The 110,639-nt window shown below is 71.4% G+C and carries 115 protein-coding genes and 1 pseudogene (1 of these 116 running past the window's edge); 49 read left to right on the top strand and 67 right to left on the bottom strand.

Annotated elements, in window-relative coordinates; translation table 11 throughout:
• On the bottom strand, positions 1–639 hold the start of the coding sequence (locus A3CE_RS0135215; RefSeq protein WP_185839776.1) for a DUF885 domain-containing protein. Its footprint begins 1,050 nt before the window's first position; 639 of the gene's 1,689 nt are visible here — the first part of the coding sequence; the start codon lies at positions 637–639; its stop codon lies beyond the left edge, outside the window.
• 42 nt (positions 640–681) lie between these two features.
• Positions 682–1,566: a methylenetetrahydrofolate reductase [NAD(P)H] gene (gene metF, locus A3CE_RS0135210; RefSeq protein ID WP_020644801.1), complete on the bottom strand. Its 885-nt coding sequence runs from the start codon at positions 1,564–1,566 to the stop codon at positions 682–684.
• Between the two features lie 49 nt (positions 1,567–1,615).
• Here metF and merB point away from each other — a divergent pair, with 49 nt between their 5' ends.
• The 5 genes from merB to A3CE_RS0135185 all read left to right on the top strand — a co-directional run bounded on the left by merB (position 1,616) and on the right by A3CE_RS0135185 (position 6,637).
• The gene (gene merB / locus A3CE_RS0135205; protein WP_020644800.1) at positions 1,616–2,302 is read left to right on the top strand and encodes an organomercurial lyase; all 687 of its coding nucleotides are present in this window, start codon (positions 1,616–1,618) and stop codon (positions 2,300–2,302) included.
• A 61-nt stretch (positions 2,303–2,363) separates the two neighbouring features.
• A complete protein-coding gene (locus tag A3CE_RS0135200) occupies positions 2,364–3,455 on the top strand; it encodes a polyprenyl synthetase family protein (protein WP_020644799.1) in 1,092 nt (363 codons plus the stop codon).
• Position 3,456: 1 nt separating this feature from the next.
• On the top strand, positions 3,457–4,938 hold the full coding sequence (gene crtI / locus A3CE_RS0135195; RefSeq protein WP_020644798.1) for a phytoene desaturase family protein: 1,482 nt from the start codon (positions 3,457–3,459) through the stop codon (positions 4,936–4,938).
• Complete coding sequence (locus A3CE_RS0135190) at positions 4,935–5,861, top strand: phytoene/squalene synthase family protein (RefSeq protein ID WP_020644797.1); 927 nt, start codon at positions 4,935–4,937, stop codon at positions 5,859–5,861. Before crtI ends, A3CE_RS0135190 begins: the two co-directional genes overlap by 4 nt.
• Positions 5,858–6,637, top strand: a complete 780-nt coding sequence (locus A3CE_RS0135185) for an LLM class F420-dependent oxidoreductase (RefSeq protein WP_020644796.1) — start codon at positions 5,858–5,860, stop codon at positions 6,635–6,637. The genes A3CE_RS0135190 and A3CE_RS0135185 overlap by 4 nt, the downstream gene beginning before the upstream one ends.
• Positions 6,638–6,949: 312 nt before the next feature.
• Here the strand turns inward: A3CE_RS0135185 and A3CE_RS57545 are convergent, their stop codons facing one another.
• Positions 6,950–7,318, bottom strand: coding sequence for an Rv2175c family DNA-binding protein (locus A3CE_RS57545; protein WP_020644795.1), 369 nt, complete (start codon positions 7,316–7,318; stop codon positions 6,950–6,952).
• Positions 7,319–7,421: 103 nt separating this feature from the next.
• Here A3CE_RS57545 and pknB point away from each other — a divergent pair, with 103 nt between their 5' ends.
• From pknB to A3CE_RS0135155, 5 genes are all read left to right on the top strand, one after another.
• Positions 7,422–9,449, top strand: coding sequence for a Stk1 family PASTA domain-containing Ser/Thr kinase (gene pknB, locus A3CE_RS0135175; RefSeq protein WP_020644794.1), 2,028 nt, complete (start codon positions 7,422–7,424; stop codon positions 9,447–9,449).
• Positions 9,446–9,655, top strand: coding sequence for a hypothetical protein (locus A3CE_RS0135170; RefSeq protein WP_020644793.1), 210 nt, complete (start codon positions 9,446–9,448; stop codon positions 9,653–9,655). The genes pknB and A3CE_RS0135170 overlap by 4 nt, the downstream gene beginning before the upstream one ends.
• Positions 9,656–9,713: 58 nt before the next feature.
• On the top strand, positions 9,714–11,219 hold the full coding sequence (locus A3CE_RS0135165) for an SPFH domain-containing protein (RefSeq protein WP_026469162.1): 1,506 nt from the start codon (positions 9,714–9,716) through the stop codon (positions 11,217–11,219).
• Between the two features lie 138 nt (positions 11,220–11,357).
• Positions 11,358–12,059 (top strand): hypothetical protein, encoded by a 702-nt coding sequence (locus A3CE_RS0135160; RefSeq protein WP_020644791.1) that lies wholly within the window; start codon positions 11,358–11,360, stop codon positions 12,057–12,059.
• Between the two features lie 186 nt (positions 12,060–12,245).
• Positions 12,246–13,562 carry a wax ester/triacylglycerol synthase family O-acyltransferase gene (locus A3CE_RS0135155; RefSeq protein ID WP_084641891.1) on the top strand — a complete coding sequence of 439 codons (1,317 nt, stop codon included), beginning with the start codon at positions 12,246–12,248 and terminating at the stop codon, positions 13,560–13,562.
• Here A3CE_RS0135155 and A3CE_RS0135150 read toward each other — a convergent pair.
• On the bottom strand, positions 13,559–14,155 hold the full coding sequence (locus tag A3CE_RS0135150; RefSeq protein WP_020644789.1) for a TetR/AcrR family transcriptional regulator: 597 nt from the start codon (positions 14,153–14,155) through the stop codon (positions 13,559–13,561). The two genes, A3CE_RS0135155 and A3CE_RS0135150, sit on opposite strands and share 4 nt — an antisense overlap.
• A gap of 70 nt (positions 14,156–14,225) precedes the next feature.
• Here A3CE_RS0135150 and A3CE_RS0135145 point away from each other — a divergent pair, with 70 nt between their 5' ends.
• Complete coding sequence (locus A3CE_RS0135145) at positions 14,226–14,666, top strand: nuclear transport factor 2 family protein (protein WP_020644788.1); 441 nt, start codon at positions 14,226–14,228, stop codon at positions 14,664–14,666.
• Entirely contained in the window at positions 14,663–15,244 is a 582-nt protein-coding gene (locus tag A3CE_RS59395; RefSeq protein WP_020644787.1) for a response regulator transcription factor, read from the top strand. Before A3CE_RS0135145 ends, A3CE_RS59395 begins: the two co-directional genes overlap by 4 nt.
• 4 nt (positions 15,245–15,248) lie before the next feature.
• On the opposite strand, the gene A3CE_RS0135135 is transcribed toward A3CE_RS59395, so the two are convergent.
• On the bottom strand, positions 15,249–16,640 hold the full coding sequence (locus tag A3CE_RS0135135; RefSeq protein WP_020644786.1) for a class II 3-deoxy-7-phosphoheptulonate synthase: 1,392 nt from the start codon (positions 16,638–16,640) through the stop codon (positions 15,249–15,251).
• 24 nt (positions 16,641–16,664) lie between these two features.
• On the opposite strand from A3CE_RS0135135, the gene A3CE_RS0135130 reads away from it, so the two are divergent.
• Complete coding sequence (locus A3CE_RS0135130; protein ID WP_020644785.1) at positions 16,665–17,261, top strand: phosphatase PAP2 family protein; 597 nt, start codon at positions 16,665–16,667, stop codon at positions 17,259–17,261.
• Here A3CE_RS0135130 and A3CE_RS0135125 read toward each other — a convergent pair.
• The 4 genes from A3CE_RS0135125 to gltB all read right to left on the bottom strand — a co-directional run bounded on the left by A3CE_RS0135125 (position 17,245) and on the right by gltB (position 25,860).
• On the bottom strand, positions 17,245–18,663 hold the full coding sequence (locus A3CE_RS0135125; protein WP_026469159.1) for an alpha/beta hydrolase: 1,419 nt from the start codon (positions 18,661–18,663) through the stop codon (positions 17,245–17,247). The genes A3CE_RS0135130 and A3CE_RS0135125 overlap by 17 nt on opposite strands.
• An 81-nt stretch (positions 18,664–18,744) precedes the next feature.
• Complete coding sequence (locus A3CE_RS0135120; protein ID WP_020644783.1) at positions 18,745–19,632, bottom strand: trypsin-like serine peptidase; 888 nt, start codon at positions 19,630–19,632, stop codon at positions 18,745–18,747.
• 173 nt (positions 19,633–19,805) lie between these two features.
• A complete protein-coding gene (locus tag A3CE_RS0135115) occupies positions 19,806–21,314 on the bottom strand; it encodes a glutamate synthase subunit beta (RefSeq protein ID WP_020644782.1) in 1,509 nt (502 codons plus the stop codon).
• Positions 21,307–25,860 carry a glutamate synthase large subunit gene (gene gltB, locus A3CE_RS0135110; RefSeq protein WP_020644781.1) on the bottom strand — a complete coding sequence of 1,518 codons (4,554 nt, stop codon included), beginning with the start codon at positions 25,858–25,860 and terminating at the stop codon, positions 21,307–21,309. The genes A3CE_RS0135115 and gltB overlap by 8 nt, the downstream gene beginning before the upstream one ends.
• Before the next feature lie 302 nt (positions 25,861–26,162).
• Here gltB and A3CE_RS0135105 point away from each other — a divergent pair, with 302 nt between their 5' ends.
• Positions 26,163–26,948 carry an SDR family oxidoreductase gene (locus tag A3CE_RS0135105; RefSeq protein ID WP_020644780.1) on the top strand — a complete coding sequence of 262 codons (786 nt, stop codon included), beginning with the start codon at positions 26,163–26,165 and terminating at the stop codon, positions 26,946–26,948.
• A gap of 82 nt (positions 26,949–27,030) precedes the next feature.
• Here A3CE_RS0135105 and lgt read toward each other — a convergent pair whose 3' ends face one another.
• Genes lgt through A3CE_RS56865 form a run of 4 tightly spaced genes read right to left on the bottom strand, consistent with a single transcriptional unit; the run spans position 27,031 to position 30,589 of the window.
• Positions 27,031–28,107 (bottom strand): prolipoprotein diacylglyceryl transferase, encoded by a 1,077-nt coding sequence (gene lgt / locus A3CE_RS0135100; protein WP_020644779.1) that lies wholly within the window; start codon positions 28,105–28,107, stop codon positions 27,031–27,033.
• A gap of 15 nt (positions 28,108–28,122) precedes the next feature.
• Positions 28,123–29,295, bottom strand: coding sequence for a M20 metallopeptidase family protein (locus A3CE_RS0135095; RefSeq protein ID WP_020644778.1), 1,173 nt, complete (start codon positions 29,293–29,295; stop codon positions 28,123–28,125).
• Positions 29,292–30,416, bottom strand: a complete 1,125-nt coding sequence (locus A3CE_RS0135090) for an amidohydrolase family protein (RefSeq protein WP_020644777.1) — start codon at positions 30,414–30,416, stop codon at positions 29,292–29,294. The genes A3CE_RS0135095 and A3CE_RS0135090 overlap by 4 nt, the downstream gene beginning before the upstream one ends.
• Entirely contained in the window at positions 30,413–30,589 is a 177-nt protein-coding gene (locus tag A3CE_RS56865) for a hypothetical protein (protein WP_020644776.1), read from the bottom strand. Before A3CE_RS56865 ends, A3CE_RS0135090 begins: the two co-directional genes overlap by 4 nt.
• A gap of 47 nt (positions 30,590–30,636) precedes the next feature.
• On the opposite strand from A3CE_RS56865, the gene A3CE_RS59390 reads away from it, so the two are divergent.
• Positions 30,637–30,765 carry a hypothetical protein gene (locus A3CE_RS59390; RefSeq protein ID WP_020644775.1) on the top strand — a complete coding sequence of 43 codons (129 nt, stop codon included), beginning with the start codon at positions 30,637–30,639 and terminating at the stop codon, positions 30,763–30,765.
• On the opposite strand, the gene cyaB is transcribed toward A3CE_RS59390, so the two are convergent.
• Together cyaB and A3CE_RS0135070 are read right to left on the bottom strand one after the other, a co-directional pair.
• Positions 30,766–31,323 (bottom strand): class IV adenylate cyclase, encoded by a 558-nt coding sequence (cyaB, locus tag A3CE_RS0135075; RefSeq protein WP_020644774.1) that lies wholly within the window; start codon positions 31,321–31,323, stop codon positions 30,766–30,768.
• Positions 31,324–31,335: 12 nt separating this feature from the next.
• The gene (locus A3CE_RS0135070) at positions 31,336–32,181 is read right to left on the bottom strand and encodes a helix-turn-helix domain-containing protein (protein WP_026469158.1); all 846 of its coding nucleotides are present in this window, start codon (positions 32,179–32,181) and stop codon (positions 31,336–31,338) included.
• Positions 32,182–32,257: 76 nt separating this feature from the next.
• Between A3CE_RS0135070 and A3CE_RS56860 the strand changes: the two genes are divergently transcribed.
• Positions 32,258–32,404: a hypothetical protein gene (locus A3CE_RS56860; RefSeq protein WP_020644772.1), complete on the top strand. Its 147-nt coding sequence runs from the start codon at positions 32,258–32,260 to the stop codon at positions 32,402–32,404.
• Between the two features lie 401 nt (positions 32,405–32,805).
• Here A3CE_RS56860 and A3CE_RS0135060 read toward each other — a convergent pair whose 3' ends face one another.
• Entirely contained in the window at positions 32,806–34,239 is a 1,434-nt protein-coding gene (locus A3CE_RS0135060; protein ID WP_245589637.1) for an APC family permease, read from the bottom strand.
• 55 nt (positions 34,240–34,294) lie between these two features.
• Here A3CE_RS0135060 and A3CE_RS0135055 point away from each other — a divergent pair, with 55 nt between their 5' ends.
• A complete protein-coding gene (locus A3CE_RS0135055; RefSeq protein ID WP_043791253.1) occupies positions 34,295–35,653 on the top strand; it encodes a type I glutamate--ammonia ligase in 1,359 nt (452 codons plus the stop codon).
• Here the strand turns inward: A3CE_RS0135055 and A3CE_RS0135050 are convergent.
• The 6 genes from A3CE_RS0135050 to A3CE_RS0135025 form a co-directional block, all read right to left on the bottom strand.
• Positions 35,645–36,310, bottom strand: a complete 666-nt coding sequence (locus A3CE_RS0135050; RefSeq protein WP_020644769.1) for a peptidoglycan recognition protein family protein — start codon at positions 36,308–36,310, stop codon at positions 35,645–35,647. The genes A3CE_RS0135055 and A3CE_RS0135050 overlap by 9 nt on opposite strands.
• Before the next feature lie 147 nt (positions 36,311–36,457).
• The gene (trpA, locus tag A3CE_RS0135045) at positions 36,458–37,249 is read right to left on the bottom strand and encodes a tryptophan synthase subunit alpha (protein ID WP_020644768.1); all 792 of its coding nucleotides are present in this window, start codon (positions 37,247–37,249) and stop codon (positions 36,458–36,460) included.
• Positions 37,246–38,457, bottom strand: a complete 1,212-nt coding sequence (trpB, locus tag A3CE_RS0135040; RefSeq protein WP_026469156.1) for a tryptophan synthase subunit beta — start codon at positions 38,455–38,457, stop codon at positions 37,246–37,248. The genes trpA and trpB overlap by 4 nt, the downstream gene beginning before the upstream one ends.
• Positions 38,454–39,263 (bottom strand): indole-3-glycerol phosphate synthase TrpC, encoded by an 810-nt coding sequence (gene trpC, locus A3CE_RS0135035; protein WP_020644766.1) that lies wholly within the window; start codon positions 39,261–39,263, stop codon positions 38,454–38,456. The genes trpB and trpC overlap by 4 nt, the downstream gene beginning before the upstream one ends.
• A gap of 124 nt (positions 39,264–39,387) precedes the next feature.
• On the bottom strand, positions 39,388–39,915 hold the full coding sequence (locus A3CE_RS0135030) for a Trp biosynthesis-associated membrane protein (protein ID WP_020644765.1): 528 nt from the start codon (positions 39,913–39,915) through the stop codon (positions 39,388–39,390).
• A gap of 25 nt (positions 39,916–39,940) precedes the next feature.
• Positions 39,941–41,500 carry an anthranilate synthase component I gene (locus A3CE_RS0135025; RefSeq protein ID WP_020644764.1) on the bottom strand — a complete coding sequence of 520 codons (1,560 nt, stop codon included), beginning with the start codon at positions 41,498–41,500 and terminating at the stop codon, positions 39,941–39,943.
• A 52-nt stretch (positions 41,501–41,552) separates the two neighbouring features.
• Between A3CE_RS0135025 and A3CE_RS0135020 the strand changes: the two genes are divergently transcribed.
• Entirely contained in the window at positions 41,553–42,209 is a 657-nt protein-coding gene (locus tag A3CE_RS0135020) for a TetR/AcrR family transcriptional regulator (protein ID WP_084642159.1), read from the top strand.
• A gap of 26 nt (positions 42,210–42,235) precedes the next feature.
• On the opposite strand, the gene A3CE_RS0135015 is transcribed toward A3CE_RS0135020, so the two are convergent.
• Genes A3CE_RS0135015 through hisF form a run of 6 tightly spaced genes read right to left on the bottom strand, consistent with a single transcriptional unit; the run spans position 42,236 to position 45,697 of the window.
• Positions 42,236–42,754, bottom strand: coding sequence for a hypothetical protein (locus A3CE_RS0135015; RefSeq protein WP_125591465.1), 519 nt, complete (start codon positions 42,752–42,754; stop codon positions 42,236–42,238).
• Positions 42,755–42,771: 17 nt separating this feature from the next.
• On the bottom strand, positions 42,772–43,791 hold the full coding sequence (locus A3CE_RS52110) for a DUF3592 domain-containing protein (protein WP_020644761.1): 1,020 nt from the start codon (positions 43,789–43,791) through the stop codon (positions 42,772–42,774).
• A 40-nt stretch (positions 43,792–43,831) separates the two neighbouring features.
• A complete protein-coding gene (locus tag A3CE_RS0135005; RefSeq protein ID WP_020644760.1) occupies positions 43,832–44,194 on the bottom strand; it encodes a DUF1304 domain-containing protein in 363 nt (120 codons plus the stop codon).
• A complete protein-coding gene (gene hisI, locus A3CE_RS0135000; RefSeq protein ID WP_020644759.1) occupies positions 44,191–44,553 on the bottom strand; it encodes a phosphoribosyl-AMP cyclohydrolase in 363 nt (120 codons plus the stop codon). The genes A3CE_RS0135005 and hisI overlap by 4 nt, the downstream gene beginning before the upstream one ends.
• The gene (locus A3CE_RS0134995; protein WP_020644758.1) at positions 44,550–44,927 is read right to left on the bottom strand and encodes a hypothetical protein; all 378 of its coding nucleotides are present in this window, start codon (positions 44,925–44,927) and stop codon (positions 44,550–44,552) included. Before A3CE_RS0134995 ends, hisI begins: the two co-directional genes overlap by 4 nt.
• Complete coding sequence (gene hisF, locus A3CE_RS0134990; protein ID WP_026469155.1) at positions 44,924–45,697, bottom strand: imidazole glycerol phosphate synthase subunit HisF; 774 nt, start codon at positions 45,695–45,697, stop codon at positions 44,924–44,926. Before hisF ends, A3CE_RS0134995 begins: the two co-directional genes overlap by 4 nt.
• Before the next feature lie 38 nt (positions 45,698–45,735).
• Between hisF and A3CE_RS0134985 the strand changes: the two genes are divergently transcribed.
• The 4 genes from A3CE_RS0134985 to A3CE_RS0134970 all read left to right on the top strand — a co-directional run bounded on the left by A3CE_RS0134985 (position 45,736) and on the right by A3CE_RS0134970 (position 49,099).
• A complete protein-coding gene (locus A3CE_RS0134985; protein WP_020644756.1) occupies positions 45,736–46,317 on the top strand; it encodes a TetR/AcrR family transcriptional regulator in 582 nt (193 codons plus the stop codon).
• Positions 46,318–46,392: 75 nt separating this feature from the next.
• On the top strand, positions 46,393–47,562 hold the full coding sequence (locus A3CE_RS0134980) for a phytase (RefSeq protein WP_020644755.1): 1,170 nt from the start codon (positions 46,393–46,395) through the stop codon (positions 47,560–47,562).
• A gap of 71 nt (positions 47,563–47,633) precedes the next feature.
• Positions 47,634–48,131 (top strand): RNA polymerase sigma factor, encoded by a 498-nt coding sequence (locus tag A3CE_RS0134975; RefSeq protein ID WP_020644754.1) that lies wholly within the window; start codon positions 47,634–47,636, stop codon positions 48,129–48,131.
• Complete coding sequence (locus tag A3CE_RS0134970) at positions 48,128–49,099, top strand: hypothetical protein (RefSeq protein WP_020644753.1); 972 nt, start codon at positions 48,128–48,130, stop codon at positions 49,097–49,099. The genes A3CE_RS0134975 and A3CE_RS0134970 overlap by 4 nt, the downstream gene beginning before the upstream one ends.
• Here A3CE_RS0134970 and A3CE_RS0134965 read toward each other — a convergent pair.
• On the bottom strand, positions 49,089–50,036 hold the full coding sequence (locus A3CE_RS0134965; RefSeq protein ID WP_020644752.1) for a hypothetical protein: 948 nt from the start codon (positions 50,034–50,036) through the stop codon (positions 49,089–49,091). The two genes, A3CE_RS0134970 and A3CE_RS0134965, sit on opposite strands and share 11 nt — an antisense overlap.
• A 277-nt stretch (positions 50,037–50,313) precedes the next feature.
• On the opposite strand from A3CE_RS0134965, the gene A3CE_RS0134960 reads away from it, so the two are divergent.
• The 3 genes from A3CE_RS0134960 to A3CE_RS0134950 are packed head-to-tail and all read left to right on the top strand — an operon-like array spanning position 50,314 to position 52,172.
• Entirely contained in the window at positions 50,314–51,027 is a 714-nt protein-coding gene (locus A3CE_RS0134960) for an ABC transporter ATP-binding protein (RefSeq protein WP_020644751.1), read from the top strand.
• A 10-nt stretch (positions 51,028–51,037) separates the two neighbouring features.
• Positions 51,038–51,772: an ABC transporter permease gene (locus A3CE_RS0134955; protein ID WP_020644750.1), complete on the top strand. Its 735-nt coding sequence runs from the start codon at positions 51,038–51,040 to the stop codon at positions 51,770–51,772.
• 13 nt (positions 51,773–51,785) lie between these two features.
• Positions 51,786–52,172 (top strand): PPOX class F420-dependent oxidoreductase, encoded by a 387-nt coding sequence (locus A3CE_RS0134950; protein WP_020644749.1) that lies wholly within the window; start codon positions 51,786–51,788, stop codon positions 52,170–52,172.
• On the opposite strand, the gene A3CE_RS0134945 is transcribed toward A3CE_RS0134950, so the two are convergent.
• The 3 genes from A3CE_RS0134945 to A3CE_RS0134935 all read right to left on the bottom strand — a co-directional run bounded on the left by A3CE_RS0134945 (position 52,156) and on the right by A3CE_RS0134935 (position 53,590).
• Positions 52,156–52,632 carry a GNAT family N-acetyltransferase gene (locus A3CE_RS0134945; protein ID WP_020644748.1) on the bottom strand — a complete coding sequence of 159 codons (477 nt, stop codon included), beginning with the start codon at positions 52,630–52,632 and terminating at the stop codon, positions 52,156–52,158. The two genes, A3CE_RS0134950 and A3CE_RS0134945, sit on opposite strands and share 17 nt — an antisense overlap.
• 49 nt (positions 52,633–52,681) lie before the next feature.
• Positions 52,682–53,023 (bottom strand): DUF1330 domain-containing protein, encoded by a 342-nt coding sequence (locus A3CE_RS0134940; RefSeq protein WP_020644747.1) that lies wholly within the window; start codon positions 53,021–53,023, stop codon positions 52,682–52,684.
• A 114-nt stretch (positions 53,024–53,137) separates the two neighbouring features.
• Positions 53,138–53,590, bottom strand: a complete 453-nt coding sequence (locus A3CE_RS0134935) for a MarR family winged helix-turn-helix transcriptional regulator (protein ID WP_026469154.1) — start codon at positions 53,588–53,590, stop codon at positions 53,138–53,140.
• A 73-nt stretch (positions 53,591–53,663) separates the two neighbouring features.
• On the opposite strand from A3CE_RS0134935, the gene A3CE_RS0134930 reads away from it, so the two are divergent.
• Positions 53,664–54,101, top strand: coding sequence for an SgcJ/EcaC family oxidoreductase (locus tag A3CE_RS0134930; RefSeq protein WP_020644745.1), 438 nt, complete (start codon positions 53,664–53,666; stop codon positions 54,099–54,101).
• Positions 54,102–54,171: 70 nt separating this feature from the next.
• The gene (locus tag A3CE_RS0134925) at positions 54,172–54,381 is read left to right on the top strand and encodes a hypothetical protein (protein WP_020644744.1); all 210 of its coding nucleotides are present in this window, start codon (positions 54,172–54,174) and stop codon (positions 54,379–54,381) included.
• Here the strand turns inward: A3CE_RS0134925 and priA are convergent.
• The 3 genes from priA to A3CE_RS0134910 are packed head-to-tail and all read right to left on the bottom strand — an operon-like array spanning position 54,378 to position 56,656.
• A complete protein-coding gene (gene priA / locus A3CE_RS0134920; protein ID WP_026469153.1) occupies positions 54,378–55,115 on the bottom strand; it encodes a bifunctional 1-(5-phosphoribosyl)-5-((5-phosphoribosylamino)methylideneamino)imidazole-4-carboxamide isomerase/phosphoribosylanthranilate isomerase PriA in 738 nt (245 codons plus the stop codon). The two genes, A3CE_RS0134925 and priA, sit on opposite strands and share 4 nt — an antisense overlap.
• A 36-nt stretch (positions 55,116–55,151) precedes the next feature.
• A complete protein-coding gene (hisH, locus tag A3CE_RS0134915) occupies positions 55,152–55,769 on the bottom strand; it encodes an imidazole glycerol phosphate synthase subunit HisH (protein WP_020644742.1) in 618 nt (205 codons plus the stop codon).
• 32 nt (positions 55,770–55,801) lie between these two features.
• Complete coding sequence (locus tag A3CE_RS0134910) at positions 55,802–56,656, bottom strand: hypothetical protein (protein ID WP_020644741.1); 855 nt, start codon at positions 56,654–56,656, stop codon at positions 55,802–55,804.
• Positions 56,657–56,827: 171 nt separating this feature from the next.
• Between A3CE_RS0134910 and A3CE_RS57540 the strand changes: the two genes are divergently transcribed.
• Genes A3CE_RS57540 through A3CE_RS0134895 form a run of 3 tightly spaced genes read left to right on the top strand, consistent with a single transcriptional unit; the run spans position 56,828 to position 58,799 of the window.
• The gene (locus tag A3CE_RS57540; protein WP_020644740.1) at positions 56,828–57,004 is read left to right on the top strand and encodes a hypothetical protein; all 177 of its coding nucleotides are present in this window, start codon (positions 56,828–56,830) and stop codon (positions 57,002–57,004) included.
• Positions 57,005–57,052: 48 nt separating this feature from the next.
• Positions 57,053–58,225: an acyl-CoA dehydrogenase family protein gene (locus A3CE_RS0134900; RefSeq protein ID WP_020644739.1), complete on the top strand. Its 1,173-nt coding sequence runs from the start codon at positions 57,053–57,055 to the stop codon at positions 58,223–58,225.
• Positions 58,226–58,262: 37 nt separating this feature from the next.
• Entirely contained in the window at positions 58,263–58,799 is a 537-nt protein-coding gene (locus A3CE_RS0134895) for an NIPSNAP family protein (RefSeq protein WP_020644738.1), read from the top strand.
• Here A3CE_RS0134895 and A3CE_RS0134890 read toward each other — a convergent pair.
• A complete protein-coding gene (locus tag A3CE_RS0134890) occupies positions 58,785–59,384 on the bottom strand; it encodes an NUDIX hydrolase (RefSeq protein ID WP_020644737.1) in 600 nt (199 codons plus the stop codon). The two genes, A3CE_RS0134895 and A3CE_RS0134890, sit on opposite strands and share 15 nt — an antisense overlap.
• 283 nt (positions 59,385–59,667) lie before the next feature.
• Here A3CE_RS0134890 and A3CE_RS0134885 point away from each other — a divergent pair, with 283 nt between their 5' ends.
• Positions 59,668–60,804, top strand: a complete 1,137-nt coding sequence (locus A3CE_RS0134885; protein ID WP_020644736.1) for a hypothetical protein — start codon at positions 59,668–59,670, stop codon at positions 60,802–60,804.
• Here the strand turns inward: A3CE_RS0134885 and A3CE_RS0134880 are convergent.
• A complete protein-coding gene (locus tag A3CE_RS0134880; RefSeq protein ID WP_026469151.1) occupies positions 60,782–61,672 on the bottom strand; it encodes a transketolase family protein in 891 nt (296 codons plus the stop codon). The genes A3CE_RS0134885 and A3CE_RS0134880 overlap by 23 nt on opposite strands.
• 7 nt (positions 61,673–61,679) lie before the next feature.
• Positions 61,680–62,372, bottom strand: coding sequence for a thiamine pyrophosphate-dependent enzyme (locus A3CE_RS0134875; RefSeq protein WP_020644734.1), 693 nt, complete (start codon positions 62,370–62,372; stop codon positions 61,680–61,682).
• Between the two features lie 52 nt (positions 62,373–62,424).
• Here A3CE_RS0134875 and soxR point away from each other — a divergent pair, with 52 nt between their 5' ends.
• Positions 62,425–62,886 (top strand): redox-sensitive transcriptional activator SoxR, encoded by a 462-nt coding sequence (gene soxR, locus A3CE_RS0134870; RefSeq protein ID WP_020644733.1) that lies wholly within the window; start codon positions 62,425–62,427, stop codon positions 62,884–62,886.
• Positions 62,887–63,100: 214 nt separating this feature from the next.
• Here soxR and A3CE_RS0134865 read toward each other — a convergent pair whose 3' ends face one another.
• A complete protein-coding gene (locus A3CE_RS0134865) occupies positions 63,101–63,688 on the bottom strand; it encodes a TetR/AcrR family transcriptional regulator (protein ID WP_020644732.1) in 588 nt (195 codons plus the stop codon).
• A gap of 205 nt (positions 63,689–63,893) precedes the next feature.
• On the opposite strand from A3CE_RS0134865, the gene A3CE_RS0134860 reads away from it, so the two are divergent.
• Positions 63,894–66,089: an MMPL family transporter gene (locus A3CE_RS0134860; RefSeq protein WP_020644731.1), complete on the top strand. Its 2,196-nt coding sequence runs from the start codon at positions 63,894–63,896 to the stop codon at positions 66,087–66,089.
• A gap of 61 nt (positions 66,090–66,150) precedes the next feature.
• Here A3CE_RS0134860 and A3CE_RS57535 read toward each other — a convergent pair whose 3' ends face one another.
• The 4 genes from A3CE_RS57535 to hisD are packed head-to-tail and all read right to left on the bottom strand — an operon-like array spanning position 66,151 to position 69,324.
• On the bottom strand, positions 66,151–66,309 hold the full coding sequence (locus A3CE_RS57535; RefSeq protein WP_020644730.1) for a hypothetical protein: 159 nt from the start codon (positions 66,307–66,309) through the stop codon (positions 66,151–66,153).
• Positions 66,306–66,905, bottom strand: coding sequence for an imidazoleglycerol-phosphate dehydratase HisB (hisB, locus tag A3CE_RS0134850; RefSeq protein WP_020644729.1), 600 nt, complete (start codon positions 66,903–66,905; stop codon positions 66,306–66,308). The genes A3CE_RS57535 and hisB overlap by 4 nt, the downstream gene beginning before the upstream one ends.
• Positions 66,902–68,002 carry a histidinol-phosphate transaminase gene (locus tag A3CE_RS0134845; RefSeq protein ID WP_020644728.1) on the bottom strand — a complete coding sequence of 367 codons (1,101 nt, stop codon included), beginning with the start codon at positions 68,000–68,002 and terminating at the stop codon, positions 66,902–66,904. Before A3CE_RS0134845 ends, hisB begins: the two co-directional genes overlap by 4 nt.
• A complete protein-coding gene (gene hisD, locus A3CE_RS0134840; protein ID WP_020644727.1) occupies positions 68,002–69,324 on the bottom strand; it encodes a histidinol dehydrogenase in 1,323 nt (440 codons plus the stop codon). The genes A3CE_RS0134845 and hisD overlap by 1 nt, the downstream gene beginning before the upstream one ends.
• Before the next feature lie 93 nt (positions 69,325–69,417).
• Here hisD and A3CE_RS0134835 point away from each other — a divergent pair, with 93 nt between their 5' ends.
• Positions 69,418–70,212, top strand: coding sequence for a carbon-nitrogen hydrolase family protein (locus A3CE_RS0134835; RefSeq protein ID WP_020644726.1), 795 nt, complete (start codon positions 69,418–69,420; stop codon positions 70,210–70,212).
• 106 nt (positions 70,213–70,318) lie between these two features.
• Here the strand turns inward: A3CE_RS0134835 and A3CE_RS0134830 are convergent, their stop codons facing one another.
• The 3 genes from A3CE_RS0134830 to eccB are packed head-to-tail and all read right to left on the bottom strand — an operon-like array spanning position 70,319 to position 73,079.
• On the bottom strand, positions 70,319–70,954 hold the full coding sequence (locus tag A3CE_RS0134830; protein ID WP_020644725.1) for a response regulator: 636 nt from the start codon (positions 70,952–70,954) through the stop codon (positions 70,319–70,321).
• Positions 70,951–71,646 carry a response regulator transcription factor gene (locus tag A3CE_RS0134825; protein ID WP_185839781.1) on the bottom strand — a complete coding sequence of 232 codons (696 nt, stop codon included), beginning with the start codon at positions 71,644–71,646 and terminating at the stop codon, positions 70,951–70,953. Before A3CE_RS0134825 ends, A3CE_RS0134830 begins: the two co-directional genes overlap by 4 nt.
• An 11-nt stretch (positions 71,647–71,657) precedes the next feature.
• Positions 71,658–73,079: a type VII secretion protein EccB gene (eccB, locus tag A3CE_RS0134820; RefSeq protein WP_020644723.1), complete on the bottom strand. Its 1,422-nt coding sequence runs from the start codon at positions 73,077–73,079 to the stop codon at positions 71,658–71,660.
• 152 nt (positions 73,080–73,231) lie between these two features.
• Between eccB and A3CE_RS0134815 the strand changes: the two genes are divergently transcribed.
• Positions 73,232–74,275, top strand: coding sequence for a type VII secretion protein EccE (locus tag A3CE_RS0134815; protein ID WP_026469150.1), 1,044 nt, complete (start codon positions 73,232–73,234; stop codon positions 74,273–74,275).
• 68 nt (positions 74,276–74,343) lie between these two features.
• Here A3CE_RS0134815 and eccD read toward each other — a convergent pair whose 3' ends face one another.
• The 6 genes from eccD to A3CE_RS0134785 are packed head-to-tail and all read right to left on the bottom strand — an operon-like array spanning position 74,344 to position 79,686.
• Positions 74,344–75,714, bottom strand: coding sequence for a type VII secretion integral membrane protein EccD (eccD, locus tag A3CE_RS0134810; protein WP_020644721.1), 1,371 nt, complete (start codon positions 75,712–75,714; stop codon positions 74,344–74,346).
• Positions 75,714–76,034 (bottom strand): YbaB/EbfC family nucleoid-associated protein, encoded by a 321-nt coding sequence (locus A3CE_RS0134805; RefSeq protein WP_020644720.1) that lies wholly within the window; start codon positions 76,032–76,034, stop codon positions 75,714–75,716. The genes eccD and A3CE_RS0134805 overlap by 1 nt, the downstream gene beginning before the upstream one ends.
• A complete protein-coding gene (locus A3CE_RS0134800) occupies positions 76,031–76,501 on the bottom strand; it encodes a hypothetical protein (RefSeq protein ID WP_020644719.1) in 471 nt (156 codons plus the stop codon). Before A3CE_RS0134800 ends, A3CE_RS0134805 begins: the two co-directional genes overlap by 4 nt.
• On the bottom strand, positions 76,501–77,856 hold the full coding sequence (locus A3CE_RS0134795; RefSeq protein ID WP_020644718.1) for a WXG100 family type VII secretion target: 1,356 nt from the start codon (positions 77,854–77,856) through the stop codon (positions 76,501–76,503). Before A3CE_RS0134795 ends, A3CE_RS0134800 begins: the two co-directional genes overlap by 1 nt.
• A 3-nt stretch (positions 77,857–77,859) precedes the next feature.
• The gene (locus A3CE_RS0134790; protein WP_020644717.1) at positions 77,860–78,861 is read right to left on the bottom strand and encodes a WXG100 family type VII secretion target; all 1,002 of its coding nucleotides are present in this window, start codon (positions 78,859–78,861) and stop codon (positions 77,860–77,862) included.
• A 54-nt stretch (positions 78,862–78,915) separates the two neighbouring features.
• The gene (locus tag A3CE_RS0134785) at positions 78,916–79,686 is read right to left on the bottom strand and encodes a WXG100 family type VII secretion target (RefSeq protein WP_020644716.1); all 771 of its coding nucleotides are present in this window, start codon (positions 79,684–79,686) and stop codon (positions 78,916–78,918) included.
• 144 nt (positions 79,687–79,830) lie between these two features.
• On the opposite strand from A3CE_RS0134785, the gene A3CE_RS0134780 reads away from it, so the two are divergent.
• On the top strand, positions 79,831–83,754 hold the full coding sequence (locus A3CE_RS0134780; protein ID WP_020644715.1) for a type VII secretion protein EccC: 3,924 nt from the start codon (positions 79,831–79,833) through the stop codon (positions 83,752–83,754).
• 7 nt (positions 83,755–83,761) lie between these two features.
• On the opposite strand, the gene A3CE_RS0134775 is transcribed toward A3CE_RS0134780, so the two are convergent.
• The 3 genes from A3CE_RS0134775 to A3CE_RS52105 form a co-directional block, all read right to left on the bottom strand.
• Entirely contained in the window at positions 83,762–84,184 is a 423-nt protein-coding gene (locus A3CE_RS0134775; RefSeq protein ID WP_125591466.1) for a hypothetical protein, read from the bottom strand.
• A 99-nt stretch (positions 84,185–84,283) separates the two neighbouring features.
• Positions 84,284–84,553: a hypothetical protein gene (locus A3CE_RS0134770; protein ID WP_020644713.1), complete on the bottom strand. Its 270-nt coding sequence runs from the start codon at positions 84,551–84,553 to the stop codon at positions 84,284–84,286.
• Positions 84,554–84,562: 9 nt separating this feature from the next.
• Positions 84,563–88,864 carry a polymorphic toxin-type HINT domain-containing protein gene (locus tag A3CE_RS52105; RefSeq protein WP_245589635.1) on the bottom strand — a complete coding sequence of 1,434 codons (4,302 nt, stop codon included), beginning with the start codon at positions 88,862–88,864 and terminating at the stop codon, positions 84,563–84,565.
• A 180-nt stretch (positions 88,865–89,044) separates the two neighbouring features.
• Between A3CE_RS52105 and A3CE_RS52100 the strand changes: the two genes are divergently transcribed.
• From A3CE_RS52100 to A3CE_RS58110, 3 genes are all read left to right on the top strand, one after another.
• Entirely contained in the window at positions 89,045–89,575 is a 531-nt protein-coding gene (locus A3CE_RS52100; RefSeq protein WP_020644711.1) for a hypothetical protein, read from the top strand.
• Positions 89,576–89,640: 65 nt separating this feature from the next.
• The gene (locus A3CE_RS0134755) at positions 89,641–91,563 is read left to right on the top strand and encodes an FG-GAP-like repeat-containing protein (RefSeq protein ID WP_020644710.1); all 1,923 of its coding nucleotides are present in this window, start codon (positions 89,641–89,643) and stop codon (positions 91,561–91,563) included.
• Positions 91,564–91,693: 130 nt separating this feature from the next.
• Positions 91,694–92,158, top strand: coding sequence for a hypothetical protein (locus A3CE_RS58110; protein ID WP_026469148.1), 465 nt, complete (start codon positions 91,694–91,696; stop codon positions 92,156–92,158).
• A 522-nt stretch (positions 92,159–92,680) separates the two neighbouring features.
• Here the strand turns inward: A3CE_RS58110 and A3CE_RS58105 are convergent.
• A complete protein-coding gene (locus tag A3CE_RS58105; RefSeq protein ID WP_185839783.1) occupies positions 92,681–92,887 on the bottom strand; it encodes a hypothetical protein in 207 nt (68 codons plus the stop codon).
• 176 nt (positions 92,888–93,063) lie between these two features.
• Here A3CE_RS58105 and A3CE_RS60065 point away from each other — a divergent pair.
• A pseudogene (locus tag A3CE_RS60065) lies at positions 93,064–93,306 on the top strand (arabinofuranosyltransferase AftB family protein); the annotation flags it as partial.
• 191 nt (positions 93,307–93,497) lie between these two features.
• Here A3CE_RS60065 and A3CE_RS57530 read toward each other — a convergent pair.
• From A3CE_RS57530 to A3CE_RS56855, 4 genes are all read right to left on the bottom strand, one after another.
• On the bottom strand, positions 93,498–93,812 hold the full coding sequence (locus A3CE_RS57530; RefSeq protein ID WP_063714217.1) for a hypothetical protein: 315 nt from the start codon (positions 93,810–93,812) through the stop codon (positions 93,498–93,500).
• Positions 93,813–93,860: 48 nt separating this feature from the next.
• Entirely contained in the window at positions 93,861–94,487 is a 627-nt protein-coding gene (locus A3CE_RS52090) for a DUF4190 domain-containing protein (protein ID WP_020644708.1), read from the bottom strand.
• A gap of 151 nt (positions 94,488–94,638) precedes the next feature.
• Positions 94,639–95,208: a hypothetical protein gene (locus A3CE_RS0134730; RefSeq protein ID WP_020644707.1), complete on the bottom strand. Its 570-nt coding sequence runs from the start codon at positions 95,206–95,208 to the stop codon at positions 94,639–94,641.
• 143 nt (positions 95,209–95,351) lie between these two features.
• On the bottom strand, positions 95,352–96,242 hold the full coding sequence (locus A3CE_RS56855) for a WapI family immunity protein (protein ID WP_020644706.1): 891 nt from the start codon (positions 96,240–96,242) through the stop codon (positions 95,352–95,354).
• Between A3CE_RS56855 and A3CE_RS57525 the strand changes: the two genes are divergently transcribed.
• Positions 96,159–96,467 (top strand): hypothetical protein, encoded by a 309-nt coding sequence (locus tag A3CE_RS57525; RefSeq protein ID WP_169523887.1) that lies wholly within the window; start codon positions 96,159–96,161, stop codon positions 96,465–96,467. The two genes, A3CE_RS56855 and A3CE_RS57525, sit on opposite strands and share 84 nt — an antisense overlap.
• A gap of 140 nt (positions 96,468–96,607) precedes the next feature.
• Positions 96,608–97,312, top strand: a complete 705-nt coding sequence (locus A3CE_RS0134715) for a S1 family peptidase (protein ID WP_376741592.1) — start codon at positions 96,608–96,610, stop codon at positions 97,310–97,312.
• A gap of 69 nt (positions 97,313–97,381) precedes the next feature.
• Here A3CE_RS0134715 and A3CE_RS0134710 read toward each other — a convergent pair whose 3' ends face one another.
• Positions 97,382–99,028 (bottom strand): class I adenylate-forming enzyme family protein, encoded by a 1,647-nt coding sequence (locus A3CE_RS0134710; protein ID WP_020644703.1) that lies wholly within the window; start codon positions 99,026–99,028, stop codon positions 97,382–97,384.
• Between the two features lie 217 nt (positions 99,029–99,245).
• Here A3CE_RS0134710 and A3CE_RS0134705 point away from each other — a divergent pair, with 217 nt between their 5' ends.
• The 5 genes from A3CE_RS0134705 (at position 99,246) to A3CE_RS0134685 (ending at position 102,084) form a co-directional block, all read left to right on the top strand.
• On the top strand, positions 99,246–99,590 hold the full coding sequence (locus tag A3CE_RS0134705) for a WXG100 family type VII secretion target (protein ID WP_086856673.1): 345 nt from the start codon (positions 99,246–99,248) through the stop codon (positions 99,588–99,590).
• 18 nt (positions 99,591–99,608) lie between these two features.
• Entirely contained in the window at positions 99,609–99,911 is a 303-nt protein-coding gene (locus tag A3CE_RS0134700; RefSeq protein WP_020644701.1) for a hypothetical protein, read from the top strand.
• A 100-nt stretch (positions 99,912–100,011) separates the two neighbouring features.
• Positions 100,012–100,398, top strand: a complete 387-nt coding sequence (locus A3CE_RS0134695; protein ID WP_020644700.1) for a hypothetical protein — start codon at positions 100,012–100,014, stop codon at positions 100,396–100,398.
• A complete protein-coding gene (locus tag A3CE_RS0134690) occupies positions 100,395–101,699 on the top strand; it encodes a WXG100 family type VII secretion target (protein ID WP_020644699.1) in 1,305 nt (434 codons plus the stop codon). Before A3CE_RS0134695 ends, A3CE_RS0134690 begins: the two co-directional genes overlap by 4 nt.
• Before the next feature lie 13 nt (positions 101,700–101,712).
• A complete protein-coding gene (locus tag A3CE_RS0134685) occupies positions 101,713–102,084 on the top strand; it encodes a WXG100 family type VII secretion target (RefSeq protein WP_245589633.1) in 372 nt (123 codons plus the stop codon).
• Positions 102,085–102,241: 157 nt separating this feature from the next.
• Here A3CE_RS0134685 and A3CE_RS0134680 read toward each other — a convergent pair whose 3' ends face one another.
• From A3CE_RS0134680 to nadA, 4 genes are all read right to left on the bottom strand, one after another.
• The gene (locus tag A3CE_RS0134680) at positions 102,242–103,393 is read right to left on the bottom strand and encodes a S8 family serine peptidase (protein ID WP_020644697.1); all 1,152 of its coding nucleotides are present in this window, start codon (positions 103,391–103,393) and stop codon (positions 102,242–102,244) included.
• Between the two features lie 64 nt (positions 103,394–103,457).
• A complete protein-coding gene (nadC, locus tag A3CE_RS0134675) occupies positions 103,458–104,351 on the bottom strand; it encodes a carboxylating nicotinate-nucleotide diphosphorylase (protein ID WP_020644696.1) in 894 nt (297 codons plus the stop codon).
• A complete protein-coding gene (locus A3CE_RS0134670) occupies positions 104,348–105,991 on the bottom strand; it encodes an L-aspartate oxidase (protein ID WP_084641887.1) in 1,644 nt (547 codons plus the stop codon). The genes nadC and A3CE_RS0134670 overlap by 4 nt, the downstream gene beginning before the upstream one ends.
• Positions 105,988–107,001, bottom strand: coding sequence for a quinolinate synthase NadA (nadA, locus tag A3CE_RS0134665; protein WP_020644694.1), 1,014 nt, complete (start codon positions 106,999–107,001; stop codon positions 105,988–105,990). The genes A3CE_RS0134670 and nadA overlap by 4 nt, the downstream gene beginning before the upstream one ends.
• A 111-nt stretch (positions 107,002–107,112) precedes the next feature.
• Here nadA and A3CE_RS0134660 point away from each other — a divergent pair, with 111 nt between their 5' ends.
• A complete protein-coding gene (locus A3CE_RS0134660) occupies positions 107,113–107,745 on the top strand; it encodes an NUDIX hydrolase (protein ID WP_020644693.1) in 633 nt (210 codons plus the stop codon).
• A 144-nt stretch (positions 107,746–107,889) separates the two neighbouring features.
• Positions 107,890–108,606 (top strand): LON peptidase substrate-binding domain-containing protein, encoded by a 717-nt coding sequence (locus tag A3CE_RS0134655; protein WP_020644692.1) that lies wholly within the window; start codon positions 107,890–107,892, stop codon positions 108,604–108,606.
• Between the two features lie 245 nt (positions 108,607–108,851).
• Here the strand turns inward: A3CE_RS0134655 and A3CE_RS0134650 are convergent, their stop codons facing one another.
• Together A3CE_RS0134650 and A3CE_RS0134645 are read right to left on the bottom strand one after the other, a co-directional pair.
• On the bottom strand, positions 108,852–109,892 hold the full coding sequence (locus A3CE_RS0134650) for a M48 family metallopeptidase (RefSeq protein ID WP_020644691.1): 1,041 nt from the start codon (positions 109,890–109,892) through the stop codon (positions 108,852–108,854).
• A gap of 47 nt (positions 109,893–109,939) precedes the next feature.
• Positions 109,940–110,536, bottom strand: coding sequence for a DUF2567 domain-containing protein (locus tag A3CE_RS0134645; protein WP_020644690.1), 597 nt, complete (start codon positions 110,534–110,536; stop codon positions 109,940–109,942).
• Positions 110,537–110,639: the final 103 nt, after the last annotated feature.

Here is a 110,639-nt window from a genome sequence, read left to right as displayed (position 1 = left end):
GGCGAACTCCGCGTACGCCTCGTCAGCGGCGCGAGCACCGTGCGCGAGGTCCGACTTCAGCGCTTCGCCCTGAGAAGACGCGCCGCCGACGAGCCCGGTGAAGAACCCCGTCTCCTCCTTCAGGCCTGCCCACGTCTCGCACTGCTCCGCCACCTTCGCGACCTGACGCAGCGCCGCGACGCGTCCCGCGTCGGCCGCCGAAAGCAGGCCGCTGCGGACGCCGGCCAGTGCTTTCGGCACCTCGCCGAGCCGGGTCGCGACGACCGACCAGTCGTGCTCGGTCTCGAGCGGCATCAGGTCGAACACCATCCGCAGCTCCTGCACAGGGCTGGCGATGACGTTCAGGCTCGCGACGTCGAGGCCGGCCTCGTGGATCTCCAGCTCCAGGCCGACGCGCTCGGTGAACACGGCCTTGGCGGCGCGTTCGGCGGCGTCCCGCGGTTCGGCGGCGGTGACGGCGGCGTGCGCCCGCGCGGCCAGCCCGGCGCGCTCGGCGAACCCGGCCGCCGAGTAGTCGGTCAGCCGGTGGTCGTGCCCGGCGATGCCCTGCGCGGTCGCCGCGACGGGGTCCGCGGCCGCGTAGTCGTCGACGTAGCGGTCGCAGATCCCGTGCACGCCCTCGGAAGCAGTAGAAGCCATGCGCCGCACGCTACCGGGCCACCGGTAGCCAGTGGTACGTACTTAAGCACGGGCTGGGACGAGGCCCAGCCGGGCGATCACCTCGCGCGTCGCCTTCGACCGGTTGAACGTGTAGAAGTGCAGGCTCGGCACGCCCTCGCCGATCAGCCTCTCGCACAGCTCGGTGGTGACGTCGATGCCCGCGGCGCGGAACGCCTTGGGGTCGTCGGCCAGCGGCTCGAGCCGGTCGAGCAGCTTCCGCGGGGCCGGCGCGCCGGACAGCTTGATCGTCGTCTGCAGGGTCCGCATCGTCGTCAGCGGCATCACACCGGGCAGCACCGGGATGTCGCAGCCGGTCGCGGCGACCCGGTCGCGCAGCCGCAGGAAGTCCTCGGCGTCGTGGAACAGCTGGGCGATCGCGAAGTCCGCGCCCGCCCGCAGCTTGCGGACCAGGTACTTCGTGTCGGTCTCCAGGTCCGGCGAGCGCGGGTGGCCGTAGGTGTACGCCGACACGCCGACGCAGAAGTCGCCCAGCTCGCGCACCAGCTGCACCAGCTCTTCGGCGTAGGTCAGGCCCTCCGGGTGCGGGACCCATTCGCCGTAGACGTCGCCCGGCGGGTCGCCGCGCAGCGCGAGGATGTTGCGGACGCCGACCGAGGCGTACCAGCCGATCACGTTGCGCAGCTCGGCGACGGAGTGGTTGACCGCGGTCAGGTGCGCCATCGGCACCAGCGTCGTCTCGGTCGCGACGCGGGCGATGCTGCGGATCGTGCCGTCGCGGCTGGAGCCGCCGGCGCCGTAGGTGATGGACATGTAGGCCGGGTCGTACGGCTCGAGCTCCCGGACGGCCTTCCACAGGACGGCCTCGTCCGCCGTGTCCCGGGGTGGGAAGAACTCGATGGAGAACTTCGGCCCGTCTCCGCTCAACCGCTCGATCACCGACGTCATAAACGCATGTTAAGGGTGCCGGGGCCTAAACTGGGTACGGGAGTGAGCGATGAGGGACGACGCGAGCTGGGACGAGGACGTGCGCCTCGCGGTCTTTCGCGCCTTCGCCGCCCACGGCCGCGCGCCGAGCGCCCCGGAGCTGGCCGACGCGGCGGGCGGGTCGCTCGCCGTCGCCAAGCAGGCGCTGCACCGCCTGGCCGACGCCCACCACCTGGTCCTCGACGAGTGCGAGCACGTCGTGCTGGCGCACCCGTTCGCCGCGAAGTCGCTCGGCTTCTCCGTGATGGGCTCGCACACGCTGTGGTGGGGCGGCTGCGCGTGGGACTCGTTCGCCATCCCCCACCTGGTCGACGGCGAGCCGGAGGTGCTCGTCGCGACCCGCTGTCCCGGGTGCGGGCAGCCGCACGCGCTGGTGGTGAACCGGACCGAGCCGCCCGAGGGCACCCAGGTGGCGCACTTCCTCGTGGCCGCCGCGCGGATGTGGGACGACGTGCTGCACACGTGCGGGAACCAGCGGCTCTTCTGCTGCGAGTCCTGTGTGGACGCCTGGCTGGCGGAAACCGGGCAGGCCAAGGGGTCCGTGCTGGACCTCGTCACGCTCTGGCGGCTCGCGCGCGGCTGGTACGAGGGCAGGCTCGAACGCGGTTACCGGCGGCGCGAGCCGGGCAGCGCGGCCGCCTACTTCGCCGAAACGGGCCTGACCGGGCCGTTCTGGGCGGCCGCGGCGGGAGTCTGATTCGCCACATCCGGGTGCCCCGGCGGCCCGGGCGCCCGCGGGTTCGGCGAGTATTACGACCATGAGTGCGCCCGTTCCCGACGCCGACCTGCCCGCCCACGTCGAGCGCGCGCTGGCCGGATTCCTCGGCCGGGCGAGCGCCGAAATCCTCGGGACCGAGCCGACCGTGGCCGCCGGGATCGACGCGCTGAGCGGGTTCGTGCTGAACGGCGGCAAGCGGTTGCGCCCGACGTTCGCGTGGTGGGGCTGGCGCGGCGCGGGCGGCGACCCGGCGGGCCCGGACGCCGAAGGTGTCCTGCAGGCGGTGTCCAGCCTCGAGCTGATCCAGGCGTGCGCGCTGATCCACGACGACCTGATCGACTCCTCCGACTCCCGCCGCGGCTTCCCGACCGTGCACATCGCGGGCGCGAAGCTGCACGCGGACCGGGGCTGGCTCGGTTCGCCGGCGACGTTCGGCCTGGCCACCGCCGTGCTGGTCGGCGACCTGGCGCTGGCCTGGGCGGACGACATGTTCGCCGACGCCCCGCTGCCGGCCGGGACGCTCGCCGCCGCGCGCCCGGCCTGGCGCGCGATGCGCACCGAGGTACTGGCCGGGCAGTACCTCGACGTCCGGACGCAGGCGACCGGGGACGCCTCCGTCGAGGCCGCGCTCAAGATCGACAAGCTGAAGACGGCCGCCTACACCGTGCAGCGGCCGCTGCACCTGGGCGCCGCGCTCGGCGGCGCCTCCCCCGAGCTGATCGCCACGCTGCTGGAGTTCGGCGGCGAAGTGGGCGTCGCCTTCCAGCTGCGCGACGACCTGCTGGGCGTGTTCGGCGACCCGTCGGTGACCGGCAAGCCCGCCGGCGACGACCTGCGGGAAGGCAAGCGCACCCTGCTGGTCGCGCTCGGCCTGCGGCTCGCCGCGGAAAAGGGCGAGCGGGCCGCGGCCACCGTGATCGCGGACGCGATCGGCGACGCGGCCCTGTCCGACGAGGGTGTCGAGACCGTCCGGATGGCCTTGCAGCAGGTCGGCGCGGTCGAGGCGGTCGAGCGGCGGATCGACGAGCTGACGACGGCGGCGATGGCCGCCCTCGAGCGCGCGCACCTGGCCGAGCCGGCGCCCGAGGCACTGACCGGGCTCGTCGTCAAGGCCACCCAGCGGACGTACTGACGTGCGGACGATCAGGAGGTCCGCCGGGGCCGCCGACCACGTCGTCGTGATCGGGGCCGGGCTGGCCGGGCTTTCGGCGACCCTGCACCTGCTCGGCGCGGGACGGCAGGTCACGCTGCTGGAGCAGGCGGACGTCCCGGGCGGGCGGGCCGGGCAGCGGAGCTTCGACGGCAACGCCGTGGACACCGGCGCGAGCGTGCTCACCATGCCGGAACTGCTGGCGGAGGCGTTCGCCGCGGTCGGCGAGTCCCTGGCGAAGAACCTGCGCCTGACGAGGCTCGACCCGGCGTACCGGGCGCGGTTCGCCGACGGCTCCACGCTGGCGCTGCACACCGACGGCGAAGCGATGGAGACCGAGATCCGCGCCTTCGCCGGTGCCCGCGAAGCGGCCGGCTACCGGGCGCTGCGGCGCTGGCTGACCGAGCTGTACACCGTGCAGAAGGACCACTTCCTGGCGGCGAACTTCGACTCGCCGCTCGACCTCGCCCGCCCCGAGCTGGCGAAGCTCGCCGCGCTGGGCGGGTTCGGCCGGCTCGGCCCGCGCGTCGGCCGCTACCTGCTCGACGAGCGCGTCCGGCGGCTCTTCACCTTCCAAGCGCTCTACGCGGGTCTCGACCCGGCCCGGGCGATCGGCGCGTACGGCGTCATCGCCTACATGGACACCGTCGGCGGCGTCTACTACCCCGAAGGCGGGATGGGCGAGATCGGCCGGGCGATGACCGGTGCCGCCGCACGGGCGGGCGCGGACGTGCGCTTCGGCACCGAAGCCGCCTGGCTGGAGCGGGTCGACCAGCGGGTGCGCGCGGTCCGCACGCGCTCGGGCGAACGCATCGCGTGCGACGCCGTCGTGCTGGCCACCGAGCTGGGTGCCGCGTACCGCCTCCTCGGGGCGAAGCCCCGGCGACCGGTACCGCTGCGCTACTCGCCGTCCGCCGTGGTCCTGCACGGCCGCACCACGAAAGCGTGGGACCTCGGGCACCACACGATCTTCTTCGGCGATGCCTGGGAGCGGACGTTCGCGGAGATCATCCGCGAAGGGAAGCTCATGAGCGACCCGTCGCTGCTGGTCACGCGGCCGACGGCGACGGACCCGGGGCTGGCCGGCCGGGGTGGCGAGATCGTCTCGGTGCTCGCGCCCGCCCCCAACCTGCGTCGCGGGCCGATCGACTGGGCCCGCGTTCGCGGGCCGTACCGCGAAGAGCTGCTTCGCACGCTGGAGGCACGCGGGCTGACCGGCTTCGGCGACGAGTTCACCGTCGACGAGACGATCACCCCGGCGGACTGGGCGGTGCGCGGGCTGACGGCCGGGACGCCGTTCTCGCTGGCGCACACGTTTGCGCAGACCGGTCCCTTCCGGCCGGCGAACCTGGTGCGCGTGGCGGGCAACGCGGTGCTGGCCGGCTGCGGCACGACCCCGGGTGTCGGCATCCCGCCGGTGCTCATCTCCGGACGACTGGCAGCGGAAAGGATCACCGGCCGGTGAACGAACTCGACGCCGCGGGCATCACCGAACCTGCCCTGCGCGCCGCCTACACCCGGTGCCGCCGCATCAACGCGCACTACGGGCGCACGTTCTTCCTGGCCACGCGGCTGCTGCCGGCCCGGGCGCGGCCGGCCGCGCACACGCTGTACGGGTTCGCGCGGATGGCCGACGAACTGGTCGACAACCCGTCGCCGGGCAGCGAGCCGGCGGTCGAGCTGGACCGCGTCGCGGCCATGGTCGACGTCGTCTTCGACGGCGGGACCCCGGACGATCCGGTGCTGGTGGCGCTGTCGGACACGGTGCGCCGGTACGGCCTCTCGCGGGAGCTGTTCGACGCGTTCCTGAAGTCGATGCGGGCGGACCTCAAGCCCGTCGAGTACACGACGTTCGCGGAGCTGGGCGAGTACATGTACGGCTCGGCCGCGGTGATCGGGCTGCAGATGCTGCCGGTGTTCGGCACCGTCGGGCCGCTCGCCGAGGCCGAAGCGGGCGCGGTCGCCCTCGGCGAGGCGTTCCAGCTGACGAACTTCCTGCGCGACGTCGGCGAGGACCTCGACCGCGGGCGGCTCTACCTGCCGAGCGCGGAACTGGCCGCGTTCGGTGTCTCGCGGGAGCTGCTGGAGCGGCGCCGCCCCGACCCGCGGATCCGCGCGGCGCTGGCGTACTTCGTGGCGCGGACGCGGGCGGTGTACCGGCGGGCCGAAGCCGGCGTGGCCTTGCTGCGCCCCGAATCGCGGCCGTGCGTGCGGACGGCGTTGACGCTGTACGAAGGGATCCTCGACGAGATCGTCGCGCTGGACTACGACGTCCTGACGCGGCGGGCGGTGGTCCCGAAGCGGCGCAGGCTGGTAGTCGCACTACCCCCCTTGGCCACGATGTGGGCGAGCGAGACGTTCCGCGGCGGTCGTAGGCTGCGATCATGACCGAACGACGTATCCGGATCGGCCTGCAGCTCCAGCCGCAGCACGCCGACTACGACTCCATCCGGCGCACCGCGTCGGCCGCCGAGGACCTCGGCGCCGACATCGTCTTCAACTGGGACCACTTCTACCCGCTGTACGGCGAGCCCGAGGGCAAGCACTTCGAGTGCTGGACGATGCTCGGCGCGTGGGCGGAGTCGACGTCCCGGGTGGAGATCGGCGCGCTCGTCACGTGCAACAGCTACCGCAACCCCGAACTGCTGGCCGACATGGCCCGCACGGTCGACCACATCTCCGGCGGCCGGCTCATCCTCGGCATCGGCTCCGGCTGGTTCGAGAAGGACTACGACGAGTACGGCTACGAGTTCGGCACCGCGGGCGGCCGCCTCGACGACCTGGCGGAGTCCCTCCCCCGCATCGAGTCGCGCCTGGGCAAGCTGAACCCGGCGCCGACCCGCAAGATCCCGGTGCTCATCGGCGGTGGCGGCGAGAAGAAGACGCTGAAGCTCGTCGCGAAGCACGGCGACATCTGGCACGGCTTCGGTGACCCGGAGGTCGTCGGCCGCAAGGTGAAGATCCTCGACCAGCACTGCGCGGACGTCGGCCGCGACCCGGCCGAGATCGAGCGCTCGTGCGGTGTGCAGGGCGAGCCGGACGAACTGGGCCCGAAGCTCCTCGACCTGGGCGTCACGACGTTCACGGTCGGCGTGGGCGGCCCGGACTACGACCTGGGCGCCCTCCAGAAGTGGCTCGCCTGGCGCGACAAGACCCAGAGCTGAGCTTGATCCGTGAATGGCACATTGAGGGACTCTAAGTCCCTCAATGTGCCATTCACGGCTTTTGGGCCCGGTACGCGGCGACGCGTTCGCGGGTGGCTCAGCGGGGCGAGCAGTAGCCTCAAGGACAGCTTCAGGGTCCTGGTGCGCAACGCGCCGCCGAGTCGGGCGACGGTCTCCTGCGCCGGCATCGGGATGGTCACGGTCTGTTACCCCCTGATGGGGGCGGCCCACCTGCGCGGCCCTGAGCGACGGCGTCGGCTGCTCACCGCCGCGGCCGTCCAGGCAGCCGCCGCGGTGACCTGTTTGCGCAGGTCAGAACGCCATCGCCTGCGCGCGCCGCTTGACCTCGGTGCCGTGGTTGCTGCGCAGCGCGTTGATCGGGGTGCTTCCCGGCAGCGTGTCGTCGGCCGTGAACAGCCACCGCAGCATCTCCGTCCGGCTGTACCCGGAGTCGGCGAGCACGGTGATCGTCCCGGTCAGGCCCTTGACGACGCCGTCCTTGACGAAGAAGTCGCCGGGCACGCACAGTTCGCCGCGGCGCCGGACCGCGATCAGCTGCCCGTCGCGCAGCATCTGCCGGACCTTGTTGCTCGACGTCCCGAGGACGTCCGCCACCGCCTGCAACGGGAGGACCGCGATGGCGGTGTCGAGGATGTCTTCGGCGACAGGAATCCCACTCACAGGTGACACTGTGCCACATTCCGTCCCCTCACCCGCTAGTGCGCACGGGTGACCCGCGAGGTCTCCTCCACCAACCGTGTCGGGTTCCGTACGATCCATACTCGTGACACGCACCCACCCCAGCCTGGCCGGCACGCTTCTGGAGCGGCGCTACCGGGTGGACCGGCTGCTCGCCCACGGCGGAATGTCTTCCGTCTACCGGGGGACGGACACCCGGCTGGACCGTCCGGTCGCGATCAAGATCATGGACCCGCGCTTCGCGGACGACCGGTCGTTCGTGGACCGGTTCGTGCGGGAGGCCCAGTCCGCGGCGCAGCTGCACCACCCGCACGTCGTGGCGGTGCACGACCAGGGGTTCGACCTGCCGCAGGGTGCGGAGTCGGGGCTGGCGTTCCTGGTGATGGAGCTGGTCGACGGCGGGACGCTGCGTGACCTGCTGGACGAGAAGGGCCCGCTGGACGTCGCGCTGGCGCTGAGCGTGGCCGAGCCCGTGCTGTCGGCGCTGGCCGCCGCGCACCGGGCGGGGCTGGTGCACCGCGACGTGAAGCCGGAGAACGTGCTGATCGGCCGGGCCGGGCCGCACACCGGCGGCGTCGTGAAGGTCGCCGACTTCGGCCTGGTGCGGGCCGTGGCGAGCGCGGGCACGACGAGCTCGAGCGTCATCCTCGGCACGGTCGCCTACCTGTCGCCGGAGCAGGTCGCGACCGGCGCGGCCTCTTCGCGCGGCGACGTCTACTCGGCCGGGATCCTGCTCTACGAAATGCTCACCGGCCGGGTGCCCTACACCGGCGACACGGCGATCTCGGTGGCCTACCGGCACGTGAACGACGACGTGCCGCGCCCGAGCGAGCTGCGCCCGGACCTCCCGCCGGCCCTGGACGACCTGATCACCCGCGCGACCCGGCGGGACCCGGACCTGCGCCCGGCCGACGCCGGCGACTTCCTGACCGAGCTGACGGCGGTGCGCGCGCAGCTGGGGCTGCTGCCGGTGACCGTGCCGGTCCCGGTTTCGCACGGCCAGGGCGACCTCGCCGACACCGAGCGGACGCTGCCGCGGATCCCCCAGGTGCTGCCGGACTCCGCGAAGACGATGCCGGTGCACCGGCCCAACCCGACGCAGGCGCTGAGCCACCCGGGCACCCCGCCACCGGGCGTGCCCGTGGGCGGTGCGGTGCCGCCGGTGCGGCCGGTCCCGCGGCGGCGGAGCCAGGCGGAACCGGAGAAACCGAAGGACAACCGGAAGCGGATCGCCCTGATCGCCGCCGCGGTGCTGCTGTTCGGCGGGCTGATCACGGCGTTCGCGTTCATGCTCACCGACGGCGGCGGCGACAAGACCGCGACCGTGCCGAAGCTCGCCGGCCTGAACCAGGCCGCGGCCGGGGACGCGCTGCGGGCGGTGAAGCTGAACCCGCAGTTCAGCCAGGAGTTCGACAACACGGTCCCGTCGAACACCGTGCTGCGCGCCACTCCGGCGGAGGGCACGCGGCTGGCGCCGAACTCCACCGTGTCGGTCGTGCTGTCGAAGGGCCGCCCGACGGTGCCGGACATCCGGCCGGGCACCGCGCTCGCCGACGCCGAGCAGGCGATCAAGGCGTCCCAGCTGACGCCGGTCCGCGGGACCGACGACTTCGATCCCGAGGTCCCGCAGGGCGCCGTCATCCGCACGAGCCCGTCGGCGGGCAGCCAGCTGACCATCGGCGGCCAGGTCACGATCATCGTGTCGAAGGGCCCGATCCCGCTGCCGCCGGTCCCGGACGTCACCGGCCGGTCCAAGGACGAGGCGTTCCAGCTGCTGCAGCAGGCCGGCTTCGAGCCGTTCCAGGCGGGCGAGGAGTTCAAGCAGGACGTCCCGGGCGGCGCCGTCACCCGGACCGACCCGCCGGCGAACACGCAGCCGAAGGCGAAACGGATCGGCGTCTTCGTCAACAACGCGGTCCAGGTGCCGGACGTGCGGTTCAAGTCGTTCGGCGACGCGCAGAAGATCCTCGAGCAGGCCGGGCTGAAGGCCGACCGCGACGGCGGCCGCGGCCATGGTGGCGGCGGGTTCGACTTCGTCTTCGAGCAGGACCCGCAGCCGGGCTCGTTCGTGGCGAAGGGCTCGAAGGTCAAGTTGAAGGGCTTCGGGAATTGATCGGCAGCCGTGGCCGTGTCACCGGCACGATCGGCCCCGGCCTCATCGGTGAGGTGCTGCTGAACGTCCGGGGCGGCACGGAGGCGTTCTACGCCTATCCGGCCGACCCGGACGAGACCTTCTCCTCCGGCACCCAGGTGCTCGTGGTCGACTTCGAACCCCCGCGGACGGTTTACGTCGAGCGGTGGCAACCCCTGAGCCGCTGACGGCGTAGAAGGGGCACCAACACACGCACAACAGAAAAAGAGCGAGGGGGTCGGTGCCATGAGTCTCGTGGAAATCCTGCTGTATTCGGCGGGTGGGCTCGTCGTCGTGCTGTTCGTGATCTTCGGGATCCTGCGGTTGCTGTACAAGGTCGCGGAACCGAACGAAGCGCTGATCATCTCCGGGCTCGGCGTCCGGGTCGACCGCGCGGACACGGCGGACAGCCTGGGCTTCAAGATCATCACCGGCCGTGGGGTGAACGTCCTGCCCGGCTTCCAGACCGCGCGGCGGCTGTCGCTGGACACCCGCGGCGTCAACCTGCAGGTCTCCTGCGTGACCAAGCAGGGCCTGCCGGTCACCGTGCGGGCCGTCGTGATCTACAAGGTCGGGGACGACTTCGCGTCGATCGCCAACGCCGCCCGCCGGTTCCTGGACCAGCAGAAGGGCATGAACGACACGATCCACGAACTCTTCTCCGGGCACCTGCGCTCGATCGTGGGCGGGCTGACCATCGAGGAGATGATCCACAACCGGGACGCGCTCACCGGCGAGGTGCGCCAGTCCTCGGCCACGGAGATGATCAAGCTGGGGCTGATCGTGGACTCGCTGCAGATCCAGGAGATCGACGACGAGTCCGGCTACATCCTCAACCTCGGCAAGCCGCACGCCGCGGCGATCGCCGCGTCTGCCCGGATCGCCGAAGCCCAGCGTGACCAGGAGGCCGCCGAGGTCGAGCAGGTCTCGGCCGCGAAGAAGGCCGCCGCGGTGCGCGAGAGCCAGATCCAGCAGGCCGGCTACCAGGCCGAGGTGGACGAGGCGCGGGCGAAGATGTCCCAGTCGGGCCCCCTGGCCGAGGCGACCGCGCGCCAGGAGGTCGTCGTCCAGGAGACGCGCGCCGCCGAGCTGGAGGCGGCGCTGGCCGAGCAGCGCCTGCAGTCGCAGGTCCGCAAGCCGGCCGACGCGAAGGCGTACGACACCCGGACGACAGCTGACGCGGCTCGTGACGCTTCGATCGCCAAGGCCCAGGCCGAGGCGAGGGAGACCGAACTGCGGGCCGCGGCGGACGCGACGCGCGTGAAGACGGCCGCCGAGGCCGAGGCCCAGGCCACCAAGGCCCGTGCCGAGGCGATGGCGGGCGCGACCCGGGCGACCGGTGAGGCCGAGGCCGCCGCGGCCAAGGCCCGCGGTCTCGCCGAGGCGGAGGCCGCGAAGGCGAAGGGGCTCGCCGAAGCGGAGTCGGCCCGGGCGAAGGGTCTGGCCGAAGCGGACGCGATCAAGGCCCGCGCGGCGGCGCTGGCGGAGAACCAGGAAGCCGTCGTCGCGCAGCAGCTGGCCGAGCGCTGGCCGGAGATCGTCGAGGCCGGCGCGAGCGCGTTCGGCAACATCGACCACATGGTCGTGCTCAACGGCGCCGACGGCATGTCCGACATGTTCGCCAAGGCGCTGTCGCTCGGCGGAACCGGCCTCGGCCTGGCCCGCCAGCTGATGGACGCCATGGGCAAGCCGGCGGAGAAGGAGCTCGACGAGGCCGCCCGGCGCAACGGTGAGCTGAAGCTCAGCGACTGATCCGTCACGGTCAGTGTACGGCCTCTGTGTCCCGGATCACAGGGCACAGAGGCCGTACCCCCGAACGGGGGCGGAAATTCCCGCTCGCTTGTCCTACCGTGGGCGCATGGTGCCGGACCGTGCGTCGCGGGCCGTCCGATGAGCTTCTTCACCGGCGGTCCCCGTGAGCGTCCCCTGTTCCCCGTGCCGGAGCAGGAGCTTTACGCGTTCAACGGCCGGCACTGGACGGACCCCCCGCGCGAGCACATCGTCCCGGCCGTGCTGCCGTGGGCGCAGCCGCTGGGCCGCTCCGAACGCACGGTGATCGCGCTGCGGGCCATCGAGGTGTGGCCGGAGGCGCTGACACTGCGCGTCACGGTGTACTCCCGGGAGAGCCTGGTGGAGAACCCCGCCGAGGGGCTGATCGACCACCGGCGGAAGCCCGACTACAACGGGCTGCTCATCGGCGTGCTCTACGCCGACGGCAGCCGGGCGAGCTCCGAGACGATCTCGGTGCCGTCCGCGTCCGAGCCGGAGGACCCGGTCCTGCGGGCGCAACCGGTCGGCGGCACGCGGTTCGCCGTCGACCACGAGATCTTCCTGTGGCCGCTCCCCTCGGCCGGCCCGCTGAAGCTGGTCGTGCAGTGGAAGGACCGCGAGATCCCGGAGACGCGGACGACGCTCGACGGCGGCGCGATCCGCGCCGCGTCGAAGGACGCCGCGGAAATCTGGCCGGGACTCGGCAAGCGGCAGGCGAACGGCCTGCCGGTCCGCCGCGTCGGAAAGCAGGTCGCGCTCACCCCCGATTGGGGGACAGCGGTGGTCCGTGCGGAAGAACCCGAGCATGCTCCAGGTGATTGAGTCCCGTTTTTGATCTGTGAGCCGGGGCACCGCGGCCCGGGGTATCTCGAATGGATGAACGGGGTGGGTCGTTAGCGTCGTGGAAACACTTCGACCACCCGCTCGTCACGTCGGGCTGGTGCAGTGGGTTTCCTCCCTTCCGACGCACGTGGCCGTGCGCCCCCGCGAAACCCGGAAAGGTCGCCCATGGCAGGCTCGCCGCTCAGCGCACTCGATGTCGCTTTCCTTTGCCTGGAAAGCGAAACCTCTCCGATGCACATGGGGGCGGTGGTCACCTTCACCGCCCGTGGCGCGGTCGATCCCGTCGCGTTGACCGCGTTGCTCGCCGAGCGCGCCGCCCGCCTGCCGAAGCTGCGCCAGCGGGCGCGGGCCGAGCTGTTCCCGCCGGGCTCGGCCAGCTGGGCCGAGGACCCGGGATTTGTTGCGGCCGAACACATTCACCACGTGACGCTGAGCTCCCTGTACGAGCCGGACCCGCTCACGGCGTATGCGTCGCGGTGGATCGCCGAGCCGCTGGACACGTCCCGGCCGTTGTGGCAGCTGACCCTGGTCACCGGGCTGCCGGACGGGAAGTTCGCGCTGCTGCTGAAACTGCACCACGCGCTCACCGACGGCGCGGGGGCGTACGCGGTCGCGGCCGGCCTGCTCGACGGCGTCAAGCTGCCGGAACAGATCTCCGCGCCGTCCCGGCCGATCCCGGCCCCACGCTCCACTTTGGACACGGTGAAGGGCGCGCTGGGCACGGTGTGGGGCCAGGCGAACGAGGCCGCGGGGATCGCGTCGTCGGTGGTGCGGGCCGCGCGTCCGCCGCTCTCGCCGGTGTCGGCGCCGCTGTCCGCCGAGCGGCGGCTCGGGTTCGCGCGGCTGCCGCTGACGGAGCTGCGCCAGGTGCGCCGGACCCACGGCGGCACGACCAACGACGTCGTCCTGGCGGTGCTGGCCGGCGCGCTGCGCGAGTGGCTGGTGAACCGTGGGCAGCGCGCCGACGGCCGCACCCTGCGCGCGCTGATCCCGGTGAGCGTGCGCGGGCGGGCGGCCGATCAGCTCGGCGGCAACAAGCTGTCGGGTTACCTGTGCGACCTGCCGGTCGGCGAGGACGACCCGGTCGAGCGGCTCCGGCTGGTGCGCCAGGCGATGACCCGCAACAAGGCGGCGGGCCCCGGCCGCGGCGCGGGGGCGTTGCCGCTGCTCGCCGACCGCGTCCCGCCGCTGCTGCACCGGCTGGGCACGCGCACCGCGGGCCTCGCCGCGCCGATGCTGTTCGACCTGGTGATCACGACGGTCCCGGTGCCCCCGGCCCGGCTGTCCCTCGGCGGCGCCCGGCTGGCGGCGGTCTACCCGTTCGTGCCGCTGGCCCCGCGCCACGCGGTCGGCATCGCGGTCGCCTCCTACCGCGAGTCCGTCCACATCGGACTCCAGGCCAACGGCGAAGCGGTCCCGGACGTCGGCTCACTGCGGGACGCGGTGCTCAAGTCGGCGGCCCGGCTGCTGGACGCTTCTTAAGCGTCCCTGACCGCCGCCTCGATCAGCGCCTGCGCCGCCCAGCGCATCACCTCCGTGGCCTCCTCCGGCTCCAGGTGGCAGGCATCCCGGGTGACGATCAGCGCCTCGACGCCGTAGACGAGCATCAGGGCCATCGTCAGCCGCCGGTGCGCCTCGGGCGGCAGCACGCCGTCGAGCGGCTCGAGGACCTGCCGCGTCATCCGGATGCGGGTCTCCCCGCGCACCGGCGTTTCGGCCGAGCCGCCGCCCTGGGAGAACCAGCGGTCGAGGTTGGCCCGGACCAGGCCGCGCCAGGACGGCTCGTCGCCGAACTGCAGCTCGGCGATGTAGCGGATCACCGCGTCCATCCGCGCCACCGGATCTTCCCCGGTCTCTTCCAGCAGCCCGCCGACGTGGAGGTGCTGCCCCGATCGCTCGGCCAGCGCGGCCCAGAGCGTCTGCGGGCTGGGGAAGTAGCGGTAGGCCGTCGCGGTGGACACCATCGCCGCCTCCGCCACCTCGGCCACCGTCAACGGGCGCCCGTCCTTGACCATGCCGGCCGCCGCCTCGAGCAGCGCGGTCCGGGTGCGCTGTTTCTGGTTGTCGCGGCTCATCGTGGGAAAATCTCCTTGACATGAGAAGTCTTTCTCATGACGATAGCATCATCACAGGAGGGGGAAACACATGACACCGGAAGAGATGGACAAGATCCTCGGCGCGCACTTCGCGGCCGAAGCGGCCCACGACCTCGACGCGATCCTCGAGACGCTCAGCGATGACGTCGTGCACGACGCGGTCGGGTTCCCCGTGGAGGAACTGCGGGACCCCGAGGCGATCCGCGACCGCTACCGGCACCTGTTCGCGGCGATGCTGGACGAGCGGATCGAACCGGTCTCGCGGCTCTACGGCGAGAACTTCCTCGTCGACGAAGCCAAGGTCACCTGCCGGACCGGCGAAGGGTTCCCGGGTGCGCCCGCCGGACAGCGGGTGACCTTCCGGTTGCTGCACGTCTGCGAGTTCCGCGACGGCCGGATCAGCCGCGAGAACGTCTGGCAGGGCCCGCCGATCCTTGACAACCGGGGTGCCGCCCCGGGGCCCCGAACCGATGTCCCGGTCGGCGGGTGACCACCGTCGTCCTGGCCGGCGCTCACCCGCCGGCCCTTCGCGTGGCCACCACCGGCGTGACGGTGGTGGCCACGGCGGAAACCGGCGCCGCGGCCCTCGATGCCGTGCGCCGCCACCGCCCCGACGTCCTCGTGCTCGACCTCGCGCTGGGCGTGGACGTGGCGGCCGGTGCAGGCGTGCCGGTGCTGGTGTTCACCGCTTCGGCCGACGACGCCGCGCTCGCCGGTGCCCTGCGCGCCGGGGTGCGCGGCTTTCTGCCCGCCGACGCCGATCCGGCCGACGTCGTGCGCGCGGTGCACAACGTCGCCGCCGGTGCGGCCGTGTTCGGCGACGGCATCGCGGACCGGATTCCGCGGCTGCTGCTGTCCCCTGCCCCGCTGCCGGACCTCGGTCCGCGGGACCGGGAGATCCTCGCATTGGCCGCGGGCGGCGTCACGGACACGGCGATCGCGCGCCGCCTGGGGATCGCCCCCAAGACGGTGCGCAACCGGGTGTCGGTGATCAGCCTGAAACTGGGGACCAGGGGCCGCGCGGAGGCGATCACCCTGGCCCGCACCGCCGGCCTGGCGCCGGCGTAAGGCCTCAGCCGCGGAGCATCTCCGCGACCAGGAACGCCAGCTCCAGCGACTGCTGCGTGTTCAGCCGCGGGTCGCAGGCCGTCTCGTAGCGGCCCGACAGGTCGACGTCCGAGATCTCCTGGGCGCCGCCCAGGCACTCCGTGACGTCCTCGCCCGTCAGCTCCACGTGGATGCCGCCCGGGTAGGTGCCCAGCTTGTTGTGCACCTCGAAGAAGCCCTGGACCTCGTCGACGATCCGGTCGAAGTGGCGGGTCTTGTACCCGGTGGACGACTCGTGGGTGTTGCCGTGCATCGGGTCGCACTGCCAGATGACCTTGTGCCCGGACGCCTCGACCTTCTCGATGATCGCCGGGAGCACCTCGCGGACCTTGCCGTTGCCCATCCGCGCGATGAGCGTCAGGCGGCCCGGTTCGTTGCGCGGGTCGAGCCGCTCGACGTACTCCAGCGCCTGCTCGGGCGTGGTCGTCGGGCCGATCTTCAACCCGATCGGGTTGGCCAGCAGCTCGGCGAACGCGATGTGCGCGCCGTCCAGCTGGCGGGTGCGCTCGCCGACCCAGAGGAAGTGCGACGACAGGTTGTACAGCTTCGGGTTGGCGGCGTCGGCGTTGTCGAGACGCAGCATCGAACGCTCGTAGTCGAGCAGCAGCGCCTCGTGGCTGGCGAAGATCTCGGTCGACTGCAGCGACGTGTCGGTGACGCCGCAGGCCGACATGAACCGCAGGCCGCGGTCGATCTCGTTGGCCAGCGACTCGAAGCGCTGCGCGGCCGGCGACGCCGACACGAAGTCCTTGTTCCAGTCGTGCACCTGGTGCAGGTCGGCCATGCCGGCGGCGGTGAGCGCGCGGACCAGGTTCATCGCCGCGCCCGCGTTCGCGTACGCGCGGATCATCCGGCCGGGGTCCGGCACGCGCAGCTCGGGCTTCGCGACCAGCGAGTTGATGATGTCGCCGCGGTACACCTGCAGGCCCAGCGCGTCCGTCGCGGCCGAACGCGGCTTCGCGTACTGGCCCGCGATGCGGCCGACCTTGACCACCGGGAGGCTCGCGCCGTAGGTCAGCACGACCGCCATCTGCAGGAGCGTGCGCAGGTTGGCGCGGATGTGCGGCTCGGTGTTCGACTCGAACGTCTCCGCGCAGTCGCCGCCCTGGAGGAGGAAGGCCTCGCCGCGGGCGACCATCGCCAGCCGGCTCTTCAGCCGGTCGATCTCGGCCGGGACGGTGATAGGCGGCACGCTCTCCAGCACGCCGCGGACCCGGCGGGTCGCCTCGGGGTCGGGCCACTCCGGCTGCTGCGCCGCCGGGCGGGCCAGCGCCTGGTCGAGCCGCTCGCGCAGGGCGGGCGGGAGCGGCGGCAGCTCGGGCAGCGTGTCGACGGGGACGTCCACAGTCCAGTTCACGAAGACCAGGATAAGGTTCGCCCCGTGCTCCGCGTCGCCCGGTTGGCCACCGAGGTCATGGCCCCCTGGGTGTGGGTCCTCACACTGCCCCTCGCCGTCGCCTGGTCCGCCACCGCCCACCGGCCGCTCCCCGCACTGGGCTGGGGACTGCTGATCGCCGTCACCGGCTCGCTGCTCCCGATGGCCCTGATCGTCCGCGGGGCGAAACAGGGCAAGTGGGACGGCCACCACGTGACGAACCGGGCCGGGCGCCGCGTCCCCCTGCTGTTCGCCGGCGTGTCGCTCGGCCTGGGCTTCGCCGGATTGCTGGCCGGAGGCGCGCCCGCGCCGCTGATCGCGCTGGCCGCGTCGATGCTGGCGAGCCTCGTGGTCGCGGTCGCGATCACGTTCGGCGCGAAGTTCAAGATCTCGCTGCACGCCGCGGTCGCTTCGGCCGCCGTCGTGGTGCTGACGCTGACGTACGGGCCGTGGGCACTGCTGCTCACCCTGCTGGTCGCCTGGGTGGCGTGGTCGCGCGTGCGGCTGCGCGACCACACCACCCCGGAGGTGCTGGCCGGGCTGCTGATGGGCGTCGTCGTCGGCGGTGGCGGCTACTGGGCGCTGCTCACCGCCTTGAGCTGAGGCCGGGTTGGCAGGACCCGTCGGCCGCGGGGAAGACCCCGTCACGCAAATAGCGCAGCACCACTTCGTTGCCGCAAGCGTTTTCCCGGGTGAAGACGCCGTGCCCGCCGGCGTCGACGGTCACCATCCGCGCGCGGGCCCCGAACGCCTTCCGCGTTTCCCGCGCTCCCGAAAGCGGCGTCGCCGGGTCGCGCAGGTTCTGCACCAGCAGGACGTTCGCCGGGCCGGGGCCACCGACGCGTACCGGCGGTTCCGCGCGCTCGACGGGCCAGAACGCGCACGGGTTCACGTTCGCCGCGGCCGGGCCGAACATCGGGTGCGGCGCCCGTTCGCGTTCGACCGCGCGCTGGTAGTAACCGACCTGCTCGGGCCAGTTCGCGTCGTTGCAGATCACCTGGAGCTGCAGCGCGGCGTGGTTGTCGCCGTCGAGCGGGCCGACAGTGTTGTTCTCGGCCCGCGCGGTACCCGCCCATTCCGCGGCGAGGGCGGGGAAACGCGCGTCGTCGTAGAGCCCGTTCCACGTGTCGGAGCGGAACTCCGGCCCGCGGACGGCGGCGAGCTCGAAGAACCTCGCCGTCACCGCCGCCGGGGTCCGCCCCAGGTGGTAGACGTCGTCGCGCTGGGCCGCCCACGCGGCGAAGTCGGGGAACCGGTCGTCGAACCCTTCGGCGAAGCGCTGGTTTCCGCGAACGTCCAGGCCGCGCGGGCCGAGGACGCTGTCGAGCACGATCCGGTCGCCGCGGCCGGGGAACATCGACGCGTACGCCGCGCCGAGGTAGCTGCCGTACGAGACGCCGTAGTAGGAGATCTTCTTCTCCCCCAGCGCTTCCCGGATCCGGTCCAGGTCACGGGCGGTGTTCGCGGTCGTCATGTGCGGCAGCAGGTCCTTTGTGGACGCCTGGCCGCACTTCTCCGCCACGGCACGCGCCTTCGCGGCGGTGGCGGCGACGTCGGCGGGCCCGTTCGCGTACGGGCCGAGCACGGCGCCGCGCTCCTCCGAAGTCGTCATGCCGCACGTCACCGGCGTGCTGTAGGTGGTGCCGCGCGGGTCGAAGCCGATGACGTCGTAGGCGTCCGGCAGGCCGGAGCCGCCCATCCGCTGCAGCAGCTGGGCGGGCATGGCGAGGCCCGGACTGCCCGGGCCACCGGGGTTCATCAGCAGTACGCCGCGTCGTTTGCCGGGGGTTCCGGCGTGGCGGGAAAGCGTGAGTTCGATCGTGCGCTCCGGGTGCGCGTAGTCGAGCGGCACGCGCAGGGTGGCGCATTCGAGCCCGGCCGTCGGCGACGGCGACAGGCCGTAGCCGGGGCACGGGGTCGTCCACTTCAGGGACGGCTGGGCCGCGTGCGCCGGGACGCCGCCGAGCAGCGGCAGGAAAGCCAGCAGGACCAAGGTTTTTCGCATGCTCCGAGCCTGCCGTGGCGGGACCGCGTGGACGTCAGCCCAGGGGCCGGAACCACGGCTCCACCCCTGGGCTGACGAGGGTCACGCGGCTTGCGCGCGGTTGTACAGGTTCTGCGCGTCGATGCCGAAGTACGGCCCGAACATGTAGCCCGGCAGGAAGTTGTAGCCGAAGCTGTTCACCGAGGCCTGCACTCCGGCGCCGGTGCCCTCGTTGAAGGACAGGAACCACGGCCCGCCGCTGGAGCCACCGGTCATGGTGCAGCTCATGCCGTGGTCCTTGGTCAGCAGGAAGTCGGTGAACGTGGTGCCGCTGCAGTAGATCAGCTTCGTGCCGTCGTAAGGCGACGCGGCCGGGTAGCCGAAGGTGTACATGCTCTGGTTCTTCGGCTGGTTGAACGCGATGCCCTGGGCGCCGACGACGTCAGTGAGCCGCTGGGAGTTGAGCGGGTTCACCACGGCCATGCCGACGTCGTAGTTGATGTCCTCACTGGCTTCCCACTGCGGCGTGGTGAGCGTGGTCTTCGCCGTCCACTGGCCGTAGGGGGCGTTGCCGTTGTTGTAGCCGGGCACGAAGACCCACTGGGTGTGCCAGGTGCCCTGGTACTTCACGCAGTGCCCGGCGGTGACGACCACGCTACCGTTGGTGCTGGTGACGGCGTCGCCGGAGCAGGACGCTTTCTGGCCGTTGAAGAGGAAGAACACGCGGCCGGCGGTCTGGGTGACTTTACCGCCGCCGGTCCAGGCACCCCCGCCGTTCGGGATGCTCCGGATGATCGCGCTCTTGCCCTGTGCGACGTCCTTCGGCGTGAAGGCCGGGCTCTTCACGAGCGAGTCCATCGGGACGGCCGCCCGCATGGCATCGGGCGTCCAGAAGGGTTTCGGCGCGGCCTGGGCGGGCGTCCCGACCAGGGCGAACGCGAGAGAGAGGACGGCGGTGACCACCGCGGCCCGGAGTTTCGTGTGCTTCAAGACGCCCCACCTTCCGCAGAAGTGAATCGTCGCAAAGGCGACACAACCCCTCGAAAGTAATTGTCCGTGCACACACCGCACAGCCGCCGTCTGGCGTAACGCTCCGGAAAGCCGTGAAGGCCACCTTGCGGAACTTGAAGTTCCGCAAGGTGGCCTTCACGAACCTTGGCGGGTCAGACGACGGCGAGGGGCAAAGCCGTCGGGTGCACCGGGGCCGGGAGGTCCGACGCCCCGGTCAGGAACGCGTCGACGGCGTTGGCCACCGACCGGCCTTCCGCGATCGCCCAGACCACGAGCGACGCGCCGCGGTGGGCGTCGCCGCAGACGAACACGCCCGGCGTCTCGGTCTGCCAGTCCGCGCCGCACGACAGCGTGCCGCGGCGCGTCAGGGAAAGGCCGAGGCCGTCCAGCAGCGGCATCTCCTCGACGCCTTCGAAGCCGATCGCCAGCAGGACCAGGTCGGCGGGCAGCGTCTCGACCTCGTCGTTGACCGGGATGACCTCGCGACGGCCGGTCGCCGGGTCCTTCTGGACCTTGACCTGCTGCAGCTCGAGCGCCTTGACGCGGCCGTTCTCGTCGCCGACGAACCGCTTGACCGCGACCGCGAACTTCCGCTCACCCGCCTCCTCGTGCGCCGGGTAGGTGCGGAGGATGTACGGCCAGGTCGGCCACGGCGACCGCTCGTCGTCCCTTGTGGACGGCGGCGTCGGGTACTGGTCGAGCTGGGTCACCGACAGCGCGCCCTGGCGGGTCGCCGTTCCGTAGGAGTCGGCGCCGGTGTCGCCGCCGCCGATGATGACGACGTGCTTGCCCTTCGCGTCGACCGACGGCGGGCCGTCGCCCTCGACGAACTTGTTGGCCGGCACCAGGTGCTCCATCGCCAGGTGGACGCCGGCCAGCTCGCGGCCCGGCGTCGTCGTGTCGTCGCGGCCGCGCAGGGCGCCGACCGCGAGCACGACGGCGTCGTAGTGCGCGCGCAGGTCCTCTACCGAAAGGTCGACGCCGACCTCGCAGCCGGTGACGAACCGGGTGCCTTCCCTGCGCAGCTGCGCCAGGCGCCGGTCGAGGACCTTCTTCTCCATCTTGAACTCGGGGATGCCGTAGCGCAGCAGCCCGCCGAGGCGGTCGTCGCGTTCGAACACGGTGACCTCGTGCCCGGCGCGGGTCAGCTGCTGGGCGGCGGCCAGGCCGGCCGGGCCGGACCCGACCACGGCGACCCGTCGTCCACTGGACACTTCGGACACCTGCGCCTGGACGAAGCCCGCTTCCCAGGACTGGTCGGCGATCGTCTGCTCGACGCGCTTGATCGACACCGGCCCGCCGGACAGCGGCGAGACGGACAGGACACAGCCCGCCTCGCACGGCGCCGGGCACAGCTTCCCGGTGAACTCGGGGAAGTTGTTGGTGGCGTGCAGCCGGTCGCTCGCCGCGGCCCAGTCGCCGCGGCGGACCAGGTCGTTCCACTCCGGGATCAGGTTGCCCAGCGGGCAGCCGGAACCGCCGGAGTGGCAGAACGGGATACCGCAGTCCATGCAGCGCGACGCCTGCTTGCGCACCTTTCCGTTGCGCTCGGCCGGGTCGACGTCCGCGTAGACCTCGCCCCAGGTCGCGAGCCGTTCCTCTTTGGACTTCTTCTTCGGCTCTTCGCGGTCGTACTTCAGGAAACCGGTCGGGTCAGCCACGAGCGGCCTCCATGATCGCCTCGTCGACGTCGCGGCCGGCGGCCCGAGCCGCCTTCGCCGCGTCCAGAACCCGCTGGTAGTCGCGTGGCATCACCTTCGTGAACACCACGGAGCGGCGCGGCCAGTCGCCGAGCAGCGAGGCCGCCACCGCGGAGCGGGTGAGATCGTAGTGCTGTTGCACGGTTTTCTTGAGCCACGCCAGGTCGTCGGCGGTCGGCCGCAGGAGGTCAACCATGTCCTGGTTGACCTTCTTGCGGTCGACGTCGAGCACGAAGGCGATGCCGCCGGACATGCCGGCCGCCAGGTTCCGGCCGGTCGGGCCGAGCACCACCGCGCGGCCGCCGGTCATGTACTCGAAGGCGTGGTCGCCGACGCCCTCGGCGACGACCGTGGCGCCGGAGTTGCGGACGCAGAAGCGTTCGCCGACCTGGCCGCGCAGGAAGATCTCGCCGCCGGTCGCGCCGTAGGCGATCGTGTTGCCCGCGATCGTCTGCGCTTCGGCGGCGAAGGTCGCCTGCGGGTCGGGGCGGACGACGATCCGGCCGCCGGACAGGCCCTTGCCGACGTAGTCGTTGGCGTCGCCGACCATGTCGAGGGTGATGCCACGCGGCAGGAACGCGCCGAGCGACTGGCCCGCCGACCCGGTGAGGGTGACGTGGATGGTGCCTTCGGGCAGACCTTCCCCGCCGTAGCGGCGGGTGATCTCCGAGCCGAGCAGCGTGCCGACGGTCCGGTTGACGTTGCGCACCGGCAGCTCGATGTTCACCTGGTGCGCGTCTTCCAGCGCCGCCTCGGCGAGCTGGATGAGCGTGCGGTCCAGAGCGTGCTCGAGGCCGTGGTCCTGACCGCGGGTGCGCCGCTTCGCGCCGCCGTACGGGGTCTCCGTAGGCATCTCGAAGATCGGCGCCAGGTCCAGACCGGACGCCTTCCAGTGGTCGACGGCCTCGTCGGTGTTCAGCAGCTCGGCGTGCCCGATGGCCTCGTCGAGCGTGCGGAAACCCAGCTGGGCAAGCGTTTCGCGGACTTCTTCGGCGACGAACTCGAAGAAGTTGACGACGTGCTCGACCTGGCCGGTGTAGCGCTTGCGCAGTTCGGGGCTCTGCGTGGCGACGCCGACCGGGCAGGTGTCGAGGTGGCAGACGCGCATCATGATGCAGCCCGCGACGACGAGGGGGGCCGTCGCGAAGCCGTACTCCTCGGCGCCGAGCAGCGCCGCGATGACGACGTCGCGCCCGGTCTTCATGGCGCCGTCCACCTGCACGGTGATCCGGTCGCGCAAGCCGTTGAGCAGCAACGTCTGCTGGGTCTCGGCGAGGCCGATCTCCCACGGCGTGCCCGCGTGCTTGAGCGAGTTCATCGGGGACGCGCCGGTGCCGCCGTCGTGACCCGAGATGAGCACGACGTCCGCGTGGGCCTTGGACACGCCGGCCGCGACCGTGCCGACACCGAGTGAGGACACCAGCTTCACGTGGATGCGGGCGTGCTCGTTGGCGTTCTTGAGGTCGTGGATCAGCTGCGCCAGGTCCTCGATGGAGTAGATGTCGTGGTGCGGCGGCGGGGAAATCAGCCCCACGCCCGGCGTCGAGTGCCGGGTCCGCGCGATCCACGGGTACACCTTGTTCGGCGGCAGCTGACCGCCTTCGCCGGGCTTCGCGCCCTGCGCCATCTTGATCTGGATGTCGTCGGCGTTCACCAGGTACTCGCTCGTCACGCCGAAGCGACCCGAAGCGACCTGCTTGATCGCGCTGCGCCGCTCGGGGTCGTAGAGCCGCTCGGGGTCCTCGCCGCCCTCACCCGTGTTGGAGCGGCCGCCGATGCGGTTCATCGCGATGGCCAGGGTTTCGTGCGCCTCGGCCGAGATCGAGCCGTACGACATCGCACCGGTGTTGAAGCGCTTGAAGATCGCTTCGGCGGGCTCGACCTCGTCGAGCGGCACCGGCTCGCGGGCACCTTCCTTGAACGAGAACAGCCCGCGCAGCGTGCCGCCCTCGCGGTAGAGGCGGTGCACCTCGTCGGTGTACTTGCGGTACACCTCTGCGCGGCCGGTCTTGGACGCGTGCTGCAGCAGGAACACCGTCTCCGGCGTGAACAGGTGCAGTTCGCCCTCGCGGCGGTAGGCGTACTCGCCGCCGGTGTCGAGTCCACGGTGGACGCGCTCGGTCGGGTTGTCCGGGTAGGCGCGGCGGTGGCGCACGGCCACCTCTTCGGCGAGCACGGTCAGGCCGACGCCGCCGAGCTTCGACGACGTCCCGGTGAAGTACTCGTCGAGCATGTCCTGGGCCAGACCGAGGGATTCGAAGGCCTGGGCGGCGGTGTACGCGCCGACCGTCGAGATACCCATCTTGGACATGATCTTCAGGACGCCCTTGACCAGCGCCTGCACGTAGTTCCGGATCGCCTTGGCCGGCTCGATCCCGGTGACCGCGCCCTGCCCGATCATGTCTTCGATGGTTTCGAAGGCGAGGTACGGGTTCACCGCGGCGGCGCCGTACCCGAGCAGCAGCGCGATGTGGTGCACCTCGCGGGCGTCGCCGGACTCGACGACCAGCGCGACGCGCAGGCGTTCCTTGGTGCGGACCAGGTGGTGGTGCACCGCGGAAACCAGCAGCAGCGACGGGATCGGCGCCATCCGGTGGTCGGAGTCGCGGTCGGACAGCACGAGCGTGCGCGCGCCGGCCGCGATCGCTTCGGACGCCTCACGCCGGACGCGCTCGATCGCGCCCGCGAGCGCTTCCGCGCCACCGTCCACTTCATACAGTCCGGAAAGGACACTGCAGGCGAAGCCGGGGAGGTCGCCGTCGTCGTTGATGTGGATGAGCTTGGCGAGCTCGTCGTTGTCGATGACCGGGTACGGCAGCTTCAGGTGCCGGCAGGACGCCGGTCCGGGGGCCAGGAGGTTGCGCTCCGGGCCCATGATCCGCGCCATGCAGGTGACGAGCTCCTCGCGGATCGCGTCCAGCGGCGGGTTCGTCACCTGGGCGAAGTTCTGCTTGAAGTAGTCGTAGAGCAACCGGGACCGCTTCGACAGCACCGCGGGCGGGGTGTCCGTGCCCATCGAGCCGAGCGGCTCGGCGCCCTTTTCGGCCATCGGCGCGAGCAGGATCTTCAGCTCTTCTTCGGTGTAGCCGAAGGAAAGCTGACGGCGCAGCACCGAGTCGTGGCTCTGCACGACGTGGTCGCGGTCGGGCAGCTCGGCGATCTTCAGCAGGCCCGCGTGCAGCCAGGCGTCGTACGGCGACTCGACGGCCAGCGCGGACTTGACCTCTTCGTCGTCGACGATCCGGCCGGCCTCGGTGTCGACCAGGAACATCTTGCCGGGCTTGAGCCGCCCCTTGGCGACGACGTCCTTCGGAGCGACGTCCAGCACGCCGGCCTCGCTGGCGAGCACGACACGGTCGTCGGCCGTGCGCCACCAGCGGGCCGGGCGCAGGCCGTTGCGGTCCAGGACCGCCCCGACCAGACTGCCGTCGGTGAAGGTGACGCAGGCCGGGCCGTCCCACGGTTCCATCAGGCTGGCGTGGAACTGGTAGAAGGCGCGACGCTCGGGCTTCATGGTGATGTGGTTCTCCCACGCCTCCGGGATCATCATCAGCACCGCGTGCGGCAGCGACCGGCCGCCGAGGTGCAGCAGCTCGAGCACCTCGTCGAAAGACGCCGAGTCCGACGCGTCCGGCGAGCAGATCGGGAACAACCGCGAAAGGTCGCCGGAGATGACGTCGGATTCCAGCAGCGCCTCGCGGGCCCGCATGCGGTTGCGGTTGCCGCGGATGGTGTTGATCTCGCCGTTGTGGGCCACGAACCGGAACGGGTGCGCCAGCGGCCACGACGGGAAAGTGTTGGTGGAGAAGCGGGAGTGCACCAGCGCGATGGCGCTTTCCAGCCGCTCGTCGCGCAGGTCGGCGAAGAACGCGGGCAGCTGCTCCGGCGTCACCATGCCCTTGTAGACGATCGTCCGCGAGGACAGCGACGGGAAGTACGTGCCGCAGCCGGCGTTCACGCTCTCGTTCTCGACGCGCTTGCGCAGGCAGAACGCGAGCCTGTCCAGCTCCAGACCGGATTTTCCCTCACCCGTCACGAAGAGCATGGCGAAGTGCGGCATGACCGAGCGGGCGGTCGGGCCGATGTCGGCGCGGTCGGCGTCGACCGGGACCTCGCGCCAGCCGAGGACCTCGAGGCCCTCTTCGACGGCGATGCGTTCGGCCAGCCCGACGGCTTTGCGGCGCTGTTCGGTGTCTTCGGGCAGGAAAGCGATACCGGCGGCGTAGGTGTGGTGGCCTTGCTCGTCGGGTTCGGGCAGCGCGAAACCGGCTTCGGCCCGCAACAGCGCATCGGGCAGCTGCAGCAGGATGCCGGCGCCGTCGCCGCTGGTGGGCTCGGCACCCGCGGCGCCGCGATGGTCCAGGTTGGTCAGCGCGGCCAGGCCGTCGGTGACGATGCCGTGGGAGCGGCGCCCGCGGATGTCGGCCACCATGGCCACACCGCAGGAGTCCTGTTCGGTCTCCGGATCGTAGAGACCCTGCTTGCCGGGAATGGCGGAGAAGATCATGAAGGGACCTCCTTCGTCGTCTTGTCGTGCGGGGCCGGGCTACCGGCCGGGGAGCGCACGGGACGACGATGGCCCGCTTCGTTAGCGCGACTTTAACACCTGGGAAACACGCCAGCAGCACTTCGGAGCGCCCCGGACGGCGTCGGACGGTAACGATCTGGCTGTGCGGAACGACATAGTTCCTGATGGGTTCCCGGTAGTTCGGTCCGCTAAGTATACGGCCCGGAAACGCCGGTCAAGCCTACCGTGACATGGTCGACTTGCTGTGTCCCCGGTCACTAGAACGTGTTACATTTCGCCGCATGATCCTCGATCGGTTCAAGCTCACCGACCAGGTCGCGGTGGTCACCGGCGCCGGACGCGGGATCGGCGCGGCCACCGCCGTGGCGCTCGCCGAAGCGGGCGCAGACGTGGTCATCGCCTCCCGCACCGAGTCCCAGCTCAAGGAAGTCGCCTCGCGCGTTTCCGACGCGGGCCGCCGGGCGTTCCCGGTTCCCGTCGACCTCTCCTCCCCCGAAGCGGCGGCGGCACTGGCCGCGGCGGCGGTGTCGGAGTTCGGCCGCCTCGACCTGGTGGTCAACAACGTCGGCGGCACGTACCCGCGGCCGTTGCTGGAGTCGACCGTGGACTTCATGGAGGAAGCGTTCCGCTTCAACGTCGCGACGGCCCACGCGCTGACGGTGGCGGCGGCGCCCTCCCTGGTGGAGACGGGCGGCTCGGTAGTCAACATCTCGTCGGTGATGGGCCGCGTGGCAGGCCGCGGCTTCGCGGCGTACGGAACGGCGAAGGCGGCCCTGGTCCACTACACGCGGTTGGCAGCGGCGGACCTGGCGCCGAAGGTGCGGGTGAACGCGATCTCGGTGGGTTCGGTGGCGACGTCGGCCCTGGAGATCGTGGTCGGCAACCCGGAGCTTCGCTCGAAGATGGAGTCGGCGACGCCGCTGAAGCGGATCGGCGAGGCCGAGCACATCGCGGCGACGGTGGTGTTCCTGGCGTCCCAGGCCGGCGGGTACATCACGGGCAAGATCATCGAGGTCGACGGCGGCCTCCAGACGCCGAACCTCGAACTCGGCCTGCCGGACCTCTGATCCAGGGTCTCCGACGTCATGAACGACTCTTTCATGACGTCGGAGGTCATGAAAGAGTCGTTCATGACGCTGGAGCCGGCGGTCAGCTCTCGTCGGTCTTTTTCGGCTCCTCGGCCGGCGCGTCCGCAGCAGGCTTCTCCGCGGAGGCCGGGGCATCGGCCGCCACCTTCGCGTGCTCCGGCTCGTCTGCGGCAACGGGCTCGGGCTCGTCGGCGACTGCGGAACCGGCCTCCGAAGCCTCGGGCTCCTCCGCGGCCACCGGAACCTCGTCCGGTCCCACGGCGTCCTTGCTCACCAGCGTCTCCGGCGCCTCCCGCGGCCCCCGCCGGCCGGCGGCCACGAAGTACACCACCGCGGCGAGGAACAGCAGGATCGACGTCCACACGTTCACCCGCAGCCCGAGGATGTGGTTCGCGGTGTCCGTCCGCATCATCTCGATCCAGCCGCGGCCCACCGTGTACCCGGCGACGTACAGCGCGAACGCCCGCCCGTGCCCGAGCGTGAAGCGACGGTCCGCCCACACCACCAGCAGCGCGACCAGCAGGTTCCAGAGCAGCTCGTAGAGGAACGTCGGGTGGACCGGGCTCTCCGGCAGCGGGATGTGCCCCGTCGCGACGCCGTTCAGCAGGTTGTCCGGGTCCTCCGGGTTGAAGCGCTGGTAGACCTCCAGGCCCCACGGCAGGTCCGTGTGCGCGCCGTACAGCTCCTGGTTGAAGTAGTTGCCGATGCGGCCGATGGCCTGCGCGACGACGATGCCGGGGGCGACCGCGTCCGCCATCGCCGGCAGCGGGATGCCCCGGCGGCGGCAGGCGATGAGCGCCCCCACCGCGCCGAGGGCGATCGCGCCCCAGATGCCGAGGCCGCCGTCCCAGATCGCGAACGCGTTCCACGGGTTGCGGCCCTCGGTGAAGTACAGCTCGGGGTCGGTGATCACGTGGTACAACCGGCCGCCGACCAGGCCGAACGGCACGGCGAACACGGCCATGTCGATCACCGTGCCCTTGGTGCCGCCGCGGGCGGCCCAGCGCCGCTCGCCCCACCAGATCGCCACGATGATGCCGGCGATGATGCACAGGGCGTACGCGCGGATCGGGATCGGCCCCAGATGCCAGACCCCACGGTCGGGGCTGGGGATCGTCGCGAGGTAGGCGCTTATCACGCGGCCACCGTAGCGCTAGGCCGCCGGTACCTCCAAGGCGGCCAGGTAGCCCGCCACCAGCGCGTGCGCGACCTGGGTGACGGCCTCGTCGCGCGGGAGGAACCGCTCGTCGTGCAGGCTCGGCACGCCCGCCGTGTCGCCGAGGCCGACGAACATCATCAGCCCGCGGGTTCCGCCGCCGCAGTAGTGGGCGAAGTCGTCGGCGCCGAACGACCGGAACATGTCGTCCACGACGAAGCCCGCGTGACGCAGCCAATGCTGCGCGCCCTCCGCCAGCCCGGGGTCGTTGTCCAGCACCGGCTCGCAGGGACTGATCTCCAGTTCGGCGGTACAGCCGTGGGCCCGCGCGGTGCCGTGCACGATGTCCGCGAGTGTTTCCAGGGCGCGATCACGGTCCTTCGCGCGCATCAGGCGCAGCGAGCCGAACGCGCTCGCGCTGTTCGGGACGACGTTGGCCGCGGCGCCGCCCTGGATGCGGCCGATCGAGCAGACCGCGCCGAACACCGGGTCGATCCGGCGCGACGCGAGCTGCTGCAGGCTCACGACCAGCTGCGACAGCGCCAGGATCGGGTCGCGCAGCAGGTGCGGGTAGCCGGCGTGGCCGCCTTGGCCATGCATGGTCACCTCGAACTCGTCGGTGGAGGCGTTCACCGGGCCGGGCGTCGCGGACACCATGCCGTGCGTGATCCGCGGCTGCACGTGCGCGCCGATCACCGTGTCCACCCCGCATTCGGCCAGCACCCCGGACTCGACGACGTCGAGCGCGCCGGGCGGGGACGTCTCCTCACGCGGCTGCAGCAGTGCCAGGATCGGCCGCGGCACGCCGACGCGCCGCGCGGCCCGGCACACGGCGACCAGCGCGGCGAGGTGGACGTCGTGGCCGCACGCGTGCATCAGGTCGTTCCCGGACGCCCACGGCACGCCGGTGCCCTCCAGCACCGGGAGGGCGTCGAGCTCGGCCCGCAGCGCCACGGCCGGCCCGTCGGACGCGCCGGGCAGCCGGATCGCGCGGCCGGTCTTGGCGACGCGGACGCCGTCGCCCGCGCCGAGCGCGGCGGCCACCAGGCGGGCGGTGTCCTCCTCGTCGCCGGAACCGCGGGGGTCGGCGTGCACGGTGTGCCGGAGCTCGACGGCGGCGGGCAGTTCGTCGGCGATCGCCCGCGTCCACCGGGTCCACAGTTCACTCACACGTGCTCCAAGCGGTAGATCCTCTTCGCGTTCTCGTGTCCCACCAAAGCACACAGCCGGACAGCGTCCTTTTCGGACACCGCGCCGGCGTCGAGCGCGGCGCGCGCGAAGTCCGACAAACCCTGCCGGAACAGGGCCGTGCCCAGGTGGTACAGCTCGGCCAGGCCGAAGGCGTCGGTCGAGAAGAGCACCTTCCCGAACGGCGCGATCTCCAGGAGCTCGGCCAGGACGGCCGGCGCCCGGAACCCCGCGTTGTGCGTGACGAGACCGGCGTCGACGAACACGTGCTCGAAGACCTGCGCCAGATACGCGGCATTGCGGTGGAACGGGTAGTTGTGCAGCAGGAGGATCGGGACGCCGCGGTCGCGGGTCGCCCGCAGCAGCCCGGTGAGCAGCAGCGGGTCGCAGCGGTGCAGGTCCACGTCGGAGTCGCCGTAGCCGACGTGGAACTGCACGGGCAGGCCGAGGTCGAGGCCGGTGAACACGAGGTGCCGGTGCAGCACCTCGTCGGCCAGCCGGGTGCCGCCCCCGGCGAGCCACCGCCCGGCCGCGGCCTCGACTTCGGACGGCGACGGCCGCTCCCCCGCCAGGCCAAGGCCGACGCGGTAGGCCGCGATCGACTTGAGCCCGACGGCCCGTTCCGCCCGTTTCCCCAGCTCGTCGGCGAAAGCGTCGGCGAAGCCGGCCGCGGTCGTTCCCCGGATCACCGCTTCGGCGACCTGCTCCAGCCGGACGACGTCGTACGCGCGGGCACCCGCCAGCTCGGCGAACTCGGCGGTCGTGGTCAGCGAGTCCGGCAGGAACCCGCCGTCCAGCAGGAAATCGGTCGTCCCGGTGGCCCGCAGGAACCGCCGGGCCACCTCCGCCGCGCCGAGGGCGGCACGGCGTTCGAGGTAGGCCTCGGCCGGGGCGTGCTTCGGCAGGTCCAGCACGGGCGCGCAGCGTTCGCGCACGGCCAGCCCGATGAGCGAGTCGAACAGGCTCGTGCCCAGCGGCGACGGCGCGTCGGCTTCGGTCAGCATCGCCTCGAAGCCCGCGCGGGTGACGTCCCGGGTCACGACGCCGTGGCAGTGGTGGTCCACCAGCGGCAGGTCCGAGACGAACGGAAGCAGTCCGGTCATGCGCCTCCGTCCACACTCGTCAGCCTCTCCCCCACCCTACGAGCGTAGGCGGGCGCGGCCAGCACCAAGATCACCCCGAGCGCCAGTACGGCCCCGGCCACCACCGGGAACCACCGCGCCGGGCCTTCGGCGGGATACGGCACGACGTTGACGTACACGGTGTACCCGAGCACGGCGAGCGCGCCGCCCGACGCTCCAAGCTGCCCTCGAACAGCTGGCGGTGACCTGCTCGATCCGGAAGATCCTCATCTGGACCTTGGTTATCGTGCCCATCGCGTTGACCATCATCGGCATTGTGCTGGCCTTCGTGCTGCACGTGCCCGTAGATGATCACGGCGTCGCCCACTGACTAGCGCGCGTTGGCGACCATGTCGGTGTAGGACTCAGTGACCGCGTCATCCTCGGCAACGCCGAGGCTGTCCAGGACGGCGCGGACCGATGCGAGCGCAGCCTTCAGGTCGTCCGGCTCGGCCATGGTCTCCAGCTCGATGAACGTCTGGCCGTCCAGCTCCGGGATCGTCACGACGGTGGCGAGCAGGTCGCGGTCGTCGGCGGTCAACCGGTAGTTGTCGCAGTGCTTCTCCAGTGAGATCAGCTTGACCAGTCCGAGGCCTTCGAAGATCGTGTTCATCACGTCCGGGTCAGCCACCGTGGTCTCGTGCTCCGGCTTGGACCGGGACGCCTCGTCCACCGGCGGCTCCTTGTAGGTGAGCACGACGCGCCGCTCTTCGCCGGTCGTGATGGTGCGAACCCGCAGCTCGTAGCCGTCTCGGTCCATCGAGTGATCCGGCCGGTCGTAATAGGTGTCTGCATAGACGCTGTGCTCGGCCTCGGCCCGTTCGGCGAGCTTGGCCCGCACGCGCTCGGGCTCGCGGACGACGGCGGTCAGCTCGGCCTCGACGGACACAGCGGGCTCCTCTCAGACGACGCGGCGCGCGGTGCGCCGCAGCTCCTCCGTGAACCTATGGAACCCGCGGTGCAATGCGCCATGCGGCGAGCCGGTGAGCTTGTACATCGGCGAGGTGTGGCCCTCGTGGCTCTCGCCGAAGGCGGAGAGGAACAGGGTGGCGTCGAGCCCGATCAGCCGCCAGGTGGGCAGGATGTCGTAGACGTGGGCCTCGATGTCGGCGCCCTCGGTCGCGAGGTCCCGCAGCCGCTCGATCGACAGGCGGATACCGGCGGCGAAGCTGCCGTAGGTCTCGCCGATCTCGTCGGCCCGGCGGTGGGCGGCCTCGCCGTCGGGGTCGAGCAGCAGCACGCGGACGGCAGTGGTCCGCTGGCGGATGCGCGAGCGCAGCAGTGAGTCGTTCATGCCGATGATCCCGAGTCCGCGCACGGCGAGGATCTCGACGGCGGTGGCTTCGTGGGCGCGTTGCTCGATCTCGGCGCGGGCGCTGGACTGCGACGGGTAGACCGCGAGGATCTCGGCCCGGCCGCTGGCGCTCAGGTGGTCAAGACCGGCGGGATGCTGGGGAGCGAGGCCGAGGAGCATTCGGGCGTCGTCGGGCATCTCCAGGCCGTCGGCGATGCGTTCGAACAGCTCCAGCGTGGTGACGGTGCGGCTGGCGCGCAGGATCTCTGACACCCGCCCCTGGAGAACGCCGATGGCGACGGCGATGCGGCTCTGGCTGGCGCCGGTGTACTGCTGCACCGAACGCAGCAGGGCTCCGATGTCGCGAGTCTTGAGGGCTAGGCGGACCTCAGGCCGCTGCCAGGCCCAGTCCGGCAGCGCGAGCGGGCCGCCTTTGCGGGTCAGAGCGTTCATCTCACGATGGTACATCTCACCGTGAGATACCCAGCTTGGTATTGGTTCCACACTTTCCGCGACCGACGATTGGATCATGGGGCAGGAGCCGGGCACGGCAATCTCGGGCGAGGCCGCGGAGCCGGCGCGACCGCAGACGATGATCGACGAGATGACCCCGGAGGACTGGGCCAATGCGAAGGAACTGCTGGCCCGCTTCGACGCAGAGCGGGGTACGCGATGAGTGCCGTGATCTACATCGACCCGGCGGCTATCCACCCCGTTATCAACGGCGTGTGGCACCGCGCTCGACTACGCGGCATCCCACCACCGGGCCAGGGCATCACCATGTTGTGCGGAGCATCGGCCGCCGCCTCGTTTGAACCAAGTACCCAACGTGGCGTGCCGACGATGTGCCCTCGGTGCGATTCGATCTACCGGCAGGAGCACGGCATCCCGCAACAGCACACGCGGCAGAGCTGCTGAAGCAACCTGGTCGGTGCATGGTGTTTGCCGATGAGCCGAAGGTGACCGACTGGCTGAGTGCGTGGTTCGCACTCGGGTCCGGGGTGATCGCCTTCCTCGCCTTGGTGGCCGCGTCAATAGCGGTGTGGGCAACGATCCAGACGAACGGAAGCAGTCCGGTCATGCGCCTCCGTCCACACTCGTCAGCCTCTCCCCCACCCTACGAGCGTAGGCGGGCGCGGCCAGCACCAAGATCACCCCGAGCGCCAGTACGGCCCCGGCCACCACCGGGAACCACCGCGCCGGGCCTTCGGCGGGATACGGCACGACGTTGACGTACACGGTGTACCCGAGCACGGCGAGCGCGCCGATCGGGAACACGAGGTGCCACCTCGGAACGCGCATCCGGCGCTTCACGAACAGCAGCAGGATCGCGCCGATCGTCGTGAGCAGGTAGATGACCAGCAGGACGAGCGTGCCGATCGAGCCGGACCAGGCGAAGGTGTCCGACGCGGTCGCGCCGAAGAACGCCGCGCACACCACGATGATCAGCGCCGCGGCGGCGGTCACGGCCGTGACCGCGGTGACCGGCGTGCCGCGGGTGGACGTCCGGCCGACGCCGCGGCCGCCGACGGCGTCGCGTCCGAGGGCGAACAACAGCCGCGAACCGCCGACGACGCAGGCGAGGCAGCAGCCGAACGCGCTGATCGCGGCGCCGGCGCTGATGACGTCACCGGCCCACGCGCCGGCGTACCGGCTGCCGAGGTCGCCGAGCAGGGACGGCGAGTCGTGGAACGCGGCCGCGTCGGTGCCGAAGGCCATCATCTCGACCGCGGTGACCACGACGAAGTACACGCCGCCGAAGATCGCCGTGCCGAGGATCGCGCGCGGGATGGTGCGCTCCGGGTCGTGGGTTTCCTCGCCGAGCGTGGCGGCGGCTTCGAACCCGGCGAAGGACAGGAACCCGAAGACCGCGCCGAGGAACACCCCGGACAGCCCGGTTTCCGGGACGAAGACGTCCATCGTGAACCGCGCGCCACCGGGTGCGCCGCCGGCGAGGAGGCGCACCAGGATCACCACGGTGACCAGCAGGATCACCGCGATGGTCGCGCCTTCGACGGCGAGCAGCGTGCTCGTGCCGCGGCGCGCGGGCACCACGGACAGCAGCCAGGCGCCGGCCAGCGCGACGGCGGTGAGCACGAACGGGCCCCACGACGGCGGGTCCGGCCAGATGCCTGTCTGCGCGAGGAAAGCGGTACCGAGCGTGCCCGCCGCCGAGCTCGTGACGACCGCGTAGAACGTGTACGTGCCGAGGAGGCCGATGCCGGAGACGACCCCCGCGCGCGGGCCGAGCGTCGCGCCGACGAAGGCGTACACCGAGCCGGCGTGCTGGTAGTACTGGCAGAGCTTGACGAAGCCGTACGCGACGAGCAGCACCCCGACCGCCGAGAGCAGAAAGGCGAGCGGGACGGCGCGGCCGGCGGCGGCCGCGGTCTGCTGCGGGTTGATGTTGGCGGCCATGCTCGGGGCCATCAACGCGACGGACAGGCCGACGGCCTGCCAGACGGAGAGGGAGCGGCGCAGACCTGGACGGGTTTCGACGGTGTCTGACACGATCTTCACCTCTTTCTCAGGCGAGAAGACATCAGTGAACATCGATGGGGGCGGGATGAGCCAGCTCGATCGGGCAGAGCTAGCACAACAAGGTGCTATCAGGGCGGACGGCCTGCGCGCCGCCGGCGTCGAGCTCGTCGCGTTGACCTTCGTGGACAACAGCGGCATCGCGCGGGTGAAGGCGGTGCCGGTGGACCGGCTGTGGTCGGCGGCGGCGTGGGGTGTCGGCGCGTCGAACTCGTTCGACTTCTTCCTGGCCACCGACGACATCGTCGGCGGCACGCATTCCCGCGGCCCGGTCGGCGACCTGCGGCTGCACCCGGACCTCGACGCGCTCGTGCCGCTGGCCGCGCAGCCGGGCTGGGCGTGGGCGCCGGTGTGGCGGTACGACCAGGAAGGCGAGCCGCACCCGCAGGACGCGCGGGCGCTGGCGGCGAGAGCGACGGCCCGGCTCGCGGCTCGCGGCTACAACGTCCGGACGGCGTTCGAGATCGAGTGGGTGATCACGGCGGCGGACGCGCCCGACGACCCGCGTTCGGCGGCGCCGGGCCCGGCCTACGGCTACGCGCGGCTTTCGTCGCAGGCGGCCTACCTGCGTGCCCTGGTGTCCGCGCTGGCCGCGCAGGGCGTCGCGGTGGAACAGATCCACCCCGAATACGCGTCCGGGCAGTTCGAGCTGTCCGTGGCGGCCGGCGATCCGGTGCGTGCGGCCGACGTCGCGGTGCTGACGCGGGAGACGATCCGGACGGTCAGCGGGCGGCACGGGTTGCGCGCGTCGTTCACGCCGAAGTTCGCGCCGGACGGCGTCGGCAACGGCGGTCACGTCCACCTGAGCCTCTGGGACGGCGACCGCAACCTGTGCGCGGGCGGCGGCGGCCGGTTCGGGCTCACGGAGACGGCCGAAGCGTTCGGCGCCGGGATCTTCTCCCGGCTGCCGGCGCTGCTGGCGATCGGCGCGCCTTCGGTGGTCAGCTACCTGCGGCTCGAACCGCACCACTGGGCCGGGGTGTTCCACGCCTGGGGCCTCGAAAACCGCGAGGCCCCGCTGCGGCTCGTGCAGGGCCCGGCCGGGCAGCGCGACCGGGCGGCGAACTTCGAGGTCAAGTGCTTCGACCTGACCGCGAACCCGTACCTGGTGGTGGCGGCGCTGCTGGTCGCGGGCCTGGCCGGCCTGGATTCCGGGGCGAGCCTGCCGGAACCGGTGGACGTCGACCCGGGCACGCTCCCCTCGGCGTCGCGGCTGCCGGCGACACTGGCCGAAGCGGTGACGGCGTTCGAAGCGGACTCGGCGTTGACCGCGGCTTTCGGGCCCGAGCTGGCCACCACGCTGATGGACGTCCGCCGTGGCGAGATCGACCGGCTCGGTGCCCTGCCGCCTTCGGAACTGTGCGCCGTGATGCGGTACCTACATTGACCGGAGAGCCTGGGCGACCTCGGTGCGCAGCTGCGGGAGCTTCGCGTAGAGGCGGTCACCGGGGCATTCGGTGTTGTAGTAGTCGCGGTGGCCCTTGATCTCCGCGACCGGGATGCCGTACTGGCGGCAGATGTAGGCGCTCAGGAGGACGAGCGACGCCCACTGCGACTGGGGCGGCTCGACGCTGGTGTAGAGGCCTTCGTTCTCGATGCCGATGGCGTTGGTGTTCTGGCCCGGGCAGTGCGCGCCCTGGATCATGGTGGTGCGGCCGCGCACGGTGCTGAGGCTGCCGTGGCGGCCTTCCATGCGGTAGCCGCCGCGGCTGACGGTGAAGTGCTGGCCGGTGTCGGACCAGCCGTTGTTGTCGATGTGGTCGTGCTGGGTGTCGCGGGCGATCTGGAAGGCCTGGGCCAGCGAGTAGTCGGTGGTGTTGGCGCTGGCGATGTGGTGGATGAGGATCCGGTTGGCGGGGTGGTCGAGCGTGGTGAGCGCGTCGGCGGGCGGCCGCGCACCCCACTCGTCGCAGTTGTAGATCCGCGGCTCGGTGGCGGCTTGTGCCGCACCGGGGAGCACAAGCCCGGCGGCTCCGGCGACGGCGAGGCCCGCGGCGCCGCGGAGGAAGGTCCGGCGCGGGAGGTGTCCAAGGTCGAAGTCCATGGCCCGGACTGTGCCGGTAGCGCGTACAGGTTTCGTACAAACGCTTTCAGAGCGACGCGCTACCGCCGTTGCGAGCCCGAAAAGCCGTGAATGGCACATTGAGGGACTTAGAGTCCCTCAATGTGCCATTCACGGACTTGGGAAAGTTCAGGCGGGGGTGACAGCCCTGCGCACGCCGTCAGCCAGCTCCGCCGACAGGCGGCGGACGCCTTCCGCACCTTCGGCGGCCGCCGTCACGAGGGCCGAGCCCACGATCACCGCGTCCGCGAAGGACGCCACCTGGGCCGCCTGGTCGCCCGAGCGGACGCCCAGGCCGACGCCGATCGGCAACGACGTGTGGGCTCGCGTGCGGCGGACCAGTTCCTCCGCGCCCGCGCCGACCTGATCGCGGGCGCCTGTCACGCCCATCACCGCGGTCGCGTACACGAAGCCCGATGCCGCCGAAACCGTCCGGGCGATCCGCTCCTCCGACGACGACGGCGCCACCAGGAAGATCCGGTCCAAGCCATGCTCGTCGGAGGCCGCCATCCACGCGCCGGCCTCGTCCGGGATCAGGTCCGGCGTGATCAAGCCGAGGCCGCCAGCCGAAGCGAGGTCGCGGGCGAAGCGGTCCACGCCGTAGCGGTTCACCGGGTTCCAGTACGTCATCACCACCGCGCGGCCGCCGCGTGCCACCACCGACTCGACCACCTCGAACAGGTGCTTCAGCCGGAACCCGTTGTCCAGTGCGGTCACCGAGGCGGCCTGGATCGTCGGGCCGTCCATCACCGGGTCGGAGTACGGGACGCCGACCTCGATCAGGTCCGCGCCGCCGTCGACGCACGCCGCGATCAGGTCCTTCGATCCGTCGACCGTCGGGAAGCCCGCCGGGAGGTAGCCGATCAGCGCGCCGCGCCCCTCGGCCCGCGTCGCGGCGAAGAGGTCGTCCAGCCCGCTCATTCGTTCACCAGTCCGAACCACTTGGCCGCCGTGTCCATGTCCTTGTCGCCGCGACCCGACAGGTTGACCACGATCAACCCCTCCGGGCCCAGCTCGCGGCCCAGGTCCAGCGCGCCGGCCAGCGCGTGCGCCGACTCGATCGCCGGGATGATGCCCTCGGTGCGGGACAGCAGCTTGAACGCGTCCATCGCCTGGGCGTCGGTGATCGGGCGGTACTCGGCGCGGCCGGTGTCCTTCAGCCACGCGTGCTCCGGGCCGACGCCCGGGTAGTCGAGCCCGGCCGAGATCGAGTGGGACTCGACCGTCTGGCCGTCCTCGTCCTGCAGCAGGTACGTCATCGCGCCGTGCAGGTTGCCCGGGGTGCCCTTGGTCAGGGTCGCGCCGTGGCGGTTGCCCTCGATGCCCTCGCCGCCCGGCTCCAGGCCGACCAGCCGCACGGACGGGTCGTCGTAGAACCCGGAGAAGATGCCGATCGCGTTCGACCCGCCGCCGACGCACGCCGCGACGACGTCGGGCAGGCGCCCGGCCTGCTCCAGGATCTGCTCGCGGGCCTCGGTGCCGATGACGTGGTGGAAGTTGCGCACCATGGTCGGGAACGGCGCGGGCCCGGCGGCCGTGCCGAAGAGGTAGTGCGTCGTGTCGGCGTTGGTGACCCAGTCGCGCAGCGCCTCGTTGATCGCGTCCTTCAGCGTCCGCGAGCCGGTCTTGACCGGGATCACCTCGGCGCCGAGCAGCTTCATGCGAGCCACGTTCAGCGACTGGCGCTCGGTGTCGACCTCGCCCATGTAGACGACGCAGTCGAGGTCGAGCAGCGCGCACGCGGTGGCCGTCGCGACGCCGTGCTGGCCCGCGCCGGTCTCGGCGATGACGCGCTTCTTGCCCATCCGCTTGGTGAGCAGCGCCTGGCCCAGCACGTTGTTGATCTTGTGAGAGCCGGTGTGGTTCAGGTCCTCGCGCTTGAGGAACACCCGAGCGCCGCCGGCGTGCTCACCGAAGCGCTTGGCCTCGGTGAGCAGCGACGGCCGACCCGCGTAGTCCTTCAGCAGGCGGTTGAACTCGTTCAGGAACTCCGGGTCGTGCCGGGCCTTGTCGTACTCGGTGGCGACCTCGTCGACGACGCCGATCAGCGCCTCCGGCATGAACCGGCCGCCGTACGGGCCGTAGTAGCCGCGCTCGTCCGGATCGTGCTTGCCATGCTCTTCCGTCACCGTGACGGCCTCGGGCACGCGGGGTGGGAACCGGCCGTGACCAGCTTGATCAGGGCACCCTTCGGGTCGCCGGACGCGACGAGCCCCTCGCCGACCAGCACCGCGTCGGCGCCGTGACCGGCGTAGGACATCAGGTCGCCCGGGCCGCGGACGCCGGACTCGGCGACCTTGTAGACGTCCATCGGCAGGCCGGGGGCCAGCCGCGAGAAGACGTCGCGGTCCACCTCGAGGGTGTGCAGGTTGCGCGCGTTGACGCCGATGACCTTGGCGCCCGCCTCGAGGGCCTTGTCGGCCTCCTCGGCGTTGTGGATCTCCACCAGCGCGGTCATCCCGAGCGACTCGACGCGGTCGAGCAGCGAGACGAGCGCGTTCTGCTCCAGCGCGGCGACGATCAGCAGCACCATGTCGGCGCCGTGCAGGCGGGCCTCGTGCACCTGGTAGGGGCTGACGATGAAGTCCTTGCGCAGGATCGGGGTGTCCACGGCCGCGCGCACGGCGTCGAGGTCGGCCAGCGAACCGCCGAAGCGGCGCTGCTCGGTCAGCACGCTGATCACGCGCGCGCCGCCGTCTTCGTAGTCCTTCGCCAGCGCGGCCGGGTCGGGGATGTCGGCCAGGTCGCCCTTGGAGGGGCTGCGCCGCTTCACCTCGGCGATCACGCCGATGCCGGATTCGCGCAGGGCGGACATCACGTCGCGGGGCGCCGGGGCGGCGGCCGCGCGGATCTTCAGCTGGTCGAACGGCAGCGCGGATTCCCGCACGGCGAGGTCTTCCCGCACGCCGGCGACGATGTCTTCGAGCACGCTCACCGGGCGCCCCCGCCCAGGCACATGCTCACGGATTCATTCGCAAGGTCGCTCACAAAAACCTTCCCCTTCCCGCCGAAACGATGCTAACCCCCGCATCCGAGACGCCCGGTTCCGGGTGTGCGCGTTACTCCGAATGCCCACCCCGGCGGTCCGTGGGATCTTCCCCTTCGGACAAGGCCTCCCACAGCTCGGCGTCCGGATCTCGCACTTTCTTCCGGGTGGCCGGGGTGGCGTACTTCGCGCCGAGCCGGGCGCTCCGGCCGGCGGTCTTGACCGCTGCCAACCCGCCGGCGGCGACGAGAATTCCCCCGAGCACGGCCAGGCCGCGCCCGAGCAGCATCTGGGTCACCGGCAGCCCGTCGGCGTAGCCGCCGAAGCGGACACCGTCGATTCCGGCCCAGACGGCGGCGAGCCCGGCCAGCGCCAGCACGACGCCGAGCACGCGCCGTGCCCAGCCCCCGGTGGCCACCAGCCCGGCCACGCCGGCCAGGGCGAGCAGCGCCAGCGGCACGAGCGCCGTCGCCCGCTGCTCGCCGGTCTCGCGGTAGAGCACCGTCCCCCGCACGCCGCCGTCGCGGAACTCGGCGAACCACGTCAGCCGTGACGCTCCCCACAGGGCCGCGGCGCCCAGCAGCAGGGCGACCACGATCATCCACAGTGGACGGCGGGCCGGCGTGTCAGACATGGGCGCTGTCCGCGGCCGGGTCGAGTGCGCCCGCCGCCACCATCGTCTGCGCGGCGGCGACGGCCGAGAGCACGGTCCTGGCCTTGTTCAGCGACTCGGTGTCCTCGTAGTCCGGCACCGAGTCGGCGACCACCCCGCCCCCGGCCTGGACGTGCGCGATGCCGTCCTTGACCAGCGCCGTGCGGATCGCGATCGCCGTGTCGGCGTCGCCGGCGAAGTCGAGGTAGCCGACGACCCCGCCGTACAGCGCGCGGCGGACCGGCTCGAGCTCCTCGATCAGCTCCATCGCGCGGACCTTCGGCGCGCCGGACAGCGTCCCGGCCGGGAAGCACGCCGTGACCGCGTCGAACGCCGTCTTGCCGTCGGCCAGCTCACCGGTGACGGTCGACACGATGTGCATCACGTGGCTGTACCGCTCGATCTGGAAGAAGTCGACGACGCGCACGGTGCCCGGCTTGCAGACCTTGCCGAGGTCGTTGCGGCCGAGGTCGACCAGCATGAGGTGCTCGGCTCGCTCCTTGTCGTCGGCGAGGAGGTCCTTGGCCAGCTGGGCGTCCTCTTCGGGGTCGGCGCCGCGCCAGCGGGTGCCCGCGATCGGGTGCGTGGTCGCGCGGCCGTCCCGCACGGTGACCAGGGACTCGGGGCTGGAGCCGACGATGTCGAAGCCCTCGAGCCGCAGCAGGTACATGTACGGGCTCGGGTTGGACGTCCGGAGCACGCGGTAGATGTCGATCGCGTCGGCCGCGGTCGGGATCTCGAACCGTTGCGACGGCACGATCTGGAACGCTTCGCCGGCCTTGATCGCCTCCACGGCCTTCTCGACCGCGGCGTGGAAGTCTTCCTTCGACCGCTTCCGGACGAACTCGGGCGCGGGCCGGTCGAACGCGGCGACGGTCGCGGGCGCGGGCACCTGCAGCTGCTCGGTCATCGCGCTCAGGCGGGCGACGGCGTCGTCGTAGGCCGCGTCCACGCGCTCGGACGAGTCGTCCCAGTTGACGGCGTTCGCGATGAGCGTGACCGTGCCTTCGTGGTGGTCGAACGCCGCCAGGTCGGTGGCCAGGAGCATGGTCAGCTCGGGGATGTCGAGGTCGCGCTCGGCCAGCTCGGGCAGCTTTTCCAGCCAGCGCACGGCGTCGTAGCCGATGTAGCCGACCATGCCGCCGGTCAGCGGCGGCAATCCGGGCAGCGGCTCGGTGTGCAACGCTTCGATCGTTTCACGCAGCACTTCCAGGGGGTTTCCCTCGCTCGGCAGGCCGACCGGCGGGGTGCCGGTCCAGACCGCTCGGCCGTCACGGACGGTGAGCGCGGCCGGGCTGCGGACGCCGATGAACGACCAGCGGGTCCAGGACGCGCCGTTTTCCGCGGACTCGAACAGGAAGGTGCCGGGCCGGTCGGCGGCGAGCTTGCGGTAGACCCCGATCGGCGTCTCGCCGTCGGCGAGGACCCGGCGCACGACCGGGATCACGCGGCGGCTCTCGGCGAGGGCGCGGAAGTCCTCACGGGACGGGCTGACCGAGCCGGGGCCGGACGGACCGGCGGATGCGCTGACCATGCGGCTCATTGTGCCGCCCCGGCCGATCGCGGCCACGCCGGGCCTGAATTCAATGAATGTTGAATTCAGGCTGCGCGTGGGTCATGATGGAGCCGTGAGCACCACGGACAACACCGAGACTACTGCCCGCCGCCGGGGGCGGCGGCCCGCCGGGCAGGACACCCGCACCGCGCTGATCGAAGCCGCGCGGGCCGTGTTCGCCGAAAACGGCTACGACGGTGCGACCGTGCGTGCCATCGCCACCCGCGCCGGGGTCGACGCGGCGATGGTCAACCACTGGTTCGGCGGCAAGGAGGGCCTGTTCGCGAAGGCCGTGCTCCAGCTGCCGTTCGATCCGCTGGAACTGCAGTCGGCCCTGCGCGACGGCCCCGACGACGAGCTGGGCGAACGGATCGTCCGCACCTTCCTCACCCGCTGGGACGGCGCCGGCGGCGATGTCTTCCAGGCCCTCGTCCGCAGCATCACCGGCCACGAGCAGGCCGGGCAGGTGCTGCGCGACTTCTTCCAGAAGTTCTTCACGGGACTGATCACGTCGGTCGGCTCCGACCGGATCCCGCTGCGCATGACGCTCTGCGCCTCCCAGCTCGTGGGCATGGGCATGATCCGCTACGTCGCGAAGTTCGGGCCGATGACCACGGCGGAGGTCGAGACGCTGGTGGTGGCGGTGGCGCCGACCCTGCAGCGCTACATCAGCGGCGAAATCGGCTGAACCACCCCGGTGGGGGTCCGGCTCGGTCAGGGCTTCGGCAGCCACCGGTAGGTCTCGGCGCGCACCCCGAACACCACCGGCTTCTCGCGCAGGGGCGGCTTGGGCGGGATGAGCACCGTCATCGCGGGCCCGGACCCCGCGACGAGAGCAGGCAGCCCGGGCAGTTCCCCGAGAGCCCGCACGGCACTCCCGGCCTCCCATGGCCGGAGATCGATGCGGCTGCCGTCGGCGAACCGCACGGCGACGCTGCGCGGCAGTCGTGTCCTACTTGTCGTGGTGATCGTCACCGTCGCCGTGCGCCAGCCGGTCCGGCGGGCGGCGTCCGCCTGCCTGGCGCGGGCGAAAGTCCAGTAACCGGGGACACCGGTGACGGTCAGGACCGCGATCATGGGCAGGACGAGCCCGGAGAACAGCAGGACCGCGGCGACCAGCACCCCGAGGACAGTGGAGAACACCAGCCACCGGAGGCTCGTGTCCAGCATGGCCGTGCCGCGGGCCGCCCACTGCGGCTCGTCCGGCTCCCTCGGTGGCAACCAGTCCCCCATGCCCCGAGCGTAACGGCCTATCGCCGGACCGTCCGGGGTCCGCGGGGCTGGACCGGCACCGCGTGCGAGCGCCCGTCCCGGCTCACAAGGACCACCATGTCCAGGCCCGTGCCACCGACCAGGACCGGCACGTCGTCGAACTCGTTCCGCAGCGAGTACGTCCGCCACGACAGCACGCCACGGAGTCCGAGCCGGCTGCCGTCTTCGAAGCGCGCGGTCAGCTGCCGCAGCGCCCAGAAGCCGTCCACCGTTCCCGGGTGCCAGCCCGTCTCCGCCACCGCGCGGTACCGCCGCTGCCAGCCACGGGCCACGACGGCGAAGCGGGCAGTCCCCACGGCCGACGCCAGCAGCAGGACGAGACCGAGGAAGTAACCGAACTGGTCGTGGTTGGCTTCCTCGGTGGTCCGGACCCGGTCGGGGTCGGCCGGGTCGTAGACGACGGTGACGAGGTCGCCCGGCCGGTAGTCCCGGTCGGAGCCGCGGTCGATCCCGGCCGTGCGATCGGTGCCGCCGGCGGCGAAGCGCACCACCATCGACACGCCGCCCTTGGCGTGCTGCCGGACGCTCACCACGACTCCGGGCACCCGCGTTCCGTGCGCCAGGAGCTCGTCCGCCGCGGTGTTCTCCGCGTGGAACGACATCACCCCGAGCGGCGCCAGCACCGCGCAGATCGCGCAGATCGCCCACGCGCGGCGGCCGGCCGTCCGCAGGACCGCCGTGTCACCCGGAACGTCCGGTGTGGACGGCAGCCACAGCGGTGTCTTCGCCTTCAGCCTGCCGATCGCGGCACCCGCGGCACGGACGCGCCGCGTGGTCAAGGCCGCGATCGCCAGTGGCACACCGATGTAGGCGAAGTCGAGCAGCAGCTCGCCGTCGGCCACCACGTAGTCCGGCGAGAGCAGCGACCACGTGGTGCCCGTGACGAAGAACGCGCAAACGAACCAGAAGAAGCCGCTGACGACGAGCCACCCCGTCCGGCGGCGCCGGAACCGCTGCAGCTCCCAGTACTCGCGCAGGTCGCCTGCCCCCAGGTTCATCGGCCGAGCCTAGGGCAACGGCCGCCGGAGGGGAACGCGGTCAGCGCGCGAGCAGCAGCGCGATCAGCGCCAGCGCGCCGGGAACCACCTGGACGAACAGGATCCGCTTGCTGGCCGTCGCGGCGCCGTACAGGCCCGCGACGATCACGCACACGATCCCGTACAGCTTCAGCTGGAACCCGGTCGGGTCACTCGCGATGAGGCCCCACACCAGCGCGAGCGCGAGGAAGCCGTTGTACAGCCCCTGGTTCGCGGCGAGCGTCTTGGTCTCCTCCGCGAACTCCTTCGTCGTGCCGAAGCCGGCACGGGCGCGCGGGGTCGTCCACAGGAACATCTCCAGGACGACGATGTAGAGGTGGATCAGGGCGACGAGCCCGACCAGGATGTCGGCGACGATGGTCACGCGTGCTCTTTCTCATCGGCCAGGAGCAGGCGCTCCTCGGTGTCGAAACAGGTGTGCGTGCCGGTGTGACAAGCCGGGCCGGTCTGATCGACGCGCAGCAGGACTGTATCCCCGTCGCAATCGATCCGCACCTCGCGAACGTGCTGGTAGTGCCCGGACGTCTCACCCTTGACCCACAGCTTCTGCCGGCTGCGGGACCAGTACGTGCCGCGGCGGGTGGCCAGGGTGGCGGAGAGCGCGTCGTCGTTCATCCAGGCCATCATCAGCACGTCCGAAGTGGCGTGCTCGACGACGACCGCGGCGATCAGGCCGTCGGCGTTGCGCTTGAGGCGCGCCGAGACGGCCGGGTCGAGGCTCATGCTTGCGCTCCCAGGATGTGCCGCTTGAGCGGCATCGAGTTCAGCAGGACGAACGCGTAGCCGTAGCCCGCGAAGGACAGGCCGGAGAACAGCTTGTTCCACCACAGTGCCGCGGCGAGCAGCAGGAACATGTGCAGCAGCGCGAACACCACGACGACGACCAGACCGCCGATGCGCGCGCTGCCGAGCTTCAGCGCGAGCCCGGTCGTCACGACGGCGCCGAGGATCAGCGCGAGCGCCGGCATCCGGAAGATCGCCAGGCCGGAACCGGCGCTCAGCACCGGGATCAAGTCGAGCAGCGCCCACGCGACCGGCAGCCCGACCAGCAGGGCGGCGACGACCTTCACCTCGACGGGTGCCTGCCAGGACCTCATCGGACCTCGACCCCGCCGTCGCGCAGCGCGGTCTTGACGTCGCCGATCTTCAGCTGTCCGAAGTGGAACACGCTGGCCGCGAGCACCGCGTCCGCGCCGGTCCGGACCGCGGGCAGGAAGTGCTCGACCGCGCCCGCTCCGCCGCTGGCGATCACCGGGACCCGCACGGCCTTGCGCACCAACCCGATGAGCTCCAGGTCGAAGCCGTTCTTCGTGCCGTCGGCGTCCATGGAGTTCAGCAGGATCTCGCCGACGCCCAGCTCCTCGCCGCGCGCGGCCCACTCGACGGCGTCGATGCCGGTGCCGCGGCGGCCGCCGTGGGTGGTGACCTCGAACCCGGACGCCGTCGGCTCGCCGCCCTCGGGCACGCGGCGCGCGTCGACCGACAGCACGATGCACTGGGCACCGAACCTTCTCGATGCTTCGCTGAGGAATCCGGGCCGCGCGATGGCGGCGGTGTTGATGCTCACCTTGTCCGCCCCGGTGCGCAGGAGCCGGTTGACGTCGTCGTTGCTGCGGACGCCGCCGCCGACGGTGAGCGGGATGAAGACCTGCTCGGCGGTGCGGCGGACCACGTCGTAGGTGGTTTCGCGGTCGCCTGAGGACGCCGTGACGTCGAGGAACGTCAGCTCGTCGGCCCCCTCGGCGTCGTAACGCCGGGCCAGCTCGACCGGGTCGCCGGCGTCGCGGAGGCCGGCGAAGTTGACACCCTTCACGACCCGGCCCGCGTCGACGTCGAGACAGGGGATCACCCGCACCGCGACAGACATGGTCACCAGCGTAGTCAAGGGAGCTCTAAGCTCGGGCAATGGCACGGGCGGGACGGCGGCCTGGGCAGACCGAGACGCGCGAGAAGATCCTCGACGCGGCGCGGCACCGGTTCGCCGAGCTGGGGTACGACGGCGCGACGGTCCGCGGGATCGCCGCCGACGCGGGCGTGAACGCGGCCCTGCTGCACCACTTCTTCGGCGGCAAGCAGGAGCTGTTCGCGGCGGCGATGAACCTGCCGGTGAACCCGGCGTCCCTGGTGGCGTCGATCCTGGCGGGCCCGAGAGAATCGCTGGGCGAACGCCTGGTGCGGGCGTTCCTGGCGGTCTGGGCGGCACCGGAGGGACGCACGCCCTTCATCGCGATGCTGCGCGCCGCGGCGACGAACGAGCAGGTCGCGCTGATGATGCGCCAGTTCATCGAGCGCACGGTGCTAGCCGAGGTCGCCCGGGCGCTGGACGTCCCGCGGGTCCGGGTCACCGGGATCGCGGCGCAGATGATCGGGGTGGCGCTGCTGCGGTACGTGATCAAGCTGCCTCCGCTGGTCCAGGCCTCCGACGACGAGATCGTGGAGATGCTCGCCCCGGTGGCGCAGTACTACCTCGCGCCGCCGCCTGCCTGAGCCTGCTCATCACGGCGCGTTCACTCCCCGGCCACCCGATTCGTCTAGTTTGCGCCCGTGCGCAGACTCCTCCCGGTGGCCGTGGCCGCCGTCTCCGTGCTGGCCGCCGTCCCCGCTTCCGCCGCGCCCTGCGATCCGTCGCCGGTGGCCCAGACGCAGGCGTTCGTCGACGACGCCGGTGCGTCCCCGGCGAACGCCGACGCCGACGACCCGGCCATCTGGGTCCACCCGCGCGACCCCGGGCGCAGCGTCGTCATCGGCACGCTCAAGGAGGGCGGGCTCGCCGCGTTCGACCTGGACGGGCACACCCTGCAGCTGGTCCCCGCCGGGCCGAAGGGGCGGTTCAACAACGTCGACGTCGTCGGTGACCTGGCCGTCGTCAGTGACCGCGGCCGCGACCGGATCCGGGTCTACCGGATCGACCCCGACGGCGCCCACGTCCTGACCGACGTCACCGACCCGGCCGCGGCGCCGGTGTTCTCGGCTCCGGGGTCTTCGGAGTCCGAAGTGGACAGTCAGCGGACGGCGTACGGCCTCGCGGCGGGCCGCGACCCGCGCACCGGCGTCCGGTGGGTGGCGGTGACCCGGCGGCACGAGACGCGGGTGGCGCTGCTGCGGCTGGTGGACCGGCCCGGCGGCACGGTCGGCACGGCACCGGTCGCCACCGTGGACTTGCCCGCGTCCTTCCGGCTGCCGGACGGCAAGACCTGGGCACCGTGCGAGAAACCCGGCGAAGGACCGCAGCTGGAAGGCTCGGTGCTCGACGGCCGGGTGCTCTACACCGCCCAGGAGGACGTCGGGATCTGGCGGATCCCGCTCACGCCGGGCGGCTTCGGGCGGCCCGAGCTGATCGACCGCGTGCGGTCCTACGGCGTCCCGCAGCGCTGGGATCCCGCCACCGGGGAGTGCGTGCCGGACGGCGCCGACCCGGGTTTCGGCGGCCGGTGGCTCACCGCGGACGCCGAGGGCCTGGCGCTGGCGGACGGCACGCTGTTCGCGTCCAGCCAGGGCGACTCGCGCTTCGTCGTGTACGGCCACCGCACGCGTGACCTGCGGATCGTCGCGGGCCGCGGCACGGACTCGGTCGAGCACTCCGACGGCTCGGCGATCACCACGGCGTCGCTGGGCCGCCGCTTCCCGCACGGCCTCCTGGTCGTCCACGACGGCGAGCGCCGCCCGGCCGCCGGCGACCTCCCGACCACGGGTTTCGCGTTCGTCCGGCTCGAGGACGTCATCCCGCGCTGAAAATTTCCGATCCGCGTGCAGCGGTCCGGCCCCCTCGCGCGTCCATGGGGTGGGTGACGGAAGGGACGTGCGTGGGTTTCGAAGATTTCGTGGCGGAGCGGCTGGACGGGCTGCTCCGCTACGCCACCGTCCTGACGAACGATCCGCACCTCGCGCAGGACATCGTCCAGGACGTGCTCCTGCGCGCCCAGCAGCGCTGGGACGCCATCGCCGCCCCGCCGACCTACGTGCGGCGGATGGTCACCAACGAGTACCTGTCGTGGCGGCGGCGGGCCGTGCGGCGCATGGTGCCGAGCAGCCACGACGTCCTGGACGCGCTGAGCCCGCCGTCGGCCGACCCGGCCACCGCCTACGACGAGCGCGACGCGATGCTCGGCCTCCTGGCCACGCTGCCCCGCAAGCAGCGCGCGGCGATCGTGCTGCGCTACTACGAGAGCTACTCCGACGCCGAGATCGCCGCGGTCCTGCGCTGCGGCGTGTCCACCGTGCGCAGCCAGATCTCCCGCGCCCTGGCCACCCTGCGCCAGGCCCCGCACCCCACGGTCCTGACCACCGGAGCCCCCGAATGACCCGCAGCGAGCACGAGACCGAGACGCTGATCCGGGAGAGCCTGGACCGCCTCGCCGCCCGCGCGCCGGACGGTCACGCGGTGCGCGACGCGCTCGCCCGCGCCGGGCGGAAACGGCGGCCGGCGACCCGGCTGGCCCTGGTCGCCGCCGCGGTGGTCGCGCTGGTCGTCGGCGTCGTCACCGGCACGCAGCTGCTCGCCACGCCCGACCTGGTGCCCGCCGCGAGCCGCCCGGTGCTCGGCTACAGCCCCGGCTGGCTGCCCGACGACTTCACCGAGCAGTACCGCGAGGGCGGCCCCGGCACCGCGCCGCAGGTCCGGCGGTGGTTCGCCGGGCCGGCGGAGATCACGCTGTCGGCGTACTCGCCCGTCGACCCCGCGTGGTCGCAGACCGCGCTGAAAATCGCGTCGCTCGGGGACCAGATCCTGGTGCGCGGCCGGGTCGCCATGGTCACCGGCGACACCGGGTCGGCCGCGCTCCTGACCTGGCTCGCCGACGAAACGCACGTGCTGACCGCCCACGTCTCCGGCGTCCCGGACGCCCGCGCGGTGGCGCTGCGCGTCGCCGAGTCCGTCACCGCCGAGCCGGTCGGCGTCCGCGGCGAGCTGCGGTTCGGCCCGCTCCCGGCGGGACTGGCCGAACGTTCGGCCGCGGTCCGGGGCACGAGCCCGGACGACGGCTCGACCGAACTGACGGCTTCGGCCCCGGGCGGGCCGCCGGTCCGGGCCGCCGTCGGCGCGAGCTCCCCCGCCGTGAACGGCGCCGCGCCCGTCACGGTGCGGGGCGGCCAGGGGTTCTTCCTGCCCCCGGCGGACGGCAAGGACGCGACGGTCGCGGTCCGGCTGCCGTCCGGACGCTGGCTGACGGTGTCGGGCGCGCAGCCGGAAGCCGTGCTGGCCGCCGTCGCGAACGGCGTCCAGCTCGACCCCACGCCCGACTACCGCTGGCTCGGCCGGGCTACCAGCTGACCGTCGGGAACCAGATGATCCCGAGCCTGCCGAGCACGCGGACGTCCCAGTAGAGCAGCGTGAAGGTGCCGCCGACGAGCAGCGCCGCGCCGGTCACGGTCGCGATCCGGGCCGGCTTCGCGGCCAGCCAGCGCTGCACGCGCCCGCCCGTGGCGTGCGTCAGGACGAGGAACAGCACCGCCATGACGACGATGTTGCCGACCGACTGGAGCGCGAACGCGGCGGCGCCGTACAGGACGTTGTGCTGCTCCGCGGCGCTGCGGAACATGATCCGGAAGAGCGGGTACGGCCGTCCGATGAGGAACCCGCCGATGAGCGCGCCCATCAGGACCAGCGGCGCGGCCGGGTGGCGGCGGACGAACCCGGCGAACGGGTTGCGGAGGATGCCGAGCGCGATCAGGCCCATCACCAGGAAGACCAGGCCGACGACGCCGAAGGCGACCATCGACTGGACGCTGCGCGGGGACAGCCCGGTGGTCTTCGCGGTGGAGAACTGCGGCATCCGGGTGCCGACGAGCGCGACGATCACGCCGTAGACCACCGACACGGTGAGCATGCCCGCGGCGATCCAGCCGAGCGGCTTGAGCGTGGTGGCGAACCGCCGTTTTTCGCCGGCCTGGCCGCCGACCAGCGGCGCGACCGCCCCGAAGGCGGCGATGTTGCACGCGGTGAACGAACCCGCGAGCCCGGAGACGAACGCGAACAGCGTCCCGGCGAGGACCCCGCTGATCGGGGTGGCCTTCGCGTCGTAGCCGAGGAGCCCGTTCGCGACGCTGTCACCGATCACGGAGTCGACGAAGGGCGCCGACCAGATCGCGGTCAGCACGAAGCCGGCGAGAACCGCGACGACGGCGATCGCGGTACGGCGCGCGGGATAGGGTCCCGCGCCGAAGAAGCTCGCTTGCGGGTGAACCGGTAGTTCGTGTGCGACGGCCATCGAATATCCCTCCAGTGGCGGAGCCCCCGTACCGAAAAGCGTTTCAGATGTGGACGTCGAAACGCTTCGGCCGGGCGTGTGGGATTCGCGGGCGAACGGCCTAGGTAGTTTTCACGCCGAACACGGTGGCCTTCCGCAATGCTCCGTCCGGCGGCACGAAGACGCCTGCGTCCACAGTGGACTCCCCGGCCGGCGCGGATCGGCGGGGCCTGGCCCACCGGCGAAAGCAGGGCCGAACCCCTTGACCCGGATTCTTGACGGGCGCAGAATTAAACGTATGACTAATTCAGCCCTGCGGGTCGCCGGCCTGCGGGTCCGGCGCGGCGGCCGGCCGGTGGTGCGGGACGTGAGCTTCGAGGTGCCGCGCGGCACCGTCGCCGGGCTGCTCGGCCCGAGCGGCTGCGGCAAGACCACGCTGATGCGGGCGGTCGTCGGCGTGCAGATCGTCGAAGGCGGCACCGTCACCGTGCTCGGCCTGCCCGCCGGCAGCCCGCCGCTGCGACGCCGGATCGGGTACGCGACGCAGAATCCCGCGATCTACGCCGACCTGACCGTCCGGGAGGCCCTGCGGTACTTCGCCGCGGTGCTGCGCGCGCCGGCGTCCGATGTGGACAGAGTCATCGCCGAGGTGGGGCTGGCCGACCACGCCGGGAAGCTCGTCGGCTCGCTCTCCGGCGGGCAGCACAGCCGCGCGAACCTCGCCGTCGCCCTGCTCGGCACGCCGGAACTGCTGGTGCTCGACGAGCCGACCGTCGGGCTCGACCCGGTACTGCGCGACGAGCTGTGGGCACTGTTCCGCCGGCTCGCCGAGGGCGGCGCCACGCTGCTGGTGTCCAGCCACGTCATGGACGAAGCGGCGCGCTGCGACCGTCTCCTGCTCATGCGCGAAGGCGTCCTCCTCGCCGACGACGCGCCCCTCGCGCTGAGGGAGCGCACCGGGACCCCCGACCTCGAGCAGGCGTTCCTCCACCTCGTGAAGGCGGCATCATGAAGGCGGCATCGTGAACCCCGCGCTGACCCTCGCCACCACCCGGCGCATCCTGACGCAGCTGCGGCACGACCCGCGCACCGTCGTGATGCTGGTGCTGGTGCCGACGCTGCTGATGGTCCTGCTGCGCTACGTGTTCAACTCGACGCTGGTGTTCAGCCACGTCGCGCCCGCGCTGCTCGGCGTGTTCCCCTTCCTGATCATGTTCCTCATCGCCTCGATCACGACGTTGCGCGAGCGGACGACGGCGACCCTCGAACGCCTGATGACGCTGCCGATCGGACGGCTCGACCTGCTCTTCGGCTACGCGCTGGCGTTCGGCGCGATCGCCGTCGTCCAGGTCGCGGTCGCGGCGGGCGTCTCGCTGTGGTGGCTCGGCCTCGACCTGGCGGGCTCGGTGGCGATGCTGCTGCTGATCGCCCTGCTCGACGCGCTGCTGGGGATGGCGCTCGGGCTGTTCGTCAGCGCGTTCGCGCGCACCGAGTTCCAGGCCGTGCAGTTCATGCCGGTGTTCGTGCTGCCGCAGATCCTGCTGTGCGGGCTGTTCGTGCCGCGCGCGGACATGGGCTGGCTGCTGCGGTGGCTGTCGGACGTGATGCCGCTGTCCTACGCGGTCGAGGCGCTGAACCGGGTGACGGCGTCGGCCACGATCGACGCGGTGATCCTGCGCGACCTGGTGGTCGTCGCCTGCTGCGCGCTGCTGGCGCTGATGCTCGGCGCGGCGACGCTGCGGCGGCGGACGCCGTGACTACCGTGGGCGCATGGCATCCGAAACGGACCGGCTCGCCGCCGAGCGCTACGTCGTCCTGACCACGTTCCGCCGCGACGGGCGTGCCGTGCCGACCCCCATCTGGGTGGCCGGCGACGGCGGCGAGCTCGTGCTGTGGTCGGAGCGCAAGGCCGGGAAGGTCAAGCGCATCCGCAACAGCGGCCGGGTGGAAGTCCAGGCCAGCGACTTCCGCGGGCAGAAGACGCACGGCGCCGTCGTCACCGGGCAGGCCCGGCTGCTCGACGCCGAAGGGACCGAACGGGTCCGGAAGGTGATCGCCCGCAAGTACGGCCTCGTCGGGCGCGTCACGATGTTCTTCTCGAAGCTGCGCGGCCCCGCGGACCGGACGGTCGCGATCGCGGTCAAACTCGACGGCTGAAGCTGCGGAAGCCGCGTCTCAGGTAGTTCGGCAGCGCGTTCGGGTGGTCGAGCGACGAGGTGTGCAGCCAGACGCGCCGCGCGCCGGGCAACGTCCACGCGTCGGCGACGACGAGGGTGAGCGCGTAGCCGCCGAGTCCTTTGCCGACGAACTCCGGCAGCAGGCCGAAGGTGGTGATCTCGACGTCGCCACCGGGCTGCGGCTCGAAGTCGGCGGCGCCGGCGACCTCGCCGCGGTACTCGACGAGCCGGTACCGCCGCGCCGGTTCGGCGAACCAGCGTTCCCACTCGCCGCCGGTCCGGGACGCGCTCGGCCACCGGTACGGCGTCCCGATCCGGACGTGCAGATCTTCGATCCCCGGCCCCGGTTCCGCGGCCCGCAGCGCGAGGCCGTCGACGACGGGCGCGGGGTTGAGCTGATCGGCGGCGGTCATTTCGAGCTCGGTGACGATCTCCTCCACCCGCGGCAACCTACGACTCCCGCGGACCGCTGTCAGCCGCTTTTCGGCGTCAAGCGGCGGCGCGCAGGACGGCCGCCAAGGCGGCCGAGTCGTGGTCCGGTCCGCAGCCTTCCACGATGACCAGGTCACCGGGGATGTGATCGGCTCGCATCCGCAGGATCTCCCGGTACGCGGGCGAGCCGTACCACTCGTGCGCCGCGGCGAGGTCCGGGAACTCGATGAGCACGAGCCCGCCGGGCCATTCGCCCTCCATCACCCGCACCGGTGCGCCGTGCACGAGGAACTTGCCGCCGTACGGATCGAGCGTCGCCTGGATGCGCTCCAGGTACCGGAACACCTCGTCCGGCAGCACGGCGGGCGGGCGCAGGTGGGCGAGTCCGTAGGCGGTCATGGCAGTCCTTTCGTCGTCCTGAAAGGAATGCTGGCCCGTCGGCGGCGTCGAGTCGATTACGCCGGAGGTAATGCCGGCTGCGCGGCCGGCAGACGCCTCGATCGAGGCGTCAAGCTAACGGCCCCGCGTCGCCTTGCGGATTTCCTCCGAAGCTTCCCGGTAAGCCGGTGCGGCGCGGGCGAAGTAGTCGAACAGCACCTCCTGCTGCTCCGGCGAATACCCGCCGATGACCTCGGCGATGCGGCCGCGGGCCGGGCCGACGATCCGCTCGACCCCGGCGAGCGCGTCCGGCACCGGTTCGACCAGCACCTTGCGCCGGTCGGCCGGGTCGGCGGCGCGGCGGACGTAGCCGGCGCGCTCGAGCCGGTCGATCAGCCTGGTCGTCGCGCCGGTGGTGAGCCCGGTGCGCGTGGACAGCTCGCCCGACGTCAACGGCCCTTCGAGGTCGAGCAGGCTGAGCGCGTACCACTCGGTCGCGTGCAGCCCGGCCGCTTCGGCGCCGGCCAGGCCGTGGAGGCCCACCGCGTCCAGGTATCGCCGGAAAACCACGTGCCGTTCACTTGCCACTTCGTCGTCCTCCTGCCTAATATCTGCATGTGTGCAGATACTGCACACGAGAAGCCAAGTATAGGAGACGACCATGATGACCACCGACCGGACGACCGTCACCGCCGTTCTCGGCTCGCTCGCGGACGCCTGGGACCGCGGGGACGCCGACGCCTACGGCGCGCACTTCACCGACGACGCCACGTACGTGACCTTCGTCGGCACGCGGTACTCCGGCCGCGAAGACATCGCCGGCAGTCACGGCGTCCTGTTCGAGAAGTTCCTCAAAGGCACCAAGCTCGCGCACGAGGTCCTGGACGTGCGGTTCCTCGGCGCGGACGTCGCGATCGTGAGCACCTGCGGCGACACCTACAAGGGCGCCCGGCCGGGCAAGCTCGCCAAGGTCCAGACGTACACGCTGGTCCGCGACGACGAACGCTGGCTCGTCGCCGCGTTCCACAACACCCAGCGCAAGCCGCTGCTGGAGCGGATCTCGTTCGCGTTCGCCCCGGAAACGAAGCCGAAGCAGTGAAGGCACTGGTGACGGGGGCGAGCGCGGGCATCGGCCGGGCGCTCGCCACGACGCTGGCCGCGACGGGCACGTGCTGGCGCTGTGCCCGGACGTCACCGCGACCGAAGCGCAAACCGCTGGAGACGTCCCGTCGTGGCTGGTGCAGACGCCGGACGAAGTCGCGGCCCGCGCACTCCGCGCGGTTCGGGACCGCGAGGGCCCCACCGTCGTCTCCGGACGGCGGAACGCCGTGCTCACCGGCCTGCTGCCCCGGCGGACCGCGGTGTCCCTGCTCGGCTAGACCTTCGCGACCGCGGCGAGAGCCTCGGGCAGGGTGAACGCGCCGGCGTAGAGCGCCTTGCCGACGATGGACCCCTCGACGCCGTCGGCGGCCAGGCCGGCCAGTGCGACGAGGTCGTCCACACTGGACACCCCGCCGGAGGCGATCACCGGCGCGTCGGTGCGGGCGACGACGTCCCGCAGCAGGTCGAGGTTCGGGCCGCGCAGTGTGCCGTCCTTGCTGACGTCAGTGACGACGTAGCGGGACGCGCCGTCGCGGTCCAGCCGCTCGAGGACCTCCCACAGGTCGCCGCCGTCGGAGGTCCAGCCGCGGGCCGAAAGCCGGTGGCCGGCCTCGGTGATCCGCACGTCGAGGCCGATCGCGACGCGGTCGCCGTACTCGCCGATCACCCGCGCGGTCCACTCCGGGTCCTCGAGCGCGGCGGTGCCGAGGTTGACCCGGCGGGCGCCGGTGGCCAGCGCGGCCCGCAGCGACGCGTCGTCGCGGATGCCGCCCGACAGCTCGACCTGGACGTCGAGCTTGCCGACGACCTCGGCGAGCAGCTCCCGGTTGCTGCCCTTGCCGAAGGCGGCGTCGAGGTCCACCAGGTGGATCCACTCGGCGCCGTCGCGCTGCCACTGGAACGCGGCCTCCAGCGGGCTGCCATAGGAGGTCTCGGTGCCGGCCTCGCCCTGGACGAGTCGCACGGCCTGGCCATCGGCCACATCAACGGCGGGAAGCAGCGTGAAAGTCACGCCGGTAACTCTAAGGCGGAGACGCGCGTCACCCGGTCAGAGGGTCGCCAGCCAATTGCGCAGCAGGTGGGCCCCGGCGTCGCCGGACTTCTCCGGGTGGAACTGGGTGGCCCACAGCGGCCCGTTCTCCACCGCGGCGACGAAGTCCTCGCCGTGGTTCGCCCAGGTGACCTTCGGCTCCTGGCCGGCCAGGCCGTCGAGCTCCCACTTGCGCGCGGCGTAGGAGTGCACGAAGTAGAACCGCTCGTCCGGGTCGAGGCCGGCGAACAGCTGCGAGCCCTCCGGCGCGCGGACGGTGTTCCAGCCCATGTGCGGCAGGACGTCGGCGTGCAGCCGGTCGACGACGCCGGGCCACTCCCCCGTGCCGTCGGTCTCCTCGCCGTGCTCGACGCCGCGGGAGAAGAGGATCTGCATGCCGACGCAGATGCCGAGCACCGGACGGCCGCCGGCGAGGCGCTTGCCGATGATCCGGTGGCCCTTCACCTCCAGCAGCCCCGCCATGCACGCGGAGTACGCGCCGACGCCGGGCACGACCAGGCCGCCGGCTTCGATCGCGGCATGCGGGTCGGCGGTGACCTCGACTTCGGCCCCGGCGCGCGCCACGGCGCGTTCGGCGGAGCGGAGGTTGCCGGAACCGTAGTCGAGGATCACCACACGAGACACGCCACCCAGCGTAGCCGCAGCGCTCAGCGGCGCTCGAACGAATAGACGTCCGTCACGGTGTTGCACGGTGACGGCGGCACGACCTCGACGCGCAGCACGCCGGCGTCGTAGTCGACGCCTTCCGGGGTGAAGGTGCCGGTGCAGGTGCTGACCAGCGGGACCTGGCCGATTTCGCGCACCTTCGCCGTGACGTCCCGGCCGGTCAGCGGGCGGGCGAGGTCGATCTGCAGGAGCTGCAGGTTGGTCGGGTACAGGTCGTTGTACGGGTCGCTCGTCGCACAGATCAGGCGGGTCAGGCCGACGAAGTCGCAGCCCTGGGCGCTGCGGATGTGGTGGTCGAGGTGGATGCGGGCGGCGACGGGCAGGTCGCCGGCCGTTTTCGGGCCGCGCGGGTTGAGGAACGGCGCCGGGGAGACGGAGAGGCGGTCGATCTCGCCGAGCGGGCCGGAGACCAGCCACTGGCCGTCGGGCGTGACGGCGACCTGCGCGTTGGCGTTGACCGCGGGCTCGTCGGGCTGCAGCGGGTGGACGAACTCCGTTGCCGTCCCGTCGGGCTTGGTGACCAGGTACATCTTCGTGGCCGGCGCCGGGGTGCGGGTGTCCTGGTAGACGTCGAAGAGGTAGCCGCGCAGCGAGTCCGGGTCGCCGACGTGACCCCAGCCCTCGTCCTTGAGCGGCTGGGGAATGGTGGCGCCGTTGCGGTAGACGAGCTCGGGGGCGTGGCCGGGCAGCCGGAGCGTCGTGAGGCCTTCGCCGCTGATCCGGTTCTCCACGGTGGTGTGCCCGGTCCGGCGCCAGCCCGCTTCGTGCGCCGTGGCGACGCCGGTCGCGGCGAGCAGGGTGGCGGTGGTCAGAGCGAGCAGACTGGCCGCGCGCATAGAGGGCTCCTCGGAAGTAGAGGCCTTGGCGGCGGCCACGCGATTCTGCCACGCGGGGCGGATCGGCCGGAAGAATCTTGGAGAAGGTCGTTTGGGCATCCCGCTCGCTGGGTATCAAGTCACCCGATCGTGTGGCTTCAGCGCGCACGTGCGGACGCCAGGGAGGCGAAGATGGCCGAGGACGATCTGCTGTCCCAGATGCTGCACGCCTGGCGTGAAGACATCGAGAGCGTGCCGTTTCCGCAGTTCAGCGAGCTGCTGATCCCGCGCCAGCAGACCCGGCCGCGGTACACGCCGAGCGCGTCTGCTGCCCGCGTGACGAACGCCACGCGGAGAACAGACGCCTGACTGTGGTTTCCTGCGGGGACCGCATCGCCGCGTTCCCCGGGAGCCCTCATGAGCCGCACCCCTGATCCGCACGACTTCCTCGACCTCGACGCCGGGCTCGCCGAGGAGGAACGCGCCATCCGCGACGCCGTCCGCGCGTACGCGAAGGACCAGCTGCTGGACCACGTCGCGGACTGGTACGAAACGGGCGCGCTGCCCGCCGCCGAGCTGGCGAAGGGCTTCGGCTCGCTCGGCCTGCTCGGCATGCACCTGGAGGGCTACGGCTGCGCCGGCACCAGCGCGGTCGCGTACGGCATCGCGTGCCGCGAGCTCGAGGCCGTCGACTCGGGGCTGCGGAGCTTCGTCTCGGTGCAGGGTTCGCTGGCGATGTACGCGATCCACAAGTGGGGCAGCGAGGAACACCGCCAGGAGTGGCTGCCACGGATGGCCACCGGCGACGCGCTGGGCTGCTTCGGCCTGACCGAGCCGGACGCGGGCAGCGACCCGGGCTCGATGCGGACGCGCGCGGCGCGCGACGGGTCCGACTGGGTGCTTTCGGGCACGAAGATGTGGATCACCAACGGAACCGTCGCCGACGTCGCGGTCGTCTGGGCGCAGACCGACGACGGAATCCGCGGGTTCGTCGTCCCGACGTCGGCGCCGGGGTTCACCGCCAACGAGGTCAAGCACAAGCTCTCGCTGCGGGCGTCCCTGACCGCGGAGCTGGTGCTGGACGGCGTCCGGCTGCCTTCGTCGGCGGCGTTCCCCGAGGTCCGGGGGCTGCGCGGGCCGCTGTCCTGCCTGAACGAAGCTCGCTACGGGATCCTGTTCGGCGTCGTCGGCGCGGCGCGCGCGTGTTACGAAGCCGCGTTGGAGTACACGCTTTCGCGCTCGCAGTTCGGCAAGCCGCTGGCCGGGTTCCAGCTGACCCAGCGGAAGCTGGCCGACCTGGTCGTCGAGGTCAACCGCGCCGGCCTGGTGGCGCTTCGGATCGGCCAGCTGAAGGACGCCGGGCAGCTGCACCACAACCACGTCAGCTTCGGGAAGATGGCGAACGTGCGGTCGGCGCTGGACGTGGCGCGAACGGCCCGTTCGATGCTCGGCGCCAACGGGATTTCGCTGGAGTACCCGGTGATGCGGCACATGGCGAACCTGGAGACGGTGCTGACGTACGAGGGCACCGAGGAGATGCACGCGCTGTCGCTGGGGCAGGCCGTCACGGGGCTGGCCGCGTTCCGCTGATCGTTTTTGTCGGTGGTGGCCGGTAGCTTCCGCTCCCATGACGTTCACCGATTTCGAAACCGTGGTGGAGCTGCGGCGCTACACACTGCACCCGGGCCGGCGCGACGAGCTGATCGAGCTGTTCGAGCGCGAGTTCGTCGAGCCGCAGGAGGCGGCGGGCGCGCACCTGTTCGGGCTGTTCCGGTCCCGGGCGGCGCCGGACGAGTTCGTCTGGCTGAGGGGTTTCCGGTCCCTCGCGGAACGCAAGGCGGCCCTGGAGGAGTTCTACTCCGGCCCGGTGTGGCGCCGTTTCCGGGACACGGCGAACGCGACGATGATCGGCTCGGACAACGTCCTGCTGCTGCGCCCGGTCCGGAGCGGGCTCGCTTCGCCACCTCCAGGCGCGGGCGTGTACGTGACGGTTTCTTCTCTGTCGCCCCCGCCGGAGTCGGCGTTCGCGGCGTTCGAGACCGAGCCATCTCCGAACAACTTCCCGCAGCTGCCGGTCCGGACGGACGGCCCGTTCTCGGTGTGGTTCAGCCGTGAGCCGGGCGGGTTGGAGCTGGCGCCGACCGCGCGGTCACTGATCCGGTGAGAGGAGTCCCATGAGCCCTTCGGGGTAGAGGATCTTGCTGCCGTCGCGGAAGCCGGCGAGGTCGACCCAGCACGCGGTGGCGGGCTCGTCGATGATCTTCATTTCGTCGCGCTCGTAGAAGCTCGGGTCCACGAAGACGGCTTCGTAGAGAAAGGCGATCTCGTGCCCAGCAGTACCCCGCCAGGTGAAGACGTTCTCGAGCACGCCGAGCCGTTCGCCGACTTCGATCTCGGCGCCGAGTTCTTCGCCGAACTCGCGCTTGAGCGCGTCCTTGCTGCTCTCGCCGAACTCGACCCCACCCCCGAGCGGCCGGTAGTAGGTCTCGTCCTTGACTTCGTCGCGCCCTTCGAAGACGAGTAGTGAGTCGCCGCGCCGGATGACCGCCAACGTGAGCGGCCTGATCGTGAACCCCATGCCGGCCACGCTATCGGCCCGCGGCTCCCGAAGCACGACCCAGCCGAGCCAGCCCGCACCGCAGGCGAGGAGCACCCCGAGGGCCAGCCAGGCCCACCCGGCGCCGAACACCCCGGCCACGGCGACCACAGCGATCCCCACGGCGGGCACCGCCCAGGGCGAAACCCCCACCTCGCCACCTCTCCCCGGCTTGTCGACTGAGCCTGAATGCTGGCCTAACATGGTCGAATCCTGGAGGGCGGGGTGAGGCTGGATGCGAAGACTTCGACTCGTCCTCGTCCTGGCTCTCCTGGCCGCAGCCGCCGACAAGTTCCCTCCTCTCGGGCCTCCCGGTGAAGACGAGGGTCCCGGAAGCAAGATATGCCCGCAGTGCGGGACGGGTGTGCTCCGCAAGGAGGGCCGGTGGGCGTTCTGCCCGGTATGCAAGAAGATCATCGGTCGCTGGAAATAGCTCGTGCCCGGACCGTCGATTCCTGATGCCCTCGCCGGCCTCGGCGCCCAGATCGGGCAGTACTTCAGTGTCGTCAGCCTGGTTCCCTCCTTCTTCCTGACCATGTGGACGACCGCGCTGGTCACCAGCGGAAGCTGGGGATCCGGTGTACCGGACCTTCGCAAGATGGTGCAGGGCATCGGCGGGCTGAACCTGAGTGGCGCCGCTTGGCTGCTTCTGACGGCAATCGTTTTCGCACTCTTCCTGCATCCGCTGCAGGTCGGCCTGACGAGGCTGATGGAGGGCTACTGGGGCAGCTCTCCGCTTTCCCGGCAGCTCCTGCGCATGCGGATCACCCGTCACCGGAAGCGTCGCGCGGGCCTTTACGAACTCCGGAACAAACTCGAGAACCGGCGGGACGACTACCTTCTGAAACTCTTGCGCGAGGAGTACTACGCCAAGCTGTCCAACGGCTCCCCGCAGGCGGAAGACCCCGACGACTGGGACGAGCGACAGCGAAAGTTCAGTCTCACAACACGCCTTTTGGACGATGACGCCCACCCGGTCAGCGGGTTGCACGCAGCAGCCGCGTCGATCCCGGCCGCGCTCGGCGACTACCCGAGCGCAGCCAGGGTGATGCCGACCAGGTTCGGCAATGTCCTGCGCCAGGCGGAGGACACAATCGGCGACCATTACGGGCTCAAGGCCATCAGAACGACACCCCACCTCGCTCTCGTGTCCCCCGAACTGCACTTGAACTATTTGCAGGACACCCGTCAGCAAATGGACACAGCCGTGCGGCTCTGCGCGACCGCACTGGCCGCCACGGCGGAAAGCCTGCTCTTCCTCGCCACCGATGGCTGGTGGCTGCTCGTCGCCCTGGCCCCGTACCTCCTCGCGTACCTGTCCTACCGCGCCTCGGTAGCTGCCGCGCGCGAGTACACGGGCATGATCCAAACCCTTCTGGACCTCAACCGCTTCAGGCTCTACGAAAACCTTCACCTGAAGCTTCCCCGGGACACCGATGAGGAGCGCAAGAACAACGTCAAGCTGATGAGCCTGCTCTCCGGCAACGACGAGGTGAACCTGCGTTATCGGCACCCGGCCGCCGATACCCCCAGCACCGGCGACGCCACTCCTACTCCCCCAAAAACTCCCTGATCGACAACCCCAGCGACCCCGCGTCCAGCCCGTGCGCCAGGTCGTGGTCCGCGATTTCGCCGTAGGTCCGGACCTCGGTGTCGCGCCGCACTCCCAGCGACTTCAGCCGGTGGGGCACGTCCGAAAGGGTCTCGCCGACCCAGTGGGCCGACGTCCCGGCCAGGTACGGCTCCACGAGCACGACCGAGGCGGACGCGGAAAGCACCGCCGACCGCAGGCCCGCCGCGTCGAACGGGCGGATCGTCGACGCGTACAGCACCGTGACGTCCAGGCCCGCCGTCGCCCGCAGCACCCGGTCCAGTACCGGGCCGACGGCCACCACGACTCCGCGCGAACCCTGCCGCAGGCGCGTGAAGCCGACCCCCAGGTGCGGGGAAGCGTTCTCCTGCGCGGAAAGGCGCAGGTAAACCCGCCCGTCACCGGGGATCGACTCCAGCAGCAGCCGCCGCGCCTCGTCCGGGTGACCCGGCGCGTGCACCGTCCAGCCCGGCAGCGAATCGATCAGGGCGACGTCGCCCGGGGACTGGTGCGTGCGGCCCGCCGTCGACATGTCGTACGACGCGCCCCACGACACCAGGACGCCGCCCACCTCCTGGTGCGAAAAGTCGAGCTTGATCTGCTCGAAGGCACGCTCGACCAGGAACGACGGGAACGTGTGCACGATCGGCCGCAGGCCCGCGAGCGCCAGCCCGGCGCCCGTGCTGACCAGCAGCTGCTCGCGGATCCCGACGTTGAGCACGCGGTCCGGGTGCCGCCGCGCGACCCCGGCCAGCTGCGCGGCCGAGATGTCGGCCAGCACGACGGCGACGTCCGGGTCGGCGTCGATGATCTCTTCGGTGGTGGCGAGGAACGTTTCCCGCATCGGCAGCACGGTTTCAGCCCTTCGGTTCGACGACGGCGACCACGGCCAGCGGCCGGCCGGGGTGGGCGGTGGTGAAGGCGTCGTACAGCTCGCCGTGATCGCGGCCGGACACCGTGCGCGTCTCCCAGCCTTCGACGGCGAAGCGGCGGGCGATCCCGCCCGGCCAGCCGCGCGTCGACGACTGGTTGTCGACCACCACCGTGGTCAGGTTTTCGAGGCCGGCCCGCGCCGCGACGACGATCGCTTCGTGGTTCGAGCCTTCGTCCAGCTCGGCGTCGCCGACGAGCGTCACGACCTTGGCGTCCGTCAGGCCGCGGGCCCGCAGGCCGAACGCGGTGCCGAGCGCGATCGGGAGGCCGTGGCCGAGGGAGCCGCTGGAGATCTCGACACCGGGGATCCGCCGCCGGTCGGGGTGATAACCGAGCCGCGACACCGGGTCGGACCAGGTCGGCAGCTCGGCTTCGGAGATGAACCCCTTCACGGTGAGCACGGCGTAGTACGCCATCGGGCCATGCCCTTTGGACAGCAGGAAGCGGTCACGGCCGGCTTCGCGGAAGTTGTCCGGCGTGATGTCGAGCACCCGGTCGTAGAGCACCCACAGAACGTCCAAAGTGGACTCCGCGGCGGCGCTGTGCTTTTCGTCGCCGGTCATCAGCGAAATCAGCCGCGGCAGGTCCGCGTAGCCGGGTTCGATCACAGTGGTCATGACACGACCATGCAACCTCGACCAAACTCGAAGTCAAGGATAGTCTGACCTGGTGACCAGGCTCGCTGACCATCTCAGCATCGGACAGGTGGCGGAACGCAGCGGGGTTCCGCACACGGCACTGCGGTTCTACGAGGAGAAGGGGCTGATCGGTTCGGAGCGGTCGGCGGGCAACCAGCGCCGCTATTCCCGCTCGGTGCTGCGCCGGATCGCGTTCATCCGCGCCGCGCAACGCGTCGGCCTTTCGCTCGAAGACATCAGCTCGGCGCTGGAGACGCTGCCGGTGGACCACGCCCCGACGAAAGCCGACTGGGCACGCCTGTCCCGAGACTGGCAGCACGAGCTCGACGCGCGGATCGACGCCCTGCAACGCCTCCGGGACCGGCTCACCGGCTGCGTCGGCTGCGGATGCCTTTCCCTGCGCAGCTGCGCGCTCTACAACAACGACGACGAGCTGGCCCGCTTCGGGCCGGGAGCGAGCAAACTGCGTCCCGCGGTCGAAGGCGGCATTTAACCGGTTGCCCGCGGCGGGAGGTCACACGTTCCAGGTGAGCGCGAACGAAGTCTGACTGACAGCAACAGTCCCCCCGACCTACCTCTCCCCCTTCACACGAGATCCGCCCCCAATCACGCGAGATCCGGGTCCCGTCACGCGAGATCCGGGCACAATCACGCCGGTCTCGTGATCAAAGGGGAATCACGTGTGATTGGGGAGGCATCACTCGTGATCAGAAGGCCGACACGGGGGTTCGGCGGCGGGGGCGGCCGAGGAGGCGGCGGCCGACGTCGAGGAGTTCCGCGCGGAGTTCGTCGTCGCCGAGGGCGGCCAGGTCCGGGGAGCCGCCGGCCATCGCGATGCCGGTCACGGCCACCAGCGCGTTGACGCGGGCCGTCGTGTCCGGGTCGGGGCCGGAAAGGATGCCGAGCAGTACGCGGCCGAAGTCCTCCGTGCCGCCGTGCGCGGACTTCTCGATCGCGCGGGCGATGCCCGGGTCGCTCGAAAACAGCGCCACCAGCGCGCGGTGCCGGATCACCAGGTCGACGAACCCTTCGAGCAGCAGGTCCACCTGCGCGCCGCGCCGCCTCTGCGCCGCCGCCCGGCGCACCAGCTCGTCCAGATCACGGATGCCCGGCTCGGCCACCGCCTCGGTGATCTCCGCCTTCGTCTTGAAGTGGTAGTAGACGGCGGCCTTGGTGATCCCCAGCGCGTCGGCGATCATCTGCAGCGAAGTGCCCTCGACCCCGTGTTCGGTGAACAGGCGCAGCGCGGTCCGCAGCAGTCGGGTCCGGGTGTCCTCGGCCGGGCCGGCGGTCATTCTTCCTCCTCATTGAGCCGTCGGAGCCTACGTCACGGCTTGTCGATCGGCAAACCGAGTTACTTGCCGAACGACAAGGGGGCGACCTTGCTGTTCGGCAAGTCACATACTTGCCGATCGGCTTGGAGTTCCCTTGTCGATCGGCTAGCGTGGAGCTCACTTGACGGAGTGCATGGACCCCGTTCGGGCGAAACGGAGCTGACTCGTGGCGACCTTCCTGTACCGGCTCGGCCGGTTTTCCTTCCGGCGGAGAGCGCTGGTCGCGGCCGTCTGGGCGGCCGTCCTGGTGGCGCTCGGGCTGGGCGCGCTGACGCTGTCGGGCCAGCTGTCGAACTCGGTGACGATCCCCGGCACCGAGTCACAGCGGGCGATCGACCTGCTCACCGAGAAGTTTCCGCAGGCCAACGCCGGTGGGGCCACCGCACGCGTGGCGATCGAGGCCCCGGCCGGGACCACCGTGACCGACGCCAAGGGCAAGGCCGCCGTCGAGGCCCTGGTCGCGCAGCTGAAGACGGCGCCGAAGGTCTCGGCCGTGGTCGACCCGTTCCAGGCGCGGTCGATCTCACCCGATCAGCGTGTCGCGCTCGCCCAGGTCAGTTACGGAGCGAAGGCGTACGAGCTCACGGACGGAGACCGCCAGGCGCTGCTGGACACCGCGAACGCCGGCCGCGCCGCCGGGTTCAACGTCGAGTTCGGCGGCGACGCCGTGCAGGGCGCGCCCGCGACCGGCGCCACCGAGGGCCTGGGTGTCGCGGTCGCCGCCGTCGTGCTGGTCATCACGTTCGGCTCACTGCTCGCGGCCGGGATTCCGCTGCTCACCGCCCTGATCGGCGTCGGCACCGGGATGGCGGGCATCTTCCTCGCCTCCGGATTCCTCGAGCTGAACTCGAACACGCCGGTCCTGGCGCTGATGATCGGCCTGGCCGTCGGCATCGACTACGCGCTGTTCATCGTGTCGCGCTACCGCCACGAGCTGGGCATCGGCCGCGATCCCGAAGAAGCCGCCGGACGCGCGGCGGGCACTGCCGGGTCCGCCGTGGTCTTCGCCGGGCTGACCGTCATCATCGCCTTGGCCGGCCTCACCGTGATCGGCATCCCGTTCCTCGGCCAGATGGGCGTCGCCGCGGCGGTGACCGTCGCGATCGCCGTGGTCATCGCGCTGACGCTGCTGCCCGCCATCCTCGGCTTCGCCGGGTCCCGGGTCGCCGGCGACCGCATCCGGCTGCGGCGCAAGCCGGTCGAACCGACGCACGGCGAGCGCTGGGCGCGGTTCGTCGCCCGCCACCGGATCCCGGTGCTGCTCGTCGCGCTGGCCGGCCTGACCGTCGTCGCGCTGCCCGCGCTCGGCATGCAGCTGGGCCTGCCCAACGACAGCACCGCCGCGCCGGAGTCGACGCAGCACAAGGCGTACGAAATCGTCAGCCGCAGCTTCGGCGAAGGCGCGAACGGGCCGCTGCTGGTCGTCGTCGACATCGGCGCGAGCACCAACCGCCAGGCCGCGCTCGGCCAGGCCGCGGCCGACATCCAGAAGCTGCCCGACGTCGCCGCCGTCACCCCGCCGCGCGTCAACCAGACCGGTGACACGGCGTTGCTCACGGTGATTCCGAAGAGCGGGCCGAGCAGCACCCAGACCGAGGACCTCGTCGCGGCGATCCGCACCGAGTCGGGTGTGCTGGAGAACACGACGAGCGCGAAGCTGGCCGTCACCGGACAGACCGCGGCGAACATCGACGTCTCCGCGAAGCTGTCGGACGCGATGCTGCCGTACCTCGCGCTGATCGTCGGGCTGGCGTTCGTGCTGCTGATGCTGGTGTTCCGCTCGGTCGTGGTGCCGCTGAAGGCGACGATCGGTTTCCTCGGCTCGGTCGCGGCGACGTTCGGCGCGGTGGTCGCGGTGTTCCAGTGGGGCTGGCTCACGGATCTCCTGGGCGTCGAGTCGACCGGGCCGATCATGAGCATGCTGCCGATCCTGCTGATCGGCGTGCTGTTCGGGCTGGCGATGGACTACCAGGTGTTCCTGGTGACGCGGATGCGTGAGGAGCACGTGCACGGCGCCGAGCCGCAGGAGGCGATGGTCACCGGCTTCCGGCACGGGGCGCGGGTCGTCGTCGCGGCGGCGCTGATCATGATCAGCGTGTTCGCCGGGTTCGTGCTCGCCGAGTCGTCGCTGATCCAGTCGATCGGCTTCGCGCTGGCGTTCGGCGTGCTGGTGGACGCGTTCGTGGTCCGCATGACGCTGGTCCCGGCGGTGATGTCCCTGCTCGGCCGCGGCGCGTGGTGGCTGCCGAAGTGGCTCGACCGCATCCTGCCGGACGTCGACGTCGAGGGCGAGAAGCTGACGAAGCAGCTCGACGACGCCCCTGGTGACGACGGCCGGGAACTGGTCGGCGCAAGCCGCTAGCCAAGGTCCGTGAATGGCACATTGAGGGACTCTAAGTCCCTCAATGTGCCATTCACGGCTTTCAGCTCGAGAACCAGAAGATCGCGCCGCCGATGGCCAGCAGGGCGGCGAGGCCGAGTACCGCCGCCATGAACTTCGCCGTCTTCCACGTCGAGTAGACGCCGCCCACCAGGAAGCCGCCCAGGGCCAGCAGGAGCACTCCGACGACTCCGCTGCTCACAGGACGCCCTTCGTCGAGGGGATGCCGGCCGCGCGGGGGTCCGGCTCCGTTGCCGCGCGCAGCGCCCGGGCCACCGCCTTGTACTCCGCCTCCGCGATGTGGTGCGGGTCGCGGCCGTGGATCACCCTTACGTGCAACGCGATCTGCGCGTGGAACGACAGCGAGTCGAACACGTGGCGCGTCAGGACGAACGGGTAGTTGCCGCCGATCGTGAACGTGGTGAACTGCTCCGGCTCGCCCACGTGCACGCAGTACGGCCGGCCCGACACGTCGATCGCCGCGTGCGCCAGGGTTTCGTCCATCGGGATCCACGCGTCGCCGAACCGGCGGATGCCGCTCTTGTCGCCCAGGGCCTGGCGGATGGCCTGGCCCAGCACGATCGCCGTGTCCTCCACCGTGTGGTGGGCGTCGATGTGGACGTCGCCGGTGGCCTCGACCTTCAGGTTCAGCGAGCCGTGCACGCCGAACGCCGTCAGCATGTGGTCGTAGAACGGCACGCCGGTCGAGATCTCGACCTCGCCCGTACCGTCGAGGTCCAGCTGGACGAAGATCGAGGACTCCTTGGTGGTCCGTTCGACCTTGCCGATGCGGGTCATCGCGAGACTTCCTTACTCGCCTCGAGGAAGGCGTCGTTCTCTTCCGGGGTGCCGATGCTGACGCGCAGGTGACCCGGGATGCCCGGGTCGCGGATCAGCACCCCGCGGTCCAAATAGGACTGCCAGGCAGCGTGCGTGTCCGAAAAACGTCCGAAGAGGACGAAGTTCGAGTCGCTCGGTACCGGGTCGTAACCCAGGCCCGCCAACGCCTCCACTACGCGGTCGCGTTCGGCGGCCAGCTTGTGCACGCTGTCCAAAGTGGCGTCCGCGTGCCGCAGCGCCGCCCGGGCCGCTGCCTGCGTCAGCCGCGAAAGGTGGTACGGCAGGCGCACCAGCTGCAGCGCGTCGACCACCGCCGGCGCCGCCGCCAGGTAGCCGAGCCGGCCGCCCGCGAACGCGAACGCCTTGCTCATCGTGCGCGAGACGATCAGCCGCGCAGGGTAGTCCGCCAGCAGCTCGACCGCGCTCGGCTGCGACGAGAACTCCGCGTATGCCTCGTCGACGACGACGATCCCGGTCGCCGCGTCGAGCACCGTGCGCAGCTCGGAAAGCGGGATCGAGCCACCGGTCGGGTTGTTCGGGCTGGTGACGAACACGACGTCCGGACGCCGTTCGAGGATCACCGACGCCGCCGCGGCCGTGTCGAGCGTGAAGTCGTCGCGGCGCGGCGCCGGGACCCACTCGGTGCGCGTGCCGGACGCGATGATCGGGTGCATCGAGTACGACGGCTCGAAGCCGAGCGCGCTGCGCCCGGGACCGCCGAACGCCTGCAGGATCTGCTGCAGCACCTCGTTGGACCCGTTGGCGGCCCAGACGTTCGCCTCCGACAGCACCACCCGCGTCGACACGCTCAGGTAGTCGGCCAGGTCCTGGCGCAACGCCACCGCGTCGCGGTCCGGGTAGCGGTGCAGCTCGGCGGCCTCCGCACGGACCGCCTCCGCGACGTCCTCGACCAGTTCGGGCGGCGGCGGGTACGGGTTTTCGTTGGTGTTGAGCCGGACCGGGACGTCCAGCTGCGGCGCGCCGTACGGAGACTTGCCGCGCAGGTCGTCCCGCAGCGGCAGTGCGTCCAGGGTGACCTCTTCGCCGATCGTCATCAGACCGAACCTCCGAAGCGCGCGGCGACGGCTTCGCCGTGTGCGGGCAGGTCCTCGGCGTCGGCCAGCGCGACGACGCGGCCGGCGACCTCGCGCAGCGCCTCTTCCGAGTAGTCCACGACGTGGATGCCCTTGAGGAAGCTCTGCACCGACAGGCCCGAGGAGTGGCGGGCGAACCCGCCGGTGGGCAGCACGTGGTTGGACCCGGCGCAGTAGTCGCCGAGCGAAACCGGGGCGTACGCGCCGACGAAGATCGCGCCCGCGTTGCGGACCCGGGCCGCGACTTCGTGCGCGTCCGCCGTCTGGATCTCCAGGTGCTCGGCGGCGTAGGCGTCGACGACCCGCAGCCCGTCGTCCACTGTGGACACCAGGATGATGCCGGACTGCTTGCCGCCCAGCGCTTCGGCGACCCGCGAACTGTGCTTCGTCGCCGCGACGCGGTTCACCAGCTCCTTGTCGACGGCGTCGGCCAGCTCGGCCGACGTCGTCACCAGGACGCTCGCGGCGAGCGGGTCGTGCTCGGCCTGGCTGATCAGGTCGGCGGCGACGTGCGCCGGGTCGGCCGTCTCGTCGGCGAGGATGGCGATCTCGGTGGGCCCGGCCTCGGCGTCGATGCCGATCAGGCCGCGCAGCAGCCGCTTCGCCGCGGTGAGGTAGATGTTGCCCGGCCCGGTGACGGTGTCGACCGGCGCGAGCTCGGCGCCGTCGGTGTCCGTGCCGCCATACGCCATCAGCGCGACGGCCTGCGCGCCGCCCGCCGCCCACACCTCGTCGACGCCGAGCAGCTCGGCCGCGGCGAGGATGGTCGGGTGCGGCAGGCCGTCGAACGCGGCCTGCGGCGGCGAGCAGACGACCAGCGAGCCGACGCCCGCGATCTGCGCCGGGACGACGTTCATCACCACGGTCGACGGGTACACCGCCAGCCCGCCCGGCGCGTACAGCCCGACGCGCTCGACCGGCACCCACTTCTCGGTCACCGTGCCGCCTTCGACGACCGTGGTCGTCACGTCGGTGCGGCGCTGCTCGGCGTGCACCTTCCGGGCGCGGGTGATCGACTCCTCCAGCGCGGCGCGCACGGCCGGGTCGAGCCGCTCCAGCGCCTGCGTCAGTTCGGCCCGCGGGACGCGCACGGCGCCGGGACGGACCTTGTCGAACTTCTCGGTGTACTCGAGGACGGCTTCGACACCGCGGTCGCGGACCGCCTCGACCACCGGACGCACGTGATGCAGCGCCGCGTCCACGTCGTATTCGGCGCGGGGGAGCGTCGCGCGCAGTTCGGCGGCGGTCGGGACCTGCCCGCGCAGGTCGGTGCGGTTCAACATGCCCCCAGGGTACGAGGTCACGCCGAACGGGTTTTCAGCGATACTCCTTCGTGCGGCAGAGTGACAGCCGATCCCAGAATGCAGGAGGCAGCGGTGGCGCGAATCGCGTTGTGCCAGGTCAGCTCGGGTGACGATCCGGAGGCGAACCTGAAACTGGTTCGCTCCGGGGTGGAAGCCGCGGTGGCGGGCGGCGCGCGGATCGTCGTGTTCCCCGAGGCGACGATGGCGCGCTTCGGGCGTCCGCTGGAGCCGGTCGCGGAGTCCCTCGACGGGCCGTGGGCGTCGGCGGTGGCCGCGGTCGCCGCGGAGCACGGCGTGCTGGTCGTGGCCGGCATGTTCACCCCCGCGGACGAGGGCCGCGTGCGCAACACGCTGCTGGTCACCGGCGCCGGGCACCACCTCGGCTACGACAAGATCCACCTCTACGACGCGTTCGGCTTCGCCGAGTCCGACACGGTCGCCCCGGGCACCGCGCCGGTGACGTTCGAGCACGACGGCATCGTGTACGGCGTCGCTACCTGCTACGACGTGCGCTTCCCGGAGCTGTTCCGCGCGCTGGCCGACGACGGTGCCGACGTCGTGCTGCTGCCGGCGTCGTGGGGTGCGGGGACGGGCAAGCGGGAGCAGTGGGAGGTCCTGGTGCGGGCCCGGGCCCTCGATTCGGGCTGCTGGGTGCTGGCCTGCGGCCAGGCCAACCCGGCGGCGACGGGCGTCGAGGTCAATCCGAAGGCCCCGACGGGAATCGGATATTCGCTGGCCGCGGACGGCTTCGGCCGCGTGCCGGCGGCGGCGGGGGCCGAGCCGGAGATGCTGCTGATCGACGTGGACCCGGCAGTGTCCGCTCAGGCCCGCACGGCCACCGGTGCCCTGGCCAACCGCCGCCTCTGAGCCCGTAACTCGCGTGATCCGGGCCGGATCTCGCGTGATTGAGGCCGGAACTCGCGAGTTCCGGCCTCAATCACGCGAGTTACGGCTTCAGACACGCGAGTTACGGCTAGCGGAGCAGGCCTTCGCGGATCGCGACGCGGACGAACCCCGCGCGGCGGCGCTCGCCGGTCTTGTCGCGGATACGGTCCAGGTAGGACCGGACCGTGCGGACGCTGATGTTGAGGATCTCGGCGACGTCGACGTCCCGCTCCCCCGCCGCCACCAGCCGCAGCACCTGCTTTTCCCGTTCCGACAACACGATTTTCGGCCCCGCGTGCCGCTCTTCGCTGTCCTGGATGATCATCCCGGCCAGCGTCGGCGAGACGTACGCGTTGTCGTCGGCGATCGTGCGGATCGCACGCAGGAGCTCGTCGCCGTCGACGTCCTTGGACAGGAAGCCCTTCGCGCCCGCCTGCATCGCGCCGAGGACCTCCGGCTGCTCCGCGTGCGCGGACACCACCAGCACCTTGTGCCCCATCTGCCCCACTTCCAGGACCGCGGCCGCGTCCTGGACGCCGCGCAGCTTGAGGTCGAGGACGACGACGCTGCCCGCCGGCTGGTCCTGGACCGCGAACCGGGCCACCGAGTCGGCGACCGCCCCGAGCCGGATGTCCGGGGCCTCGGTGAGCACGCGGGTCAGCGCGTACCGGTAGAGCGGGTGGTCCTCGATCACGCCGACGTGGATGCTCCGGGCGGCGGTCACTTGCGGCCGCCGCGCCGGGGGTCCGTGCCGCCGATCAGGCCGCGCCGGATGGCCTCCTTGACCAGGCCCGGCCGCCGCCGTTCACCGGTCTTGTCGCGGATCCGGTCGAGGTAGCCGCGCACGGTGCGGACGCCGATGCCGAGGATCAACGCGATGTCGACGTCGCGCTCCCCCGCCGCCACCAGCCGCAGCACCTGCTCTTCACGCGGGGACAGCTCGACTTCGGCCGACGTGGCGGGCCGGTCGGCGTTGTCCTTCATGATCATCCCGGCGACGACGGCGGAGACGTACGCGCCGCCGTCGGCGACCGTCTTGATCGCGATCAGCAGCTCGTCCGCGTCGACGTCCTTCGAGAGGAACCCGCGCGCTCCCGCGGCGATCGCGCCGAGCACGACCTCCGGCTCCGCCTGGGCGGAGACGACGAGCACGTGGTGGCCGAGTTCGCAGACCTCCAGCACCGCCGCCGCGCCCGCCACGCCCGGGAGGCCGAGGTCGAGCAGGACCACGCTGCCCGGCGGCTGCCGGTGGACGTGGAAGCGGGCGACCGAGTCGACCACCGCGCCGAGTTCGACGAAACCGGCTTCGGCCAGTACCCGCTCCACGGAGACGCGGTACAGCGGGTGGTCTTCGATCACCGCGACGCGGACCCGCCCCTGGCCCACCGCGTCGCCGGTCGAACGCTCTTCTGTCATGTGCACGACTTTCACCCCGTTCCACCCGACGGAGCCGGCTGCCCGGCCGTGGCCGGGTCCAGCGCGGGGCCCGTCGGCACCAATGCCAGCAAACTACCTGCGATCGGCGGCCTGGCGGCTCCTCCGTAGCCGAGCGAGGCCAAAGCCTGCGCGTTCACCACCGGGTACTTCCGGCCGGTGTCGGTCACCAGGTAAGTCGTGACCGAGCCGGATTCGACGACGACGGCTCCCCCCGACGGGGGAACGAAGACCTCGTCCGCCACCCGTGCTTCGGTCCGGGTGGCGACCTGGATTGCCCTGGCGCCAACGGGAAGCGGGAATTCGGCCGAAACGAGCAAGCGGTTGCCCTGAACGCACAGCGCCACGGAATTCCCGGTGATCGGCGCCTTGCCGGGGATGCGGTCGGGGTAGGCCGCCGGGTCGGCGCCACCGGCCCGCGGCGCGGCGACCTTCGGCACCGCGGCGACGTCCGCCGCGCGGACCTCCACCGGCGCGGGCGGCCCGGGGTAGGCCGCGGCGTTGGCCGCCGTCGTCACGAGCAGGCTCGCCTCGGTCTGCCCGACCGGCTCGAGCCCGTCGGCGCGGACGAGGTAGTACGACGTCGCCGTGCCGGGCGCGGCCATCGCGTCCACGACGGCGAGGACTTCGCCGACGCGGGTGCCGCGGCCGCCCACCGCGGGGCCCGGGTCGCCGGCGCCGCCGACCGGCAGCGCGGCGAGGTCGCGTCCCGCCGGGACGGTGTCGATCCACCGCGCGGACACCGCGATCGTCGGGTAGCTGTCGAACTGCAGCGCGGTCGCGGCCTCGTCGCTCAGCTTGTAGCGCCGCCCGCCGGCGAGCAGGAACCGCTCTCCCCGCGGCAGCCGGACGATCACGCCCTGGTCGCGTGGCAGCTCGACGCCGGACGCGGGCGCGGCCAGCAGCACGGCGGTGCGTGGCTCCTCCGACGCGGGGGCGTCCTGGGTGGTGCGGCTGCAGCTCGTCCAGGCGGCGGCGGCGAGCGCGCCCCGCGCGGGCACCGAGTCGGGCGCGCCGGGGATGCCGATCGGGGTGCCGCGGCCCGCCTTGCCGAGGTTCGCCGAGGACACCGACACGGTCGCGTCGCCGTTGCCGCCGGCCAGCAGCCGCGCGGACGCGTAGTTGAGCACCGGGTGCAGCACGCCGTCGGCGCCGAGCACGAACCGCGCGCCGGTGCCCTCCTCGACGATCACCTTGCCGCCGGCCAGCCAGTCCTTGCCGCCGGCAGGGTTCAGCAGGCCGATGACGCCGAAGACGGCGGTGACGAGCAGGGCCGCCGCGAGCCCCAGCGCCGTGCCCAGGACGAGACGGCGGCTGGGCGAGACGGGGTGGTTGGCGTCGGCGGCGACGAGCGCGGAAACGAGCCTGCGGCGGAGGAACTGGTACGCCTGGATCTGATCCCGCTGCGTCCACACGCTGCTGTGCCCCCGGTGTGCGTCGACCTCCCGAGTGCCCGATGCTAGGCACCGGATTCACCCCGGGCGAGGGTAATTTTTACGCCCACACCACATCTGGGGAGGCAGTAGCGTCGCAGGCTCGGGGGAAAGACTCGGGGAAAGGGGAGCCCGTGTCCGTCGATACCGCCGTTCGCCCGGCACCGTCCCGGCCCGCCGCCACAGTGCTGCCCTGGCTGCTGCCGGTCCGGCCGCTGCAGGCCGCCGTCTGGGAGATCGCCGCGCTCGCCGTCCTGCTCGCGTGGCTGCTCGACGGCGTCACGCAGCCCGTGCGGATCGGCGTCGCCGCGGGGGCGGGGCTGGTCGTGCTGGCGACGTCGGTGCGGTTCGCCGGACGGCACCTCGCGGGCTGGACGCTGACGTGGACGGCGTACCGGCTGCGACGTCACGACACCCGCCGCGACAGCCCGGACCCGCTGCACCGCGTGGCCGGGCCGGTGAAGGTGCGCCAGCACGTCGACCGCGCGGGCAACCGCTTCGGCGTCGCGGAGGTCGACGGCGGGTGGAGCACTCTCGTGCGCCTGACCCCGGGGTCTGCCTCGGGCGCGTCGCTGGTGGACGTCCTGCACGCGGCTTACCGGCGCACGGACGTCCCGCTGGCGTCGGCGCAGCTGCTGACGTGGGCCATCCCGCGCGGCGAGCAGGTGCTGCGGGTGCGGTGGCTGGCGGTGCGGTACCGGCCGGATCTCGCGCCCGTCGCGGCGCTGGCCCGCGGCGGCGGCGAGCTGGGCGCGCTGCGCAGCACGGCGTCGGCGGCGTTGAGCCTGATGGGCGCGCTGGCCGAGGCGGGCTACCAGAGCACGGTCCTGGAGGCGGGGGAACTCGCGAAGGAGCTTCGGGTGGCGTTGGGCGTCCAGGGGGCCGCCGGCGGCGCTCCCGACCGCTGGCGGTCCTGGACCTGGGGCAACGCGGCGCAGGTGTGCTTCACCCCGCGTTCGCCGCGGGTTGTGGACTTTTCCGTGCCCGGCGCGGCTTTCACGGCCACGTCGTACACGCTGACGCGGACGCCCGGCGGGCGGGAGAAGGCCGAGGTGACGATCCGCGTCGGGGCCCGGCCGGGTTCGCCGGCGCCGGCACCGCGGATTCCGGTGGTCCCGCTGCACGGGCGGCACGAAGCCGCGGTCCGGAAAACGCTCCCCCTGGCGCTCGACTCCTGAAGTCCGTGAATGGCACATTGAGGGACTCTAAGTCCCTCAATGTGCCATTCACGGACTCGGGAACCGCGTCAGCCGCGGACGGCTTCGTAGACCCCCGCGATCATGCCGACGAACGGGACCAGCGAGAGCAGGACCAGGAACTCCGAGACGTCCAGCAGCCTTGACCAGTAAGGGGAACGCAGCCCGCGCGCCACCCGCGTCGCGTACACCAGGCAGAGCACCGCAGCCAGGACAACCGCGCAGCCCGCCGCGAAAACGGCCGTGCGGTTTCCCGACGCGACCAGCCACCCCCCGGCGCACACCAGGGCGAGGACACCGAAGCCGACCAGGACCAGGCGTTGCGCGCGGCCCGCGTACGACCGGGACCGCAGGATCCACGCCACGCCCAGCACAGCCGCCAGGCCCGCTTCCCACGGCCCGCCCGAAGAGAGCACGACGGACGCGCCGAGCACCACCAGTCCCAGCGCCACCAGCAACCCCGTCAAGACCGCCTGCGCGCGGGACGTCCGGCCGATCAGCTCGGTGCCCAGTGACGGCTGTTCGTCCGCGCGGAACGCCGCCATGTCGTCCGGGACCCGTGGCAGCGGCAGGCGGGCCAGGCGCAACGCCAGCATCGGCGCGACCGCCGCCAAGGCCGTGCCCAGTACCGCGGCGACCGCGGCCGCCGGCAACGGGGAAACGCCCGCCAGGAGCACGACCCCGGAAGTGATCGCGCCGAAGCCGGCCGCGCCGGTGATCGCCACGAACCACGGCAGGCGGTCGGCCACCGAGAGCGCCGCCAGGACGCCGTACACCGTCACCGCCGCGAAGCCCGCCGAAAGCGGCCCGGCCGACAGCGAGAACAGCGGATGCGGTGGCAGCACCGACATGCCCGCCAGCAGCGCGACGCCGACTCCGGCCAGGGAACCGGCCGCGCCCGCCTCGGCGTCGCCGTATGCGCGGCTCAACGCGCCGCCGCCGAGCAGCAGAAGCAAAGCCAGCAGCCCGGTCCCGATCGGCGCCAGGACGCTGCCGGATGCCGCGGCCTGCACGAGGAGACCGCCCGCCAGCAGCAGCACGACCGCGGCCACCAGCCCGGACCGCCGCGCCACCGAAGGGCCCCAGCCGCCGTCGGCGTCGGCGACGCTGGCGATCGAGTCGACGACGTCGTCGAACAGCAGCGGACCCCGCGGGCGCTCCCGCGGGGTCAGGTGCAGCACTTCGCCGTCGCGGATCTGGGCGGCCGCGACGCTGAGTCCCAACGCGAGGGGTGCTCCGCCCAGCCGCGAAAGCACCCAGCCGGGATGCTCGGCCGACGCCTGCCCGGACGCTCCGGCGAGCCGCACGAGCTGCGGCACCAGCTCGGCGAACGTCGACTGCTGCGGCAGGGCGACGTCGACGCGGGCCCGGGGCGTCACCACCGTCACCCGGCGGGTCGTACCCGTCAGAGACGCCGTCATCAGACGTCTTTCGCGGCCGCGATCACCGGGGCGAACTTGGCGCTGGAAGCCTCGGCGAGCTTCTGCAGCCCGGCGTTCACCGCCTCGAGGACGATCTCCGAGAGGTTGCGGGCGTCGTACTCGCGGATCGCGCGCGGGTCGATGTCGATGGAGGTGAACCGGCCGTCGCCGCGGAGGGCGACGGTGACCTCGTTCTGCCGCGAGTGCGCCTTGATCTCCATCGCCTCGACCGTGCGCTGGATCCGCTGGACCTCTTCGGTCTGCTTGCGCACCTGCGCCAGCAATTCGTCCATGTCCGGCACCGCGTACGGATCGGTCACTGTGGTGTCCCTTCGTGCTGGCGGACGTGGAGGCTGCCCACGAACGCTTGGAAACCGGGGGAGAGCCGCCGCGCGGTCGCGGGCGCGGCCGTGCAGGCGAGCTCGAGCACCAGCCGGTCCTCCGGCGTGGCGCCGGGGACCGTCAGGTGCACCTGGGTCTGGATCAGCTCGGTGCCTTCGCCGGTGCGCAGGCGCAGCAGCTGCATGACGCCGGGCGCGGCCGGGTCGCCGACGTCGCGGCGGCTCAGCACGTCGAGCCCGGCGGACGTCCGGGCGAGGCGTTCGACGGCCTCATCGGCGATGGCGTCGACCGACGCGTTGTCGGGCCGCTGCCGCACGCTCACGGTGATGTTCGGTGTGAACTCCTCGCCCGGCACGGGATGCACGGCGACGAACACCGCGCCCGAATCGCCCGGGTCGACCGCGGTCCAGCCGTCCGGGATGACGAAGTCGAGGGGAAGGGTCATCACAACCCCACATACGAAACGGCGTCGTCCCAAGCGGACTCGACGGCGTCGGCGGCGTCATGGGCGGCGTGGTTGACCGCGTCGACCGCGGCGCCGCCGTACTCGCCGATCGTGTGCCCGAGCTTGGGCAGGTCGATGTCGATCTTGGCGCCGACGCCCGCGCCGACGCCGAGTGCCGCGCCCACCTTGAAGTTCACCTTGAGGTGCCCGGCGTCGTAGACGGCCTGGGCGTCGAGCTGCGCGCCGACGCCGTACTGGAGTGTGCCGTTCGCGCCGACGCCGATGCCGGCGACGTCCGCGGCGACTTCGCCCTCGACCTTCCCACCGGCGAAGACGTTGGCGTGCGCACCGACACCGTGTGCGCCGATCGTGCCGGACGCGCTCACCTCGCCGCCCGCGAACACCGTGCCCTTGGCGTGGGCTTCGGCGACGCCCCACTCCTTCTTGCCTTCCAGCTCACCGTGCAGCGCGGCGAGTTCGGCGTGCCCGGACGCGCCGGCGTCCCAGCCCTTCGACGTCACCTTCCCGTCGTACTCCGGCGAGAACCCGTCCTGCTCGTGCTGGAACTTGTAGTAGGTGATCTCGGTGTTGCGGCCGATCTTGTCCTTCAGGTGTTCGGCTTCCGGCTGCCCGAACGGCGTGTCCGCCTTCTTCGGTGCGCGGGTGCCTTCGAGGCCGTCCCAGGTGAGCTTCTTCCAGCCGGAGTTGCCGAACCACGACGGCGCGGTCCGCGGCCGCTTCCGGCCGTCCATCGGTTCGCCGTTGAGCCAGTGCAGCGGGCCGCGCGCCCACTTGCCCAGCTCGTGCTCGAGCCGTCCGACGCCTTCGGGCGGGAACAGCTCGGCGAGCGCGTCGGAGAACTCCTCGACGACCTGGCGAGCCGCTTCGACGCTCTCTTCCCCGAGCTGCCGCGCGGCCTGGATGAACGCGCCGACCGAACCGGAGCTCACCGCGCGGGCCTGGGCGGTGAGCTGGGCGGCGTACTGGTCGAACTGCGCGATCACCGAGTCGACGGCGGCCTCCGCCGACCGGACGAGCAGGGCCGCCGTCGCGAGCCGGTTCGCCTGGTCGTCGAGTTTCGTGGCGGTGCCGGCGAGTTCCCCGCCGAGTTCGGCCGCCGCGGTGGCGAACGCGGTGTAGGCGTCGCCGTCCCAGTCCGCGTGCAGGGTCTTCGCGGCGGCATCGACCTCGCCGGCCTTCCGCGAAACCGTCGCAGCCTGGGCCGAGACCCGCCGCGAAGCCGCGCTCAGCGCACCGGGATCACCGGTGACGCGCCGGCGGCACTCGGTCAGGACACGCCGATAGCCGGACAGCACCGCGCTGACCACCCCGGAAGCGTCCACCGCGCCACCCATCGGCTAGTTCCCGGCCGCGTCGTAGCCGACGTGCTGGCTGAAGTGCCTGCCGTTGTAGTCCATCGCGATGTCGAGGTCGAAGTCCTGGCCGCCCGGAGCCTCCACAGTGGACTCACCGGTGGTGAGGTTCGTGTGGATGACGACCTCGTCGGCGTGCGCCGGCGCGGGAATCGAGGCGACCGCCGGCGTCGTCGTCGCGGGGTGGTCGACGGGGATCCAGCTGTTGCTTCCGTTGCCACTGGAACCGCCGCCGGAGCCCGGCGAAGAGCCGGCGAGCGCGGGCGGGGTGTAGTCGGTGAACGAAGGCTGCTGCGGGATCCCTCCCCCGCTCCCTCCCGCCACCGCCTGCTGTCCCGACGGGCTTGCCACCGGCGCCGGGGTCTGCGGCGCGCGGACCGGGGTGTTCCCGATCGCGGGCGTCGTCGCGCCCCCATCGCCGGAGCCGTGGTGGAAGAGCTTCTCGATCTCGCCGATGACCTGCGCGAGCGTGGTGACCTGCTGGGCGAGGTCGACCGCGCCAAGCGCCTTGAGCAGGGCGCCGATCGCGGTGATGAACGCCCGCAGCGACGCGCTCGTCGCTGTCGACAAAGCGACCGCCGCGCCGTAGGTCCACCAGTTCGACATCAGCGCGGCGACCGTCGGGTTCACCGCGGCGACCACCGCGCGGTAGGCCTCCTGCGCGGTCTTGATCAGCGTGCCGGACACGCCGAGCAGCTCGGCGCCCTTCTCCACGACGTTGATGATCTTCGTGAGCTGGTCGAGCGACTCGCTGATCTTCTTCAGCGCCGACTCGCTCGCCGCGCCCGACCAGATCTTCCCGAGCTGGTCGGCCGCCTTCGTCAGCTCGTTGTACATGCTCAGGAACTGCTCGGCCTTCTTGACCAGGTCCACCACGTGCTTCGCGATCTGCTCCGGCTGACCGGTGACGATCTGCGGCAGGACGGTGATCGGCCCGCCCGAAGACGCGGTCGCGTCCATCGCGCTCGAGTTCGGGAAAGTCAGCATCGGAGGACCTCACAGTGATCTTGAGTGCGGCGGAGTTCTTGGGGCACAGGACGGTCAGACGACGGAAGCGGGCCGGTACACGCTGACCTTCGCCAGCCCGCTGAAGCGGGCGTCGAGGAGCCCGTGGTTGTAGAGGCGGCCGCCGTCTCCGGCGACGCCGATGACCGGGTTCCGGTCGGAGAACAGCAGCGGCTCCACGACCACGACGTCGCCGCTGTGCACCCCGCCGGGCACGTCGGAAAACGTGCGCGCGGTCCCCGCGTAGACCTCGATCAGCCCGACGCGCGCCTGGTTGCCGGCGTCGCCGGCGAGCCAGTCGTTGAAGTCGGCGACGCCGTGGAACCGCGCGTCGGTGATCGGGTGGTCGCCGAGCATGCCGAGCCGCGCGTCGCCCAGGTAACGCAGCACGTTCCCGACCGACGACGGCTCGCCGTGCGCGCCCGCGCTGTCGTTGATGGCCAGGGTGGCGAGCTCCGAAGCGTGCGAGCTCCCCCAGATCGACGACGCGGGACTCGCCGGAGCGTGCCCGCCGCCGTAGCCCGCGGCGACGTCGTGGTCGGCCGCCTGGTAGGCGTCCGCGCCGGCCTTGACGAGCCCGTTGACCTGCTGGAGCAGCTGCAGGAGCGTGCGGACGGCGGTGACCTGGCCGGAGTGCAGGGCCGCGTTCGCGGCGGCCACCGCGCTGCCGAAGCTCGCGAACGACATCGGCTGGACGACGAGCCGTTCCAGGTCGGCGACGGCGTTGATGCCGTGGGCGATGATGCCGCCGACGTTCCCGACGGCAGAGCGCATCGCCTCGGGCTCGGCCCGGTACTCGCCGGCCATGGCTCTCCTTCCGAGGGTGGCTTGCTCGGCTGAGCGTAAGTTCGGCCCCGGAAGCGGGCGGACGGCAAAAGTACCCACCGCGGACGCGCGGTAAGTGGCCAAAATACCGGTCAGACCGCCCCCGAACTGGAGCAGCCTGTTCAGATGAGCCTGCCGTCCGAGCGACCGAGCGAGATCGTGCTGCAGTCCCCGCCGATGCTCCCGAAGAGCTCGTCCGGCGGGATGATGCAGCTGATGATGTTCCTGCCGATGATGCTCGGCATGGGCGCGATGTCGTTCGTCTACATCGGACGTGACGGCGGCGTGATGACGTGGATCTTCGGCGCGTTGTTCGTCTGCGCCATGGGCGGCATGGTCGTGATGTCGCTGGGCCGCGGCGGGATGGCGAAGAAGGCGCAGATCAACGACGAGCGCCGCGACTACCAGCGCTACCTTTCCGGGCTGCGGACCCAGGTCCGGGACATCGCGGACGGCCAGCGCGCGGCGATGACCGCCGTCCAGCCCGACCCGGCCGACCTGTGGGCCTACGTCGAAACCGGCAAGCTGTGGGACCGGCGGCACGGCGACGGTCACTTCGCGCAGGTGCGCGCGGGCACCGGGCCGCAGCGGCTGGCGACGCCGTTGAAAGCACCGCAGACCGTGCCGCTGGAGGACCTCGACCCGGTGTCCTCCACCAGCCTCAAGCACTTCATCCGCACCTACTCGACGGTGGACGGGCTGCCGGTCGCGTTGTCGCTGCGATCGTTCGCCGCGGTCACCGTGGCCGGGCGGCGGCCGGACGTGCTGGGCCTGGTGCGGGCGCTGCTGTGCCAGCTCGTCACCTTCCACTCCCCCGCCGACCTGCGGATCGCGGTGTGCGTGCCGCCGGACCGCCGTCACGACTGGGAGTGGGCGAAGTGGCTGCCGCACGCGACGGCGGCCGCCGCCACCGACGCCGTCGGCTCGCGGCGGCTGGCCGCCGAATCGGCGGCCGGGCTGGCCGAGCTGCTCGGCGCGGACCTCGGCGAACGCCCCGCGTTCAGCCGCCGCGCGGCCGGGCTCGACCTGCCGCACCTGGTGGTGGTCGTCGACGGCGGCGCCGCCCACGACGAGCCCCGGCTGATCGGCGAGGACGGCAGGCTCGGCGTCACGGTGCTCGAGATCGGTCAGGAGCACCCGCGGACGTTCTCGACCGAACGGCTGCTGAGCCTGCACACCGCACCGGACTCGCTCGGCATGGTCGTCGGCGACGCCGGCGAGCAGCGGCTCGGGTTCCTCGGCCGCCCCGACACCCTCGACCGCGGCGCCGCGGAAGCCCTCGCGAGGATGCTGACGCCGTTGCACACGCCCGCGGCCGTCGTCGGCGAGAAGCCGATGTCGGCGACGTTCGGGCTGGCCGGCCTGCTCGGCATCGGCGACCCGCGCGACACCGACACCGCCGTGACGTGGGCGCCGCGCGCGGCCCGCGACCGGCTGCGGATCCCGCTCGGCGTCAACCCGGAAGGCCGCCCGGTCGAGCTGGACCTCAAGGAGTCGGCCGAGGGCGGGATGGGCCCGCACGGCCTGGTCATCGGCGCGACCGGGTCGGGCAAGAGCGAGCTGCTGCGGACGCTGGTGACGGCGCTGGCCGTGATGCACTCGTCGGAGACGCTCAACCTGGCGCTCATCGACTTCAAGGGCGGCGCGACGTTCGCCGGGATGACCGGGCTGCCGCACACGTGCGCCGTCATCACCAACCTGTCCGACGACCTCGCGCTGGTCGACCGGATGGCCGACGCGCTCAACGGCGAGCTGCTGCGGCGGCAGGAACTGCTGCACGCGGCCGGGAACTACGCGTCGGTGCGGGACTACGAGAAGGCGCGTGCGGACGGCGCGCCGCTCGAGCCGCTGCCGTCGCTGCTGGTGATCATCGACGAGTTCAGCGAGCTGCTGTCCTCGCGCCCGGAGTTCATCGACCTGTTCGTCGCGATCGGGCGGCTCGGGCGGTCGCTGGGCATCCACCTGCTGCTGGCGTCACAGCGGCTGGAAGAAGGACGGCTGCGCGGCCTCGACTCCCACCTGTCGTACCGGATCGGGCTGCGGACGTTCTCCGCGGCCGAAAGCCGGGCCGTGCTGGGCGTCGCCGACGCCTACCACCTGCCGCCGGTGCCGGGGTCGGCGTACCTGAAGTCCGACACCGAAACGCTGATCCGGCTCAAGGCGGCCTACGTCTCCGGCGAGCTGCCGCCGCGGAGCACGGTCGTGCGCGAGGACGGGCAGGAGCTGGGCGTCCTGCCGTTTTCCCTGGCCCCGGTGGAAATCCCGGTGACGACCGAGGTCTCTCCGGCTCCTTCGGCGGAGGGTACCGGCGAGACGATCATCGGCGCGATGCTGTCGCGTTTGGAGGGCCGCGGGCCGGCCGCGCACCAGATCTGGCTGCCGCCGCTGGCCGAACCGCCGACGCTGGACCAGCTCCTGCCGCCGCTGGGCGAAGACGCGGCACGCGGCCTGTGCCCGCTCGGCTGGGGCGGCAACGGGAAGCTGACGATCCCGGTGGCGCTGGTGGACAAGCCGTTCGAACAGCGCCGCGACCTGCTGTGGGCCGACTTCTCCGGCGCGGCCGGGCACGCGCTGATCGTCGGCGCGCCGCAGAGCGGGAAGTCGACGCTGATGAAGGACATCGCGGGCATGCTCGCGCTGACGCACACCCCGGCCGAGGTGCAGATCTTCGTGCTGGACATGGGCGGTGGCGCGCTGGCGCCGATCGCCGGGCTGCCGCACGTGTCGGGCTACGCCACCCGCCGCGACGCGCAGCGCTGCCGCCGCGTCGTGGCCGAGCTGACGACGTTGCTGGAGCAGCGCGAGGAGTTCTTCGCCGCGCAAGGGATCGAGTCGATGGCGACGTTCCGCGCGCGCCGTGCGGAGTTCACCGAGAGCACCGACGGCCGCGAATTCGGCGACGTGTTCCTCCTGGTGGACAACTGGACCACGATCCGCCAGGAGTTCGAACAGCTGGAGGAGCAGATCACCGGGCTGGCCGCGCGCGGGCTCGGGTTCGGCATCCACGTGGTCGTCTCGCTCAACCAGTGGATCGGCGTCCGCGCCCAGCTGCGCGACGCCATCGGGACCCGGTTCGAGCTGCGGCTGGGTGACCCGATGGACTCGTCGATCGACCGCAAGGTCGCGGTCAACGTCCCCGCGGACCGCCCCGGACGCGGCCTGACCGCCGACAAGCTGCACTTCCTCGCGGCGCTCCCGCGCATCGACGGCGACCAGCGCCCGGAGACGGCCGGCGCGGGCGGCGTCGACCTGACGCGCCGGATCTCGGACGCCTGGAAGGGCCCGCGTGCGCCCCAGGTCCGTCTCCTGCCGCCCGAAGTGCCTTTGGACACGTTGCCCGCGGCGCCTTCGCGCCAGGTCACGCTGGGCATCGCGGAGTCGACGTTGCGCCCGGTGCACCTGGACTTCGCGGCGGACCCGCACTTCGTGGCCTTCGGCGACGTCGAGTCCGGCAAGAGCTCGCTGCTGCGCGCGCTGGCTCACGGCATCACGACGGCGTACACCCCGGAGGAGGCGGCGATCATCGTCGCGGACTACCGCCGTGGCCTGCTCGGCGCGGTACCGGAGCCGCACCTGCTGGGGTACGCGGGCACCGAAGCGAAGCTGACGGACCTGATCGGCGAGTGCGCCCAAGCGATGCGCAACCGGCTGCCCGGGCCTTCGGTGACGCCGGAGCAGCTGCGCAACCGCTCGTGGTGGCGCGGACCGGAGCTGTTCGTCCTGGTCGACGACTACGAACTGGTGGCGACGGTCGGGCGCAACCCGCTGCAGCCGCTGATGGAGTTCCTGCCGCAGGCCCGGGACATCGGCCTGCACCTGGTGATCGTCCGCGGATCCGGCGGCGCCGGGCGGGCGTTGTTCGAGCCGGTGCTGCAACGGTTGCGGGAGCTGGGGTCCCCGGGGCTGATCATGTCGGGGACGAAGGACGAAGGCGCGCTGCTGGCGGACGTCAAGCCGTCGCAGCAGCCACCGGGCCGCGGAACGCTGGTGTCCCGGCGGCACGGCACCGGTCTGGTCCAGGTCGCCTGGACCAAACCCGCGGAATCGTGAGGGTTGCTCAGGAAAGCATCCACTCCTGTGGCTCGCTACCCGCGCGACGTTCCATCAGCAGGCAGAACTCCCAGGACCGCGGCCCGAGCGCCGCCAGATCGACGTTGTCGGCACGGGCGTTCTGGACCTCTTCGAGGAACCCGGTCGTCATGGCCTCCCGCGCGGCCGGAGTCCCCCCGGCGACGACCTCCTCGACCGCGGCCAAGACTGCCCGCCACTCTTCCGGGTCCAGCCCGCCCGCGGCGCGGGCGAAGGTCGAGCCGAGGTGCCCCAACCGCACGATCAGCGGCAGTTCACCGAAGTCGGGGTCGACACCGTCGCCGTCGCCGGACCAGCCGAGCACCTGAGCCCGATCGGCGTCGGCCAGCACTTCACTGACCCTCACGACGGCTTCGACGGCTTCCGGCACTCCGATCACATCCCCTTCCACGCCTTCTGTATAGGGCTGCTCAGACTTTGGTTTCGCGGCGGCATGAGACGGGGCTTGTTCAGGTTGCCTGGACCAAGCCTACGGATTACTGAGCCGCGATCACCGCCGCTCCAGTTCCCAACTGGCCAGCAGCACCCGCCACCGTTCGTTGATCATCTCAGGCTCCGCGATCGGATTCATGTCGGGGTTGAAGTACTCAAGGATGTCCCGGGTCTCGGTGAAGGAGATCCCGGCTTCCTCCTGCAGGATCAGCAGGAACCGGCCGGGTGAGAGTTTTCCTTCGGCGCGCCTCTTCAGGTGTTCGAGAAGGTCGAGGAACGGAATCCCCGCGACGACCATGGCGTGCAGTTCGGACTCTTCACTCGGCATGGCGTTCTCCTACGGACGCGAAAACTCAGGCTCGACATTGGTATAGTGACCGTATTCACCCGTGAGCTTACTCGTATCCACCTTGACGACGGTCAGACCATACTTGGCGCACTGCCGGCCGGTCCAGGTGTTAGCCGCCGCCTGTTCGTACGTCATGCCATTCCTGAGGTTCAGGTTGAACTCGTCGAGGTTGCTCGGCATCGACGGCACCCACTTCCCACTGAACGCTCGGACATTCTCCGGACCGAAGGCCCTCATGACCTGGGCGAACATGGTTGAGCCGCTCGGCGACAACGCCCCCTTTTCGATGGCCATCTTCATGACCCCGTCGTTCAGGTCGGCCATGACAAGGCCGCCGTCGTCTCCGTAGAAACGGACATACGAGTTGCACGCTGGATCGTTTGCGTTGTGCACCAGCACAGGCACATCGCCCGCCATCACGTAATACGTGTGCACCGCGTTGACGGTCAGGTTGTACGTCCTCGTGGCACCGGGGTGACGGTGATTGGACACGACGATCGCCTGTCCGTCGCCGGCCGTGTCGAGGAGTTGGCCGGGCGCAAGACTCGCCGCCTCGCTCCATGCGCGTGCCGTGGCGTTCCAGTACAGGTGTTTCGCTGTTGATTCGATGGTCTTCGTGCCGCGACTCGTGCCGATGGTGAGGCTGGTGAAGTCCTCGTCGTGGTCGGTTACGTGCACGGCTTCGACGAGATGCCGTTCCGGCACCGAACCAGGATCGGCGCCGGCGACGTGGTCACCCACTTCGATGTCCTCGATCGGCTTGGCGCGCCCATCAGCCATCAACACCTGAGAGCCCGCCACGAAGCTGTTACCGGCACACGTCGGGAACCGGTTTTCGTACTCCCGCGCGGCCTTGGCCAACTCGGCGCGCTGGATATCGGCCTGGAGCGCCATCTCCTGCACCTTGCCCAACTCGGCTGTGGCCTCGGCCGCAGCGGCGTTGAACAGCCCCTCACCGCGAGCCAGCGCCTCGGCCATGACCGCCGTCAGTTCCCGGGCTCCCCTCAAACCGAGTTCCGATTCAGCGTTGCCCAGGAAGGACGCCAGATCGCACTCGGGACACATCAGTGCCAGCAGACCCGCGAGCACGAGGCCGGTGACCGACTGACCGAGTTCCGAGTCCCCGTACGGCGCCGGGCCGGGCATGAACTCGGCGTTGAGCAGATTGCGGGAATCGAGGCAGTTGGCGAGCTCCACGGTGCCGGGCTCGTTCAGCTGACGGCACAGTTCCTGCAGGTGACCGATGATGCGCTGCTGGTCGGCGGGCGTGCCACTGAACAGCTTGATGCAGTCCTCGGTGTTCAGTGACTGCGTCACCCAGGCGGCTCGGTTGTTGCAGTCCCAAGTCCGCTGGTTGATCGCGTTCTGCTTCTCCAGCTTGGCCTTGTCGGCGACGCCTTGCCATGCCTCCTTGGCCAGGGCAGCGGCTTCCTGTGCGCCCTTGCCCGCTTCAAGCGCCGCGCTGTACGCGATGCCGGCCGAGATGGCCGCATCCGATGCGTAACCGGCGGCGGCAGACGCCGACCTCTGAGCCCAGGCCGCCGAAGCGGTCGCCTTGTCCGCCGAGATCGACGCCGACTTCGCTGCTGCGGCCGCCGTATTCGCCGACGCCTGAGCCTGTTGCGCCGACGTAGCGGCTTGGTTGGCGGCGTCACGAGCCTGATTGGCGTATGTGGTGGCTTGAGCTGCCGCGGCCTCCGCCTGGTCAGCGTAACCCTGGGCTTCCTGTGCTTTGTCCCGCGCCCGGGCGGCCGCCGCCTGCGCGTCGTTCGCGTCATGCGTCGCCGTCGCGGCGGCGGCCGCCGCCTGGGCGAGCAGGCCATCGATCGCCGCGTTGTGCGCCGCGGTGTTCTGGTCGCGCCGGGCCGCGGTGAACTGGCCGACCGTCAGGAACTCGTGCCGCAGCGTCGGCGGGCCGTCGATCGCGGCTTGCGCCGCCGCCATGACCTCGCGGGTGCCCGCGGTCCGCGCAGTTGCCATGATCTGGTTGACCTTCAGGTCTTCGTCGGAGTTCAGCGCGGTGTACTGCCCGGCGTCAAGGAACGCCCGCAGCGCCTGGTCGGTGTTCTGGTCCAGAGCTCGCTGCGCCTGCTGCACCACGACCGTCCGGCCCGCCGTTCGGGCCGCGGCCATGAGCTGGTTGACCTGCAGCGAATCGTCGGTCATCCGGCCCGGGTAGTCCCGGCTGCGCAGGAAATCCCGGACGGCGGCGTCCGAGCCGGCCAGCGCGTTCGCCGCCGCGGCCTTGAACCCCTCGGTGCCGGTTTCGCTCAGATCGCCGAGGATGACCCGGTCGTCCTGGCCCGCGGCCGCCGCCAGGCCGGACGTCATGAAGTCGACGACCTGGTCGTCCGAAGCGGTCAGTGCCGCAGTGGACGCGGCTTTCGTCCACGGACCACCGGCACCGGCCAGGTGGAGCGCGACCTTCCTGGCATCGGCGAGCACGGTCGCACGGCCGGTGCCCACGGCGGTTGCTTCCGCGATCAGCCGGTTCGTCTCCGCGTCCCACGTGCTGGCCTGGTCAAGATCCCACCGCGGCGGAATCGTCCGGTTGGCGTACTCGTCAAGAGCAGCCTTCGCCGCGTCGTCGGCCTGCTGCCCGGCCAACGCGATACGGTCGTCATCCGCCTTGCGCGCGTTCTGCGCGATCTGCGCGGCCTGGTTGGACGCATTCACCGCCGCCGTCGCCGCCGCCGTAGCGGCATTCGCGTGCTGGGTCGCCTGCTCCGCTGCGTTCGCTGCATTGCCCGCATGGGCGGCCGCGTCGAGGGCGGCCAGTTCAGCGTTGTGCGCGTCTGTCGCGGCCGCATCTGCGGCAGCGGCAGCCTGGCCGGCGGCCTCGGATGCCTGATGCGCCCACGATTGGGACGCGTTGGCCGCGGCGGTGGCGCGATCAGCCTGCGCCCGGGCACGGGCCGCGGCGGCCTTCGCCTGCCGAGCGTCCGCACCCGCCGCGGCCGAGTTGTTCGCGGCATCAGTGGCCGCGTCGGCCGCTATCCGGGATTGCGCCGCCGCGTCCTTGGCCAGACCGCCCGCCGTTTCCGCTTGCTGAGACACGGTTCTCGCGGAAGCCGCAGCGTCTCGCGCGGAAGCCGCGCTCACTGACGCGTCGTGCGCGACCTGCGCGGCTTGCTTGGCGGCGGCGACCTTGTCCCTGTCGCCAATCGCCAGCGCGGCCGCGTCGTACGCGCGAGAAGCAGCTTGGCCGGCCTGAGACGCCGCGGTGGCGGCACGCGCCGCGGCGACCGCAGCGGTGTGCGCCGCGTTCGACGCCGCATTCGAGGCCGTGACCGCCTGCCGCGCGGTCATCGCGGCTTGGTCAGCGGCGTAGGCCGCGCGAGCCGCCGCATCCGTGGCTTGCTCGACGTGCCCCTGGGCGGCCGCCGCCGCGTCCTTCGCGGCCTGGGCCGCCTTCTGCGCCGCAGCCGCCTCGGTCACGGCGAGATCGGACTGACGTTTGGCCACATCGGTTTCGGTCGCAGCTTGCTGCGCGGCGGCCTTTGCCGTCGCGGTCAGCTGGGTGATCGAGGTAGTTTCGGCGTCACGTGACTGCGCCACCGGCAGGTCGATGGCCAGGAACTGGTTCAGCGCGTCGAGAGAGTTCACGTCAAGCACCTGCTGCGCGACCTTCTTCACCTCAGGCCCGCCGGCCGCCATGATCTGGTTTACCTTGAGTTCCTGGTCGATCCGGAACGGAACCTGCCAACCGCCGTCCAGGAATGCCCGAAGCGCGTCTTCTGCGTTGGCGTCAAGCGCCTTCTGCGCCGCCTTCTTGACTTGCGGGCCACCAGCGGCCATCACCTGGTTCACCCGCAGATTGAGATCGATGCCGTGAGGAGTAACCCATCCGGTGTCGAGGAACGTGTTCAGCGCGGCGTCGGTGTTGGCGTCCAGCGCCTGCTGAGCCGCGTTCCTCGTAGCTGGGCCGCCAATCGCCATCAGCTGGTTGACCTGGACGTCGAGATCGATCGAGGCGTCGAGGTCTTTCTGCGTGGTGAGGAATCGCGTGATGTCGGCGTCCGTGCCGACCAGTGCGGCCGCGGCGTCGCGTTTGGTTGCCGGGCCGCCGAATTGCCAGAGGCGGACGACCTTCGCGCGGTCGCGCTCGGGCGATGCGGCCACCGTCGCGGCGGCTCGCGGTGTTGCCTGGGCTTGCGGAAGCGTGGACATGCCGCCGGTCAGGGATACGGTCAAAATCGTGACCAGGGCAGCACGAAACCGCCGCCTCACCGCGCGCATTTTTTGGATTCCCCCCTGCTGGACCCTCAAAAACGAGGCCTCGGGCCCCATTTTCCCAGCTCGAACGTTAACAACCCGGAGACTTCTCCTCAACGGCCAAATGGCCGTGATCAACGTCACAACGGATGCTCACCATTGATGCCCTAGCCTCACGACGTCGGGCAGCCTCACGCGGAAATGTCCGATTTGCGGCTAATGTCGGCTTGAATAATCAATTATCAGGGGGAATTCATGCGCGCGCTTTATCGAGCGATTCTCGTCGCTGCGACCGCGGGCATCGCAGGAATCACCGGGGTCGTCGCGGCGCAGGGATCCGAGACCGGGGCGGCAGACCAGCAACCGTCCGCCGTCGAAGACTTCTCCTACCCCGGTGCGGCAAAGATCCTCACCGACGACAACGTGCAGCTCATCAGCGGCGACGGGCATATCGTGTACGCACAGTGCCCGAGCGGGCAGGACACCGTCGGCGTGATCCAGGTGACGACAACGGAACTGGTTGGCTCGTCACACAACGGCCACGTCTGTTTCAAGGTCCTGGGTACCAGCGGCGAGCTGACCCTGAAAATCCCGGCCGTCTACTCCATCCGCTCTGACGGCCTGTCACCCACCGGACAGGGACACAAGCTCAAAGCCTCACTGACCACCGACGCAGGCGTGCACTCGAACGTCGACATCCCGTCCTACGGAACCACGCAGGTCGGTGTCGGAGCGGACCCGAGCGGCAATCCCACCACGCTGCTCGAACTGGTCGCCACGTCCTGACGTCGTCTGCGGCGCGGTCGGTTCCGCGCCGCAGAACCGATGCTGTTCCAGAGAGGGGGAACCTCATGATTCAGCGCACCAGACGTGCCGCGGCGCTCGCCGCGGCCATGCTCATCGGTGGTCTGGTGACCACCGTCCCGGCCCACGCCGTCTCCGGTGGTACCACCGGGACCTCCGGGTTCGCCGCCAAGATCACCGCCGACGGTCGTGCCTGCAGCGGAGCACTCGTCGAGCCGACGCTCGTCTTGACTGCCGCCAGCTGCTTCCCTGAGAACCCACAGGGCGGCGTCCCGGCCAAACCGACCACGGTCACCGTCGGCCGAGCCGACCTTGCGACCACCGCCGGACACGTCGCGAAGGTCGTCAATGTGATCACGCGAACCGATCGCGACGTGGCATTGGCAAGGCTCGACAGCACAATCACCGATGTCACACCTCTGCCGCTCAGTACTGCCGCGGGGACTCCGGGAGTGTCCGAGAGCCTGTCGCTCGCCGGCTGGGGCCGGACCGCCGACGAGTGGGTCCCGAACCAGGTGCACGCCGCGACGTTCACCCCGTCGGCCAATACCGCGACGACCCTGTCACTGACCGGCGCGAACGGCGCGGACGCCTGTCAGGGCGACGCAGGCGCGCCGATCGTCCGCCAGAACGGCACCGTGGCCGCCGTCGTCACCACGTCCTGGCAGCATGGCTGTCTTGCGGAGGCGGAAACCCGGCAGGGTACGACCGGTGCCCGGGTCGACGACCTCAGCGGCTGGATCCGCAGCCAGGCGATCATCGGCACCGCGAAGGCGGTCGGCCACGGCGTCACGCTGTCCTGGACTCCGCTGGCTGCTTCCGACGATGCGACCTACTCCATCTATGCCAGCTTCACCGGTCCGGCGACCAACAGCGCGGCGCAGCTCATCGGTACCACGAAGGCGACCACGTTCCTGCATTCGGCCACGGCCCGCAAAACGTGGTCATACCTGGTGGTGGCCTCGGCCGGTGCGGCGAGCCCGCAGTTCACCGCCACCACCGGCGCGCGGTCGCTGACCGACTTCACCGGTGATGGCAAGGGTGACATCGCCACCTTCGTCCGCGGCACCGACGGCCACGTCTACGTCGCGGCTTCCGACGGGAGCAAGTTCGTCGGCAACAGCGTGTCGTGGCACGACCGGTTCTCGATCGGTGCCGAGATTCCCCTGTCCGGTGACTTCAACGGGGATGGCAAAGCCGACGTGGCGACCTTCAGCCGCGGCAGCGCCGCCGACGTCTACGTGGCACTCTCCGACGGGACGAAGTTCGACGGGAACGGCGTGCTGTGGGACGACTACTTCGCCGCCAACAGCGAAATCCCCGCCATCGGGGACTTCAACGGCGACGGCAAAGACGACATCGCCACCTTCACCCTCGGCACAACCGGTGACGTCTACGTCGCCCTCTCCGACGGCACCAAGTTCGGCGCCAGCTCGGTATGGCACGGCGACTTCGGGTTCAACGCCGAACTGCCCTACATCGGCGACTTCAACGGCGACGGCAAAGACGACATCGCCGTCTTCACCCGCGGCACCGGCGGCGACGTCTACGTCGCGCTCTCCGATGGCACCAAGTTCGTCGGCAACAGCGTGAAATGGCACGACAACTTCGCCTTCAACGACGAAATCCCCGCCATCGGGGACTTCAACGGCGACGGCAAAGACGACATCGCCACCTTCACCCGCGGCACCACCTCCGACGTCTACGTCGCCACCTCCGACGGCACCAAGTTCGTGGGCAACAGTGTCAAGTGGCATGACCACTTCGCGGCGGGCAGCGAAATCCCCGCCGTCGGCGACTTCACCGGCGACGGCAAAGACGACATCGCCACCTTCACCCGCGGCACCACCTCCGACGTCTACGTCGCCACCTCCGACGGCACCAAATTCGTCGGGGACAGCCTCAAATGGCACGACGCCTTCGCCTACAACAGCGAAGTCCCGGCGCCACGAGCGATCACCGTCCTGTAGAACCGACGGGTCCGGGCTGGAAGTCTCCCGGCCCGGACCCGTCTCCCGAGGCAAGTAAGCTCGCGCCCAGCGGCGGATGATCATCCCGGGCCGCGCACTTCGCCCCTTGGGCACGAGGAGCTTCCTGCAGATGAGCACGACCGTCGCCGACGAGTCGCCCGTCGAACTCACCACGCCCAGCCGCCACCGGCCTCGAGCCTGGAACTGGCTCGTGCTGGGACTCACCGTCGCCGTGTTCGCCGTGCTCGCCTGGAACCGGCGGTGGATAAGCGACGACGGCCTGATCGTCCTGCGCACCGTCCGCCAGATCCTCGCCGGCAACGGACCCGTGTACAACGCCGGCGAACGAGTCGAATCCAACACCAGCACCCTCTGGACCTACCTGCTGGCCGCGTTCGGCTGGATCCCCGGGCTGCGCCTCGAATGGCTCGCCGTGCTCCTCAGCCTGTTCTGCGCCACCGGTGGCCTGTCCCTCGCCCTCGACGGCACCCGCCGCCTCACCGGCTCCACGCTCGTCGCGCCGCCGGCGCGCTCGTACTCATCGCCCTGCCGCCGTTCCGCGACTTCGCCACCTCCGGCCTCGAAACCGGCCTGATCACCCTCTGGCTGGGCACCACCTGGTGGCTGCTCGTCCGCCACGCGCGCCACACACCCGCCGCCCCGGTCTGGGTCACCGCACTGGTGATCGGCCTGGGCGTGCTCGTCCGGCCGGACCTGGCCCTGTTCAGCGCCTTCCCCGGCGCCGGACTACTGGTCCTGGAATGGCGAGGCTGGCGCCCCGCCCTGCGGTGGGTGGCCACGGCCGCCGCCCTGCCCGTCGCCTACCAGATCTTCCGGATGGGCTACTACGGCCTGCTCACCCCCAACACCGCCCTCGTCAAAGAAGCATCCGACGCCCTGTGGGACCACGGCTGGGACTACCTCACCGACTTCGCGACCCCCTACTACCTGTGGATCCCCCCTCATTCTCTGCGCGCTCCTCGCCGGGCTGTGCCTATGGCACACCAGGATCGACCGCGCGATCGCGACCGTCGTGGCCGTGCCCCTGCTCGGCGGGGTCGCCCTGGCCCTCTACGTCATCCGCGTCGGCGGCGACTTCATGCACGGACGAATGCTGCTACCCGCACTGTTCAGCCTCCTGCCCGTCATGGTCGTCCGGCTCACCAAAACCACGATCCTGCCGGTCATCGCCCTCGGCATCTGGGCCGTCATCGCCGGAACATGGCTGCGCACCGGCTACACCACCGCCGACAAGCCCATGGACCAGATCCGGCGCATCGCCGACGAACGCGCCAGCTACGTCGCCGCCAGCCACCACGAACACCCCATCCTCGCCGAAGACTTCGACGAATTCACCGCCGTCACCGCCCCCTCAACACCATCCTCTCCACCCGGCCGGAACCCGCGGTCCTCGTCCAGACCGAACAAGGCGAATGGCACCGCTACCCCACCACCAACGGCCGCACCGTCTCCAGCTTCTACAACATCGGCGGCCCCGGCATGCTCCTGCCGCTGGACATGTGGGTCCACGACCCCATCGGCCTCGCCAACCCCATCGCCGCGCACACCACCCCCCTGCCCGGCCGCCGCATCGGCCACAACAAATACGCCCCCAGCGCCTGGGAAGCCGCCGTACAGGCCCGCGAAACCCCAGCCGAACTCACCCGCTACGGCGACTTCAACCCCGACGCCATCGAGGCCATCCGCGGCATCTTCGCCTGCCCACCCAACCGCGAAATGCTCGACTCCGTGCAGGCACCCCTCACCTTCGACCGGTTCTGGCACAACCTCCTCCACGCCGCCGGACGCACCGGCCTCCGCTACGACCACGCCCCCCCCCCCGCAACGCCCAACACTGCGACTGACCCGGGCTTCGGGAACCGGTTACCGGCTTCGACGGCGGGGAACGCTGGTATCCCGGCGACCCAGTGGAGTCAGTCCCAGGAACGCGCGACCTCCACGAGCTCACCGACGAACTCGCGGACGGCCTCGCCGTCCGGGCCCGGGAACCGGGCCGCCACGGCCGGCGCCAGCGGGCCACGGATCAGGTCCAGGACCTCTTGCCGCTGCGCCGACGTCAGGTCGCCGAGGTCGAAGGTGCGGAAGCCGTGGGTGGAAGCCGCCCGGAACCGTTCCGCGACGTCCTCGTCGGTGACCGCCTCGGCTAGGTGGTCCAGGACCCAATAGTAGACACCGCTGGACGCGATCCACCACTCCGGCGAGCCGGTCAGCATCAGGTTCCCCGACATCACAACCCTTCCGTCGCGGCAATCACGGCGCAGCCGGGCTCGCACACCTCATCGCGCGGGTCCGGTCAGCTCGGCGGCGAAGTGGTAGTAACACACCGCGCGGTGCTTGCCTTCGTTCCACGTCGACGTCGTCGGGGTCACCACCTGGACGCGGACGCCGGACAGCGGACGAGCGCCGGCCTCGCACCGGGCCAGGGTGTCCGGGTAGACCCGGGCGATGTCGGGCATCGGGCCTTCGCCCAGCGGGAGCACTTCGAACGCCTCTCCGTTGTGCCGTTCGGTGCAGGACGCACTCAGCACGTCGGTGTCGCCCGAAGCCGGCGGGGACCAGAAGCACTGGCCTGCCGTGAGATCGAGTCCATGGACCACACCGTCGGGCAGGTGTCCCCCGGCTTCGCGCCGCTGCTGCCACCACGCCGTCCCGGTGCCGATCTGGTAGGCGAGCACGCCCATCCAGCCGGCGAAGGCCACCAGCCCGCAGATCACCAGCACCGTTCCACGCTCCCGGCGTTTCCTGATCCGGTGGATCGCGACGGCGCCGACCACCGGGGCGATCAGCCCACCGAGCAAACCGGACACGAGCGTCGCGATCGCGTAGCGGCTGACCGGCTGACGGCGGAGTTCGGCGCGCATCAGCTCGTCGAACAGTTCGGGATCGTGCTGTGGTGCTGACATGCTCCACCCTCGTGGCATCGGCTCGCGGAAACGCCGGTGCGGCGAACGGAAGGGTTCGAAGCCGGCCCGGCTCAGCAGGGTATCCGGAGATTGGCGCAGTCCGTGACCCGCCACTCTTCCCGGCAGATTCCGGAAAGGGCGGCGGCCCGGTTCACGGCAGTACGGAGTGCACCGGAAGCCAGCTCGAAACTGTGGCGGCCGACTCTCCGTCCTCGAGGTGCTCCCGCAGGTCGAGCGAGAGCCAGATGAGCTGCTTGAGTTTCCGCAGGCGCAGGATCTCCGGCTTGGGCAGCCCCGTCCACCCGGGGGCGAGCCGCGTCGCCTCGGCCAGCCGGTCCGGCGTGACCTCGGCGATCACCTGCCGCACGACCCGGTCGGCGGCGAGCGGGGAGTCCGGCAGCGAAAGTCCCGAAGCGGCCAGCGCGGACGCCAGCCCTAGCCGGCGGGTCAGCACTTCGTGCCGGCCCATCAGTCCCCTTTCCTCGAGGAAGGAAAGCACTTCACCGGCCGACCGGAGAAACCGGCCGGCGTCGGCCGCGGGCAACCGCTCCCCGGCATCTTCCGGATGCCGGAGCCGGCTCACCAGCGGCATCGTCAACGCCTGGACCACGCCCAGCCACGCGCTTTCCCCGGCGCCCGCCGGCAACCGGCCACCGGCTTCCCACCAGCCGAAGCGTTCCGCCGGCGACAGCGCGTCCAGATCCGCGACATCGGCGACCATCAGAAGTGGATCCCCACCTTCCCGAACGTGACCCGGCGCTGAACTGGACATGGCACCCGGCGGCGACGCCTCCGGTCGTGCAGTTCCGGGAAGGGCGGCGGCGGCGGTTCACGGCCATCCGGCGTACACCGGCCGACCGGACGTCAAGGCTTGCCGACGACCGGGTACTCCGCCTCGATCGCGGACAGCGCGTCCAGGATCCCCGGCAGTTCGGACTGGTCGAGATCACCGACGCGGAAGGACAGCTTGTTGCCCGTCCCGTGCCCGTCGATGGCCAGCCCTTCGACCTCCACCTGCCCGGATTTGGCCACGGTGACGGTCAGGTCGAGCCAGTCCTCCATGGACTTCAAGCGTGCGACGCCGCCGAAGTCGTCGTACGCCTTCGACAGCTCTTCCCGGAAGCCGCGCAGCTCCTCGGCCCGCAACCCGGCGGGCACCCGGGCGGTGAACCCGCCCACGGCGACGTCGACCGGGCTGAAGAGCCAGTTGCCGTCCCAGAAGTCGGTGGCACCGATGTGCATCCGGCCCACCACCGTGATGACGACGCGGTCACCGGTCTTCGACCCGATGGTCACCGATGACGTCTCGTCGCCGTCGCCGAAATCACTCACTGCAAGATCACCGTCACCCCTGTCGTTGAGGATGACCTTAACGCGGCCCGTGGAACCCGGATTGGCGATCTCCGCTTCGACTACGGACGGCGGCACGCCGCGCGGGGCGGGGTAGTTGTCCTTGTAGAACTCCTTGTACTTCTCGGGGTCCTTGAGCTTGTCACCCTGGGCCGCGACCCGGCGGTTGAACCTCGCCTCCAGCTCGGCCATCACCTCGGCTGTCCGGGGCGCCATCCGTTCCAGGGCGTGTTCGGTGAACCACCGGCCGTTGCTGCTCGTGTCCGAAACGGCGAGGGCGCTGGCCCGGTTGTCCTGCTCGGTGGCGGAGGCCAGCCCGGCGTGCAGGAACTGCTTCAAGCCCGTTTCGTTGCTGCTCAGGGCCGAGGCCGCCGCGGTCTGGGTCCGGGGTCCGCCGCTCTGCACGAGCTGGACCGCGGCCTTACGGATGTCCTGTACGGCCGGGGCAGTACCGGGACCAGCCCGTTCAACGGCCAGACCGGCCCGGTGCTGCGCTGGTACCGCTACTCCGACAACACCGGAACGTGGGCGCCGTCGGGTCCGGACCGCATGGGGGTCACCATCGGTTCGGGCTGGAACACGGAGATCCACGTGACGTCCGCGCCGGATTCCTGCAAGCTGAGCGGCTGACACGGCCCGCTCCCGGGGCGCGCGTCCCGGAGCGGGTTACCGACTTCGGTAGGTTCCGAAAATCCTTCACGGCTCTTACGTTGGGCTGGTCGTCCCGTTCGGGACGGATATCCGGATCACCTGGGCCGAAGGGCATTTACATGCGAATGTCGAGGGCTGTTGCCGCGGTGGGGGCTGCCGCCGCGGCGCTGAGTCTGGTCTCAGCGGGGGTTGCGGACGCCCAGCAGGACATCATCGGCGGGAGCACGGTCTCCTCCGCGCCGTGGGGCGCCCAGATCTACTGGAACAACGTGACGACGTACGGCGGTTTCGAGTGCTCGGGGACGATCATCGCCCCGCAGTGGGTGCTCACCGCCCAGCACTGCCTGAACTCGCCGGGGATGCACGTCAAGGTCGGCAACGTGACGCTCCAGCAGGGCACGAACGCCACCGTCGACCAGCAGAAGGCGTCGCCCAACGGCGACATCGCGCTGCTGCACCTGACGACGGCGGTGAACACGACGTACATGAAGCTCGGCACCGGCAACCCGCCGACCGGGTCGACCAACCAGATCTACGGCTGGGGCCGCACGCAGGGCAGCAGCCCGCCGTCGAGCACCCTCAAGACCGCCAACGTGCGCGTGACGGGCCTCAGCTCGGACGCCTTCGGCGGCACGGCGATCGCCAGCAAGGGCGTCAACGGCTCGGCGTGGCACGGCGACTCGGGCGGCCCGGAGCTCTACAACGGCGTCCAGGTCGGGGTGTGCTCGACGGGCAGCAACTCCGGTTCGAACACGCAGGGCACGCAGAACTACGCGAGCATCGCCTCGAGCCGCAGCTGGATCCGCACCACCGCCGGCGTCTGAGGTTCGCTTCCGGTTCGTGAAGGCCACCTTGAGGAACTTGTAGTTCGGCAAGGTGGCCTTCACGAACTTTCAGTCCATAATGGACGCGCGGAGTGCTGCCTTGTCCGGCTTGCCCGAGGGGGCCACGGGGATCGACGGGACCACGCTGAACCGCGCCGGGACCGCCGCCTCCCCCAGCTCGGTCGCGACCGCCTTCCGCAACGAGCCGAAGTCCGGCTCCCGGCCCGGAACCGGGACGACGAACGCGTGCGCCGCCTCTCCGGTCAGCGAGTCCGGCACCGCCACGACGTAGGCCTGGTCGACGTCCGGGTGCGCCGCGATCGCCCGCTCGATCGGGCCGGTGTAGTGGATGATCGCGTTGACGATCACGACGTCTCGCGCGCGGCCGGACAGGTGCAGGTACCCGCCGGTGTCGACGAAACCGAGGTCCTGGGTCCGCACCCAGCCGTCACGCAGCACCTCCGCCGTCGCCGCGGGATCCCGCCAGTAGCCCGCGAACGCCGACGGCGTGCGGACCCAGACCTCGCCGTCGCGGACGTCGATTTCGACGGTGTCACAAGCCTTCCCGACCGAGCCGACGCCCTCGCCGGCCCGGCAGATGGTCAGCATGCCGGTCTCGGTCTGCCCGTACGCGTGGTGCATCGCGGGCCCGATCCGCTCGGCCGCCTCGGCGAGCGTGTGCGGCGGCACCGGCGAACCGGCCACGATCAACGTCCGCGGCCCGCCCAGCTCGACCTCCGAGCCGCGTAGCACGTCGAGGATCTGGTGCAGCCGCGGCACGGTCGTCAGCGCCGCCGTGATCCCCAGCCGCGGCAGCACCCACGGGAAGTCCGGGAGCTCCTCGGGGATCACCGCGGTGCCGCCCGCGAACAGGCACACCGCCAGCTGCTCGACCATCACCGCGCTCGCCAGCGACCCGAACAGCAGGAACCGCCCGAACCCCGCCCCCAGCCGCTCGTGGGCCGAACCCGGGACCGGCGGCCGCCACACCCGGCCTTCGGTCAGCGCGCGGTAGTCGTACGCGACCCCCTTCGGGACGCCGGTGCTGCCGCTGGTGAACACGACCGTCGCGATGTCGCCGGGCTGCCCCCTCGGCACCGGCTCCGCGTACGCCGCCGACAGCAGATCCCCCACCGGCAGCACCGGCACCCCGGCTTCCCACGGCTCGTCGGTGATCAGCACGTCGACGTCACCGAGGATGTGCCGCAGCTGGGCCTCCGGCAGCCCGGCCCGCACGGCGACCGCGCGGGCGCCGAGCACGTGCGCCGCCACCAGCGCGGCGAACCCCTCCGGCGTGACGCCGGTGGCGATGCCGACGCCGTCACCCGGGCCGAGCCCGGCGGCCCGCAGGCCGGCGGCGAACCGGCCGATCAGCTCCCGCAGCTCGCCGCGGGTCGTCACCCGCGACCCGCGTTCGAACGCCGGAACCCCCGGGGCGCGGCGCAGCTCGTCCAGCAGTGCCTGCGGGTGGACCATCTCGACCGCCTTTCGCCGGGGGTCCCGGTCTACCGGGCGGATCTCAGAATTTCGGCAGAAACCGGCGGACGCGGTGCGCGCTGGGCCTGCCGGCCAGATCGGCACGTTGACGAGCGTGCGATCATCGACCAGCAACCCCAGCAGCGACGTCGCGCACAGCACCCCCATCGCCCCGGCGAGCACCACCGGCGGGCGGTGCCACGACCGGCGCGTGACCAGCGGATTTCCGTTGTCTGCCATGGCATACAGCCTGGCGCCGCCGAGGCCTGCGGGCACTGGAGCGCGCCCCCGTCCGCCGGGTGGAGCGGGCCCTGCCGCCGCGCTGTGGGTAATAGTGCCGTCAGTGCGACCGGCAGTTGTGCCGTTTGACCACACAGGCCTCTTTTCTAGCGTGACTTTCACACCGCGCGGACCACCGCGCCAGGCGAATTCGCTTCAGGAAGGAGGTGGCCCGTCGATGTCCAGTCCGGGATTCCAGGCAGATTCCGCTGCCATGACGCGCGCCGTCCAGGGTTTCGAGGAAACCGCGACGAACGCCAAGTCCACGATGGCCAGCTTGGAGTCCGAGCTGACCGAGGCCCTGCGCAACTACAAGGGTGACCAGGCCGTCGCGTTCTGGGACCTCCAGCGGCGGCTGCAGGAGAAGATGACCGTGGCGGTGAAGGAGCTCGACACCATGTCGCAGCTCGTCCACACCAGCCACCAGAACTACGGCCGCGGCGACGCCGACGTCCACCAGAGCTTCCAGGGGGTCGGCAACTCCCTCGAGGGCTCGGGCGTGATCCCCCGCCTCAACCCCTGACCCGAGAGGACGCCCACCATGGCCGACGTCGTCGAAATCAACTTCGCCGCGCTGCAGCACAGCTCGGCATCCCTGGCCGCCAAGGCCAAGGCGCTGACCTCGCAGCTGGAGCAGCTGCACCAGAACCTGCAGCCCATCACCGCGACCTGGTACGCCTCCGGCAGCTCCGCCGGTGACGCGGCCCGCCAGTCGGAGACCCGGCTGCGCCAGGCCACCGCGGACATCGTCGCCATCATCGCGCAGTTCGGCGGCAAGGTCGGCGAGGCCCACGACCTCCAGCAGTCGCTGGAGAACCGCAACCAGGGGCTGTTCGCGGGCTGATCCGCGCCCAGACGCCGGTCGGCCAGTGCGGGAACCCCCCGCTCGCACCGGCCGACCGGCTTTCCCTTCCGCGTTCGTGCGACAAGAGAGCCGGGATCCGATGCACGACCAGTCGTACTACGTCCACCTGCAGTCGCTGAAGGACTTCGTGCGGGAGCTGGAGACCCAGATCCACGCGATGGCGAAACCGAACGACTTCCTGCTCACCCTCGGCGAGGAGCCGCTGTTGTTCGGCGAGTTCGGCGAGGCCGGGTCGCTGGCCGACGCCCACCGCGCCGCCGTCTCGGAGATGCAGGGCCTGCTCGACCAGGTCCGCAGCGCGATCGGGTTCGCCCAGGACGTCACCACCACGGTCGCCGACGGTTACCAGAACGCCGACCAGGTGGTGGCCGGGGACCTGCACGCTTCGGGGGCCGTCACCGGCCTGCTCGACCCGGTGCTCGGCCTGCTCGGCTCGGGTGACAGCGACGGGAGCCACAAGGGATGACGAACACCGCGCACACGAACTTCGCCGCGTACAGCCACCAGCAGCTGTACGCGATGCTTCAGGCGGGCGACCCGAACAGCGCGCGGCACGCCGCCGACAAGTGGAAGTCCGCCGCGTTGCACCTGCACGAGCAGGCCCACAACCTGAACTCGGAGCTGACCGAGTTCAAGGAGCAGTGGACCGGGGGCGCGGCCGAGCAGTACCAGCGGATGATCGTCGACCTCGCGAACGGCATCTCCAAGGTGGCGCAGACCGCCGAGGGGATGAACGTGATGCTCGGCGACGCCGCCGACGCGCTGGTGAAGGCCAAGAAGGAGATGCCGCCGCCGGTCGCGGTGCCGGACGTCTCGCCCGCCGACGTCGCGCTCGCGGTGAACCCGCCGCTGCTGCCGCCGGACGCTTCGCCCGCCGTCGTGCAGGCCGCGGCGCAGCAGCGCCAGCAGGCCATCGCGAACGTCGAGGCGCAGCAGAGCGCCGCGAACGCCGCGGGATCGGCGCACGGCAAGGCCGTCGTAGTCATGACCGAGCTGGCCGGCGAGTACACGGTCGCCGAGGAGTCGATCCCGGCGTCGCCGAACGCGGTCCCGGTACCCACGACCCCGCCCGCCGGTGGTGGCGCGGGGAGCGTCGGATCGCCCGGGCTCGTCGGCAACGGCATGTCCGGTCCCGGCGTCATCGTCACGCCGTCGGACGGGCACCCGCTGCCTTCGACGAACATGCCGCGGCCGCCGGGGACCACGGTCCCGACGTCGAACCCGCTGTTCGGCGACATGTTCACCGCCGGGCTCGCCGCGGCTTCGGCCGCCGCGTTCGGCCGGTTCGGCTCGATCATGCCGAAGGTCCCGTCGTGGGCGACCGGCAAGGATCCCAAGGACAAGAAGGACGAACCGGCCGGCACGAAGCTCGGCGGCGGTGCCGGCGTCGAAGGCGGGGCCGGGGGCGGCATCCCGATCGGCGGCGGCGAGGCGCCGTCGCTCGGCGGCGGCGTCCCGGGCGGCGGTGGCGGTCTCGCGATCGGCGGCGGCGCCGAGGCACCCGCGGCGCACTCCGGCCTGGCCGGCGACGGCGGCGCGGGCAACGCGCTCAGCGGACTCGCCGGCGGTGCGGCCGGAGCCGCGGGCGCGGCCGCCGCCAAGGGCGCGATGCCGATGATGCCCATGATGCCGATGGGCATGGGCGGCGGCGGCGAGATGGGCTCCGGACGGCGGATCCCCGCCTGGCTGGTGGAGACGGAGAACGTCTGGGGGCAGTCGGCCCCGGTCGCGCCGCCGGTGATCGGCGAAGAGCCGGACGCGTACTGAGGGGAGTGGCCCGGTGACGGCTGCTGGATACCGCGTGGCCCCCGCCCGCCTCGACACGGCGGCGGGGCAGTTCGGCTCACGCGCCGACGTGCTTTCCCCGGTTCAGTCCGCGGTGGCGGCTTCGAAGGTCCCCGCCACGGCGTTCGGCCAGGTGAGCGAGTCCGCCGCGGCGGCGAAGACGTTCGAAAAGACCATGACCGAGCTGGCCTCCGAACTCGAGTCCCACCTCACCCGGCTCCGAAAAATCCAAAGTGGACTGACAACGTCCGCGGCCGGCTACCGCAGCGCCGACGCCCAGGTCGCGGCAATGTACCGAGCCCTGTCCCGCGAGATCGGTCTCCCATCACGCGAGTTCCGTCCCCGATCACGCGAATCCCGGCCCTGATCACGCCAACCGACCCTCCAGGTAAGCGAGTCGTCCGTCCAGGTACGCGAGTCGTCCGTCCAGGTACGCGAGTTCGCCGTTCCGGTACGCCGAACTCGCGTGTTCAGAGACGGAACTCGCGTGATCGGGCCCGTATCTCGCGTGATCGGAGGGTCGGTTACGGGGTGAAGCGGGAGGGGCGCCAGCCCCGGCGGCGGGCGCGGCGGACCGCCGCCACCGTCACTCCGGCGGCTGCCGCGAGAGCCACGCCGGCCAGCGCGATCACGCCCGCCGCGACGTCCGGCGGATGGGGTGCGGGGGCCGCGGCCGGGACCACCGCAGGCGCCGAGGGAGGCGCGGCAGCCGCGCCGGGACCGGCGACGTCGGCGGGCAGGGTCGAGGAAACCGCCGCGTAGGCGTCCAGGACTCCCCAGCCCAGACGCGGGTCGTGGCCGCCGGCAGGCGGGCGGTGGGCGGTGAGCGTGAGCCGGGTGACGACCTGGTCGCCGGTCAGGTCCGGGTGGTAGGCCCGCACCAGGGCCGCGACGCCCGCGACGTACGCCGCCGCGAGCCCCGGGTCGGTGACCGGCCAGCGGTGCGCGACCGCGCCGCCCGCCCCGGCCGACGTGCTGACCAGGTCCGCGCCGGGCGCGGCGACGCCGACGTAGTCCCCCGCTTCGGTCTGCACCGGCTCGCCCGCCGCGTTCACCGAGCCGACGGCCAGGACGCCGGACGTCGCCGTCGGGTACGTCCGCGCGCCCTGCTGGGTCGCCGACGCCGCCGAGACGACCACCGCCCCGGCCGCCCGGGCCCGGGAAATCGCCCCGGACAACGCCGGGCTGTCGGAAACCGCGGGGACGGCGATCAAAACCACGCGCGCTTGCCGGTCCACCGCCGTGTCGATCGCGTCGGCCAGCGCGCCGGGGTCGCCGTCGCCGGACGGCGTCGAGCGGATCGGCAGCAGGTGCGCGCCGGGCGCGACCCCGGCGAACGTCGTCGACGGATCCGGTTGCGCGCCGACGATCCCGGCCGCGATCGTGCCGCGGCCGTCGCAGTCGGACCGCTCGGTACCGGCCCCGCCTTCGAGCTGCCCGGGCGCGAACTGGCCGTTCTGCCCGTCGACGCCGGTGCCGAGCACGGCCACCAGCTGGCCCTCACCCCGCGTCAACGGCCAAAGCCGCGCGGGGTCGATCAGGCGCTGCCCCCACGGGACGGCGCCGCCGTACGTGCCGGACGGGTTCGCACACTGTGCTTGCGGAGAAGCGGCAGCGGACGCGGACAGGCCGAGCGCGACGAGGCCCGCGACCGTGAGCGCCGCCGGAACCCGCACCCGATCCTCCCCGGGAAACCCCAGAACGGAAACAACTTCCGCCAGTTTACCCGGGAAAGGCCGTTCAGCGAAGGTCCATGCCCAGATCCAACGCCGGCGAAGAATGGGTCAGCCCACCCACCGAAAGATAGTCCACACCGGACTCGGCGTAGGCCCTACCACGGTCGAGGGTGAGCCCACCAGAGGATTCCAGCCGCGTCTTCGGCGAGACTTCGTCGCGACGCGCCACCGCCTGGCGGCACTCTTCGGGGGTGAAGTTGTCCAGCAGCACCTCGTCCGCCGCGGCGGCGAGCGCTTCTTCCAGCTGCGCGAGCGTGTCGACCTCGACCTCACAAGCCAGTTCCGGCGCGTGCGCCCGGGCCGCGGCGAGCGCCGCCGTCACCGAACCGGCGGCGACGACGTGGTTGTCCTTGATCAGCACCGCGTCGCCCAGCCCCAGCCGGTGGTTCACGCCGCCACCGCGGCGGACGGCGTACTTCTGCAGCAGCCGCAGCCCCGGCAACGTCTTGCGGGAGTCCCGGATCGCACACCCGGTACCGTCCACTTCGGACACCCACGCGGCCGTCGCGGTCGCCACCCCGGAGAGGTGGCACAGCAGGTTCAACGCCGTGCGCTCGGCGGTCAGCAGCCCGCGGACCGGGCCGCACAGCACCAGCGCCGGCTCCCCCGCGACCAGCCGCTCGCCGTCTTCGCGCCCGGCCAGCACCTCGTACCCCGGCCCCAGCACCACGTCGAACACGGCGAGCGCGACCGGCAGCCCGGCGATCACACCGGTGGCGCGCGGAGTCAGCTCCGCCACCGCGGTCGCGGAAGCGGGCACGGTCGACGCCGTCGTCGCGTCCGGCCCGTACCGCAGGTCCTCGCCGAGCGCCGTGGTGACCACGCGCTCGACGTCGTCGACGTCCAGCCCGGAGGCGGCGATCAGGCGGCGGACCGGTTCGGAGATCGGGAACGTCATGCCACGCCCTCCAGGGGGATCGGGCCGGCCAGCACGGGCTGGCCGGACGGGCTGAGCCGGATGTGCTGGCTGCGCCGCCAGCCGTCGTCGCGCGTCGGGAAGTCGGACCGCACGTGGCAGCCGCGCGACTCGGTGCGCCGGACGGCCGCGGCGAGCAGCGCCTGCGCCACCACCGTCAGCGCCGCGTCCTCCACCGCCGCGTGCGTCCACAAGGGACTGTCCTGAACGGACAGATCGAGCACCGAACCGGCCGCCGCGAGCCCGTCGGCGTCGCGGCCGATCGCGGCGTACCGGCTCATCACGCGCTGCAGCGAATCGCGCTCGGCGGTGGGTGCGGTGGTCCACGACGGCAGCCGCCCGCGCGAAGGATCGGCCAGCAGCCCGGCCGCGAGGTCCGCCGCGACGGCCTCCGCGACACGCTGCCCGACGACCAGCCCTTCGAGCAAGCTGTTGGACGCCAAGCGGTTCGCGCCGTGCAGGCCGGTCCGCGCGACTTCGCCGGCGGCGTAGAGCCCGGCCACCGACGAGCGTCCGTCCACAGTGGTCACCACGCCGCCGCACGAGAAGTGCGCCGCCGGCGTCACCGGGATCGGGTCGACGGCCGGGTCGAGGCCCAGCGCCGCGCACGCGGCGAACACCGTCGGAAACCGCCGGGCGAACCCGGCGATCGACGTCGCGTCGAGGAAGACGTGGTCGCCGACGCCGCCCGGCGCCGTCGCCATCCGGCGCGTGATCGCCGCCGACACGACGTCGCGCGGCGCGAGGTCGCCGAGCGGGTGCACCCCGTGCATCACCGGCAGGCCGGCGCCGTCGACCAGCGTCGCGCCCTCGCCGCGCACCGCCTCGGTGACCAGCGGGCAGCGGCCCCGCGCCCCCGGCGTGTAGAGCACGGTGGGGTGGAACTGGACGAACTCGATGTCGGCCACGGTCGCGCCGGCCCGCAACGCGAGCGCGAGCCCGTCACCGGTGGCGATCTCCGGGTTCGACGTCGCCTGGTAGAGCTGCCCGATCCCGCCGCTGGCCACCAGCACGGCCGAAGCCCGGACCACCCCGGGCACGCCGTGGCGGTCCAGCACGGTGACCCCGGCCACCCGCCCGCCCGGCGTGCGCAGCGCGTCGACGGCGATGTGGTGCTCCAGCACCGGCACCCCCGCCTGCCCGGCCTGCGCGACCAGGGCGCGTTCGACCTCGGCGCCGGTCGCGTCGCCGCCCGCGTGGATCACGCGGAACGCGCTGTGCCCGCCCTCGCGGCCCCGCGCGAGCAACCCGGAAGCCGCGACGTCGAACTTCGCGCCGTCCGCCCGCAGCCGGGCGACCGCGGCCGGGCCGCCGTCGATGATCGAGCGGGCCGCCACCTCGTCACACAGGCCCGCACCCGCGGTGAAGGTGTCCTCGGCGTGCTTCGCGACGGAGTCGTCGAGGTCGTGCTGGTCCGCCAGGACCACCGCGACGCCGCCCTGGGCCCAGCGCGTGTTGCCGTCCGTGACGGCCGCCTTGGTCACCACCAGGACGTGCAGCCCGAGGGCCTGTGCGCGCAGCGCCGCGGTCAGGCCGGCGACGCCGCTGCCGATCACGACCAGGTCGGCCCGAGCTTCCCAGACCGGGGTTTTCGCCCGTGGGTCATTAACCGGCGGCGTCATTCGCCGCCGCCGGGCTGCCCGATCTCGATCATCCGCCGCACCGAGGCGCGGGCCTTCGCGGCCGTCTCGAGATCGACGTGGACCTCGTCGAGGCCCTCACGCAGGCAGCGCAGCAGCGCGGCGGGCGTGATCATCTTCATGTACCGGCAGGACGCGCGGTCGTTCACCGCGCGGAAGTCGATGCCCGGCGCGGCCTTGCGGAGCTGGTGGATCATGCCGATCTCGGTGGCCACCAGCACCGTCTTGGCCTTGGTGTCGCGGGCCTCGTGGACCATGTCGCCGGTCGAGAGGATCTTGACCCGGTCCGGCGCCACGGCACCCTCGCCCGCCAGGTACAGCGCCGACGTCGCGCAGCCGCACTCCGGGTGGATGAACAGGTCGGCGTCCGGCTCCTCGGCCGCGCGGGCGGCCAGCTCGGCGCCGTTGATGCCCGCGTGGACGTGGCACTCCCCGGCCCAGATGTGCATGTTCTCCCGGCCGGTCACGCGCTTGACGTGGGCGCCGAGGAACTGGTCCGGAAGGAAGAGAACCTCCTGGTCAGCGGGGATGGAGGCGACGACGTCGACCGCGTTGGACGACGTGCAGCAGATGTCGGTCTCGGCCTTCACCTCGGCTGTGGTGTTGACGTAGGAGACGACCACCGCGCCCGGGTGCTCGGCCTTCCAGGCCCGCAGCTGGGCGCCGGTGATGGAGTCGGCGAGGGAGCAGCCGGCCCGCGCGTCCGGGATCAGGACGGTCTTCTCCGGCGAGAGGATCTTCGCGGTCTCGGCCATGAAGTGCACGCCGCAGAAGACGATGGTGGACGCGTCGCTGCTCGCCGCGATGCGGCTCAGCGCCAGCGAGTCGCCGGTGTGGTCGGCGATGTCCTGGATCTCCGGGACCTGGTAGTTGTGCGCGAGCAGGACCGCGTCGCGCTGCTTCGCCAGGCGCCGCACCTCCTCCGCCCAGGCCGCGTTCGCCTCGACCCCGCCGAACGGGGTGAGGCCTTCCGGAACCAACGTGGTGGTCATCTGGCCCTCCTGGACCTGTCTCCGGTTTTCGCCTTATAATCGAAAACCGTGCGAAGTCATCTTAACACCCAGACCCCCCTCGCCCACGAGGTTCTGGGAGCGGTCCTGCAAGTGCGCTCGGACACACTCCGGGTGCTGCTGTGGCGGCGCGCGCTCGACCCGCACCTCGGCCGCTGGTCCCTGCCCGGCGGCCGGCTGCGCCCCGACGAGGACGTCGAGACGTCGATCCGGCGCCAGCTCGCCGAGAAGGTGGACGTCCGCCAGCTCAAGCACGTCGAGCAGCTCGCGGTGTTCAGTGACCCGCACCGGGTGCCGGGGCCGCGTGTCGTCGCGACGGCGTTCCTCGGGCTGGTCCCCTCCGACGTCGACCCCGAGGTGCCGGAGGACACGGAGTGGCACGACATCGCGAAGCTGCCGCGCACGGCGTTCGACCACGAGGCGATCGTGCTGCGCGCCCGCGACCGGCTGCGTTCGAAACTCTGTTACACCAACCTCGGCTTCGCACTGGCCCCCGAGGAATTCACGATTTCCGCCCTGCGCGGGCTGTATTCGGCGGCGCTGGGCTACCGCGTTTCGGCGACCAACCTCCAGCGCGTCCTGTCCCGGCGCGGCCTGCTGCTCCCCACCGGCCACACGGCCGCCCCGGGCCGCTCCGGCGGCCGGCCGGCGGCGCTGTTCTCCTTCGCCGGCAAGGGCATGCAGATCACCGACCCGTTCGCCGTGTTCAGGCCACCGAACCGGTGACCCACCCGGTATTCCGGGGGTTCGGGTGGCGGAGCCCCCGACCCGGGGCGAAGCCCCGGTTGTCACCGCTTCCGGGGGGCCAGGTGGCCGAGCCCTGGCCGGCACCGTGCTGCGCCCGGCCCGTTCTCCCCTTACGGTGGACGCGTGAGCGAGCCGGAACCGGAAAGTGAAGCGACGACGACGATCCTGCCGTTGTTCCCGCTGCAGACCGTGCTGCTGCCCGGCACCAAGCTCCCGCTGCACATCTTCGAACCGCGGTACCGGCAGCTGACCGCGGACCTGGTCGGCGGGACCGTGCCGGGCCGCGAATTCGGCGTGGTCGCCCTGCGGTCGTCACTGACCCGCGAAGTACGTGGTCTGGACCAGTTGCACGAGGTCGGCTGCAGCACGGTGCTCCGCGAGGCGAAACGCCTGCCGGACGGCCGTTTCGACGTCGTGACGGAGGCCCGGCGCCGCTTCCGCCTGCGCGACCTCGACTGCGTTTCGGCGCCGTACCTGATCGCGTCGGTGGAGTGGGTCGACGACGACCCGGTGGCCCCGTCCGGCGACATGGCCGAGAGCCTGGCGGCCGTGGCCCGCGCGGCCCACCGCCGCTACTGCGAAACGGCGTGGCGCAGCGACGACTGGAACACCCCCGACGCGGACACCACGCTCACCGAACTGGCCTACGCGCTGGCGGCGGACTGCCTGCTGCCACTGGAGGACCGCCAGCGGCTGCTGGAGGAACGCCACCCGCTACGCCGCCTCCGCATCGCGTGCCGGCTCCTGACCCGGGAGGCGGGCTTCCTGAACACGCTGGGCGCGGTGCCGCTACCCCCGGGCGAGCTCACCGACCTCAGCCGCCCGGCCAGCTTGAACTGACGCCGACGCCGCGTGGCGCCTTGACGTGCGCGGGAGCGGCGGGGGAGGTCTGGGCGGTGCGCAGGTCATGCCTCAGCGTGCCGGACCCGTCCGGAGAGCTTGTTTCCGGAGTCCGGCCCCACAGAGCAGGCCCCACCCGTCCCTGGGGGCTGACCCCGGTCCAGTCTATCGGCCCCCACCGGCGAAACCCGCGGCGAAGCGAGAATCCGGCGGAGTTGTCCACAACCGGGGCCCCCTGGGGACAATCAGGCGCCGGCCTCCGAACCGTTGCCGTTGCCGAACTTGTTCCACACCTTGCCCGCCGCGTCCGACACCGCTTCACCCACATCGCTGAACACCTTCGTCAGCGGGTCGGCCGACGAGTTCCACGAGTCCTTGTACGACTTGGCCGCCGACTTCAGGTCGTCCTTCCAGTCCGACGACGGCGCGTCGTCGTCGCGGCGCGGGTAGTCGCCCGCCAGGATCGAGCGGTACTCCTCCGACGCGGCCCACCTCTGCAGCTGCGCCGCGCGGACCACCGCGAACGGGTGCGTCTCCGTCTCGACGAACTTGAGCTTGAGGAAGCTGTCGCGGATGTCGTCGACGGACTCGTACTCGGTCGCCTGCTGGAGGAACGACGGGACGTCGATGCGGGCCGGGTCGATGCCGCCGGCGACCTGGATCTGGGCGCGCAGCGCCGCCGTCGGGTCCTGGCCGCACAGCAGTCCCGCGCGGTCGCACGACAGCTCGGCCTTGCGGAACCACTCGCGCAGCGCCGCGATGATCGCGCGGATGCCGAGCGCGCTGACCGGCGTCCACGACATCGACAGCTGCAGGCTGATCAGGCGGACCATGATCGTGCGGTAGACCGCGTGCCCGGACAGCACGTGCCCCATTTCGTGCCCGAGCGCGAACCGCAGCGACTCGTGGCTCATCAGCTCGACGAGCCCGGTGCTGACCCGGATGAACGGCTCGTCCATGCCGACCGCCGACGCCTGGATGCGCGGGTCCTGGTAGACGAACACGTTCGGCACCGACGGCAGGTCGAGCGTCTCGGCGCACTCGTGCCGCAGCCGGTCGATCTCCGGGTACTGCTTCGGCCCGACGCGGATCGACGACGCGAGCGCCATCAGCCGCTCACCGCGTTCGTTGTAGAAGCCCGAAACGGCCTTGACGACCTGGGCGAAGCCCGGCACCGCGCGCAGCGTGGCGAGCGCGCCACGGTCCGCCGGGTGCTCGTAGGCGCGTGGGCTGAGGCCGGGAAAGCGGACAGCGTGGTGCCGCGAGACCTCGATGTCTTCGGTCATTGGTGGATCCCCCTGTAGTCGAGGTCACCACTTTAGGGGGAAACCGCTCAGCCGAGGCGGCGACCCAGGTCATCTCGGCCGTTCCAGGTGGCCAAGAGGCTGTAGGTGACCGACACGCCGAGCGGGCCGGTCAGCAGCACCCACCACGATTCCAGGCGCGGCGCGAGCTCGATCACCGAACCGACCGCGGGCGGGCTGGAGATGGCGTAGTGGCTGTTCGCCCAGCCGACGCCCAGCAGCATGGCCAGGCCGCTCGCGAGCGCGACGCCGAGCACGGCGGCGAGGAACACGACCGGCCCGCGCCGTTCGCGCAGCAGCCAGACGACGACGCCGACGACGATCCCGAGGCCGAGCGCCAGGAACCCGAAGACGGCCAGGTCGTCGAAGCGGTGCCAGCTCTCCAGTTCCAGGGCGCCCTGGGTGCCGTCGGCGGCGAGGATGCGCACCCGCTCCGGCGGCGCGAGCCGCGACCACGCGAAGGCGAGCGGGAAGCTCAGCAGGCTCAGGGTCCCGAGCACGCTGATGGCGGGCAGCAGATCGGCCTTGACGACGACGCGGGGCCGCCGCTCCCGGACCAGCACGGGTACCGACCACGGCCCGGCCACGGCCGACGGCCGGTGCGCGGGTCCCGACGACTCACTCACCCGGACTCCCTCCTGCGACGTTGCCACCGAGCGTAACCGGTCGGTGCGTGACGGGCGTCAGCCGCTCGCCGTGTCGCGACGCCGGACGTCAGGAAAGAGTCGT

The organism is Amycolatopsis balhimycina FH 1894, assembly GCF_000384295.1.
In the GTDB taxonomy this organism is placed as follows: Bacteria; Actinomycetota; Actinomycetes; order Mycobacteriales; family Pseudonocardiaceae; genus Amycolatopsis; species Amycolatopsis balhimycina.
This window is presented reverse-complemented; position numbering and strand designations above follow the sequence as displayed.

Bases quoted from the DNA above. Each gene is read 5' to 3' on its own strand.
- gltB (WP_020644781.1), bottom strand. From the start codon at position 25,860: ATGATCTTCTCCGCCATTCCCGGCAAGCAGGGTCTCTACGATCCGGAG.
- A3CE_RS0134900 (WP_020644739.1), top strand. From the start codon at position 57,053: ATGAGCCGCACCCCTGATCCGCACGACTTCCTCGACCTCGACGCCGGG.
- A3CE_RS0134825 (WP_185839781.1), bottom strand. From the start codon at position 71,646: ATGACAGAAGAGCGTTCGACCGGCGACGCGGTGGGCCAGGGGCGGGTC.
- metF (WP_020644801.1), bottom strand. From the start codon at position 1,566: ATGACGTCGGTGATCGAGCGGTTGAGCGGAGACGGGCCGAAGTTCTCC.
- A3CE_RS0134755 (WP_020644710.1), top strand. From the start codon at position 89,641: ATGATTCAGCGCACCAGACGTGCCGCGGCGCTCGCCGCGGCCATGCTC.
- A3CE_RS0134785 (WP_020644716.1), bottom strand. From the start codon at position 79,686: ATGGCCGGCGAGTACCGGGCCGAGCCCGAGGCGATGCGCTCTGCCGTC.
- A3CE_RS0135025 (WP_020644764.1), bottom strand. From the start codon at position 41,500: ATGGTCAGCGCATCCGCCGGTCCGTCCGGCCCCGGCTCGGTCAGCCCG.
- A3CE_RS0134875 (WP_020644734.1), bottom strand. From the start codon at position 62,372: ATGACCACTGTGATCGAACCCGGCTACGCGGACCTGCCGCGGCTGATT.
- A3CE_RS0135155 (WP_084641891.1), top strand. From the start codon at position 12,246: ATGGCAGGCTCGCCGCTCAGCGCACTCGATGTCGCTTTCCTTTGCCTG.
- A3CE_RS0134995 (WP_020644758.1), bottom strand. From the start codon at position 44,927: ATGAGGTCCTGGCAGGCACCCGTCGAGGTGAAGGTCGTCGCCGCCCTG.
- A3CE_RS0135050 (WP_020644769.1), bottom strand. From the start codon at position 36,310: ATGGACTTCGACCTTGGACACCTCCCGCGCCGGACCTTCCTCCGCGGC.
- A3CE_RS0134960 (WP_020644751.1), top strand. From the start codon at position 50,314: ATGACTAATTCAGCCCTGCGGGTCGCCGGCCTGCGGGTCCGGCGCGGC.
- A3CE_RS0135125 (WP_026469159.1), bottom strand. From the start codon at position 18,663: ATGCGAAAAACCTTGGTCCTGCTGGCTTTCCTGCCGCTGCTCGGCGGC.
- A3CE_RS52105 (WP_245589635.1), bottom strand. From the start codon at position 88,864: ATGGGGCCCGAGGCCTCGTTTTTGAGGGTCCAGCAGGGGGGAATCCAA.
- A3CE_RS58110 (WP_026469148.1), top strand. From the start codon at position 91,694: ATGAGCACGACCGTCGCCGACGAGTCGCCCGTCGAACTCACCACGCCC.
- A3CE_RS0134950 (WP_020644749.1), top strand. From the start codon at position 51,786: ATGGCATCCGAAACGGACCGGCTCGCCGCCGAGCGCTACGTCGTCCTG.
- A3CE_RS0134650 (WP_020644691.1), bottom strand. From the start codon at position 109,892: ATGACCGAAGACATCGAGGTCTCGCGGCACCACGCTGTCCGCTTTCCC.
- A3CE_RS0135090 (WP_020644777.1), bottom strand. From the start codon at position 30,416: ATGACCGGACTGCTTCCGTTCGTCTCGGACCTGCCGCTGGTGGACCAC.
- A3CE_RS57530 (WP_063714217.1), bottom strand. From the start codon at position 93,812: ATGTCGGGGAACCTGATGCTGACCGGCTCGCCGGAGTGGTGGATCGCG.
- A3CE_RS0134705 (WP_086856673.1), top strand. From the start codon at position 99,246: ATGTCCAGTCCGGGATTCCAGGCAGATTCCGCTGCCATGACGCGCGCC.
- A3CE_RS0135200 (WP_020644799.1), top strand. From the start codon at position 2,364: ATGAGTGCGCCCGTTCCCGACGCCGACCTGCCCGCCCACGTCGAGCGC.
- A3CE_RS0135165 (WP_026469162.1), top strand. From the start codon at position 9,714: ATGAGTCTCGTGGAAATCCTGCTGTATTCGGCGGGTGGGCTCGTCGTC.
- A3CE_RS0134780 (WP_020644715.1), top strand. From the start codon at position 79,831: ATGAGCCTGCCGTCCGAGCGACCGAGCGAGATCGTGCTGCAGTCCCCG.
- A3CE_RS0134730 (WP_020644707.1), bottom strand. From the start codon at position 95,208: ATGGTCGCCGATGTCGCGGATCTGGACGCGCTGTCGCCGGCGGAACGC.
- trpA (WP_020644768.1), bottom strand. From the start codon at position 37,249: ATGAGCGGGCTGGACGACCTCTTCGCCGCGACGCGGGCCGAGGGGCGC.
- A3CE_RS0134930 (WP_020644745.1), top strand. From the start codon at position 53,664: ATGATGACCACCGACCGGACGACCGTCACCGCCGTTCTCGGCTCGCTC.
- A3CE_RS57540 (WP_020644740.1), top strand. From the start codon at position 56,828: ATGGCCGAGGACGATCTGCTGTCCCAGATGCTGCACGCCTGGCGTGAA.
- A3CE_RS0135105 (WP_020644780.1), top strand. From the start codon at position 26,163: ATGATCCTCGATCGGTTCAAGCTCACCGACCAGGTCGCGGTGGTCACC.
- A3CE_RS0134695 (WP_020644700.1), top strand. From the start codon at position 100,012: ATGCACGACCAGTCGTACTACGTCCACCTGCAGTCGCTGAAGGACTTC.
- A3CE_RS0134710 (WP_020644703.1), bottom strand. From the start codon at position 99,028: ATGGCAGACAACGGAAATCCGCTGGTCACGCGCCGGTCGTGGCACCGC.
- A3CE_RS0135160 (WP_020644791.1), top strand. From the start codon at position 11,358: ATGAGCTTCTTCACCGGCGGTCCCCGTGAGCGTCCCCTGTTCCCCGTG.
- nadC (WP_020644696.1), bottom strand. From the start codon at position 104,351: ATGACGTTCCCGATCTCCGAACCGGTCCGCCGCCTGATCGCCGCCTCC.
- A3CE_RS0135150 (WP_020644789.1), bottom strand. From the start codon at position 14,155: ATGAGCCGCGACAACCAGAAACAGCGCACCCGGACCGCGCTGCTCGAG.
- A3CE_RS0134845 (WP_020644728.1), bottom strand. From the start codon at position 68,002: ATGACGATCGGCGAAGAGGTCACCCTGGACGCACTGCCGCTGCGGGAC.
- A3CE_RS56860 (WP_020644772.1), top strand. From the start codon at position 32,258: ATGGGGCAGGAGCCGGGCACGGCAATCTCGGGCGAGGCCGCGGAGCCG.
- A3CE_RS0134715 (WP_376741592.1), top strand. From the start codon at position 96,608: ATGCGAATGTCGAGGGCTGTTGCCGCGGTGGGGGCTGCCGCCGCGGCG.
- A3CE_RS0135185 (WP_020644796.1), top strand. From the start codon at position 5,858: ATGACCGAACGACGTATCCGGATCGGCCTGCAGCTCCAGCCGCAGCAC.
- A3CE_RS0134770 (WP_020644713.1), bottom strand. From the start codon at position 84,553: ATGCCGAGTGAAGAGTCCGAACTGCACGCCATGGTCGTCGCGGGGATT.
- A3CE_RS0135015 (WP_125591465.1), bottom strand. From the start codon at position 42,754: ATGGGGGACTGGTTGCCACCGAGGGAGCCGGACGAGCCGCAGTGGGCG.
- A3CE_RS0134790 (WP_020644717.1), bottom strand. From the start codon at position 78,861: ATGCTGACTTTCCCGAACTCGAGCGCGATGGACGCGACCGCGTCTTCG.
- A3CE_RS0134940 (WP_020644747.1), bottom strand. From the start codon at position 53,023: ATGACCGCCTACGGACTCGCCCACCTGCGCCCGCCCGCCGTGCTGCCG.
- hisF (WP_026469155.1), bottom strand. From the start codon at position 45,697: ATGTCTGTCGCGGTGCGGGTGATCCCCTGTCTCGACGTCGACGCGGGC.
- A3CE_RS52110 (WP_020644761.1), bottom strand. From the start codon at position 43,791: ATGAACCTGGGGGCAGGCGACCTGCGCGAGTACTGGGAGCTGCAGCGG.
- A3CE_RS0135055 (WP_043791253.1), top strand. From the start codon at position 34,295: ATGAGCCAGCTCGATCGGGCAGAGCTAGCACAACAAGGTGCTATCAGG.
- hisI (WP_020644759.1), bottom strand. From the start codon at position 44,553: ATGAGCCTCGACCCGGCCGTCTCGGCGCGCCTCAAGCGCAACGCCGAC.
- A3CE_RS0134690 (WP_020644699.1), top strand. From the start codon at position 100,395: ATGACGAACACCGCGCACACGAACTTCGCCGCGTACAGCCACCAGCAG.
- A3CE_RS0134910 (WP_020644741.1), bottom strand. From the start codon at position 56,656: ATGCGCGCGGCCAGTCTGCTCGCTCTGACCACCGCCACCCTGCTCGCC.
- A3CE_RS0134985 (WP_020644756.1), top strand. From the start codon at position 45,736: ATGGCACGGGCGGGACGGCGGCCTGGGCAGACCGAGACGCGCGAGAAG.
- A3CE_RS0135030 (WP_020644765.1), bottom strand. From the start codon at position 39,915: ATGATCGTGGTCGCCCTGCTGCTGGGCGCCGCGGCCCTGTGGGGAGCG.
- A3CE_RS0134800 (WP_020644719.1), bottom strand. From the start codon at position 76,501: ATGACCCTTCCCCTCGACTTCGTCATCCCGGACGGCTGGACCGCGGTC.
- A3CE_RS0135145 (WP_020644788.1), top strand. From the start codon at position 14,226: ATGACACCGGAAGAGATGGACAAGATCCTCGGCGCGCACTTCGCGGCC.
- A3CE_RS52100 (WP_020644711.1), top strand. From the start codon at position 89,045: ATGCGCGCGCTTTATCGAGCGATTCTCGTCGCTGCGACCGCGGGCATC.
- A3CE_RS0135070 (WP_026469158.1), bottom strand. From the start codon at position 32,181: ATGAACGCTCTGACCCGCAAAGGCGGCCCGCTCGCGCTGCCGGACTGG.
- A3CE_RS0134970 (WP_020644753.1), top strand. From the start codon at position 48,128: ATGACCCGCAGCGAGCACGAGACCGAGACGCTGATCCGGGAGAGCCTG.
- A3CE_RS0134965 (WP_020644752.1), bottom strand. From the start codon at position 50,036: ATGGCCGTCGCACACGAACTACCGGTTCACCCGCAAGCGAGCTTCTTC.
- merB (WP_020644800.1), top strand. From the start codon at position 1,616: ATGAGGGACGACGCGAGCTGGGACGAGGACGTGCGCCTCGCGGTCTTT.
- A3CE_RS0134670 (WP_084641887.1), bottom strand. From the start codon at position 105,991: ATGACGCCGCCGGTTAATGACCCACGGGCGAAAACCCCGGTCTGGGAA.
- A3CE_RS52090 (WP_020644708.1), bottom strand. From the start codon at position 94,487: ATGTCAGCACCACAGCACGATCCCGAACTGTTCGACGAGCTGATGCGC.
- A3CE_RS0134895 (WP_020644738.1), top strand. From the start codon at position 58,263: ATGACGTTCACCGATTTCGAAACCGTGGTGGAGCTGCGGCGCTACACA.
- A3CE_RS0135020 (WP_084642159.1), top strand. From the start codon at position 41,553: ATGAATGTTGAATTCAGGCTGCGCGTGGGTCATGATGGAGCCGTGAGC.
- A3CE_RS0134865 (WP_020644732.1), bottom strand. From the start codon at position 63,688: ATGACCGCCGGCCCGGCCGAGGACACCCGGACCCGACTGCTGCGGACC.
- nadA (WP_020644694.1), bottom strand. From the start codon at position 107,001: ATGACCACCACGTTGGTTCCGGAAGGCCTCACCCCGTTCGGCGGGGTC.
- A3CE_RS0134700 (WP_020644701.1), top strand. From the start codon at position 99,609: ATGGCCGACGTCGTCGAAATCAACTTCGCCGCGCTGCAGCACAGCTCG.
- A3CE_RS0134795 (WP_020644718.1), bottom strand. From the start codon at position 77,856: ATGGGTGGCGCGGTGGACGCTTCCGGGGTGGTCAGCGCGGTGCTGTCC.
- hisB (WP_020644729.1), bottom strand. From the start codon at position 66,905: ATGACCCGCATCGGCAAGGTCGAACGGACCACCAAGGAGTCCTCGATC.
- hisD (WP_020644727.1), bottom strand. From the start codon at position 69,324: ATGTTGAACCGCACCGACCTGCGCGGGCAGGTCCCGACCGCCGCCGAA.
- eccD (WP_020644721.1), bottom strand. From the start codon at position 75,714: ATGACGGCGTCTCTGACGGGTACGACCCGCCGGGTGACGGTGGTGACG.